General features: G+C 72.7%; 102 protein-coding genes, 3 tRNA genes and 1 pseudogene (2 of these 106 running past the window's edge). 56 read left to right on the forward strand and 50 right to left on the reverse strand.

Features of this window, described 5'->3' with window-relative positions; genetic code table 11:
• The 6 genes from IF04_RS0100515 to IF04_RS0100540 form a co-directional block, all read left to right on the forward strand.
• Positions 1-837, forward strand: the 3' portion of a protein-coding gene (locus tag IF04_RS0100515; RefSeq protein ID WP_030249125.1) for an alpha/beta hydrolase. It extends 378 nt beyond the left edge of the window; 837 of the gene's 1,215 nt are visible here — the last part of the coding sequence; its start codon lies beyond the left edge, outside the window; the stop codon is at positions 835-837.
• 148 nt (positions 838-985) lie between these two features.
• Positions 986-1,882: a DUF4429 domain-containing protein gene (locus IF04_RS0100520; protein WP_030249128.1), complete on the forward strand. Its 897-nt coding sequence runs from the start codon at positions 986-988 to the stop codon at positions 1,880-1,882.
• Between the two features lie 77 nt (positions 1,883-1,959).
• A complete protein-coding gene (locus IF04_RS0100525) occupies positions 1,960-3,252 on the forward strand; it encodes a sensor histidine kinase (RefSeq protein WP_051830528.1) in 1,293 nt (430 codons plus the stop codon).
• On the forward strand, positions 3,249-3,929 hold the full coding sequence (locus tag IF04_RS0100530) for a response regulator (protein WP_030249134.1): 681 nt from the start codon (positions 3,249-3,251) through the stop codon (positions 3,927-3,929). The genes IF04_RS0100525 and IF04_RS0100530 overlap by 4 nt, the downstream gene beginning before the upstream one ends.
• 190 nt (positions 3,930-4,119) lie before the next feature.
• Entirely contained in the window at positions 4,120-5,334 is a 1,215-nt protein-coding gene (locus tag IF04_RS0100535) for an alpha/beta hydrolase (RefSeq protein WP_078599681.1), read from the forward strand.
• 26 nt (positions 5,335-5,360) lie between these two features.
• Positions 5,361-6,638 carry an acyltransferase family protein gene (locus tag IF04_RS0100540; protein WP_051830530.1) on the forward strand — a complete coding sequence of 426 codons (1,278 nt, stop codon included), beginning with the start codon at positions 5,361-5,363 and terminating at the stop codon, positions 6,636-6,638.
• 106 nt (positions 6,639-6,744) lie between these two features.
• Here IF04_RS0100540 and IF04_RS0100545 read toward each other — a convergent pair whose 3' ends face one another.
• The gene (locus IF04_RS0100545) at positions 6,745-7,215 is read right to left on the reverse strand and encodes a MerR family transcriptional regulator (protein WP_030249142.1); all 471 of its coding nucleotides are present in this window, start codon (positions 7,213-7,215) and stop codon (positions 6,745-6,747) included.
• A 113-nt stretch (positions 7,216-7,328) separates the two neighbouring features.
• Between IF04_RS0100545 and IF04_RS0100550 the strand changes: the two genes are divergently transcribed.
• Positions 7,329-8,153 carry a serine hydrolase domain-containing protein gene (locus IF04_RS0100550; protein ID WP_030249144.1) on the forward strand — a complete coding sequence of 275 codons (825 nt, stop codon included), beginning with the start codon at positions 7,329-7,331 and terminating at the stop codon, positions 8,151-8,153.
• A gap of 16 nt (positions 8,154-8,169) precedes the next feature.
• Here IF04_RS0100550 and IF04_RS0100555 read toward each other — a convergent pair whose 3' ends face one another.
• Positions 8,170-8,862, reverse strand: coding sequence for a pirin family protein (locus IF04_RS0100555; protein WP_030249147.1), 693 nt, complete (start codon positions 8,860-8,862; stop codon positions 8,170-8,172).
• Positions 8,863-9,019: 157 nt separating this feature from the next.
• On the opposite strand from IF04_RS0100555, the gene IF04_RS0100560 reads away from it, so the two are divergent.
• From IF04_RS0100560 to IF04_RS0100580, 5 genes are all read left to right on the forward strand, one after another.
• Positions 9,020-10,204, forward strand: a complete 1,185-nt coding sequence (locus tag IF04_RS0100560; RefSeq protein ID WP_030249149.1) for a PucR family transcriptional regulator — start codon at positions 9,020-9,022, stop codon at positions 10,202-10,204.
• An 89-nt stretch (positions 10,205-10,293) separates the two neighbouring features.
• Complete coding sequence (locus tag IF04_RS0100565) at positions 10,294-11,235, forward strand: ACP S-malonyltransferase (protein WP_030249152.1); 942 nt, start codon at positions 10,294-10,296, stop codon at positions 11,233-11,235.
• A 13-nt stretch (positions 11,236-11,248) separates the two neighbouring features.
• A complete protein-coding gene (locus IF04_RS0100570) occupies positions 11,249-12,295 on the forward strand; it encodes a ketoacyl-ACP synthase III (protein WP_030249153.1) in 1,047 nt (348 codons plus the stop codon).
• A gap of 101 nt (positions 12,296-12,396) precedes the next feature.
• A complete protein-coding gene (locus tag IF04_RS0100575) occupies positions 12,397-12,645 on the forward strand; it encodes an acyl carrier protein (protein WP_016642582.1) in 249 nt (82 codons plus the stop codon).
• A gap of 76 nt (positions 12,646-12,721) precedes the next feature.
• Positions 12,722-14,002 (forward strand): beta-ketoacyl-[acyl-carrier-protein] synthase family protein, encoded by a 1,281-nt coding sequence (locus IF04_RS0100580; protein WP_030249160.1) that lies wholly within the window; start codon positions 12,722-12,724, stop codon positions 14,000-14,002.
• A 138-nt stretch (positions 14,003-14,140) separates the two neighbouring features.
• Here the strand turns inward: IF04_RS0100580 and IF04_RS0100585 are convergent, their stop codons facing one another.
• Both IF04_RS0100585 and IF04_RS0100590 read right to left on the reverse strand, forming a co-directional pair.
• Complete coding sequence (locus IF04_RS0100585) at positions 14,141-15,016, reverse strand: NAD(P)-dependent oxidoreductase (RefSeq protein WP_030249163.1); 876 nt, start codon at positions 15,014-15,016, stop codon at positions 14,141-14,143.
• Positions 15,017-15,067: 51 nt separating this feature from the next.
• A complete protein-coding gene (locus IF04_RS0100590; protein ID WP_030249165.1) occupies positions 15,068-15,562 on the reverse strand; it encodes a DUF3145 domain-containing protein in 495 nt (164 codons plus the stop codon).
• Positions 15,563-15,888: 326 nt separating this feature from the next.
• Between IF04_RS0100590 and IF04_RS0100595 the strand changes: the two genes are divergently transcribed.
• From IF04_RS0100595 to IF04_RS0100605, 3 genes are all read left to right on the forward strand, one after another.
• Complete coding sequence (locus IF04_RS0100595) at positions 15,889-16,812, forward strand: SGNH/GDSL hydrolase family protein (RefSeq protein ID WP_030249168.1); 924 nt, start codon at positions 15,889-15,891, stop codon at positions 16,810-16,812.
• A gap of 42 nt (positions 16,813-16,854) precedes the next feature.
• Positions 16,855-17,901 (forward strand): aldose epimerase family protein, encoded by a 1,047-nt coding sequence (locus IF04_RS0100600; RefSeq protein ID WP_030249172.1) that lies wholly within the window; start codon positions 16,855-16,857, stop codon positions 17,899-17,901.
• 130 nt (positions 17,902-18,031) lie between these two features.
• The gene (locus tag IF04_RS0100605; RefSeq protein ID WP_030249173.1) at positions 18,032-19,321 is read left to right on the forward strand and encodes a pyroglutamyl-peptidase I; all 1,290 of its coding nucleotides are present in this window, start codon (positions 18,032-18,034) and stop codon (positions 19,319-19,321) included.
• 25 nt (positions 19,322-19,346) lie between these two features.
• Here the strand turns inward: IF04_RS0100605 and rbsK are convergent, their stop codons facing one another.
• The 6 genes and pseudogenes from rbsK to IF04_RS0100640 form a co-directional block, all read right to left on the reverse strand.
• The gene (gene rbsK, locus IF04_RS0100610; protein WP_245654228.1) at positions 19,347-20,294 is read right to left on the reverse strand and encodes a ribokinase; all 948 of its coding nucleotides are present in this window, start codon (positions 20,292-20,294) and stop codon (positions 19,347-19,349) included.
• A gap of 146 nt (positions 20,295-20,440) precedes the next feature.
• Positions 20,441-22,374 (reverse strand): annotated as a pseudogene (locus IF04_RS39450) (ABC transporter permease/substrate-binding protein).
• The gene (locus tag IF04_RS0100625) at positions 22,364-23,950 is read right to left on the reverse strand and encodes a sugar ABC transporter ATP-binding protein (RefSeq protein WP_030249183.1); all 1,587 of its coding nucleotides are present in this window, start codon (positions 23,948-23,950) and stop codon (positions 22,364-22,366) included. The pseudogene IF04_RS39450 and the gene IF04_RS0100625 overlap by 11 nt, the downstream one beginning before the upstream one ends.
• Positions 23,947-25,002: a LacI family DNA-binding transcriptional regulator gene (locus IF04_RS0100630; protein WP_051830534.1), complete on the reverse strand. Its 1,056-nt coding sequence runs from the start codon at positions 25,000-25,002 to the stop codon at positions 23,947-23,949. Before IF04_RS0100630 ends, IF04_RS0100625 begins: the two co-directional genes overlap by 4 nt.
• A gap of 266 nt (positions 25,003-25,268) precedes the next feature.
• Positions 25,269-25,697, reverse strand: coding sequence for an organic hydroperoxide resistance protein (locus IF04_RS0100635; RefSeq protein ID WP_030249189.1), 429 nt, complete (start codon positions 25,695-25,697; stop codon positions 25,269-25,271).
• 346 nt (positions 25,698-26,043) lie between these two features.
• Positions 26,044-27,063 (reverse strand): NADP-dependent oxidoreductase, encoded by a 1,020-nt coding sequence (locus tag IF04_RS0100640; protein WP_030249192.1) that lies wholly within the window; start codon positions 27,061-27,063, stop codon positions 26,044-26,046.
• A 96-nt stretch (positions 27,064-27,159) separates the two neighbouring features.
• Here IF04_RS0100640 and IF04_RS0100645 point away from each other — a divergent pair, with 96 nt between their 5' ends.
• Together IF04_RS0100645 and IF04_RS0100650 are read left to right on the forward strand one after the other, a co-directional pair.
• The gene (locus IF04_RS0100645) at positions 27,160-27,657 is read left to right on the forward strand and encodes a MarR family winged helix-turn-helix transcriptional regulator (protein ID WP_051830535.1); all 498 of its coding nucleotides are present in this window, start codon (positions 27,160-27,162) and stop codon (positions 27,655-27,657) included.
• 4 nt (positions 27,658-27,661) lie between these two features.
• Complete coding sequence (locus IF04_RS0100650) at positions 27,662-28,285, forward strand: mycothiol-dependent nitroreductase Rv2466c family protein (protein ID WP_030249197.1); 624 nt, start codon at positions 27,662-27,664, stop codon at positions 28,283-28,285.
• Between the two features lie 78 nt (positions 28,286-28,363).
• Here IF04_RS0100650 and IF04_RS38990 read toward each other — a convergent pair whose 3' ends face one another.
• A complete protein-coding gene (locus tag IF04_RS38990) occupies positions 28,364-28,510 on the reverse strand; it encodes a hypothetical protein (protein ID WP_169746102.1) in 147 nt (48 codons plus the stop codon).
• 270 nt (positions 28,511-28,780) lie between these two features.
• Here IF04_RS38990 and pgfA point away from each other — a divergent pair, with 270 nt between their 5' ends.
• The 10 genes from pgfA (at position 28,781) to IF04_RS0100705 (ending at position 41,517) form a co-directional block, all read left to right on the forward strand.
• The gene (gene pgfA / locus IF04_RS0100660) at positions 28,781-29,815 is read left to right on the forward strand and encodes a cell envelope lipid trafficking protein PgfA (RefSeq protein WP_037957911.1); all 1,035 of its coding nucleotides are present in this window, start codon (positions 28,781-28,783) and stop codon (positions 29,813-29,815) included.
• A gap of 106 nt (positions 29,816-29,921) precedes the next feature.
• Positions 29,922-31,106 carry a glycosyltransferase family 4 protein gene (locus tag IF04_RS0100665; RefSeq protein ID WP_030249203.1) on the forward strand — a complete coding sequence of 395 codons (1,185 nt, stop codon included), beginning with the start codon at positions 29,922-29,924 and terminating at the stop codon, positions 31,104-31,106.
• 7 nt (positions 31,107-31,113) lie between these two features.
• A complete protein-coding gene (locus IF04_RS0100670; protein WP_030249205.1) occupies positions 31,114-31,839 on the forward strand; it encodes a class I SAM-dependent methyltransferase in 726 nt (241 codons plus the stop codon).
• Complete coding sequence (locus IF04_RS0100675) at positions 31,836-36,371, forward strand: alpha-(1->3)-arabinofuranosyltransferase domain-containing protein (RefSeq protein WP_078599688.1); 4,536 nt, start codon at positions 31,836-31,838, stop codon at positions 36,369-36,371. Before IF04_RS0100670 ends, IF04_RS0100675 begins: the two co-directional genes overlap by 4 nt.
• Positions 36,368-37,795, forward strand: coding sequence for a condensation protein (locus tag IF04_RS0100680; RefSeq protein WP_245654229.1), 1,428 nt, complete (start codon positions 36,368-36,370; stop codon positions 37,793-37,795). The genes IF04_RS0100675 and IF04_RS0100680 overlap by 4 nt, the downstream gene beginning before the upstream one ends.
• Positions 37,792-38,544, forward strand: a complete 753-nt coding sequence (locus IF04_RS0100685; RefSeq protein ID WP_030249211.1) for a class I SAM-dependent methyltransferase — start codon at positions 37,792-37,794, stop codon at positions 38,542-38,544. Before IF04_RS0100680 ends, IF04_RS0100685 begins: the two co-directional genes overlap by 4 nt.
• An 89-nt stretch (positions 38,545-38,633) precedes the next feature.
• Positions 38,634-38,894 (forward strand): Trm112 family protein, encoded by a 261-nt coding sequence (locus IF04_RS0100690; RefSeq protein WP_030249212.1) that lies wholly within the window; start codon positions 38,634-38,636, stop codon positions 38,892-38,894.
• Complete coding sequence (locus IF04_RS0100695; RefSeq protein WP_037957916.1) at positions 38,891-39,724, forward strand: FkbM family methyltransferase; 834 nt, start codon at positions 38,891-38,893, stop codon at positions 39,722-39,724. The genes IF04_RS0100690 and IF04_RS0100695 overlap by 4 nt, the downstream gene beginning before the upstream one ends.
• Positions 39,708-40,355: a hypothetical protein gene (locus IF04_RS0100700; RefSeq protein ID WP_245654230.1), complete on the forward strand. Its 648-nt coding sequence runs from the start codon at positions 39,708-39,710 to the stop codon at positions 40,353-40,355. Before IF04_RS0100695 ends, IF04_RS0100700 begins: the two co-directional genes overlap by 17 nt.
• A 130-nt stretch (positions 40,356-40,485) precedes the next feature.
• Positions 40,486-41,517 carry a rod shape-determining protein gene (locus IF04_RS0100705; RefSeq protein WP_030249218.1) on the forward strand — a complete coding sequence of 344 codons (1,032 nt, stop codon included), beginning with the start codon at positions 40,486-40,488 and terminating at the stop codon, positions 41,515-41,517.
• A gap of 86 nt (positions 41,518-41,603) precedes the next feature.
• On the opposite strand, the gene IF04_RS0100710 is transcribed toward IF04_RS0100705, so the two are convergent.
• The 5 genes from IF04_RS0100710 to paaI all read right to left on the reverse strand — a co-directional run bounded on the left by IF04_RS0100710 (position 41,604) and on the right by paaI (position 45,262).
• Positions 41,604-42,200: a histidine phosphatase family protein gene (locus IF04_RS0100710; protein WP_030249220.1), complete on the reverse strand. Its 597-nt coding sequence runs from the start codon at positions 42,198-42,200 to the stop codon at positions 41,604-41,606.
• Positions 42,193-42,576, reverse strand: coding sequence for a thioredoxin (trxA, locus tag IF04_RS0100715; RefSeq protein WP_030249222.1), 384 nt, complete (start codon positions 42,574-42,576; stop codon positions 42,193-42,195). Before trxA ends, IF04_RS0100710 begins: the two co-directional genes overlap by 8 nt.
• 267 nt (positions 42,577-42,843) lie before the next feature.
• Entirely contained in the window at positions 42,844-43,461 is a 618-nt protein-coding gene (locus IF04_RS0100720) for a TetR/AcrR family transcriptional regulator (RefSeq protein WP_030249225.1), read from the reverse strand.
• A gap of 68 nt (positions 43,462-43,529) precedes the next feature.
• Complete coding sequence (paaK, locus tag IF04_RS0100725) at positions 43,530-44,879, reverse strand: phenylacetate--CoA ligase PaaK (RefSeq protein WP_030249228.1); 1,350 nt, start codon at positions 44,877-44,879, stop codon at positions 43,530-43,532.
• 5 nt (positions 44,880-44,884) lie between these two features.
• The gene (paaI, locus tag IF04_RS0100730; RefSeq protein WP_037958059.1) at positions 44,885-45,262 is read right to left on the reverse strand and encodes a hydroxyphenylacetyl-CoA thioesterase PaaI; all 378 of its coding nucleotides are present in this window, start codon (positions 45,260-45,262) and stop codon (positions 44,885-44,887) included.
• Between the two features lie 127 nt (positions 45,263-45,389).
• Between paaI and paaN the strand changes: the two genes are divergently transcribed.
• The 9 genes from paaN (at position 45,390) to paaE (ending at position 54,234) form a co-directional block, all read left to right on the forward strand.
• Entirely contained in the window at positions 45,390-47,147 is a 1,758-nt protein-coding gene (gene paaN, locus IF04_RS0100735; RefSeq protein WP_078599690.1) for a phenylacetic acid degradation protein PaaN, read from the forward strand.
• A 1-nt stretch (position 47,148) separates the two neighbouring features.
• The gene (locus IF04_RS0100740; RefSeq protein WP_030249236.1) at positions 47,149-48,387 is read left to right on the forward strand and encodes a thiolase family protein; all 1,239 of its coding nucleotides are present in this window, start codon (positions 47,149-47,151) and stop codon (positions 48,385-48,387) included.
• Positions 48,384-49,277, forward strand: coding sequence for an enoyl-CoA hydratase/isomerase family protein (locus IF04_RS0100745; RefSeq protein ID WP_078599691.1), 894 nt, complete (start codon positions 48,384-48,386; stop codon positions 49,275-49,277). Before IF04_RS0100740 ends, IF04_RS0100745 begins: the two co-directional genes overlap by 4 nt.
• Positions 49,274-50,155 (forward strand): 3-hydroxyacyl-CoA dehydrogenase family protein, encoded by an 882-nt coding sequence (locus tag IF04_RS0100750; protein WP_030249241.1) that lies wholly within the window; start codon positions 49,274-49,276, stop codon positions 50,153-50,155. Before IF04_RS0100745 ends, IF04_RS0100750 begins: the two co-directional genes overlap by 4 nt.
• Positions 50,156-50,292: 137 nt before the next feature.
• Complete coding sequence (gene paaA / locus IF04_RS0100755; protein ID WP_030249244.1) at positions 50,293-51,291, forward strand: 1,2-phenylacetyl-CoA epoxidase subunit PaaA; 999 nt, start codon at positions 50,293-50,295, stop codon at positions 51,289-51,291.
• Positions 51,288-51,605 (forward strand): 1,2-phenylacetyl-CoA epoxidase subunit PaaB, encoded by a 318-nt coding sequence (gene paaB / locus IF04_RS0100760; RefSeq protein ID WP_030249246.1) that lies wholly within the window; start codon positions 51,288-51,290, stop codon positions 51,603-51,605. Before paaA ends, paaB begins: the two co-directional genes overlap by 4 nt.
• A gap of 72 nt (positions 51,606-51,677) precedes the next feature.
• Entirely contained in the window at positions 51,678-52,568 is an 891-nt protein-coding gene (gene paaC, locus IF04_RS0100765) for a 1,2-phenylacetyl-CoA epoxidase subunit PaaC (protein ID WP_245654231.1), read from the forward strand.
• Between the two features lie 2 nt (positions 52,569-52,570).
• The gene (gene paaD, locus IF04_RS0100770) at positions 52,571-53,119 is read left to right on the forward strand and encodes a 1,2-phenylacetyl-CoA epoxidase subunit PaaD (protein ID WP_051830623.1); all 549 of its coding nucleotides are present in this window, start codon (positions 52,571-52,573) and stop codon (positions 53,117-53,119) included.
• Entirely contained in the window at positions 53,119-54,234 is a 1,116-nt protein-coding gene (paaE, locus tag IF04_RS0100775) for a 1,2-phenylacetyl-CoA epoxidase subunit PaaE (protein WP_030249255.1), read from the forward strand. The genes paaD and paaE overlap by 1 nt, the downstream gene beginning before the upstream one ends.
• Before the next feature lie 109 nt (positions 54,235-54,343).
• Here paaE and IF04_RS0100780 read toward each other — a convergent pair whose 3' ends face one another.
• The 11 genes from IF04_RS0100780 to IF04_RS0100830 form a co-directional block, all read right to left on the reverse strand.
• Positions 54,344-55,375 (reverse strand): 3-deoxy-7-phosphoheptulonate synthase, encoded by a 1,032-nt coding sequence (locus IF04_RS0100780; protein ID WP_030249257.1) that lies wholly within the window; start codon positions 55,373-55,375, stop codon positions 54,344-54,346.
• Positions 55,362-56,639: an ATP-grasp domain-containing protein gene (locus tag IF04_RS0100785; protein ID WP_051830538.1), complete on the reverse strand. Its 1,278-nt coding sequence runs from the start codon at positions 56,637-56,639 to the stop codon at positions 55,362-55,364. The genes IF04_RS0100780 and IF04_RS0100785 overlap by 14 nt, the downstream gene beginning before the upstream one ends.
• Positions 56,640-56,691: 52 nt before the next feature.
• Positions 56,692-57,978 carry an MFS transporter gene (locus IF04_RS0100790; protein WP_063829420.1) on the reverse strand — a complete coding sequence of 429 codons (1,287 nt, stop codon included), beginning with the start codon at positions 57,976-57,978 and terminating at the stop codon, positions 56,692-56,694.
• On the reverse strand, positions 57,972-58,967 hold the full coding sequence (locus IF04_RS0100795; protein WP_063829421.1) for a prephenate dehydrogenase/arogenate dehydrogenase family protein: 996 nt from the start codon (positions 58,965-58,967) through the stop codon (positions 57,972-57,974). Before IF04_RS0100795 ends, IF04_RS0100790 begins: the two co-directional genes overlap by 7 nt.
• Positions 58,967-61,108, reverse strand: coding sequence for an aminodeoxychorismate synthase component I (gene pabB / locus IF04_RS0100800; protein ID WP_051830541.1), 2,142 nt, complete (start codon positions 61,106-61,108; stop codon positions 58,967-58,969). The genes IF04_RS0100795 and pabB overlap by 1 nt, the downstream gene beginning before the upstream one ends.
• A 39-nt stretch (positions 61,109-61,147) precedes the next feature.
• Entirely contained in the window at positions 61,148-61,468 is a 321-nt protein-coding gene (locus IF04_RS0100805) for a chorismate mutase family protein (protein ID WP_037957918.1), read from the reverse strand.
• 97 nt (positions 61,469-61,565) lie between these two features.
• The gene (locus IF04_RS0100810) at positions 61,566-62,450 is read right to left on the reverse strand and encodes a N5-glutamine methyltransferase family protein (protein WP_245654232.1); all 885 of its coding nucleotides are present in this window, start codon (positions 62,448-62,450) and stop codon (positions 61,566-61,568) included.
• Positions 62,437-63,894: an NAD(P)/FAD-dependent oxidoreductase gene (locus tag IF04_RS0100815; RefSeq protein WP_030249274.1), complete on the reverse strand. Its 1,458-nt coding sequence runs from the start codon at positions 63,892-63,894 to the stop codon at positions 62,437-62,439. Before IF04_RS0100815 ends, IF04_RS0100810 begins: the two co-directional genes overlap by 14 nt.
• Positions 63,895-64,445: 551 nt before the next feature.
• A tRNA-Ile gene (locus IF04_RS0100820) sits at positions 64,446-64,522 on the reverse strand.
• 278 nt (positions 64,523-64,800) lie between these two features.
• A tRNA-Asn gene (locus IF04_RS0100825) sits at positions 64,801-64,873 on the reverse strand.
• A 5-nt stretch (positions 64,874-64,878) separates the two neighbouring features.
• Positions 64,879-64,951, reverse strand: a tRNA-Asn gene (locus tag IF04_RS0100830).
• Between the two features lie 219 nt (positions 64,952-65,170).
• Here IF04_RS0100830 and IF04_RS0100835 point away from each other — a divergent pair.
• On the forward strand, positions 65,171-65,470 hold the full coding sequence (locus tag IF04_RS0100835; protein WP_030249277.1) for a hypothetical protein: 300 nt from the start codon (positions 65,171-65,173) through the stop codon (positions 65,468-65,470).
• A 103-nt stretch (positions 65,471-65,573) separates the two neighbouring features.
• On the forward strand, positions 65,574-67,079 hold the full coding sequence (locus IF04_RS0100840) for an FGGY family carbohydrate kinase (RefSeq protein WP_078599694.1): 1,506 nt from the start codon (positions 65,574-65,576) through the stop codon (positions 67,077-67,079).
• Between the two features lie 34 nt (positions 67,080-67,113).
• Here IF04_RS0100840 and IF04_RS0100845 read toward each other — a convergent pair whose 3' ends face one another.
• From IF04_RS0100845 to IF04_RS0100870, 6 genes are all read right to left on the reverse strand, one after another.
• The gene (locus tag IF04_RS0100845; RefSeq protein ID WP_030249283.1) at positions 67,114-68,328 is read right to left on the reverse strand and encodes an RNA polymerase sigma factor; all 1,215 of its coding nucleotides are present in this window, start codon (positions 68,326-68,328) and stop codon (positions 67,114-67,116) included.
• Between the two features lie 128 nt (positions 68,329-68,456).
• Positions 68,457-70,361 carry a DNA primase gene (gene dnaG / locus IF04_RS0100850; RefSeq protein ID WP_030249285.1) on the reverse strand — a complete coding sequence of 635 codons (1,905 nt, stop codon included), beginning with the start codon at positions 70,359-70,361 and terminating at the stop codon, positions 68,457-68,459.
• Positions 70,362-70,405: 44 nt separating this feature from the next.
• On the reverse strand, positions 70,406-70,855 hold the full coding sequence (locus IF04_RS0100855) for a GNAT family N-acetyltransferase (RefSeq protein ID WP_030249287.1): 450 nt from the start codon (positions 70,853-70,855) through the stop codon (positions 70,406-70,408).
• A 10-nt stretch (positions 70,856-70,865) separates the two neighbouring features.
• Positions 70,866-72,131, reverse strand: coding sequence for an NAD(P)/FAD-dependent oxidoreductase (locus IF04_RS0100860; RefSeq protein ID WP_030249289.1), 1,266 nt, complete (start codon positions 72,129-72,131; stop codon positions 70,866-70,868).
• Between the two features lie 182 nt (positions 72,132-72,313).
• Complete coding sequence (locus tag IF04_RS0100865) at positions 72,314-73,750, reverse strand: deoxyguanosinetriphosphate triphosphohydrolase (protein ID WP_078599696.1); 1,437 nt, start codon at positions 73,748-73,750, stop codon at positions 72,314-72,316.
• A complete protein-coding gene (locus IF04_RS0100870) occupies positions 73,747-74,574 on the reverse strand; it encodes a sirohydrochlorin chelatase (protein ID WP_342668098.1) in 828 nt (275 codons plus the stop codon). Before IF04_RS0100870 ends, IF04_RS0100865 begins: the two co-directional genes overlap by 4 nt.
• A 219-nt stretch (positions 74,575-74,793) precedes the next feature.
• On the opposite strand from IF04_RS0100870, the gene IF04_RS0100875 reads away from it, so the two are divergent.
• A complete protein-coding gene (locus tag IF04_RS0100875) occupies positions 74,794-76,875 on the forward strand; it encodes a molybdopterin oxidoreductase family protein (RefSeq protein ID WP_030249297.1) in 2,082 nt (693 codons plus the stop codon).
• A gap of 29 nt (positions 76,876-76,904) precedes the next feature.
• Here the strand turns inward: IF04_RS0100875 and IF04_RS0100880 are convergent, their stop codons facing one another.
• The 3 genes from IF04_RS0100880 to cutA all read right to left on the reverse strand — a co-directional run bounded on the left by IF04_RS0100880 (position 76,905) and on the right by cutA (position 78,880).
• A complete protein-coding gene (locus IF04_RS0100880; RefSeq protein WP_030249299.1) occupies positions 76,905-77,903 on the reverse strand; it encodes an adenosine deaminase in 999 nt (332 codons plus the stop codon).
• A gap of 6 nt (positions 77,904-77,909) precedes the next feature.
• On the reverse strand, positions 77,910-78,422 hold the full coding sequence (locus IF04_RS0100885) for a gamma-glutamylcyclotransferase family protein (RefSeq protein WP_051830543.1): 513 nt from the start codon (positions 78,420-78,422) through the stop codon (positions 77,910-77,912).
• Between the two features lie 113 nt (positions 78,423-78,535).
• The gene (gene cutA, locus IF04_RS0100890) at positions 78,536-78,880 is read right to left on the reverse strand and encodes a divalent-cation tolerance protein CutA (protein ID WP_245654233.1); all 345 of its coding nucleotides are present in this window, start codon (positions 78,878-78,880) and stop codon (positions 78,536-78,538) included.
• A gap of 161 nt (positions 78,881-79,041) precedes the next feature.
• Between cutA and IF04_RS0100895 the strand changes: the two genes are divergently transcribed.
• Together IF04_RS0100895 and IF04_RS38585 are read left to right on the forward strand one after the other, a co-directional pair.
• A complete protein-coding gene (locus IF04_RS0100895; RefSeq protein ID WP_030249307.1) occupies positions 79,042-79,371 on the forward strand; it encodes a cupin domain-containing protein in 330 nt (109 codons plus the stop codon).
• Between the two features lie 106 nt (positions 79,372-79,477).
• Complete coding sequence (locus IF04_RS38585; RefSeq protein WP_030249310.1) at positions 79,478-80,119, forward strand: sensor domain-containing protein; 642 nt, start codon at positions 79,478-79,480, stop codon at positions 80,117-80,119.
• 42 nt (positions 80,120-80,161) lie between these two features.
• On the opposite strand, the gene IF04_RS0100905 is transcribed toward IF04_RS38585, so the two are convergent.
• Both IF04_RS0100905 and IF04_RS0100910 read right to left on the reverse strand, forming a co-directional pair.
• Entirely contained in the window at positions 80,162-80,947 is a 786-nt protein-coding gene (locus IF04_RS0100905; RefSeq protein WP_211259762.1) for a TSUP family transporter, read from the reverse strand.
• A 180-nt stretch (positions 80,948-81,127) separates the two neighbouring features.
• Complete coding sequence (locus IF04_RS0100910) at positions 81,128-82,282, reverse strand: RNA-guided endonuclease InsQ/TnpB family protein (protein WP_211259751.1); 1,155 nt, start codon at positions 82,280-82,282, stop codon at positions 81,128-81,130.
• Positions 82,283-82,706: 424 nt separating this feature from the next.
• Between IF04_RS0100910 and IF04_RS0100915 the strand changes: the two genes are divergently transcribed.
• A complete protein-coding gene (locus IF04_RS0100915) occupies positions 82,707-83,579 on the forward strand; it encodes an aldo/keto reductase (RefSeq protein WP_030249318.1) in 873 nt (290 codons plus the stop codon).
• A gap of 85 nt (positions 83,580-83,664) precedes the next feature.
• Here IF04_RS0100915 and IF04_RS0100920 read toward each other — a convergent pair whose 3' ends face one another.
• Positions 83,665-84,684, reverse strand: a complete 1,020-nt coding sequence (locus IF04_RS0100920) for an Lrp/AsnC family transcriptional regulator (protein ID WP_030249321.1) — start codon at positions 84,682-84,684, stop codon at positions 83,665-83,667.
• A gap of 151 nt (positions 84,685-84,835) precedes the next feature.
• Between IF04_RS0100920 and IF04_RS0100925 the strand changes: the two genes are divergently transcribed.
• The 6 genes from IF04_RS0100925 to IF04_RS0100950 all read left to right on the forward strand — a co-directional run bounded on the left by IF04_RS0100925 (position 84,836) and on the right by IF04_RS0100950 (position 92,815).
• The gene (locus tag IF04_RS0100925) at positions 84,836-86,131 is read left to right on the forward strand and encodes an MFS transporter (RefSeq protein ID WP_051830545.1); all 1,296 of its coding nucleotides are present in this window, start codon (positions 84,836-84,838) and stop codon (positions 86,129-86,131) included.
• Between the two features lie 29 nt (positions 86,132-86,160).
• Complete coding sequence (locus IF04_RS0100930; RefSeq protein WP_030249327.1) at positions 86,161-87,354, forward strand: M20 metallopeptidase family protein; 1,194 nt, start codon at positions 86,161-86,163, stop codon at positions 87,352-87,354.
• Positions 87,355-87,475: 121 nt separating this feature from the next.
• Complete coding sequence (locus tag IF04_RS0100935; RefSeq protein ID WP_030249329.1) at positions 87,476-88,720, forward strand: NAD(P)/FAD-dependent oxidoreductase; 1,245 nt, start codon at positions 87,476-87,478, stop codon at positions 88,718-88,720.
• Between the two features lie 2 nt (positions 88,721-88,722).
• Positions 88,723-91,320: a nitrite reductase large subunit NirB gene (gene nirB, locus IF04_RS0100940; RefSeq protein ID WP_030249330.1), complete on the forward strand. Its 2,598-nt coding sequence runs from the start codon at positions 88,723-88,725 to the stop codon at positions 91,318-91,320.
• Positions 91,317-91,694: a nitrite reductase small subunit NirD gene (gene nirD, locus IF04_RS0100945; protein ID WP_030249331.1), complete on the forward strand. Its 378-nt coding sequence runs from the start codon at positions 91,317-91,319 to the stop codon at positions 91,692-91,694. Before nirB ends, nirD begins: the two co-directional genes overlap by 4 nt.
• Before the next feature lie 182 nt (positions 91,695-91,876).
• On the forward strand, positions 91,877-92,815 hold the full coding sequence (locus IF04_RS0100950) for an oxidoreductase (RefSeq protein WP_030249332.1): 939 nt from the start codon (positions 91,877-91,879) through the stop codon (positions 92,813-92,815).
• Here the strand turns inward: IF04_RS0100950 and IF04_RS0100955 are convergent.
• On the reverse strand, positions 92,793-94,193 hold the full coding sequence (locus IF04_RS0100955; RefSeq protein ID WP_030249333.1) for an FAD-binding oxidoreductase: 1,401 nt from the start codon (positions 94,191-94,193) through the stop codon (positions 92,793-92,795). The two genes, IF04_RS0100950 and IF04_RS0100955, sit on opposite strands and share 23 nt — an antisense overlap.
• Before the next feature lie 4 nt (positions 94,194-94,197).
• The gene (locus IF04_RS37030) at positions 94,198-94,689 is read right to left on the reverse strand and encodes an ATP-binding protein (protein ID WP_078599700.1); all 492 of its coding nucleotides are present in this window, start codon (positions 94,687-94,689) and stop codon (positions 94,198-94,200) included.
• A 164-nt stretch (positions 94,690-94,853) separates the two neighbouring features.
• Between IF04_RS37030 and IF04_RS0100960 the strand changes: the two genes are divergently transcribed.
• Together IF04_RS0100960 and IF04_RS0100965 are read left to right on the forward strand one after the other, a co-directional pair.
• Positions 94,854-95,702 (forward strand): helix-turn-helix domain-containing protein, encoded by an 849-nt coding sequence (locus tag IF04_RS0100960; RefSeq protein WP_030249334.1) that lies wholly within the window; start codon positions 94,854-94,856, stop codon positions 95,700-95,702.
• Positions 95,699-95,941 (forward strand): DUF397 domain-containing protein, encoded by a 243-nt coding sequence (locus IF04_RS0100965; RefSeq protein WP_030249335.1) that lies wholly within the window; start codon positions 95,699-95,701, stop codon positions 95,939-95,941. Before IF04_RS0100960 ends, IF04_RS0100965 begins: the two co-directional genes overlap by 4 nt.
• On the opposite strand, the gene IF04_RS0100970 is transcribed toward IF04_RS0100965, so the two are convergent.
• Complete coding sequence (locus tag IF04_RS0100970) at positions 95,934-96,542, reverse strand: TetR/AcrR family transcriptional regulator (protein WP_078599701.1); 609 nt, start codon at positions 96,540-96,542, stop codon at positions 95,934-95,936. The two genes, IF04_RS0100965 and IF04_RS0100970, sit on opposite strands and share 8 nt — an antisense overlap.
• A gap of 146 nt (positions 96,543-96,688) precedes the next feature.
• Between IF04_RS0100970 and IF04_RS0100975 the strand changes: the two genes are divergently transcribed.
• Positions 96,689-98,266 (forward strand): APC family permease, encoded by a 1,578-nt coding sequence (locus tag IF04_RS0100975; RefSeq protein WP_342668099.1) that lies wholly within the window; start codon positions 96,689-96,691, stop codon positions 98,264-98,266.
• Between the two features lie 56 nt (positions 98,267-98,322).
• Here IF04_RS0100975 and IF04_RS0100980 read toward each other — a convergent pair whose 3' ends face one another.
• From IF04_RS0100980 to IF04_RS0101010, 7 genes are all read right to left on the reverse strand, one after another.
• The gene (locus tag IF04_RS0100980) at positions 98,323-100,482 is read right to left on the reverse strand and encodes an acetate--CoA ligase family protein (RefSeq protein ID WP_051830627.1); all 2,160 of its coding nucleotides are present in this window, start codon (positions 100,480-100,482) and stop codon (positions 98,323-98,325) included.
• The gene (locus tag IF04_RS0100985) at positions 100,479-101,669 is read right to left on the reverse strand and encodes a glutamate dehydrogenase (protein WP_030249346.1); all 1,191 of its coding nucleotides are present in this window, start codon (positions 101,667-101,669) and stop codon (positions 100,479-100,481) included. Before IF04_RS0100985 ends, IF04_RS0100980 begins: the two co-directional genes overlap by 4 nt.
• Positions 101,666-103,294: a thiamine pyrophosphate-binding protein gene (locus IF04_RS0100990; RefSeq protein ID WP_245654234.1), complete on the reverse strand. Its 1,629-nt coding sequence runs from the start codon at positions 103,292-103,294 to the stop codon at positions 101,666-101,668. Before IF04_RS0100990 ends, IF04_RS0100985 begins: the two co-directional genes overlap by 4 nt.
• Positions 103,295-103,305: 11 nt before the next feature.
• Entirely contained in the window at positions 103,306-104,463 is a 1,158-nt protein-coding gene (locus tag IF04_RS0100995) for an acyl-CoA dehydrogenase family protein (protein WP_030249352.1), read from the reverse strand.
• 134 nt (positions 104,464-104,597) lie between these two features.
• Positions 104,598-104,927 (reverse strand): hypothetical protein, encoded by a 330-nt coding sequence (locus tag IF04_RS0101000; protein WP_030249356.1) that lies wholly within the window; start codon positions 104,925-104,927, stop codon positions 104,598-104,600.
• Between the two features lie 114 nt (positions 104,928-105,041).
• The gene (locus tag IF04_RS0101005; protein ID WP_211259752.1) at positions 105,042-106,379 is read right to left on the reverse strand and encodes a condensation domain-containing protein; all 1,338 of its coding nucleotides are present in this window, start codon (positions 106,377-106,379) and stop codon (positions 105,042-105,044) included.
• Positions 106,380-106,651: 272 nt separating this feature from the next.
• On the reverse strand, positions 106,652-108,001 hold the full coding sequence (locus IF04_RS0101010) for an MFS transporter (RefSeq protein WP_063829422.1): 1,350 nt from the start codon (positions 107,999-108,001) through the stop codon (positions 106,652-106,654).
• A gap of 158 nt (positions 108,002-108,159) precedes the next feature.
• Between IF04_RS0101010 and IF04_RS0101015 the strand changes: the two genes are divergently transcribed.
• Positions 108,160-108,912 carry an IclR family transcriptional regulator gene (locus IF04_RS0101015; RefSeq protein WP_030249364.1) on the forward strand — a complete coding sequence of 251 codons (753 nt, stop codon included), beginning with the start codon at positions 108,160-108,162 and terminating at the stop codon, positions 108,910-108,912.
• Position 108,913: 1 nt separating this feature from the next.
• On the opposite strand, the gene IF04_RS0101020 is transcribed toward IF04_RS0101015, so the two are convergent.
• Entirely contained in the window at positions 108,914-109,351 is a 438-nt protein-coding gene (locus IF04_RS0101020; protein WP_030249367.1) for a MarR family winged helix-turn-helix transcriptional regulator, read from the reverse strand.
• 118 nt (positions 109,352-109,469) lie between these two features.
• Between IF04_RS0101020 and IF04_RS0101025 the strand changes: the two genes are divergently transcribed.
• The 4 genes in view from IF04_RS0101025 to pcaG are tightly spaced (at most 9 nt apart) and all read left to right on the forward strand, a layout consistent with a single transcriptional unit that may run on beyond the window.
• Positions 109,470-110,312 (forward strand): CoA transferase subunit A, encoded by an 843-nt coding sequence (locus tag IF04_RS0101025; protein WP_030249369.1) that lies wholly within the window; start codon positions 109,470-109,472, stop codon positions 110,310-110,312.
• Positions 110,312-111,109 (forward strand): CoA-transferase subunit beta, encoded by a 798-nt coding sequence (locus IF04_RS0101030; protein ID WP_030249372.1) that lies wholly within the window; start codon positions 110,312-110,314, stop codon positions 111,107-111,109. Before IF04_RS0101025 ends, IF04_RS0101030 begins: the two co-directional genes overlap by 1 nt.
• A gap of 9 nt (positions 111,110-111,118) precedes the next feature.
• Positions 111,119-111,886, forward strand: coding sequence for a protocatechuate 3,4-dioxygenase subunit beta (pcaH, locus tag IF04_RS0101035; RefSeq protein WP_030249373.1), 768 nt, complete (start codon positions 111,119-111,121; stop codon positions 111,884-111,886).
• Positions 111,886-112,111 carry the 5' portion of a protocatechuate 3,4-dioxygenase subunit alpha gene (pcaG, locus tag IF04_RS0101040; protein WP_030249376.1) on the forward strand. It continues 353 nt past the right edge of the window, so only the first 226 of its 579 coding nucleotides appear in the window; the start codon lies at positions 111,886-111,888; its stop codon lies off the right edge, out of view. Before pcaH ends, pcaG begins: the two co-directional genes overlap by 1 nt.

The following is a 112,111-nucleotide window of genomic DNA, read 5'->3' on the forward strand; positions in this document are numbered from 1 at the left end:
GCGCGGCGCTCGCACGACGCGCGGCTGACACCGGAGGGGCGCCAGGACGCCGGCCGGCTGATGCACCGCCTCGACTCGATGATGCGGCCCGGGCGGCAGATCCTCTCCTTCGATCCGGCCGCCGGCGGCCGCGCCGCCGAGGTCTTCGGCGATCTCACGCACGCCCGCCGGGTGTCGGTCGTGGTGCCCGGCGTGGACACCAATCTGGTGAACTTCGAGCGGACCCAGCAGGCCGTCCGGGCCCCGGTGGGCATGGCGTCCTCGCTGTACGACGCGGAGCGCGCGGTGCGTCCCGACGCCCGCACCGCCGTGATCGCCTGGGCCGACTACACCGCGCCCGCCGGTGTCGGCGTGGACGCGGCGGCCGGCCAGATGGCACAGGCGGGCGCACAGCGCCTGGAGTCGATGATCGGCGCGCTGCCGACGGGCGCCGACGTCTCACTGTTCTGCCACAGCTACGGCTCTGTGGTGTGCGGGGTGGCGGCCCGCGAGCTGCCCTCCCGGGTCGGCGACATCGTGGTGGCGGGCAGCCCCGGCATGCGCGCCCGGAACACCGCCGCGCTGCACACCACCGCCCGGGTCTGGGCGATGCGGGACTCCGAGGACTGGATCCAGGACGTGCCGAACCTGGAGCTGGGCGGGCTGGGGCACGGCGCCGACCCGGTGGACCCGGCGTTCGGCTCCCGGGTGCTGTCCGCGGCGGGCGCGGACGGGCACGCGGGGTACTTCGCCCGCGGGACGCAGAGTCTGACCAACTTCGCTCTCGTCGGGGTCGGCGCGGTCGCGGGCGTGAGCTGCGCGACCGACGACGGGGACTGCGCGGCCGACCTGGCGTGAGGGCCGGCCCGGCACTGTACGGGACCGGCGAACGGCCGGCGCCGCGCAAACGGGCCGGACAACGAGGCCGGGGAACGGCGTGACGCGCGTAGCACGGTGCTGTACGGAAGGGGGACGGGCGGGCCGCCCGCCGCTTACGATGAACCGCATGGGTGATGTGCTGGCCGGTTTTCATGCCGTCTGGGAGTTCGACACGGACTCCGTGCTCATCCGCTTCGAACGGGGGATCCGCAAGCCCAAGCTGTTCCAGGCGCTCGGCGAGCGCCGCATCCCCTACGAAGCGCTGAGCTCGGTGCGGCTCTCGCGGGGCAGGCGCGGGACGGTGGTCCTGCATGCCCGGCCCCGGCCGGGCGCCGACCCGCTGATGGATGCCGCCGACGGCCAGCTCAAGGACGACGCCGACCCGTACCGCCTGGTGCTCCCCGCCGACCGCGCCGACCGGGCGGAGTACTACCGCGACCGGCTCACCGGCCTCCTCGGCCCGGACGCGGCCGCCGAGCAGCACCTCGTGGCGGCCCCGGAGCCGCCGCTGACCTTCAAGGCGTACGACGGCAAGGCGTCCTTCGACGGCAGCTCGGTGGCGTTCCGCTGGTTCTGGACCGGCGCCTCGTCCGCGAAGTGGAAGTCCGGTGACCAGAGCTTTCCGGTCGACGGGCTGTCCGGCGTGGTGTGGCGCTCCCCGGAGAACGGCAGCTCGGCGCCCACGCCGCCCGGCGCGTGGCACAACGGCTATCTGCGCCTGCTGGCGCACGGGGCCGAAGAGGAGAGCCGGGACGGCGCCGAACAGGACCCGGCCTCAGTGATCTTCGGCCTCGGCTACGGCCCGGTCCACGAGTCGCTGCCGTTCGCCGCGGCCGTCCTGCAGGCCGTACGGTCCGCGGGCCCGGCTCCCGCGCCCGCGCCGCAGTGCCGTCCCCTGGAGCCGCACCGCGGCCCCGCCGACATCGCCGACCGCATACGCCAGCTCGGCGAGCTGCACGACGCGGGGCTGCTGACGGACGCCGAATTCAGCGCGAAGAAGGCCGAGCTACTGGCGGAGCTGTAGGGCTTCGTACGGTGATGTGATGAGGCTCCGTACGGCGGCCTGATACCCGGGTATGACCTCGTACTGACGACCGCAGTATGACGCCCCGCCGGGGCCCGGCCCCATACGCTGATCCGGCGATGTCCACGTCCTCCCCTTCCCCCGAGCCCCTCTTCGGCGCGGACCGGCCCCGCTGGCTGCGGTGGCTGCCGTACGTCGTCGCCTTCGTGTTCACCGTCTCGCTGCTGCCGAGCACCATCCTCGTGCTGGGCAGCGACTACGGCATGAACAGCGGTCTGGCCGGTGCGCTCGGCGTCGCCCAGACCCTCCCGCTGCTGCTGGCGGTCAGCCGCCCGCTGCAGGCATGGGGGGTGATCTACGCGGCCGACCTGGCCGCCGCGCTGGCCCTGGCGACCGTCCCCGCCGCCCCGGGCACCATCTGGCCCTGGCCGCCGCCCACGATCGTGGGGTACCTCGCCCTGTCGCTCGCCCTCGGGCTGCGCGAGCGGCGCCGTGTGCTGCTGGCCGTGTGGCTCGCCACCGGCGCGGCCGGCATCCTCTTCGGCTTCCTCCGGCCCGCCCGCTCCGACGCCACCTGGCTGCTGCTCTTCGTACTCTCCGGCGTGGTGCTGCTGCTGGCGGGCGCACTGCGGGAACGCGGCGACGCGCGGCGGCAGTTGGCGGCACAGGAAACGATCAGCGAGGCGGAGCGCGCCCGGCGCACGCTGCTGGAGGAGCGCACCCGCATCGCCCGCGAGCTGCACGACGTCGTCGCGCACCACATGTCGGTGATCACGGTGCAGGCGGACAGCGCGCCGTACCGCCTCCAGGGGCTCCCGCCGGAAGCCGCCGAGGAGTTCGGGACGATCGCCGCGACGGCGCGCGAGTCGCTGGGCGAGATGCGCCGGCTGCTGGGCGTGCTGCGCAGCGAGGAGAGCGAACAGCACGGCGGTCCCGAGAAGGCGCCGCAGCCGGGCCTGGATCAGCTGGAGCGGCTGGTGGAGGGGACCGTACGCGCCGGTGTGCCGGTGGAATTGACGCTCTCTCGGGCGCTCGGCGAACTCCCGCCCGCCGTCGGCCTGTCGGGGTACCGGATCGTGCAGGAGGCGCTGTCGAACGTCGTACGGCACGCGCCCGGCGCGCGCACCCGCGTCTCGGTCGCGCCGGACCGCACCGGCCTGACGGTCCTGGTCGTCAACGACCCGCCGCCGCACGCCGCCGAGCCACTGGAGACGACCGGAACGGGCCATGGACTGGTCGGAATGCGCGAGCGGGTACGCCTGTTGGGCGGCACCCTGGACACCGGTCCCCTGCCGGACGGGGGTTACCGTGTCGCCGCCCGGCTCCCGCTCACGGAGCCCCCGACGGGGAAGGACCCGACGCGCGCATGACCACCCGCGTGATCATCGTTGACGACCAGGCCATGGTGCGGGCGGGCTTCGCCGCGCTGCTCGCCGCGCAGAGCGACATCGACGTCGTCGGCGACGCGGCAGACGGGGTGGACGGGGTGGAGCTGAGCCGCCGCACCCACCCCGACGTGGTGCTGATGGACGTCCGGATGCCGGAGATGGACGGCCTGGAGGCGGCCAGGCAGCTGCTGTCCCCGCCCCCGGGCGTCGCGCACCGCCCGAAGGTGCTGATGCTCACCACCTTCGACGTCGACGACTACGTATACGAAGCGCTGCGCGCCGGCGCGTCCGGCTTCCTGCTGAAGGACGCGCCGCCGGCCGATCTGATCTCCGCGGTACGGATCGTGGCGGCGGGCGAGGCGCTGCTCGCCCCCTCGGTGACCCGCCGCCTGATCGCCGACTTCGCGCGGCAGCGGCCTGCACCCCGCAAGGACCGCACCGCGCTGCGCCTGAACGGGCTCACCGCGCGCGAGACCGAGGTGCTGGAGCTGATCGCGCGCGGCCTGTCCAACCAGGAGATCGCGGCCGAACTGGTGCTGGCCGAGCAGACGGTGAAGACCCACATCGGGCGGGTGCTGGCCAAGCTGGACCTGCGCGACCGCGCTCAGGCCGTGATCTTCGCGTACGAGTCGGGGCTGGTGACGCCGGGCGCCCCATAGGGGCGCGGGGAGCGTCGATATGCGGCTCCGCCGCGTGGGCGCGCCCAGCCACCACGGCGCCGCACCCGGCCGTGGCGGCCCACCCCCTACCCCGGTATCACCGCGCAGTTGGCTCCATGGTGTGACGCCGCACCACCGGCCCCCTCCCTACGTTTCCCTCCGCCACGCCGCCTGGAGAGGGAGACCAAGGATGCCGCCGCGCACCGCTGCGCCACGTACCACCGCGCCACAGGCCGGTACGCGGTCCGGCACACGGACCGGTAACCGGCGGCGCCGCGGGATCGCCGCCCTCCTCGTGGCGGCCGCGCTCGTCGCCGCCACCGGCGGCTGGGCCGTCGGCAGCGAGCAGACCGCCGTCACCGGACCCGCGCCGGGCGCCGCCGCCTGGCGCGCCGACCACACGCTCGGCCGGCCGCTGCCCGACCCGGCGACCGCCTCGCCCGCCGCCGTCGCCCGCTTCTTCGCCGGTCTGACCGAGGCGGAGCGGCAACGGCTCGCCGAGCGGCACCCGATGACCGTGGGCACCTTGGACGGCGCGCCCGTACGGCTGCGCTACCGCGCGAACGCCCGCGCCCTGCGGGCCGAACGCGCCCGACTGTACGCCCGCGCAAACGACCCCGCCCGCGCCGCCGAAGAGCGCAGCCGGGCCCGCGCGCTGGCCGCCCGCTGCACCGAACTCCTCGCCCCCGGGCGGCAGATCCTCTTCTTCGACCCGCGCGGCCGGGGCCAGGTCGCCGAGGTGTACGGAGACCTCGGCGCGGCCCGGCGCACGGCGGTGATCGTGCCCGGCTCGGACATCGACCTCGGCTCGTTCGACCGCGAGCGGGACCGGTACGGCACCCCGACCGCCATGGCGGCCTCGCTGCGCGCCCGGATGTCCGCCGAGGACCCGGCGACGCCCACCGCGGTGATCGCCTGGGCCGGTTACACCACGCCGGTCGGGCTCGGCCCGGACGCCGCGACGGGGCGGCTCGCGGAGGCCGGCGCGCCGCGGCTGGCCCGGCTGCTGACGGGGCTCGCCGCGACCGGCGCCCCGGCGCCCGCCCTGCTCTGCCACAGCTACGGCTCGGTCGTGTGCGGCCTGGCGTCGCCCCGCGCCGGACGGAGCGCGGTCGGCGACGTGATCCTCTTCGGCTCGCCGGGGGCGCGTACGGAGCGCGCCGCCGACCTGCACGCCGGCGGGCGGGTGTGGGCGGCCCGGGACGCCTCGGACTGGATCGGCAACATCCCGAACGTCGAGGTGCTGGGCCTGGGCCATGGCACCGACCCGACCGACCCCGCGTTCGGCGCGCGCCGCGTCGCTGCCGACCGCGCCGAGGGCCACACCGGCTACCTCGTCCCCGGCACCGACTCCCTGGACGGCTTCGCCGACATCGTGCTCGGCCGCCCCTCCCGCGTGCGCTGAGCACGCCCTCGGCCAAGGAGACCGCCATGACCACCGCGTTACCGAACCCCGGAGAGCAGCACGGCCCGCTCCGCAGGGCCGTGGCCGCCGTCGAGCGCCGCACCCCCGCACACCGCGACCGCGGGATCGACGGGCTGCGAGCGCTCGCGCTGCTCGCCGTGCCGACCGGGCACTGGCTGGCCGGCGGCTTCACCCGGGACGCCGACGGCGCACTGCACAACGCCAGCGCGCTGTCCGCACTCGGCTTCCTCGCGCCGGTGAGCTGGGTGCTCCAGCTACTGGGGATCTTCTTCCTGGTCGGCGGGTACTCCTCGGTGCTGTCCTACCGGCGCGCGAGCGGGCGCGGGGAGTCCACCGCGCGCTGGCTGAGCGGCCGGCTGGCCCGCCTGGGCCGCCCGGCGCTCGCCGTAACGGCCATATGGGCGCTGCTGATCGGGGTACTGTCCGCCGTCGGGGTGCCGGAGGCGACGCTGCGGACGGGGGCGACGCTGGTCGTGCAGCCGTTGTGGTTCGTGGGCGTGTACGCCGGGGTCACGGCGCTCACGCCGTACTGCGTGCGCGCCGCGCGCCGGCTCGGACCATGGTCGGCCGCGCCGCTGTTCGCGGCCGTCGCGGTGGTCGACTTCCTGCGGTACGGCCCGTACGCCGCCGCCGTACCGTCCTGGCTCGCGCTGCTCAACCTGCTCCCCGGCTGGCTGTTCGCGTACCAACTCGGCGTCTGCTGGGGCGAAGGAGCCACCCCCACGCCGTCCGGACAGCGGCAGCGGGGAAGGCTCGGCAGGCGCGCCGCGTGGACGCTGCTGACCGGCGGCGCGGCCGTGTTCGCCGTCCTCCTCCTGGTCTTCCACTACCCCGCGAGCATGGTCGGCGTCCCGGGCACCGCCCGGACGAACTCGCACCCGCCGTCGCTGCTGGTCCCGGCGCTGGCGGCGATACAGTGCGGGGCCGCCGTCCTGCTGCGGGACCGGATCGCCGCGCTGCTGCGCCGGCCGGCGCTGTGGGCGCCGGTCGTGGTCGTCAACCTCTGCGCGATGACCGTCTTCTGCTGGCACCAGACCGCGATGCTGGCGGTAGCGGTGCCGTCGTCGTACTTCGGCCCGCTCCCCGGCCTGACCACGCCGCCCGACTCAGCGGCCTGGCTGCTCACCCGCCTGGTCTGGCTCCCCCTCTTCGCCCTGACGCTGGCCGCCCTCACCCTCGTCACCCGCCGCTTCGAAGCCCCTTGGAGCGCGAGCCGCGCCCTGCGCGCCACCACCGCGGCCCTCTCCGCCAGCTTCGCCCTCTTCGCCCTGGGTATGGGATGAGTGGGGCCCTCCCCCACGCCCCAAGTAGGCGCCCCGCCCCCGCCCCAAACCACCCGCACGTGCCCCGCCCCCGCCCCGCTCTCTCCGCAGGCAGGGCTCAGCCACGTCAGAGCTCACCCTCCGATCCCAGGCGGGCGTCGGCGTACAGGTCGATCTTGTAGTCCAGGACGGCCAGCGTGTCGCGCAGTTCGTCGATCCGCTGCCGGACGTCCTCACGGTGTGCCGTGAGGAGCCGCTCCCGTGCGGCGAAGGTCGCCGGGCCTTCGCGGACCAGTTCGGCGTAGCGGACCATGTCGGCGACCGGCATGCCGGTCAGCCGTAGCTTGCCCACCAGGGACAGCCAGTCCAGGTCACGGTTGGTGAAGCGGCGCTGCCCGGTGTGGGTGCGGTCGACGTGCGGCATCAGGCCGATGCGTTCGTACCAGCGCAGGGTGTGGGCGCTGAGCCCGGTGAGGCCGACGACCTCGCTGATCGTGTACTGGTCCTGGCCGTCCGGCCGCCGTGGACCGTCCCGCAGGCCGGCGCAGTTGCGCGGCTTCGCCGGGGCCGTGACCGGAGCGCTCTCCATGACCGTCATGCCGTCTCTCCCGTTCGCCGTTTCGCTCACGCCGCTGACAACGCTAAAGAGCTGGAGTGCACTCCAAGCAAGCGAAGACTTGGCGCAATCTTGAGGAAGTTACGCTGGGCGCCATGGAGAGCCTGCGGATGATCGAGAACTGGCCGGTGCCCACTGCTGCGGCGGTCGTCGTACGAGCCGACGGCACGGTGGCCGGTGCGCACGGGCCGCAGGAGCACCGCTTCGCGCTGGCCTCCGTGACCAAGCCGCTGGCCGCGTACGCGGCGCTGCTCGCGGTGGAGGAGGGCGCGGTCGAGCTGGACGAGCCGGCAGGCCCGGACGGCGCCACGGTACGGCATCTGCTCGCGCACACGTCCGGGCTGGCGTTCGACGAGGACCGGGTGATGGCCGCGCCCGGTTCGCGGCGGATCTACTCCAACGCCGGTTTCGAGGCGCTGGGCGAGCACCTCACGAAGGCCACGGACATCCCCTTCCCGCAGTACCTGAAGGAGGCCGTGCTCGATCCGCTGGGCATGACGGCGACCGAGCTGCCGGAGGGCGGTTCGCCGGCCAAGGACGGCGTGTCGACCGCCGCCGACCTGGCGCGCTTCGGCGCCGAGCTGCTGGCGCCGCGGCTGCTGGCGCGCGAGACGCTGGACGCGGCGACGTCGGTGGTCTTCCCGGGGCTGTCGGGCGTGCTGCCGGGGTACGGCAACCAGAAGCCGAACGACTGGGGGCTGGGCTTCGAGATCCGGGACGGAAAGGCGCCGCACTGGACGGGCGCCGGGTCCTCGCCGCGTACATTCGGGCACTTCGGACAGGCCGGAACGTTCCTGTGGGTGGACCCGGACGCGGGCGCCGCCTGCGCCGCGCTCGCGGACCGCGCGTTCGGGCCGTGGGCGATCGAGGCGTGGCCGCCCTTCACGGACGCGGTACTGGCGGACCTGCGGGCGGCCTGAGGCCGGGGCACACACCTCAGCCGTACGTGGGCTCCTCCCGCATCTCCCACATCAGGAGCTCCGCCGCCGACTCCGCGGTCAGCTCCAGCTCCTTGGCGTCGGTGACGCGCGCCGCGTCGCCCGCCTCCAGCAGCGCCGGGCCGCCGTCGGTGAGCGCGTCGCCGAGGCGTACCGCGCCGCGTACGACGTGCACGTAGATCCGCGCGCCGTCCGGTACGGCCGTACGGTCGCCCGCGGCGAGCCGCCGTACGTGCAGCATCGCGTCGGCGCGCGGCACGGCGTACGGGGTGCCGTCGGCGATGCCGCGCACCACTTCGTAGTCGGGCTCGCCGCCGGAGGCGGTGGGGGCCAGCCACATCTGGACGAAGCGCAGCGGTGCGTCGGAGTCGTTGCGTTCGACGTGCCGTACGCCGGCGGCGGAGCTGAGCCGCTGGACGTCGCCGGGCCGTACGAGCGTCTCGTGCCCGGTGGTGTCGCGGTGGGTCAGTTCGCCCTCGACGACCCAGGTGATGATCTCGGTGTTGCTGTGCGGGTGTTCGTCGAAGCCGGCGCCGGGTGCGAGGCGCTCCTCGTTGCAGGCGATCATCGCGCCGAAGCGGATGTTGTCGGGGTCGTAGTGCGGTCCGAAGGAGAAGGCGTGCCGCGTGTCGATGCCGGCGTCGGCGTCCCCGCCCCGGTACCGCTCGTCGCTTCTCCGTACCTCGATCACCCGTGTCCGCCTTTCCTGGCTTTCCTGATCCGAGCCGGCCGGCCCCGGTCGAGGCCCCGGCCGGGGGCCCGCGGGGGCAGCCCCCGGGCAACACAGCATTCAGCCACCGTAGCCCCACCGCGCCACCACCCCGCCCCGATAAGGCAGGCTTGTGCCCGTGTCTGAACCCGCATCGCACGACGCCCACCCGCACTCCGCGACCCTGCGCCGCCTGGAGAAGTCCTCCGGCAAGCTCGCGGCCCATGCCATCGCCCGCATGGACGAGACACTGCCGTGGTACCGGGCGATGCCGCCGGAGAACCGGTCGTGGATCGGTCTGGTGGCGCAGGCGGGCATCGCGGCCTTCACCGAGTGGTTCCGGCATCCGGAGACGCCGCAGGCGATCTCCACGGACGTCTTCGGTACGGCGCCGCGCGAGCTGACGCGGGCGATCACGCTGCGGCAGACCGTGGAGATGGTCCGCACCACGATCGAGGTCATGGAGACGGCGATCGACGATGTCGCCGCTCCGGGTGACGAATCGGTGCTGCGCGAGGCGCTGCTGGTGTACGCGCGGGAGATCGCCTTCGCGACCGCACAGGTCTACGCGCAGGCCGCGGAGGCCCGGGGCGCCTGGGACGCGCGGCTGGAGTCGCTGGTCGTCAACGCCGTGCTGTCCGGTGAGGCGGACGAGGGCGCGGTGTCCCGGGCCGCGGCGCTGGGCTGGAACTCCCCGGAGCATGTCGCGGTGGTGCTCGGTACGGCCCCGGACGGGGACAGCGAGCTGACGGTCGAGGCGATCCGGCGGGCTGCGCGGCACGCGAAGCTGCAGGTGCTGACGGGCGTGCTCGGGACCCGGCTGGTGGTGATCGCGGGCGGTTCGGACGAGCCGCTGAAGGCGGCGAAAGCACTGATCGGGCCGTTCGCGGCGGGTCCCGTGGTGGCGGGCCCGGTGGTCTCGGACCTGCTGGCGGCGACGCGGTCGGCGCAGGCAGCGGCGGCGGGCCTGAAGGCGTGCGCGGCGTGGCCGGACGCGCCGCGGCCGGTACTGGCGGACGATCTGCTGCCGGAGCGCGCGATGGCCGGGGACCCGGCAGCGCGCGATCAGCTGGTGGAGGAGATCTACAGACCACTGGAGGAAGCAGGCAGCGCCCTCCTCGAAACCTTGAGCGTCTATCTGGAGCAGGCGAGCAGCCTGGAGGGGGCGGCGCGGATGCTCTTCGTCCACCCCAACACCGTGCGCTACCGGCTCCGACGTGTGACCGACGTCACCGGATGGTCGCCGTCCGATGTCCGCTCGGCGTTCACCTTGCGTATCGCCCTCATCCTGGGGCGTCTGGCCGACGGTGAGGCGCAACCCTAAGCTTTTGTCGGACACCCACAATTACCCCGATGGTTCTTCGTCCCTGTCCCCACGGGCGGGCGGGACCTCCCACAAGAGAGAGTGTGAGAGTGCTCGTACTCGTCGCTCCCGGCCAAGGCGCTCAGACGCCCGGCTTCCTGACTCCCTGGCTCGACCTTCCCGGCGTCGAGGACCGGCTGCGTGCCTGGTCCGACGCCATCGACCTCGACCTGGTCCACTACGGCACGAAGGCGGACGCGGAGGAAATCCGTGACACCGCCGTCGCCCAGCCGCTGCTGGTCGCCTCCGCTCTGGTCTCCGCGCGGCAGCTCTTCGCCACGCCGGAGGACTTCGCGTCGCTCGTCGGCGCCGCGGCCGGCCACAGCGTCGGTGAGCTCGCTGCCGCCGCGCTGACCGGTGTACTGCCGGACGAGGCCGCCATGGGTCTCGTACGCAAGCGCGGTCTGGCCATGGCCGAGGCCGCGGCCGTCACCGAGACCGGCATGTCGGCCCTGCTGGGCGGCGAGCCGGAGACGGTCCTGCCGCATCTGGAGAAGCTGGGCCTGACCCCGGCGAACGTGAACGGCGCGGGCCAGATCGTGGCCGCCGGCACCGCCGCGCAGCTGGCGGCGCTCGCCGAGGACAAGCCGGAGGGCACCCGGCGGGTCGTCCCGCTGAAGGTGGCCGGCGCGTTCCACACGGTGCACATGGCCCCGGCGGTCGCGACGCTGGAGTCCGCGGTGGCCGAGCTGTCCCCCGCCGCTCCGCACACCCGGTACGTCTCGAACAAGGACGGCCAGGTCGTCACCGGCGGCCAGGAGGTCGTGCAGCGGCTGGTGGGCCAGGTGGCCAACCCGGTCCGCTGGGACCTGTGCATGGAGACCTTCAAGGAACTGGGCGTCACCGCGATGATCGAGGCGGCCCCGGGCGGGACCCTGGTGGGCCTCGCCAAGCGCGCGCTGCCCGGTGTGAAGACCCTCGCGCTGAAGACCCCGGATGATCTCGACGCGGCGCGCGAGCTGATCGCCGAGCACGCTGCGCCGGCCGAATAGGAGCCACGAGAGCATGACGTCGAAGATCAAACCCGCGAAGGGCGCCCCGTACGCGCGGATCATGGGCGTGGGCGGCTACCGCCCCGTCAATGTCGTGCCGAACGAGGAGATCCTCAAGTACATCGACTCGTCCGACGAATGGATCCGGTCGCGCTCAGGCATCGCCACGCGCCACTGGGCCGGTCCCGAGGAGACCGTCGCGGCGATGTCGGTGGAGGCTGCCGGCAAGGCGATCGCCGACGCCGGTATCACGCCGGAGCAGATCGGCGGCGTGATCGTCTCGACGGTCTCGCACTTCAAGCAGACCCCGGCGGTCGCGACGGAGATCGCGCACCGGATAGGGGCGGGCAAGCCGGCCGCGTTCGACATCTCGGCGGGCTGCGCGGGCTTCGGTTACGGCCTGACCCTGGCCAAGGGCATGATCACCGACGGCTCCGCGGAGTACGTGCTGGTCATCGGCGTGGAGCGGCTCTCGGACCTGACCGACCTGGAGGACCGCGCGACGGCCTTCCTCTTCGGTGACGGCGCCGGTGCCGTGGTCGTGGGCCCCGCCCAGGAGCCGGCCATCGGCCCGACGGTCTGGGGCTCGGAGGGCGACAAGTCCGAGACCATCAAGCAGACCCTGAGCTGGGACGTCTACCGCCGCACCCCGGTGCCCGGCGGCAACGGCCCCGCCGATCAGCTCGCCCTGGACGAGATCCGCTACCCGGCGATCACCCAGGAGGGCCAGGCGGTCTTCCGCTGGGCGGTCTTCGAGATGGCCAAGGTCGCCCAGGAGGCCCTGGACGTGGCCGGCGTCAGCCCGGAGGACCTGGACGTCTTCATCCCGCACCAGGCCAACATGCGGATCATCGACTCGATGGTGAAGACGCTCAAGCTGCCCGAGTCGGTCACGGTCGCCCGTGACGTGGAGACCACCGGCAACACCTCGGCCGCCTCGATTCCGCTCGCGATGGAGCGGCTGCTGGCGACCGGTCAGGCCAAGAGCGGCGACACCGCGCTCGTCATCGGGTTCGGGGCGGGTCTCGTGTACGCCGCCACGGTCGTTACTCTCCCCTAGGCAAGATCTACGCAGCACCGACGTCTCCGGACGACCCGGCGGCTGTACTGGAACTTCACCGCAACGCACAGTTTCACTCGAAATACACCGAAGGAGCCATCATGGCCGCCACTCAGGAAGAGATCGTCGCCGGTCTCGCCGAAATCGTGAACGAGATCGCCGGGATCCCCGTTGAGGACGTCCAGCTGGACAAGTCCTTCACCGATGACCTGGACGTCGACTCGCTGTCCATGGTCGAGGTCGTCGTCGCCGCCGAGGAGCGCTTCGACGTCAAGATCCCCGACGACGACGTCAAGAACCTCAAGACGGTCGGCGACGCCACCAAGTACATCCTCGAGCACCAGGGCTGATCCAGCCCCGCATGTCGCCACCCCGCGGTGGCGCCGTCGATTCTCGACCCCTCTACCTGTGGAGACAAGAATTCCCGTGAACGCGACCAATCGCACCGTGGTCGTCACCGGTATCGGCGCAACCACACCGCTGGGTGGCGACTCCGCTTCGACCTGGGAAGGTCTGATGGCGGGCCGCTCCGGCGTGCGACCCCTGGACGACGAACGCTTTGCCGACCTGCCCGTCCGGATGGCCGCCACCGCGGCCGTCGAGCCGGAAGAGGTCCTGCCGCGCCCCGTCGCCCGCAAGCTCGACCGCTCCGCGCAGTTCGCGCTGATCGCGGCGCGTGAGGCATGGGCCGACGCCGGTTACACCGGCCCGGCCGGCGAGGACACCGCCGAGGACGGCTCGGCCCTGATCGACCCGGACCGTCTGGGCACCGTGATCGCCTCCGGCATCGGCGGCGTGACCACCCTGCTCGACCAGTACGACGTGCTGAAGGAGAAGGGCGTACGCCGCGTCTCCCCGCACACCGTGCCCATGCTCATGCCCAACGGCCCGTCCGCCAACGTCGGCCTGGAGGTCGGCGCGCAGGCGGGCGTGCACACCCCCGTGAGCGCCTGCGCCTCCGGCGCCGAGGCCATCGGGTACGCCGTCGAGATGATCCGCACCGGCCGTGCCGATGTGGTCGTCGCGGGCGGCACCGAGGCGGCGATCCACCCGCTGCCCATCGTCGCCTTCGCGAACATGATGGCGATGTCGAAGAACAACGACGAGCCGCAGAAGGCTTCCCGTCCGTACGACACCGCCCGGGACGGCTTCGTCCTCGGTGAGGGTGCGGGCGTGGTGATCCTGGAGTCGGCGGAGCACGCGGCCAAGCGCGGCGCCAAGGTGTACTGCGAGGTGCTGGGCCAGGGTCTGTCCGCGGACAGCCACCACATCGCGCAGCCCGAGCCGACCGGCCGGGGCATCGCGGCGGCCGTGCAGAACCTGCTGGACGCCACCGACCTCAAGCCGGCCGAGCTGGTGCACCTCAACGCGCACGCCACGTCCACCCCGCAGGGTGACGTCGCCGAGATCAAGGCGCTGCGCCGGGTGCTGGGCGACGATGTGGACCACATCGCGATCTCCGGTACCAAGTCGATGACCGGCCACCTGCTGGGCGGCGCGGGCGGCGTCGAGACCGTCGCGACGGTCCTCGCCCTGCACCACCGCCAGGCCCCGCCGACCATCAACGTCGAGAACCTCGACGACGAGGTCGACGCGGACATCGTCCGCGACGAGCCCCGCCAGCTGCCCGAGGGCACCATCGCGGCGATCAACAACTCGTTCGGCTTCGGCGGCCACAACGTGGTACTCGCCTTCCGCACTGCCTAATGCGCCTAAACCGGCGCCGCTCTCGCGGACCCCATGCTCGCCGCTCGGGTTCCTCAATTGATGGTTGCGGTCTTCGCCGGTGAAAAGGCCCGCCCGGACATCGTCCGGGCGGGCCTTCGCGTTAGCCAGGCCGGCCGCTCAGTCCGTGAAGCTCGCGAAATAGGCGGCGGCGCCGTCCTTGTCGCCGTGGCCCGCCTCCTCCGCCCTGCGGAAGCGTTCGGCGGCCGCTGCGGCCAGATCCATCCGTACGCCGGCGCCCTCCGCGGCCGCCGCGATCAGGGACGCGTCCTTGCGGCCCGCGGAGACCGTGAAGCTCGCCGGGTAGTCGCCGGAGAGGATGAGCTGGGACTTCATCTGAAGGTACGGCAGGTCGAGGGGGCCGCCGGCCACCGCGTCCAGGAAGTGACGCGGGTCCACGTCCAGGCCCTCGGCGAGCGCCAGCGCCTCGCCCGCGCCGTTGATGATCGTCAGCACCCAGCTGTTGGCGACGAGCTTGAGGCGGCTGGCGGCGCCGCTCGCGCCGTCCTCACCGGCCCACAGCGTGCGCTGCCCGACGATCCCGAAGACCTCCTCGGCGGCCTCCCGTACGTCCTGCGGTCCCGCCGCGAGGACGGTCAGGGCCCCGTTCTCGGCGGGCTGCTTGGTGCCGAGGACCGGGGCGTCGACGAAGGCCAGGCCGTGTGCGGTCGCGAACTGGGCCAGCGGGGCGAGCGCCTCGGTACCGACCGTGCTCATCTGCAGCCAGAGCTGCCCGGGGCGCAGCGCGGGCTCGGCCTGACGGACCGCGTCCAGCGCGGCGGGCCCGTCGTGCACCATCGTGAGCAGGATGTCCGCGCCGTCCACCGCGGCGGCGGGGGTGTCGGCCACCCGCGCACCGTCCGCGGCCAGCGGTTCCGCCTTGGCGCGGGTGCGGTTCCATACGCGGACGTCGAGGCCGGCGCGCGCGAGGTTACGGGCCATCGCGGCGCCCATGATTCCGGTGCCGAGTACGGCCACTGAGGTCTTGTCAGCCATGAACGGCACGCTACGGCTTCGAGTGAACTCGAAGACAAGCGCGCCGCGCCCTCACACGACCTGGTGCAGCCAGCGGACCGGGGCGCCCTCGCCCGCGTACCGGAAGGGCTCCAACTCGTCGTCCCAGGGCTTGCCGAGGAGCTTGGCGACCTCGGCGGCCAGGTCGGTCTCGCCGCGCGCGGAGCGCGCCACCGCGGCCCGCAGCCGGTCCTCGGGGATCAGGATGTCGCCGTGGATGCCCGTGACGGCGTGGAAGATACCCAGGTCGGGCGTGGAGCTGTAGCGCTCGCCCTCGGCGGCCGCGCACGGCTCGGCGGTCACCTCGAAGCGCAGGAGGTGCCAGCCGCGCAGCGCGGAGGCGAGTTTGGAGGCGGTGCCGGACTCGCCCTGCCAGGAGAACTCCGCGCGCCAGGTGCCGGGCGAGGCGGGCTGCCGGATCCAGTCGAGATTGACGCGCACGCCGAGGACGCCCGCGACGGCCCATTCGACGTGCGGGCACAGCGCGCGCGGAGCGGAGTGGACGTACAGAACTCCACGTGTCGTCACCGGGACCTCCAGTACGGTTCGAGGTTCGCCTTCCCCAGCGGCCTCGTGCCCGTTCCGGTCGCGGCCGGGACAGCTGCTGACATTCTGCCCCAATGATCACTTCGGCACCAGCACGCGAGGTTACCTACAGTAAACACCATGGGGCTCAATTCGCCACAAAAGGGACAGGAAATGACGTGTTGTAATTTGTTCGTACGGGAGTGCGCTACTCCTCCAGGTCGCCGCCCGACGGCCACGGGGCAAAGCTATCGCGCTGCGACCACCGAGGAGTGACGTACCGTCGCTCACGGAAGAGATATCACTCGCACGTCGGAGGGGGACAGGGGATGGCAAAGATCAACTGGGCCGCCGGACGCCCCCGCCGGCGGCCGGTCACGGTGCCCGCGGTGCTCGCCGCCGTCCTGCTCCTCACCGTGCCGGCCTGCGGTTCCGGCGACGGCGGGGACAACTCCCCGGCCTCGCGCGGCCGCACGGAATCCGCCCGTCCGCACCCGGCTCCCCCACCGGTTTGGGACACCCGTCCGGATTCGGTGGCCGCGCTGGGTGACTCGATAACGGCCGGCTTCGACGCCTGCGGACTGCTGGCCGACTGCTCCGCCGCCTCCTGGGCCACGGGCACGGATCCGGCCGTCCGCAGCCTGGCCGAACGCCTCTTGTCGGACCCGTCCGGGCATGCCTGGAACTACGCCCGCACCGGAGCGCTCATGGCCGATCTGCCCCGCCAGATCGACCGAGCGATTCCGCACAAACCCCAACTTGTCACGATCCTGATCGGCGCCAACGACGCCTGCCGGAACAACGCCTCCGCCATGACACCCACGGCTGAATTCCGCGCCGGTTTCCGGACGTCCTTGAAGAAGCTGCGCCGGGCGCTGCCCCGTACGCAGGTCTACGTCGCCGCGGTGCCCGACCTGATGCGGCTGTGGTCGCAGGGCCGCCGGAACCCGGTGGGCAAGCAGGTGTGGAAGCTCGGCATCTGCCAGTCGATGCTGCACGGCGCGGACGACGTCTCGCGCGCCGCCAGTGATCGCAGGGAGAGTGTGCGGGACCGGGTGGTGGCCTACAACACGGCGCTGCGCGAGGTGTGCGAACAGGACCGTCGCTGCCGGTTCGACCAGGCGGTTTTCGACTACCGCTTCACCGGCAGGGAGTTGAGCGAGTGGGACTGGTTCCACCCGAGCAAGCGCGGCCAGCGGGAACTGGCCGGAATGGCCTACCGCACCGTCACCCGCCCCGAAGGCCGCGGCTGACCGCGCGCTGCCTTCGGGGCGCGCGGGCATAGGCTCGCCGGCATGAGCGCGACCCACGTCGCCGAAGAGCCCTTCGGCACCTTGAAAAACGGCAGTATCGTCCACCGCTGGACACTCGAAGCAGGCGCAGTCCGAGTACGGATCCTGACGTACGGCGGCATCGTGCAGAGCATCGAGACACCTGACCGGCACGGCGCGCGCGGCGAGATCGCGCTCGGCTTCCCGGACGCGGCCGGGTACGAGGCGCACGGCGAGTCGTACTTCGGGGCGCTGGTCGGCCGGTACGCGGGCCGTATCGGGGGCGCCGCGTTCACCCTCGAAGGGCGGCGGTACGCGCTGCCCGCCAATGACGGCCCGAACTGCCTGCACGGAGGCGTCGCGAACTTCTCCACTGCTCTGTGGGACGCCGCACCGTGCCCAGGAGGGGTGGAGCTGCGCCGCACCAGTAGGGACGGCGAGGAGGGCTTCCCCGGGGCGCTGGACGTCCGCGTCCGGTACACCCTCTCCGCGGCCGGCGAGCTGGCCTGCGACTACCTCGCCACCACGGACGCACCGACCGTCCTGAACCTCACCAACCACTCGTACTTCGACCTCAGCGGCGACGGCAGCGGCGGCGCGGAGACGCACCGGCTGCGGATGGCCGCCGACCACTACCTCCCCGTCGACACGACCGGCATCCCGGCCGGCGCCCCGGCCCCCGTCGCCGGCACCCGCTTCGACTTCCGGGCACGCCGCACGGTCGGCCGCGGTTACGACCACACGTTCGTGCTCGGCAACGGCTCCGGGACGATCGGCGCCCCCGAGGACCGCGCCCCGGAACCGCGTCCGGTGGCCGAGCTGAGCGACCCCGCCTCCGGCCGCGTCCTGCGCCTGTCGACCACCCAACCGGGCATCCAGCTCTACACGGCCGAGCACTTGGACGGCTCACTGACGGGCACCACGGGCCGCCCCCTCCTGCCGGGCGGCGGAATCGCCCTGGAAACCCAGCACTTCCCCGACTCCCCCAACCGCCCGGACTTCCCCAGCACGGTGCTGCGGCCGGGCGAGGTGTTCCGGTCGCGGACGGTGTACGGGTTCGGGGTGGAGTAGGGCCACCGGGCGGGCGGGTGCCGGCCAATGGGCTGCTGCCGGGCGGCCGGCCCACGGGCTGTTGTCGGGCGGCCGGTCCTGGCCGGCTGCCCTCTACCGTCCCAGCCACCCCTCCCGCTTTACTCGCCCCATGAGACCCATACGTACCAAACTCCTCGCTCTCGGAGCGGCGCTGACCGCCGCGCTCCCCCTGGCCCTGACCGCCCCCGCGGCCGCCCGCGACCGTGCGGCGGACGCGGACCGGTCCCCGGTCGCCGTGGAGGAGCAGCGGCTGTCACTGGCCGCGCCGCGGGAGATCCTGCGCCGCAGCGGTTTCGACGAGATCGGCCCGGAGTTCGCCCGGGGACTGGCCGCGACGCACTCCGAGAAGGCGGCGAAACGGTACGTCGAACGGTCCGCGCGTGCCCTGTGGGAGCGGGCCGTGGCCCGGGCCCAGGGACGCGGCCCGGCGGGCGGCGACCTCAGCCGGGACGACGACCGACCGCTGTACTGGGCGCGCCTGGAGATGACCCGGGCACTGCACGAGTGGCAGCCGTCCTTCAGTCTCTCCGCCGAGCGACGCGCGGCGCTGTACGGAGCGCTGGAACGCGCATCCCGAGGCGAGAACTCGATCGACCTGCCCGCAGGCCGGCACGTCACACGCGTCCTCGTAACCGGCTTCGACCCCTTCCAACTGGACGCCGACCCGCGCCGCAGCAACCCCTCGGGCGCGTCGGCACTCGCCCTGGACGGGACGACGCTGCGTACGTCGTCGGGGCGGACCGTGCGCGTCGAGACGGCAGTCTTCCCGGTCCGCTGGTCGGATTTCGCCGCGGGAACCGTGGAACGCACCCTGCTGCCGCACTTCCGCCCGGGCCCGCGCCAGGTCGACCTCTTCACCACCGTCAGCCAGGGCCGCCCCGGCCGCTTCGACGTGGAACGCACCAACGGGGCCTGGCGCGGCGGCTACCCGGACAACGCCCGCGAGTCCCGCACGGAGACGGTGCCCATCCCGGCCGGCGTACCGACGGTCCGCCCGCAGCCCCAGTGGACACACACGACGCTGCCCTACGAGACGCTCACGGACGACGGAACCGGCCCGTATCCGGTACACGACAACACCGAGGTCACCGAGATCCCGGCGGACGGCACCGCCCCGGTGAAGCGCCCGAACGGCCCGACCCCGGGCTCCACAGCCCGCGCAGGCGGTGGCGGCGACTACCTCTCCAACGAGATCGCCTACCGAGCCACCCTGCTGCGTGACGCGGTGGCCCCCTCCCTACCGGGCGGCCACCTCCACACCCCAGTACTGGAATTCGCCCCCACCAACACCGACCCCAAAACCGGCACGATCACCGATCCGACCTTCGTCCGCAACCGCCTGGCCATCGTCGGACAGCTGCGCGAGCTGGTGCGGACGGCGGTCGCGGTCGGCGGATGACCGACCGCGGCCACGCCGCCCGGAGTCAGCCTTCCGGCAGCTCATCCGCCGTCGGATAAGACGGCTGCGCACCCGGCTTGGTGACTGCGGCGGCGCCCACGCGTACGGCGTAGCGCGCGGCCGCTGCCAAGGACTCGCCGCGAGCGAGGCGCACGGCGAGCGCGCCGGTGAAGGCGTCGCCCGCCCCCGTCGTGTCCACGGCCGTCACCTTGACCCCCGGTACGGCCGCCGCGTCCTCCGCGTCCAGGACGTACGCGCCGTCGCCGCCGAGCGTGACGACGACCGAACGGGCGCCGAGTTCGCGCAGGGCGCGGGCCCAGTCCGCCGGGTCGCCGTTCGCCGCGCCGGAGAGCCGGCGGGCCTCGTGCTCGTTGACCACCAGCGGGTCGGCGGCGGCGAGCAGTTCGGGGGCGAGGCTCTCGGGTGCCGGGGAGGGGTTGAGGACGACACGGGTGCCGGCCTCGCGCGCCGCGGCGGCCGCGGCCTCCACGGACTCCATCGGGATCTCCAGCTGGAGGGAGACCACGGCGGCGCCCGCGATCACCGCGTGCGCCGCGGCGACGTCCTTCGGGGTGAGGGCCGCGTTGGCACCGGGCGAAACGACGATGCTGTTGTCGCCGTCCGTGCCGACGATGATCATCGCGGTGCCGGTGCGGGCCTCCGGGTCGGTGATGACGTGCCGTACATCGGTACCGGCCGCGCGCTGGGCGTTCAGCAGCAGCTCGCCGTACGCGTCCCCGCCGATCCGCGCCAGCAGCGCGACCCGGCCGCCGAGCCGGGCAGCGGCGGCGGCCTGGTTGGCGCCCTTGCCGCCCGCCGACTCGACCAGGTCCGTACCGAGCACGGTCTCGCCCGCGTCCGGCCGCCGGTCCACCCGGACCGTCAGGTCGGCGTTGGCCGAGCCCACCACCAGCACGTCGTGGTCGTAACCGTCGCCGTAGCCGTCACTGTGGTCGTCGTTGTGTGCGTCCACGTCCGCCGTTTCCATTCTTCGTTCACTGCCGGGCGGCGGTGTGCCACCGCCCGGTGTCCTGCTGCCGTCGCCGCGGTCATCCGTCGTACCGCACTACGGTCATCCGTCGTTACCGCGCTGCGGTCAACCCTCGTACCGCGCCGCGGTCATCCCTCGTACCGTGCCGCGTTCTTCTGCGTCACCAGTACCACCGGCACCTTCACCTGCTTCGGCAGCGGCTGGTGCCGGGCGGCCTTGAGCGCCCAGTCCACGGCCTGCTTGCCGAGCAGCTTCGGCTGCTGCGCGACGGTCGCCGTCAGCGTCCCATTCCGTACCGCCTTGACGCCGTCCGGCGTGCCGTCGAAGGCCACGACCTTGACTGCCTTGCCCGACTTCGCGCCGAGCGCCTTCGACGCGCCGAGCGCCATCTCGTCGTTGGCGGCGAAGACGCCGGCGATGTCGCGGTGCGCCTGGAGCATATTGGACATCACGTCCATGCCCTTGGTGCGGTCGAAGTCGGCGGGCTGCCGCGCGACGACCTGGATACCGGGGTACTTCTTGATGCCCTCCTCGAAGCCCTGGCCGCGCTCGCGCGCCGCCGAGGTGCCCGGCTGGCCTTCGAGGAACGCCACCTTGCCCTTGCCGCCGAGCGATTCGGCGAGCGTCTTCGCGGCGAGCCGGCCGCCCGCGACGTTGTCGGAGGCGATGGTCGAGCCGACCTTTCCGCCGTTGACGCCGCGGTCCAGGGAGATGACGGGGACGTCCGCGCGGTTGGCGACGCCGACGGCCGGTACGGCGGCGTCGGAGTCGACCGGGTTGATGATCGCGGCCTTGACGTTCTGGCTGGTGAACGTCTCCATCTGGTTGATCTGCTGGGTGGGGTCGTTCTGCGCGTCGGTGATGTTGATCTTCAGTCCGCGCGCCTCGGCCTCGGCCTGCGCGCCTTCCTTGATACCCACGAAGAACGGGTTGTTCATGGTCGACAGGGCGAGGCCGAGGTCGGTGTTCCCGCCGCGGTCGCAGCCACTGAGGGCGAGGGCCGCCAGTACCGAAGCCGTCGCGGCAAGGGCGCCCGTGCGCATCCGCCGCCCCCTCACCGCGCGCTCCGCCGCCGCAGCGTGTCCAGCAGGACCGCGAGGGCGATGACCAGGCCGGTGGCGACCTGCTGCCAGAACGCGGAGACGCTCAGCAGGTTCAGGCCGTTGCGCAGCACCGCGAGGATCAGCGCGCCGATGAGCGTGCCGGACGCCTTGCCGGAGCCGCCGGAGAGGCTGGCGCCGCCGATGACGACGGCCGCGATGGCGTCCAGTTCGTAACCGGTGGCGGCCTGCGGCTGGGCGGAGGTGAGCCGCGCCGCGAGGACGATGCCCGCGACGGCGGCGAACAGCCCGGACAGCGCGTAGATGACGAGCTTGCGCTGCTTGACGTTGATACCGGAGAGCCGGGCGGCCTCCTCGTTGCCGCCGATGGCGAACATCGCGCGGCCGGTGTACGTGCGGGCCAGTATCAGCGCCGCGATCAGCCCCATCACGATCATGACGAGCACGGGCACCGGCAGCCAGCCGCCGAGCGTGTCGCCGAGCTTGCTGATCGAGGCGGGGAACGCGATCGGCGAGCCGCCGGATATCACCAGCGCGAGGCCGCGGCCGACGGACAGCATCGCGAGCGTGGCGATGAAGGCGGGCAGCTTGCCGTACGCGACGAGCGCGCCGGAGAGCAGGCCCGCCGCCGCGCCGACCACCAGCCCGAGCAGTACGGCGACGATCACCGGCAGGCCCTCGGTGGTGGCCGCCCAGGCGACGACCGTCGCCGAGAGGGCCGCGACCGAGCCGACGGACAGGTCGATGCCGGCCGAGACGATCACGAAGGTGACGCCGAAGGCCAGGATCGCGGTGACCGACGCCTGCACGCCGACGTTGAGGAGGTTCTGCCCGTTCAGGAAGTCCCTGGAGAGCACCGCCATCACCACGACCAGCGCGATCAGGCCGCCCAGCGGCCCGTTCCGCAGCACCGCGCGGGAGAACCACGGCCCGAAACCGTCCCGGTCCGGTGCCTCACCCACCGCCTCGGCGGCGGCTCCCGTCTTCACCTCAGCGGACATCGGAGCCCTCCATCGCGCTCTCGTCGTTGTTCGTCGTGCTCTCGGGGGCGGCCTGGAGCGCCAGCTCCATCACCGCGTCCTGGGTGGCCTCGGCGGCCGACAGCTCACCGGCCAGCCGGCCCTGGGACATCACCAGCACCCGGTCGCTCATGCCGAGCACCTCGGGCAGATCGCTGGAGATCATCAGGACGGCCCGGCCGGACGCCGTCAGTTCGTTGATCAGCTGGTAGATCTCGACCTTCGCGCCGACGTCGATGCCGCGCGTCGGCTCGTCGAGGATCAGCAGCCGGGTGTCGGTCAGCAGCCACTTGCCGATGACGATCTTCTGCTGATTGCCGCCGGAGAGGGTGCGGGCGCTCTGCCCGAGCCCACTCATCCGTACCTTCAACTGGCCCGCCACCCGGGCCGCCTCGCGCCGCTGCGCACCGCGGTCCACCAGGCCACCGCGGGTGTCCCGGTCCAGCCGGGCGAGGGTGAGGTTGTCCTGCAGCGAGGCGTCCAGTACGAGCCCTTGGCCCTTGCGGTCCTCGGGCACCAGCCCGAGCCCGGCACGCATGGCGGCACGCACGTCGCCGCGGGCCAGCTCCGTACCGTCGATCTCGACCGTGCCGGCGTCGTAGGCATCCACGCCGAAGATCGCCCGGGCGACCTCGGTACGGCCCGCGCCCACCAGCCCGGCGAGGCCGACGACCTCCCCGGCCCGCACCTCGAAGCCGACGTCCTGGAACACCGGCAGGCCCTTGGGGCCGTTACGGGTCAGCCCGCGCACCCGCAGCAGGGGCGCGCCCGGCTCCTCGGGGCGCTGCCGCGGGTACTGCTCGGCGATGTCCCGGCCGACCATGAGGCGGATCAGCTCGTCCTCGTCGGTGGACGCGGGCACCTCGTCGACGGACCGGCCGTCGCGCAGCACGGTGACCCGGTCGCCGAGCGCGCCGATCTCCTCCAGATGGTGGGTGATGAAGATGATGCCGACGCCGGACTCGCGCAGCTCGCGGACGAGCCCGAAGAGCGTGTCCACCTCCTCGGAGGTGAGAACGGCTGTGGGCTCATCCATGATCAGTATTCGCGCTTCAAGACTCAGTGCCTTGGCGATTTCGACCATCTGGAGCCGGGCGATGCCCAGTTCGGCGACGGGCGTGTTCGGGGAGACGTCCAGCCGTACCCGCTTCAGCAGTTCGGCGGCGCGGGCCCGCATGGTCTTCCTGTCGACCAGGCCGAGCGCGGTGCGCGGCTGCCGGCCGAGGAAGATGTTCTCGGCGACGGTGAGACCGGGGACGAGGTTGAACTCCTGGTAGATGGTGGCGATGCCGAGCCGTTCGGCGTCCTGGGCCGAGCGGATGGCGACTTCGTCGCCGCCGACCACGATGCGCCCCGTATCCGGGCGGTGCGCGCCGGAGAGCATCTTGATCAGGGTGCTCTTGCCCGCGCCGTTCTCGCCGAGGAGTACGTGTACCTCGCCGGCGCGCAGGCTCATGTCCACGCCGTCCAGGGCGCGCACACCGGGGAACGACTTCGTCACCCCCTCCACGCGCAGCAGTTCGCGGCCGCCCGGAACGTCGTCGTTGACGCCGGTCATGCGCTGCCCCTCTCGTTGTCGTGATGACCTCGGTCGTGGTGGCTTCGGTGGCTGTGGGGGCCGGCCTCGCCGCAGGAGCGGCGCGGTACGAGGCGGGCCGGGAGCAGTACGGACTCGGCCGGCCTGCCCTCGATCCGCTCCAGCAGGGTGTGCACGGCAGCCCGGCCCAGCTCGCGGGTGGGCTGCGCGATGGCGGTCAGCGGCGGGTCGGTGTGCCGGAACCACGGCACGTCGTCGTAGACCACCAGCGCCACGTCGTCCGGTACGCGCAGACCGCGCGCCCGGATCTCGTCCATCGCCCCGAGCGCCATCAGGTTGTCCGTGGCGAGCACCGCGTCCGGCGGCTCGGGGAGGTCCAGGAAGCCGCGCATGACCCGGCGGCCGCCGGTGGGCTGGAGGTCGGGCGTGGAGCCGACCCGCTCGTCGGGCAGCTCGATGCCGTACGGGCGCAGCGCCTCCCGGAAGAACCGCAGCCGGTCCGCGCCGGTGCGGGTGCCGGCCGGCGCGACGATGATCGCGGGGCGGCGGCGGCCGAGCGCGGCGAAGTGCGCGGCGAGGTCGGCCAGCGCCGCCCGGCCGTCGGCCCGTACGCAGGGCACGTCGAGCCCGTCGACGGCGCGATCGAGCAGGACCAGCGGGGTACCGGCCGCGGCGATCTCGCGCAGTACGGGCGAACCGGTGCCGGCCGAGCTGACCAGCAGGCCGTCGATCCGCCGGTCGATGAGCGTACGGATGTGGTCGTCCTGCTGCTGCGGGCTCTCGCCGGCGTTGCCGATGACCAGGCTGTAGCCGAGGCTGCGGGCCTCGTCCTCCACGGCGTCGGCAAGTTCGGTGAAGAACGGGTTGGTGAGGTCGCCGATGAGCAGACCGAGCGCGCCGGTACGGGCGGTGCGCAGGGCGCGGGCGACGTTGTTGGGCCGGTAGCCGAGCTCGGCGACGGCGGCGAGCACGCGGTCGCGGGTGGCCGCGACGGGCGAGAGGCCGTTGAGCACGCGGGAGACGGTGGCCACGGAGACGCCGGCCCGCTCGGCAACGTCCTTGATGTTCGCCATGGCGCCCTCGCCCTCCCGCTCTCGTCCAGTTGTCGCGTGTAATCGATTACTCGCGTTGCAGTGGGGCTACGTAATCGATTACACGGGCGTGGCGTCAAGGTTTCGTAAGTGTCGGCTGCGTCACATGAGGCTGAGGGTGGGGGCTGCCGTGCTGGGCGAAAACGGCGAGCGGTGCGGGCGGGAACGGGGCCGCTGTGCAGACGGCGAAGGGCCGCACCCCGGCGGGGGTGCGGCCCTTCTTGCGGCGTGCGCCGCATCGTCACGGGTCAGGCGACGGTCAGCGCGACCTCGATGTTGCCGCGGGTGGCGTTCGAGTACGGGCAGACCTGGTGCGCCTTCTCCACCAGCGCCTTCGCGGTGTCCGCGTCGACGTTCGGTATCGAGGCCGAGATCTCGACCTTGAGGCCGAAGCCGCCGGCCGGGGTCTTGCCTATGCCGACCTTGGCGGTCACCTGCGAGCCGGAGACGTCCGCCTTCTCCTGGCGGGCCACGACGCTCAGCGCGCCCTGGAAGCAGGCGCTGTACCCGGCGGCGAAAAGCTGCTCGGGGTTGGTGCCGGCGCCGCTGCCGCCCTGCTCCTTGGGCGGGTTGACGACGACGTCGAGCTTGCCGTCGTCGGAGGCGACACGGCCGTCACGGCCGTTCTCCGCCGTGGCGACAGCGGTGTAGACGACGTCGACGGGCTGGATGGACATACGGATTCCTCCTGTACGTACGCCGCGACTCGCGCCCACGATCGCGGCGGCTTGCCCCCGAGCCTAACGGGCGGCCACAAGGGGGCCGCGAGCAAGGGGGCTTGACGATTTCCTCAGCCACCGGTAGGGCGATGGCGATCTCCGGCAGCCGCCGGCTACGGAGGCGACCCCCGCAGCCGGCAGGGCAACGGCATCTCCCGCCGCTGCCGGTGGAGCGAGCCGCAGTGATCTCCCGCGGCTGCCGACAGCGCGAAGGGATCCTCCGTAGCTGCCGGCAGCGCGACGGCATCTCCGGCGGCTGCCGGTAGAGCGAGCCGCAGTGATCTCCCGCGGCTGCCGTGGCGTGTCAGGCGGGCAGGCTGACGACCATCTTGCCGGTGTTCTCGCCGCGGAGGAGGCCGAGGAACGCCTCGACGCCGTTCTCGATGCCCTCCACGAACGTCTCGCGGTACTTGAGCTCGCCGGACCGCACCCAGGCGGAGACCTCCTCGACGAACTGCGGCTGGAGGTCATAGTGATCGCCGACGAGCAGGCCCTCCATGCGGAAGCGCTTGGCGATGATCTGCGCCAGATTGCGCGGGGCCGGGGTCGGCTCGGTCGCGTTGTACTGGGAGATCATGCCGCAGACGGCGATGCGGCCGTGCAGGTTCAGCGCCGCGATGGCCGCCTCCAGGTGGTCCCCGCCGACGTTGTCGAAGTAGACGTCGATGCCGTCGGGCGCGGCCTCCTTGAGCTGGTCCTTCACCGGGCCGTTCTTGTAGTTGAACGCCGCGTCGAAGCCGTACTCCTCCAGGAGGACCTTGACCTTCTCGTCCGAACCGGCCGAGCCGATCACCCGGGACGCGCCCTTGAGCTTGGCGATCTGGCCGACCTGACCGCCGACCGCACCCGCAGCGCCGGAGACGAAGACCGCGTCGCCCTCCTTGAAGTCCGCGACCCGGAGCAGACCCGCGTAGGCGGTCAGCCCGGGCATGCCCAGGACGCCGAGGTAGGTGCTCAGCGGGGCGGCCTCGGGGTCGACCTTCACTGCGGACTTCGCGTTGACCGTGGCGTACTGGCGCCAGCCGAGGAAGTGCAGGACGTGGTCGCCGACCTCGAAGCCGTCGGCGTTGGAGGCGATGACCTCGCCGACCGCGCCGCCCTGCATGGGCTTGTCCAGCTCGAACGGCTCGACGTACGACTTCGCCGTGCTCATGCGGCCGCGCATGTACGGGTCGACGGAGAAGTGGATGTTACGGACCAGGACCTGGCCCTCGCCGGGCTCGGCGACCGGCGCCTCACGCAGGGCGAAGTCGGCCGGGGTCGGCCAGCCCTGCGGGCGGGCGACGAGGTGCCATTCGCGGCCGGTCGTGGGGAGTGCAGACATGCCCGGAGCCTCCTGATGCAGCAGATGCTTCATGTACTGAAACAACCATGCTCCTCAATATTTCACGTTGTCAAGCAACCCGGTATCCTCATCCGTATGACGCCTCGCACCGACCCGTTGACCCTCGAGGTCGTGGAACTGATCGGCACCGTCGTCGCCCGTTACCACGAGGAGTACGAGCACGCGGCGGCCGAGCATGCGCTCACGGGTGCCCAGGCCCGGGTGCTGGGACTCCTCGCGCGCGAGCCGCTGCCCATGCGCCGCATCGCGCAGCGCCTGAAGTGCGAGCCGTCGAACGTCACGGGGATCGTGGACCGCCTGGAGTCCCGCGGCCTGGTCGAGCGCCGCCCCGACCCGGCCGACCGCCGCGTGAAGCTCGCCGCGCCGACCGAGGCGGGCCGGAGCACGGCGGAGGAGCTGCGCGCCGCGCTCGGCTTCGCGCGCGAGCCGCTGGGCGGCCTGACGTTCGCCGAGCGGACGGTGCTCAAGGAGCTGCTGCGACGGATGCTGGGGATGGACGCCGACGACGTCACGGACGACACGGCGGGTGCTGCCGGTACCGACCCCGGAGAGGGCGCCGCGCCTCTACGGTGAGGCCATGAGTACCGAAAACAGCCGCACCGCCGTCGATTTCTACTTCGACCCGCTCTGCCCCTTCGCCTGGATCTCCTCCCGCTGGATCCTGGAAGTGGAGCGCCACCGCGACCTGGACCTGCGCTTCCGGGTCATGAGCCTGGCCGTCCTGAACGAAGGCCGCGAGGACCTCCCGGAGCAGTACAAAGAGCTGCTCGAACGGGGCTGGGGCCCGGTCCGCGTCTGCATCGCCGCGGCCCAGCAGCGCGGCGAGGAGGTGCTGCGCGACCTGTACACCGCGCTCGGCACGCGCATCCACAACGAGGGCCGCGGCGAGGAGCTGGACGCCGTGATCGCGGAGGCGCTGGCCGAGGTGGGGCTCCCCGCCGAGCTGGCCGAGGCGGCCCGCAGCACCGCGTACGACAAGGCGCTGCGCGCGAGCCACCACGAAGGCATGGACCCGGTCGGCTACGAGGTCGGCACGCCCACGATCCACATCGACGGCGTGGCCTTCTTCGGCCCCGTACTGTCCGCGATCCCGCGCGGCGAGGAGGCGGTACGGGTCTTCGACGGCGCCCGCCTGCTCGCCGGTTACGACAAGTTCTTCGAGCTGAAGCGGACACGCACCGGGGACCTGGACTTCAGCTGACCCGAAGGGCGTGCGCGGCAGGCGCCCCGTAAGTGCAGCGCCGCTCGCCGCCCCGGGGCGGGCGGCGTCCTCACTCCCTTACCCGCCGGTCCGCTCAAAGGTGACCAGCGGGACGTTCGGCTGCTCCGGGGTGGCGTGCAGCACGGCGACGGCGCCGAGGCCCGCGCCGACGGCCAGCGCGGCGGCGGCCAGACAGGTCAGGGCGGCGGCGAGCAGTCGTGGCATGGCGCGGCGGCCCCTTCGTCGTCGTACCTCACCGCCGTGTGCGGCGCCCAGAGTCTCGGCGGGCGCTGACGGGGTGTCAAGGCGCGCCTACTGCGCCCGGCCCAGGGCCGGGTACGACCGCCGGTACGGTTTCGGCCCGCTTCCGTGCCCGTTCGGCCCACCTCCGGGCACCGGCGCCCGGCCCGGCAGGCGCGCCGCTACGGTGTGCCGCTCGGAGCCCGGCACGGGCTCTCAGGGAGTGCCCCGCGCCTGCCTCACAGGAGTGCCCGTATGCGGAAGACTGCCTCACCCCTGTCGCTGGCCCTGCTCGGCAGCGGCGTGTTCCTGCTGGTCCTGGCGGCGATGCTGACCTGGTACGTCGAGCCGCGGACGAAGCGGACCCCCGTGGACGTCGACGTCACCACGGTGCTCACCGGGACCGGGCGCTACTTCGAGACCGAGGACCTGGAGACCAGAAAGGGCCGTCTCACGATCACCCGGCACGTGCTCGGTGACGTGGCGGACAGCGAGCGCACCGGACGGGCCGTCTGGGACGTGTCCACGACCATCGATACGCCGCGGACGCTGCGCCTGAAGGACCCGCGCAAGGCGCTCCTGTGGACCACCGGACGCTGGGTCACCGACCGGCGAACGAACGAACCGGTGCACTGCTGTGCCGAGTCCCCCACGCGCTACGAGGGCGAGGCGTACCTGAAGTTCCCCTTCGATGTGCAGCGGCGCACCTACCGGTGGTGGGACGACACGCTCCAGGAGGCGGTGCCGCTGCGGTACTCCGGGACGCGGCGGGTGGCGGGGTACCGGGGCTACGTCTTCACCGGTTCGGTGCCGGCGGCCAGGACCGGCACGCGTCAGGTGCCGGGCAAGTTCGTGGGCCGGCCGCGGCAGCCGCAGATCCAGGCCGAGGAGTGGTACGCCAACGCCGGGATCCGGCTGGTCGTCGACCCGCTGACCGGCCGGATCATCGACGCGGTGACCTCGCCGCGCAGGACGCTGCGGCCGCCCGGCGGGCAGCGGGACGTGGTCACGCTGCTGGACGCCCACCGGCTGCGCTTCACGCCCGCCACCCGCCGGGCCCAGGCGGCCCTGGCGGACGCGGACGCCACGAAGCGGGAGCTGGCCGCTGAGACGGTTCCGCAGTGGGCGGCCCGGGCGGGCGGCGTCCTGGCCCTGGCGGGCGCGGTGCTGGTCGCCATCGGGCGGCGGCCGCGGCCGGAAGCTGCCCGTCGTGCGGACGAACCGGAGGGCGCGGGGCCGGAGTTCGTCGCTCCGGTGTCCGGCCAGGAGGAAGGACGCGGCGCGCACTGACCACCCTCGGGCCACCGGCGCTTTCCGGTCGGCTCATTCCGCACGGCTCAGTACGCAGCACGTCCCCCACCCTGGGTACCGCACCCTGAGACGAGTGGGAGCGCAGATGCCCCAGCACGTGCCACCGCTGCCCCACGCCCCTGCCCTGGAGCCTGTAAGCCCCTGGCGCGAGCCACTGCGCCCGCACGCCCGCAGACCGCCCCGTACGGCGCCACAGCCCGTTCCGCGCCGCATCGTCTTCCTCGCCCGCCGGGACCTCGGCAACCCCGCTGCGGGCGGCTCCGAACTGCTCGTCGACCGCCTCGCCGGCGGGCTCACCGCCCTGGGCCACGAGGTCACCCTGCTGTGCGGCGGACCGGTCGCACACCGCGGCTACCGGGTGGTCTCGGCGGGCGGCGACGTGAGCCACTTCCTGCGTGCCCGCGGCCGGTTCGCCCGCCGGGTCGGCGGCTGCGACCTGCTGGTGGAGGTCTGCAACGGTATGCCGTACCTGGCGCCCCTCTGGCACAGCGGCCCGACCCTGTGCCTGGTCAACCACGTCCACACCGACCTGTGGGGGCTGCGCTGCCCGGCCCCCGCCGCCTTCCTGGGCCGCCGTCTGGAGCGGTGGGCGCTGGCCGGCACCCACCGCGGCAACCTGATGGTCGCGGTCTCCGGGTCGACCGCCGAGGCGCTGCACGGCCTCGGTGTGCCGCGGGACCGTGTCCGGCTGGTCCACAACGGCGTCGAGCAGCCGGGTCCGCTGCTCCCGAAGTCCCCCGAACCGCTGTTCCTGGCCATGGGCAGACTCGTCGAGTACAAGCGAATCGGCCTGCTCCTGCGGCTGTGGGAGCGGGTACGGCCGGTCACCGGGGGCCGCCTGGTCATCGTCGGGGACGGGCCCGAGCGGCGCCGCCTGGAGGCCCTGGCGGGCCCCGGCGTCCGCTTCACGGGCCGCGTCACCGAGCGGGAGAAACACGAGCTGCTCTGCCGTTCCTGGCTGTTGCTGCACCCCTCGCTGGTCGAGGGGTGGGGCCTGGTGGTCATGGAGGCCGCGGCCCGGCGCACCCCGGCCGTCGGCTTCGACATACCGGGCCTGCGCGACTCCGTACTGGACGGGGTGTCGGGGCTGCTCGCACGGGGGGAGAGCGCGTTCGCCGCCCACTGGTGCGCGCTCGCCTTCAGCCCGGAGCGCCGCCACGCGCTGGGCCGTGCGGCCGAGTTGCGCGCCGCACGCTTCCGGTGGAGCGCCACGGTCCGCAGCTTCCGCGCGGTGGCCGCGGAGGCCGCGTACACGGCACGGGGACGGTGAAGCGGCGGTGCGCGATCCTTCCCTGCGCAGGTCCCTCGCCCTCCTCCGCGCCTTCCGGCACGAGCAGACCGACCCCGAGGGCTGTTACGGGCTGCTCGCCCGGGACGCGGCCGACCAGCTCGAACGGTACGCGCCGCTGGCCGGGGCCGTGGTGGCCGATGTCGGTGGCGGTGCGGGGCACTTCACCCAGGAGTTCCGCCGTCGCGGCGCGCTCGCGGTGCTCCTCGAACCGGACCCGGCCGAACTGTATGCGCGCGGCGCGCCGCCAGAAGGCGCGGTGCGCGCCGACGGCTACCTGCTGCCGCTCGCGGACGGCGCCGCGGACATCTGCTTCTCCTCCAACGTCCTCGAACACGTCGCCGACCCGCGTACCTTCCTCAGCGAGATGGTGCGGGTCACCCGCCCCGATGGGCTGATCTACGTCGCCTTCACCAACTGGCTGTCCCCCTGGGGCGGCCACGAGACGGCGCCCTGGCACTACCTGGGCGCGCGCCGGGCCCGCGACCGCTACCGGCGGCGCACCGGGCGCAGCCCCAAGCACGTCCTCGGTGAGAACCTCTTCGCTCTCCATGTCGGGCCCACGCTGCGCCAGGTACGGGCCCGCCGGGACATCGAGGTGCTCGCCGCACGGTCCCGCTATGCGCCGTTCCTGGCCGGCGCCGTCGCCCGCCTGCCCGGCGTGCGCGAGGTCGCCACCTGGAACCTCCTTCTCATACTCCGGCGGTTGCCATGACCCAGACGCTCGCCACCTCGCGCTCTCCGGGCTCTCCCGACCCGGGAAGCACCCCGACGCCCGCGCCCGAGGGGCCGCCACCGGAGCGGCCACGGCGGCGGAGCTGGCTGCCGACCTTCTGGGCGGCCGCCTTCGTCGCCTTCCTGGCGCCGTCGCCGGGCCGGATGACCTTCGAGACCAAGCTCGGCGTGGCGCTGGCCCCGTGGCGGTTCCTCGTCGACCTCGGGGACCTGTGGCACGACCGGGCCGGGTTCGGCGGCCTCGCCGACCAGTACATCGGCTACGCCTTCCCGATGCTCCCGTACTACGCGCTGGCCGACCTGGCACACCTGCCGGTCTGGATCGCCGAACGGCTGTGGCTGTCCCTGGTGGTGACCACCGCCTTCTGGGGTGCACTGCGGCTGGCCGAGCGTCTGAAGGTGGGCAGCCCGCCGTCCCGGTTGCTGGGCGCCGCCACGTATGCGCTGTGGCCCGCCTTCACCATCGTCATCGGCTCCACGTCCGCGGCCGCGCTGCCGGGCGCGGTCCTCCCGTGGGTCCTGCTGCCGCTGGCGGACCCGAGCCGCACCGCGCGCCTGGCGGCGGCCCGTTCGGCGCTGCTGATCCCCTTCATGGGCGGCGTCAACGCGGCCTGCACGCTCGCCGCGCTGCTGCCCGCGCTGCTGTACGTGCTCACCCGTACCGGCTCCCGGAGGTGGCGGCTCCTGGCGTGGTGGCTGCCGGGCGTGGTGCTTGCCACTGCATGGTGGTCGATACCGCTGCTCCTTCTGGGCCTGCACGGCGAGAACTTCATGCCGTACATCGAGCAGGCCGACACCACCACCGCCACCATGTCGGCCACCGAACTGCTGCGCGGCGCCGGCAACTGGGTCGCGTACCTGAACTTCGGCGAGCCCTGGCTGCCGGCCGGCTGGACGCTGGCCGCCGGGGCCTTCACGGTGCTCGGCACCGCGCTCGTCGCCGCGCTGGGCCTGGCCGGGCTCGCCCGCCGGGACCTGCCCGAGCGGCGCTGGCTGCTGCTGACCGTGCTGGCCGTCGTGGCGGTCACGCTGGCCGGGTACGGGGGCGCGCTGGGCGGCCCGCTGCACGAGCAGGTGCGCGCCTGGCTGGACGGGCCGCTGCAGCCGTTCCGCAACGTCTACAAGTTCGCGCCCGGCCTCGCCCTCGCGCTGGCGTACGGGCTGGCGCACCTCACGGGCGCGGCATACGGGCCGCGCGAGCGCCGTCCGGTACGCGGCGGCCGCTGGTACGTGCCCCTGATCGTCGCGTTCCTGCTGCTCCCGGCCCTCGCCCTGCCCTACCTGAACGGCACGGTCCTGCAGTCCGGCGCCTTCACGCGACTGCCCGCCCACTGGCAGCGCACCGCCGACTGGCTGAAGGAGCACAGCCCCGACGACCGCGCGCTGGTCGTCCCGGCCACCGCGCACGGCCTGTACACCTGGGGCTCCCCCATCGACCAGCCGCTGGACGTGCTCGCCGAATCCCGGTGGGCGCAGCGCGACTTCGTCCCCTTCGGGACGAAGGGATCGCGGCGCACGATGGACGCCGTCGAGCAGGCCCTGATGACCGGCACCGAAGTGCCGGGCCTGCGCAACTTCCTCAGCAGGGCGGGGCTGTACCACGTGGTGGTGCGCAACGACCTGGACCCCGACCAGATCGGGTACGTCCCCCCGCAGACCGTCCGGCGCACCCTCGTGGCCTCCGGCTACCGCAAGGTGGCCTCCTTCGGGCCGCTGACCACCAGTGGCCGGATCGCGGCCGGCACCCCGGTCCAGGTGCAGGGGCTGTACCCGAGGCAGCGCGCGGTGGAGATCTACGAGCCGGTGGGCACCCCGCGCCCCGGGCCCGTCACCGTAAAGGCCGCGGCCGACACCGCACAGCTCAGCGGCGGCCCCGAAGCGCTGCTGCAGTTCGCCGCCGATCCCCGGCTGCGCGACCGGCCGGCCGTACTGACCGGCGACGCGCACCCCGGTGTCGACACCCCGGCACTCCAGCTCACCGGTGACGGCCTGCGCCGCACCGATACCCGCTTCGGCCTGGTCAACACCAACACGTCCTACACGTACACCGCCGGCGAGCGGAACGGCCCGGACAGCGTGCAGGACCCCGGCCGCCCGCCGCGCCAGATCCTGCCCACCCGCGGCATCGAGCACCAGACCACCGCCGTGCTGCGCGGCGCCCGAACGGTCACCGCGTCCTCCAGCGGCAGCTGGCTCTTCCACCTCCCCCAATACGACCCGGTGCACGCCTTCGACGGCGACCCGGACACCGCCTGGGCGGAGGGCAGCGCGGGCAACCCGGTGGGTCAGTGGCTGCGGATCGCCTTCAGCCGCCCCGTGGACGTCCCCGCGACGCTCTCCCTCACCCCGCTGCCCGGGGACGGACTGCGCGCCGCTCCCACGGCCGTACGCGTCACCACGGACCGCGGCAGCGCTGTCAGCCAGCTGCGCACCGACGGACGGCGACAGTCGGTCAAGGCACCGCCGGGGCGGGCGAAGTGGCTGAAGGTCACCCTCGTGGGGGCGGAACAGCCGCGCCCCGGGGTCTCCGGCGCGGGCATCTCGGAGCTGGACATCCCCGGCGTCCGGGTCACCCGGTTCCTCCGGCTCCCCGCGGACTCCACGTACCCCGACGCGCCCGCCACCACGTACGCGCTGCACCGGGGCAGCGACCCCGGCGGGCTCGCCCCGGGCGCGGCGGAGACCGGGCTGCACCGCCAGTTCCGTACCGGTGCCGACGGCTCGTACCGGGTCTCCGCCGAGGCGCTGGCGGTCCCCGGCCGCGCCCTGGACGCGCTGCTCACGAAGACCGCGCCCGAACAGCGCCGCCGGATCACCGTCACCGCCGACTCCACCAGCACCACAGGGCAGTCGCTCAGCCCGCGCAACCTCGTGGACGGTGATCTGACCACCGCCTGGATCGCCGGGGACAAACCCACGGTCCATCTGCGCTGGCCGGGCAAGAAGAAGATCGACACCATCGTGCTGGGCGCCGCCGGCGGCATCTCTGCGCGCCCCGAACAGGTCCGGATCAACTCGCCCCACGGGGCGGCCACCGCCGGGGTCGACGAGAACGGCACGGCCCGCTTCGACCCGATCACCACCGACCGCCTCGACATCACTGTCTCCCGGGTCGCGCCGCTGACCCTGCACAACCCCGTCGCCGGACAGCCGCTCCAACTGCCCGTGGGGCTCAGCGAGATCTACGTCCCGGCCCTCAAGAAGTACCGCACCCCGCCGCCCAAAGAGGGCGCGCGCTTCTCGCTGCCCTGTGGCCGGGGCCCGGACCTCACCATCGACGGCATCGCGTACGCCACCAAGTCCTCCGGTCTGATCCGCGACCTCGTGGAGCGCCGCCCCGTCAAGGTCGAGCTGTGCCGTGCGGAGGGCGGCCGGGTCGCCCTGCCCGCCGGGCGGCACCGTGTCGAGGCCGGCGACGACGGGCCGCTCGTGCTGACCGACGTGACGCTCCGCCGCGGCACCGCGGCACCGACGGCCGTCGCGCCGCGCCGGGTCATCGCGGGCGCGGACTGGTCGGGCGACAGCCGGGACGCCTACGTGGGCCCCGGTCGCGCGGTCTACCTCCAGACGTACGAGAACGCCAACGAGGGCTGGCGCGCCACCCTGGACGGCCGCCCGCTCACCCCGCTGCGGGTGGACGGCTGGCAGCAGGCGTTCCTGATTCCGCCCGGCGGGGGCGGCACGGTCCACCTGTACTACGCGCCCGCCGCGCAGTACCGGATGGGGCTGATCCTCGGGGCCGTCGGCGTGCTCCTGGTGGCGGCGTGTGCGCTGGTACGGCAGCGCAAGAGGGCGGGCGAGACGCCGGTACCGGTGGCGCCGCCCGCGCCCTCCTGGGTGCTTGGCGTCGTCGTGCTCACCGCCGTACTGGCACTGGCCACCGGACCGTACGCAGCGGCCGTACCGGTGCTCGCGGTGCTCGCCCGCGTCCGTCCGGGCGTCCTCGCGCCGCTCGCTTTCCTCTCGATGGCGGCGGCCGGCGTCGTGGCGTCCTTCGGGGCGGGCCTCCCGGCCGCGCTCGGCCGCGGCCCGTTCAGCGCCCCGGCCCAGGCCCTCGCTCTGCTCGCCCTGACGGCGGCGCTGGTGACGGTGCCACCGGGACGGCTGTGGCCGGCGTCGTGGCGACTGCGACGCAAGCGGCCGGCACCGGAGGAGGGACCGGCCGAGGAAGGCGCGGCCGAGGGGGGAGCCGCTGAGGAGGGCGCACCCGCCCAGGAACCGGCCCCCACGCGGCCGCTCCCGGCCGACGGCGGCGCCCCGCAGGGCTCCGAGGACGACACGGCGGTCCTGCCACCCGTACCGGCGAAGGAACCGCCTCCGGAGACGAAGACACCGCCTCCCGAAGAGCGGACGGCCCATCCCGAGGAGGAGACGCCCCCTCCCGAGGAGCGGACACCGCCCCGCCAGGAGGGGACGCCGCGGCCTCCGCTGCCGCGCCGGAAGAAGCGCGACAGCGAGCCGGACGGCAGCACGCCACGCGAGGAGAAGGACGGGGAGGAACCCAGCCCATGACCCCCATGACCCCAATGCCCGCCATGGCCCCCAAGACGCCCCTGCACCCGCCCAGGGCGCCGCACACCGCCGTTCCACCTCCCCATCCCCCGGTCCCCTTCTCCCTCGTGGACGAGATCTCCCGGCACTGCGCCCAGGAGGCCGAGCCGGAGACCGTGCACGTGGAGGTGCACCTGCCGGGAATCGTGGACCACCCGCGGCTGCGCGCCGCCTTCGGGCGGGCACTGGCGCGGCACCCGAGGGCGCTGCTGCGGCAGGCCCCCGTGCGCTGGTGGCACCGGCGCTACGTATGGGAGCCGACCGGCGCGCCGGGCCCGGCTCCGGTGTCCTTCTCCGGGGCGGACCCGGGGGCGCTGCGCCGCGCCCGGGAACGGGCACTTGCCGAGTGCCCGCCCCTGGACGCGGGCCCGCCCGTACGCCTGGCGGTGATCGAACAGGCCACCGCTACGGGCACCGGCACCGTACTGCTCCTCACCGCCCACCACACCGCGCTGGACGCCCCGTCCTGCCTGCGCCTGCTGGCGACCACCGCCGAGCTGTACGGCGGCGCGGCCAACTCGCCCGCGCCGCCTCCCGTACGCGCCCCGGAGCCTGCCGCCCGACGCACCCGGAGGAGCGGCGCAGCACCCGTAAGCACCGCGCTGCGCCCTCCGGCCCGCATCACCCCCGCCCGTGCCGGCACGGCCCCCGGCAACGGCAACGGCATGGTGCTGACCGAACTTCCCATACCGGACCGCCCGCCCCGCACCCCCGGGACGGCCCGGCCCGCGTACACGGTCAACGACCAACTCCTCGTGGCCGCCTTCCTGATGGTGACCCGCTGGAACCGCCTGCACGGCACCCGCGCCGCTCCCGTGGTGCTCACCATGCCGGTCGACGACCGGCCGCGCGGTACCGGGATGCCGCTCGGCAACGGGACCCGGCTGGTCTCCGTGCGCTTCGGACCGGCGGACCTCCGGGACGCGGCACCGGCCGCCGCCTCGGGGCCGCCGGACCCGGCGGCGGTCGCCCGGCTGCTGCGCCGCACCGCGGCCCGCACCCGCGCCCTCAAGGACACGCCGGGCCGCCAACTGGGGCTCGCGGGCGCCGCCCTGACCGCCCCCGTGCTGCCGGTCGGCATACGGGCCGCCGTCACCCGCCGCGCGCGAGCCGCCGCCGCGCCCTGGACCTCCACCGCCTTGCTCTCCAACATCGGCCGGGTGCCGTACCCGTTCGACTTCGGTGACGCGGGCCGGGCCACCGGGGTGTGGTTCTCGGCGCCGGCCCGCATGCCACGCGGGCTGTCGCTCGCCACCGTCTCCGTCGGCGGCCGGATCCAGCTCACCCTGCGCTGGTCCCGGACGCTGCTGGACGACGCGGCGGGCGCCGCCCTGTGTGCGCTCTTCGGGGAGTCGTTGGCGGCGACCTCCTGGAGGAGCGCATGACTACGACAGGCGCACGGCACGGCCCCGGGGGCCTGCGGTACTTCTACGAGAGCCCGTTGGTGCCCGTCGCGTCCGGGGCCGAACGGGCACGGCGGCAGGCGCTGATGCTCGCGCGGGCGCTCGGCCCGGCCGACGACAGGCGGCCCCCGGCCACGGTCCTCGATGTCGGCTGCGGCGACGGATCGGCGGCGGCCACCGCCGCGCCGTACCTGTCCGGTCACCGCCTCGTGGGCGTCGACTGGTCACAGGACGCGCTGCGCCGCGCGGCGACGCGCATCCCGTATGCCGTGCGCGGCGAACTCACCGGTGCCGGGCTGCCCTTCGGGGACGGCGTGGCCGACGCAGTGCTCTTCAGCGAGGTCATCGAGCACCTCCTGGACCCCGACGCCGCCCTCGACGAGTTGCACCGCGTCCTGCGTCCGGGCGGCCATCTGCTGCTCTCCACGCCCAACCTCGCCGCCTGGTACAACCGCGGCCTGCTGCTGGCCGGCGTGCAGCCGGTGTTCTCGGAGGTGAGCCTGCGCGGCATTCACGGCCGCCCGGGCAGCCAGGTCGTCGGCCATCTGCGGCTCTACACCGCCCGTGCGCTGCGCGGTTTCCTGACGGCTGCCGGGTTCGAGGTCGTCCGGATGGCGGGGGCGCCGTACCACGATGTGCCGCGCCCGCTGCGGCCGCTGGACCGGGCGGCCTGCCGCGTACCGTCGCTGGCGTCCATCCTGCTGGTGCACGCCCGTCGGGCGGGGCGCTAGCCGTGCCGCGCGCGCCGTGGACCGGCACCCGCCGGCGAACGGCGGCCGGCGCCGTCCCGCCACCGCAACTCGTACGAGGGAGCTGGTACATGAAGCCGGACGATCCGCTGCTGCGCATACTCGCCTGTCCGCTCGACAAGGGACCGCTGGCCCTGATCGCCGAGGAGGGCGTGCTCTACAACCCCCGGCTGCGCCGCCGCTATCCGATCCTGGACGGCGTGCCGCAGTTACTGCCCACTTCGGGGGAGCAGGTCTCCCCCGAAGAGCACGAGCGGCTGCTGTCCCGTATGCAAGCGGCGGGCGGGGCACACGGTGCGGCGGGCGCCTCCGAAGGCGGGGCCCGGCCGTGACGCTCGCCGCGCGGTTCGCCCCGCACCTCCCCCCGCGGCTGGTCTCCGCCGCCGCGACGCTGCTCTACCCGCGCTTCGAGCCCGAGCTGCGCCGGCTCTCCGACTTCTGCCGGCCCGGCGGCACCGCCGTGGACGTGGGCGGCTGGTACGGGCCCTGGGCGCGGCATCTGGCGCGCCGCGCCGACCGGGTCGTCACCCTGGAGCCGGTGCCGCACCTGGCGCGGCTCCTGACGGCCGTGACGCCCGACAACGTCGAGGTGGTGCGGGCCGCGGCCGGCGACCGCTCGGGGACCGCCACGCTGTGGCTGGCCTCCGGAGGGCGCGGCGACCGCGGCGTCTCCTCACTGGTGCGCCGCCGGCTGCACCGCAGCGCCCTGGAGGTGCGCTGCGTGGCCCTGGACGATCTGGAGCTGTCCGACGTGACGATCATCAAGATCGATGTGGACGGCGCCGAACCGGAGGTGCTGCGCGGCGCCGAACGCACCGTCGAGCGGTACCGGCCCGCCCTCTTCGTGGAACTGGAGACCCGTATCCAGCCGCTCGGCCCGGTCCTGGAGTGGATCGCCGCGCGCGACTACAGAGGCTGGGTGCTGCCCGGGGACCGCTGGCTCCCCTTGGCCGCCTTCGACCTCCCGGGGCATCAGGCCCGCACGTCCTATGTGGCCGAGCACGGGCTGCTGCGCCGCACCCTGGTGCCGCACCGCCGCTACGTCAACTCCGTGCTCTTCCTGCCGCGCGGCCGCGGCCCCGGTGACCCCACGTACCGTACGAATCCGGCCGCCACCCGCCCCGTACTGCGCGACGATGTGCGGCATGAGCCCTACGGATGAGCCCGGAACCCCACGCGAGCCGCGGAGCCGGCTGCAGGAGCCCGCAGGAGGGCCGCAGGGGCCGCTCGGCGTGCCGGGCCGGCTCGGCTTCCAGCTGGTCCTGCTGCGCCGGATGGCGGACCACCAGCCGGGCCTGGTGGAGGACGCGCTGCGCACTCTGGGCGTGACCCGCCCGGAGATGCGCGAGGCCAACCGCCGCTGGCAGGCGATGAGCCGCTCGCCCCGGTCGCGCGGCGCCCTGCAGCGGTACCGCTCGGTCCTGGGCCCTCCGGAGACCGACACCGCCCGCCGGGTGGGCGACCTGACGTGCCGGGCGCTGACCTGGCCGGTACCTCTCTGGCCCGGTCTGTGCTTCGAGGTGCTGGCCGCACCCGGGGGCGCGGTGTGGAACGAGTGGCTGGTCCGCGCACCGGGTGCGTCGGGTCCGGTACTCCGTACGGCCGACGACCTGGTGCCGTGGTCCTGCACCGTCGACGAGGTCGCACGCGCGTTCCCCCCGGCCCGCCCGATGGAGGGCTCGGCGCCCACCCGCTGGCGGCTGGCTTTCACCGCTCCGGACACCCCCTCCGGCCGCCCCGAGCCACGGGTCGCGGAGTTCACCTGGGGCCTGCTGCAACGGCTGCTGGACTGACCCGGAGCACGGCGCGGCGCCACTCGCACGGCCCCGTTCAGCGGGCAGCCGGACGCGTACGGCAGAAGGATGACGGTCGAGAGGTGTGCTGCCGCTCCTGCCCCTATCGGCCCACCCGCGGAGGAATCCCATGACCACCAGCGTTGGGCAGCTGCGTCGTTGCTCGGTCGCCGTCGACCTCGGCGCGGCGCGCACCCGGGTGTACGTGAAGAACCACGGCCTGATCGTGGACGAACCGACCGTCACAGCCGTCAACAGCCGTACCGGCGCGCTCATAGCCGTCGGCGGCCGCGCCGAGTACATGGCGGGCCGGACCCCCGACCACATCCGGGTGGTCCGCCCGGTCTGCCACGGCACCATCGTGGACATCGAGATGGCCCAACGGCTGCTGCGACAGCTCGTGGGCGACAAACTGCGCCGCGCGTGGCGGCGCAAACCCACCATGCGGGCGGCGGTCTGCCTGCCCGCCGGGAGCGAGCCGCTGACCCAGCGGGCCGCCGTGGAGACGCTCACCGGGCTCGGCGCCCGGCGGGTGGAACTGGTCGACACGATGGTGGCCGCCGCCGTCGGCTGCGGACTGCCGGTCGAACAGCCGGAAGCGACGATGATCGTGGTCTGCGGAGCAGGCACGACACAGGTCGCCGTGTTGTCCCTCGGGTCCATCGTGGCCTCCGAGACCGTCCCCGTAGGCGGCGAGGCCGTCGACCACGCCGTCGTACAGCATCTGCGGCTGCACCACGAGCTGATGGTGGCCAGCCAGAACATCCGTCCGCTGCACCTGGCGCTCGCCGGTGACGACGGCCCCGAAACGGCCCCGGTGGAGGTGCACGGCCGCGACGTGGCCAGCGGCGAGGCCCGCTGCGTCCTGGTGGAGCCCGAACGCGTACGGCGCGCCATCGCCGCCCGGCTCACGGGCGTCCTCGACGGCATCAGTGAGGTGCTGCGGCGCTGCCCGCCCGACCTGGTCGCCGACCTCGCCGAGCGCGGCATCATGCTGGCCGGCGGCAGCGCGCTGATCCCGGGCCTGGAGCCGATGATCCGGCAGGGCACGATGATGCCCGTCCAGGTGGCCGAGCGCCCGGACACCTGCGCCGTACAGGGGCTGGCCGCGATGATCGAGGGCCATGTCTCCCCTCTGGAGCTGGCGCCGCTGACCCCCTGAAGCGCGCACGGCCTCATACAGACGGCGGAGCCCGCGTGCCAGAAGGCGCGCGGGCTCCGTACGTATGCAGCGAGGGCCGGACCCCTTCAGGGGGTCCGGGTGTTCCAGGCCACCACCGCGGGGCGGTCGTGTTCCGTGCCGAGCACGCCGATCGCCCCCGTCTCGAAGGTGAACAGCGCGCCTGCGGACGCCGGCAGCCCCAGCTGCCGGGCCGCCAGCACGCGCAGGAAGTGCGCGTGCCCGACCAGCGCGACGTCCCCGTCGGCCGCGGCCCGGCGCGGCGCCAGCCGGGCCAGTACGCGGTCGGCGCGCGCCCCCACCTGCTCGGGCGTCTCGCCCGGGTGCCCCTCGGGGCCGGGGGCGACGCCGTCGGTGAACAGGAACCACTCGGGGCGGGTCCGGTGGATGTCCGCCGTGCGCACGCCTTCGTAGCCGCCGTAGTCCCACTCCACCAGGTCGCTGTCGACCTCGGCGTCGGTGAGACCGGCCAGCTCGGCGGTCCTGCGGGCCCGGATCATCGGGCTGACCAGCGTCAGCGCGACTTTCCGGGCGGCGAGCAGCGGGCCCAGTTCACGGGCCTGCTCGACGCCGCGCTCGGTGAGGGGAAGATCGGTCCAGCTGGTGTGCTGACCCGAACGGCTCCACTCCGTCTCACCGTGCCGGATCAGCAGGAGTTCACTCACCGCCGCCCTGCTGCTCCTTCTGGGCCTCCTCGACGGACGCGCGGACCTCGTCCATGTCCAGGTTGCGGGCCTGGCCGATGACGTCCTCCAGGGCCTCCTCGGGGAGCGCGCCCGGCTGCGAGAAGACCGCGATGTTGTCCCGGACGATCATCACCGTGGGGATCGACTGGATCTGGAAGGCCGCGGCCAGCTCCGGCTGCGCCTCGGTGTCGACCTTGGCGAAGATCAGGTCCTCGTGCTTCTCGGAGGACTTCTCGAAGACCGGCGAGAACTGCTTGCACGGACCGCACCACTCGGCCCAGAAGTCGATGAGGACGAAGTCGTTCCCGGAGACGATCTCGTCGAAGTTGTCCTTGGTGAGCTCTACCGTGCTCATGTGCTTTCCCTGCTTCCGGTCCGGTCGTCGGTGTTCAGCCGCGTCAACGGGAGACGCGGAGGGGCGTATTCCACCAGGGTGTCCCACATACCGTGCTCCGCATCCCGCGCCACGCGGCCGTCCGGCACCCCTGCCCACGTTGCGCCGTCCTAGACATACGCATTCGGCCCGATCGGGAAAGGGCCGACGCCCGGGCGTGTCGCGCCCCCGACACAGGGGGCGGCCCGTGCCGCAGCACCAGGTGGTGAGCGCCGCGCCCTGGGGTGGTCAGCCCCGCTGCACCCGTAGGCCGTCGAAGACCATCGTGGCCAGCGCGTCGGCCAGTGTCGGTACGGACAGCCCGCCGTCCGGGCGGTACCACTCGATCAAGGAATTGACCGTGCCGAACAGCAGCCGGCTGATCAGCCCCGGGTCGATGTCACCGCGTACCCCGCCCTCGGCCGCCGCCTGCCGCACCAGCTCCGCGACCCGGTGATCGAAGTCACGCCGCCGCTCCAGGGCCCGCTTCTCCGCCTCGCTGTTCCCGTGCACGCGCAGCAGCAGCGTCACGTAGGGCAGCTCGGCGGCCAGGGTCTCGACGCTGCGCCGTACGGTGTGCTCCAGGCGGGCCGTGGCGTCCGCGTGGTCGCCGCACGGCTCGTCGAGTACGGCGAAGAGCGCGTCCAGGGCCCGGCCGACGGCCAGGTCGAGCAGTTCTTCCTTGCCGGACACGTGGTGGTAGATGGAGGACTTGCTGATGCCCAGCCTGCGGGCCAGCTCCTCCATGCCGGTGCCGTCGTAACCGCGCTCATTGAACACCGCGACCGCGACCTCCACGAGGGAGTCGCGGTCGTAGGTGGTCCGGCCCTGCCGTGCCCCCGGGTTCCGGTCGGGTCGTCTGATCATGCCCTCACTGTGACACGGGGTGCGTCCCGGTACGGCCGGCGGGCGCCCCGTACCGGGGCGGGCGGGCATCAGCCCCGTTCGCGCACGTCCACGATGCGCTTGAGCTTGCCGACCGAGCGCTCCAGCGTCTCCGGGTCGACGATGTCGACGCTCACGGTCACCCCGACGCCGTCCTTGACGCCCTTGGCGATCGACGCCGCGGCCGCCGCACGGGCCTCCGTACCGGCATCGGCGCGCGCCTCGACCCGTACGGTCAGATGGTCCATCCGGCCGCGCCGGGAGAGCTGGAGCTGGAAGTGCGGGGCGACCCCGGGGGTGCGCAGCACGATCTCCTCGATCTGGGACGGGAAGAGGTTCACCCCGCGCAGGATGATCATGTCGTCGCAGCGCCCGGTGACCTTCTGGATGCGGCGGAAGTTCGGGCGGGCCGTGCCGGGCAGCAGCCGGGTGAGGTCGCGGGTGCGGTACCGGATGACCGGCAGCGCCTCCTTGGTCAGCGAGGTGAACGTCAGCTCGCCCTCCTCGCCGTCGGGCAGCGCCTCTCCGGTGACCGGGTCGACGACCTCGGGGAAGAAGTGGTCCTCCCAGACGTGCAGCCCGTCCTTGGTGTCCACGCACTCCTGTGCCACGCCCGGGCCGATGACCTCGGACAGGCCGTAGATGTCGACCGCGTGGATGTCCATCCGCTCCTCGATCTCACGGCGCATCTCCTCGGTCCACGGCTCGGCACCGAAGATGCCGATCTCCAGGGAGGTCGTACGGGGGTCGACGCCCTGCCGCTCGAACTCGTCGAGGAGGGTGAGCATGTACGAGGGCGTGACGAGGATGATCTCGGGCCGGAAGTCCTGGATGAGCTGGACCTGACGGGCGGTCATGCCGCCGGAGGCGGGGATCACCGTGCAGCCGGCCCGCTCGGCACCGTAGTGCGCGCCGAGTCCGCCGGTGAACAGGCCGTACCCGTAGGAGTTGTGGACCTTGTGGCCCGGGCGGCCGCCGGCCGCGCGGATCGAGCGGGCGAACACGTCCGCCCACATGTCCAGGTCGGCCTCGGTGTACCCGACGACGGTGGGGCGGCCCGTCGTTCCGCTGGAGGCGTGCAGGCGGCGGACGTCCGCCATGGGCACGGCGAACATCCCGAAGGGGTACGTGTCGCGCAGATCGGCCTTGGTGGTGAAGGGGAAGCGCGCCAGATCCGCCAGGCTGCGGCAGTCCTCGGGGCGGACGCCGGCCGCGTCGAACTTCTTGCGGTACAGCTCCACGTTGTCGTACGCGTGCCGCAGCGTGGCCTGAAGGTTCTTGAGCTGCTGTGCCCGCAGTTCGTCGCGGCTCAGCCGCTCGCCCGCGTCCAGGAGCTCGTCGGGGAGCGGGGTACCGGTCTTCCGGCGCTCGGCCGCCGCGGCCGTCGGATTGCTGACCATGCTGCTCATTCCTCCACACCTCGGATCACGCGGCTTCGCCCCCGGAACTCCGCGATGACTTCCCCGCCCCGCTGGACGCTCACGTCGTATATGCCGCTCCGCCCGTATCGCGTGCGCTCCTCGGCCCGCGCCAGGAGGACGTCGCCCTGCTTGGCCGGGGCCACGAAGGTCACGTCGGCGCCGGCGGCCACGGTCACCGGGCCGTGGCTGTTGCAGGCGCAGGCGAAGGCCGTGTCGGCGAGCAGGAAGAGGTAGCCGCCGTGGGCGATGCCGTGCCCGTTGACCATGGTTTCGCACACGGTCATGCGCAGCAGGGCCGACCCCTCGGCGGCCTCCAGCAGCTCGATGCCGAGCCGCTGCGACGCCTGGTCCGCGGCGAACATCCGCTGCGCGGAACCGGAGTTGTCCACAGGCCATCAACCACCCTTGCTGCCCGACCGAACATTCGGTTAGCGTTACGACGCGGTTAAACAATCAGCATCTGAAGTGCCTGTCAAGAGGTGGACTGCCTTGTCCGAGAGCGTCACTGACCGAGCCACCGACCGATCCTCCGGTCGCGCCACTGATCGAACCGACTTCTTCCCCCGCCACAAGGACCTGCTGGAGCGCGCCGTCGCCGCGGCCGGTGACCGGGACCACTGGTCGCCGCACCCCGAGTCGCCGAGCCCGAAGGTGTACGGCCCGGAGGCGGCGCCCGCCGGCGAGGCCGCCTTCCGCGCCCACCTGGGCTCCGCCTTCAAGCTCCCCGGCCACCCGCAGAGCGGCACGGTCGCCGTCGGTGAGCGCTCTCCGTACGGCCTGCCGCTGGACGTCGACTACCCGCGCATCACGCCCGAGGAGGCGGTGGCCGCGGCGAAGGCGGCGGCTCCTGCCTGGCGCGCGGCCACGCCGGACGTCCGCGCGGGCGTCGCCGCCGAGATCCTGTCCCGGCTGAACGCCGCGAGTTTCGAGATCGCGCACGCGGTGCACCACACGACGGGCCAGCCCTTCGTGATGGCGTTCCAGGCGGGCGGGCCGCACGCGCAGGACCGCGGCCTGGAGGCGGTGGCGTACGCCTGGGCAGAGCAGAAGAAGCTCCCGGCGGTCACGCGCTGGACGAAGCCGCAGCGCAAGGGCGAGCCGCTCGTCATGGAGAAGACCTTCACCCCCGTGGGACGAGGGGTGAACCTGCTCATCGCGTGCAACACCTTCCCCACGTGGAACGGCTATCCGGGCCTCTTCGCCGGCCTGGTCACGGGCAATCCCGTGATCGTCAAGCCGCACGCGGGCGCCGTGCTCCCGCTGGCCATCACGGTCCGGATCGCCCGCGAGGTGCTGGCCGAGGCCGGCTTCGACCCGGACGTGGTCCTCCTCGCCGCCGAGACCGCCGACCAGCGCACCGCCGCCGAGCTGGCGCTCCACCCGGACGTCCGGGTCGTGGACTTCACCGGCTCCAAGGAATTCGGCAACTGGCTGGAGGACCACGCCCGCCAGGCCGTCGTCTACACGGAGAAGGCCGGCCTGAACACCGTCGTGCTGGACTCCACCGACGACTACAAGGGCCTGCTGCGCAACCTCGCCTTCGCCCTCTCCCTGTACAGCGGCCAGATGTGCACCACCCCGCAGAACCTTCTGGTGCCGCGCGACGGCATCCGTACGGACCAGGGCACCCGTACCGCCGCGGAGTTCGGCGAGGACCTGGCGGCCGCGCTGGACAAGCTGCTGGGCGACCCGGAGCGGGCGGCGGGCACGCTCGGCGCGCTCGTCAACGACGGGGTGCGCGCACGCCTGTCCGAGGCGGCGGGCCTGGGCCAGGCTGTGCACCCCTCGGCGACCGTCGACCACCCCGAGTACGACGGCGCCACGCTGAGCACGCCGCACGTCGCGCTGCTGGACGCGGCCGCCGACGCGGGGACTTACACCCGCGAGTGGTTCGGCCCCGTCTCGTTCGTGATCGCCACCGACTCCACGGAGCACAGCCTGCGGCTCTTCACCGAGACGGTCCGGGCGCACGGCGCGCTCACCGCCACCGTGCATGCCACCGGCGAGGACGTCCTGGAGGCCGCCCGGGCCGCCGCTCTGGAGGCCGGCGTCCACCTCTCCGAGAACCTCACCGGCGCGGTCTTCCCCAACCAGACCGCCGCGTTCAGCGACTTCCACGGCAGCGCGGCGAATCCGGCGGCCTCCGCCACGCTCACCGACTCGGCCTTCATCACCGGCCGGTTCGACGTGCTCCAGTCCCGCCGCCACGTGGCCCCCGAAGCGGCCACCGCCACCGAGGAGAGCTGACGTGTCCGACGAGGTCTATCTGGTCGACGGCGCCCGTACGCCGCAGGGCCGGTACGGCGGCGCGCTGGCCTCCGTACGCCCCGACGATCTGGCCGCCCTGGTGGTCGGCGAGGCGGTGCGCCGCGCCGGCGCCCCGGCCGAGGCGGTCGACGAGGTCATACTCGGCGCGGCCAACCAGGCCGGCGAGGACAACCGCGACGTGGCGCGGATGGCCGTACTGCTGGCCGGCCTGCCGCACAGCGTCCCCGGGTACACCGTCAACCGGCTGTGCGCGTCCGGTCTGACCGCCGTCGCCTCGGCCGCGCAGGCCATCAGGGCGGGCGAGGCGGACCTGGTCGTGGCGGGCGGCGTGGAGTCGATGACCCGCGCGCCCTGGGTGATGGCCAAGCCCGGCACCCCCTGGGCGAAGCCGGGCGAGGTGCACGACACGTCGCTGGGCTGGCGGTTCACCAACCCGAAGTTCACCTCCGCCGACCGCGGGACAGCCGGGTCCGGCCCCGAGACGGCCAAGACGACGCTCTCCATGGGCGAGACCGCCGAGGAGGTCGCGGCGCTCGACGGCATCACGCGGGCCGAGTCCGACGCCTTCGCGCTCCGCAGCCATCAGCGGGCGGTCGCCGCGCAGGAGGCCGGGCACTTCGACCGGGAGATCGTTCCGGTACCGGTCAAGGGTGGCCGGCAGGGCGCGGACGGCGAGGTGACCCGTGACGAGGGCCCGCGCCCCGGCACGACCCTCGACAAGCTCGGCACACTGCGGACGATCTTCCGTGCGGACGGCGTCGTCACCGCCGGTTCCTCCTCGCCGCTCTCCGACGGCGCGGCCGCGCTGCTGGTGGCGAGCGCCGAGGCAGTGCGGCGGTACGGCCTGACGCCCCGCGCCCGCATCGTCACCTCCGCCTCGGCGGGCCTCCAGCCGAACCTCATGGGCCTGGGCCCGGTGCCGGCCACGGAGAAGGCGCTGGCCCGCGCGGACTGGAAGATCTCCGACCTGGGCGCGATCGAGCTGAACGAAGCCTTCGCCGCCCAGTCCCTGGCCGTCACCCGGCGGCTCGGCCTGGACGAGGACAAGGTCAACGCCGACGGCGGCGCCATCGCGCTCGGCCACCCCCTCGGCTGTTCCGGCGCCCGCATCCTGCTGACGCTCCTGGGCCGCCTGGAGCGCGAGGACGCCCATCGGGGCCTGGCCACGCTGTGCGTCGGTGTGGGACAGGGGGTCGCGATGCTGGTGGAGCGGATATGAGCGAGCCGACAGGGGCCGGGAGGACCGGCACGGCGGCGACCGCGGACCGTACGGCGGCCGATACGGGCGGCGCAGGCGCCACGACCGCTGCGGTGGTGGACGCGGCGTACGAGACGCTGCGCGTCGAGGAGCGGGACGACCGGGTCGTGGTGACCCTGTACCGGCCCGAGGCGCGCAACGCGATCAGCGGACGGATGATCTCCGAGCTGCACGCCGTCTGCGACCTGCTGGAGCGCGACCCGAGGCTGCTGCTGCTCACCGGGCACGGCGGCGTGTTCGCGGGCGGCGCGGACATCGCCGAGCTGCTGCGCCGCAGCCGGGACGACGCACTGCGCGGCATCAACAGCCGACTGTTCGAGCGGGTACGACGGCTGCCGATGCCGACGCTGGCCGCGGTGGACGGCTGGGCGCTGGGCGGCGGCGCGGAGCTGAGTTACGCCTGCGACCTCCGGATCGCCGGGCCGGACGCGGTGTTCGGGAACCCGGAGCCGGGGCTGGGCATCCTCGCCGCGGCCGGCGCGTCCTGGCGGCTGCCCGAGCTGGTCGGCGAGTCGATCGCCAAGCAAGTGCTGCTCGCCGGGCGGAACTTGGACGCGTCCGCGGCACTCGCCGCGGGCCTGGTCATGGAGGTCGTACCGGCCGACGAGCTGCTGGAGCGGGCACATGCCGTACTGGACCGCATGGCGCGCTCCTCGGCGACAGCACTGCGGCTGACCAAGCTCGTGGTGGACGCGCCCGGCGCGCATCCGGTCGCCGACGACCTCGCCCAGGCGGTGCTCTTCGAGGGGCAGGACAAGAAGGACCGGATGACGCGCTTCTTGGAAAAGAGGGGCTCGGAAAAGAGAGGCCCGGTGCAGAAGGGCCCGGAGAAGAAGGGGGAGCGGTCATGAGCGCGGCAGCGAAGGAGGCCGGGGCGAGCGCCGCTCCGGTGGCGGTGGGTGTGATCGGGGGCGGGCGGATGGGCGCCGGCATAGCCCAGTCGTTCGCGGCGGCCGGCTCGCGGGTCACGGTCGTCGAGAGCGGCGCCGACGCCGCGGCAGCCGCGCTGGACCGGGTGGCGACCGGGCTCGCGCGCGCCGCCGAGCGCGGCAAGCTCGCCGAGCCGGCGGAGACCGTACTGGCCCGGGTCGCCACGGCCGCCTCTCCCGGAGAGCTGCCCGCCGGCATCGAGCTGGTCGTCGAGGCCGTGCCGGAGGACGCCGCGCTCAAGGCGAAGCTGCTGGCCGCGGCCGAGCAGGCGGTCTCCGACGACACCGTGCTGGCGACGAACACCAGCTCCCTGTCGGTCACCGAGCTCGGCGCCGCGCTCCGGCGCCCCGCCCGTTTCCTCGGCATGCACTTCTTCAACCCCGTCCCCGCCTCGGCGCTGATCGAGCTGGTCGTCGCCCCGGAGACCGCGGACGCCACGCTGGAGTCGGCGCTGGCCTGGACGCACGCGCTCGGCAAGACCGACGTCGTGGTCAAGGACTCCCCCGGCTTCGCCAGCAGCCGGCTGGGGCTGGCGCTCGGCCTGGAGGCGGTGCGGATGGTCGAGGAGGGCGTGGCGGAGCCCGCCGCGATCGACGCCGCGATGAGCCTGGGGTACAAGCATCCGATGGGCCCGCTGAGGCTGACCGACCTGGTCGGCCTGGACGTCCGTCTCGCTATAGCGGAGTACTTGCAGGCCACGCTGGGCGAGCGGTTCGCGCCGCCCGCGCTGCTCCGCGAAAAGGTCGCCCGCGGCGAGCTGGGCCGCAAGACGGGGCAGGGGTTCTACACATGGGAGTGAGCTCCTTCGGAGAGCGCCGGCACCGCGGCCGCCCCGTCTTCGAACGCCGCTGAACGATTCACCGCCCCCTCTTGCCATACACGCCGGAATACACGAGACTGAGTAACCGAACGAACGGTCGGTTGGGAAGGATGGACATGCCAAGCTCTGCATCCTCGTCACCGGGCGACACCGCGGCGGCGCCGCCCCGGGAGCCCGATCTCCAGGCGCACTTCGACCGCACGATCGCCCGTGACCAGCGCGTCGAGCCGCGGGACTGGATGCCGGAGGGGTACCGCAGGACGCTGATCCGGCAGATCGCCCAGCACGCCCACTCCGAGATCATCGGCATGCAGCCGGAGGGCGCGTGGATCACACGTGCCCCGTCGCTGCGCCGCAAGGCGATCCTCTTCGCGAAGGTCCAGGACGAGGCCGGCCACGGCCTGTACCTGTACTCCGCGGCCGAGACCCTGGGCGCGGACCGCGACGACCTGACCGACCGGCTGATCGAGGGCCGGCAGAAGTACTCCTCGATCTTCAACTACCCCACCCCGACCTTCGCCGACGTCGGCGTGATCGGCTGGTTCGTGGACGGCGCCGCGATCTGCAACCAGGTCCCGCTGTGCCGCAGTTCGTACGGCCCGTACGCGCGGGCCATGGTGCGGGTCTGCAAGGAGGAGTCGTTCCACCAGCGGCAGGGCTATGAGCTGCTGCGGACGATGATGACGGGCACGCAGGCGCAGCGCGACATGGTGCAGGACGCGGTGGACCGCTGGTGGTGGCCGTCCCTGATGATGTTCGGCCCGCCGGACGACGACTCGCCGAACTCCGCGCAGTCGATGGCCTGGCGCATCAAGCGCCACTCCAACGACGAGCTGCGGCAGAAGTTCGTCGACATGACCGTGCCGCAGGCCGAGAAGCTCGGCGTCACCCTCCCCGACCCCGAGCTGAAGTGGAACGAGGAGCGCGGTCACCACGACTTCGGCACCCCCGACTTCAGCGAGCTGATGCGGGTCATCAAGGGCGACGGGCCGTGCAACGCCGAGCGGATGGCCCGGCGCCGTACGGCCCACGAGGAAGGCGCCTGGGTGCGCGAAGCAGCGGCGGCCCATGCGGCCAAGCAGGCCCGCCGGGAAGAGAAGGAGCGCGCGGCATGAGCGAGACCCGAGGCCAGGCCCACGACCACCCCAAGGGCCAGTGGCCGCTGTACGAGATCTTCGTACGCAGCAAGCGCGGCCTGAACCATGTGCACGTCGGGTCGCTCCGCGCCGCCGACGACCGGATGGCGCTCACGCACGCCCGCGACCTCTACACCCGGCGCAACGAAGGCGTCTCCCTCTGGGCCGTGCGCAGCGAGCACATCGTCGCGTCCACGCCCGACGAGAAGGACCCGTTCTTCGAGCCCAGCGGCGACAAGGTCTACCGCCACCCGACCTTCTACGACATCCCGGCGGACGTCCCGCACATCTAGCCCGCCGGCCCGCGATCAGGATCCGACCAGGAGCAGCAGGACCAGCAGGAACAGGACCAGGAGCAGCTAGGAATGGCAGCCGACATGAGTGACGCCCGCGAAGCGGCCGACGATCACGTGTACCTCTCGCTGGCCGACGGCGACGAGGGCGACGCCCGCTGGGCCTTCGGCACGGGCTTCGCCGACCCGCTGCACGGCGTGCCGACGGCGCTGCCCGAGGGCGTGGACGCGGCCGCGCTGGCCGCGGTCTGCGTGGCCCTCGGGGACGACGCGCTGATCGGCGCGCAGCGGCTCGCCGAGTGGTGCACCCGCGCCCCCGAGCTGGAGGAGGAGATGGCGCTCGCCAACATCGGCCTCGACCTGCTCGGCCAGGCCCGGCTGCTGTACTCCCGCGCCGGGCAGGCCGACGGCACGGGCCGCGGCGAGGACGCGTACGCCTACTTCCGCGACGCGGCGGACTTCCGCAACGTACGCCTGGCGGAGCTGCCCCGCGGCGACTTCGCGTGCTGCGTCGGACGGCTGCTGACGCTGTCCGCGTGGCGGCTGGCCCTGTTCGAGCGGCTGGCCGGCTGTGCCGACCCGGTGCTGGCGGCGGTGGCCGCGAAGGGCGTCAAGGAGCTGACGTACCACCGGCAGTACGCGGCGGAGTGGGTCGTCCGGCTCGGCGACGGCACGGAGGAGTCGCACCGCCGGATGCAGGCCGCCTGGACGGAGCTCGCCCCCTGGCTGGACGAGCTGTACGCGGACCGGACCGCCGAGGGCTTCGGCGCGCCCGCCGAGGAGGTCGCCGAGGCCACCCGCGCGGTGCTCGCACAGGTGGCCGAGGCCGCCGGGCTGAGTACTCCCGCGCAGGTCACGGCCGTACCGGGCGCGGGCCGGGACGGTGACCGCACGGAGCACCTGGCGCCGCTCCTCGACGAGCTGCAGGGCCTCGCCCGCGCCCACCCGGAAGCCGCGTGGTGACGATGGCCGCGACTCTGCACGCCCTCCACGACGACGGCGCCGCGCCGGAGACCGCCGCGACCCGCGCCCGGCGGATCGCCTCCGAGGTCGTCGACCCCGAGCTGCCCATGGTCACCCTCGCCGAGCTGGGCGTCCTGCGCGGCGTCGAGGTGGCGCCGGACGGCTCGGTCACCGCGACCATGACCCCGACCTACTCGGGCTGCCCGGCCATGGCCGAGATGCGGGCCACGCTCGCGGCCCGGCTGCGCGCCGCCGGGTACGCGGATGTCCGTATCGAAACGGTGCTGGACCCGCCGTGGACGACGGACTGGATCTCCGAGGAGGGCCGCCGCAAGCTCGCCGAGCACGGCATCGCGCCGCCCGGCCCCGCCCCGCGCCGCACCGGAGGCCCGGTCCTGCTGGACCTGTCACCGACCCGCCGGGCCGTGCCCTGCCCGCGCTGCGGCTCCGCCGACACCGAGGAGCTCTCCCGCTTCGGCGCCACCTCCTGCCGGGCGCTGCGCCGCTGCCGCAGCTGCCGGGAACCGTACGAGCACGTCAAGGAGATCTGATGACCGCCCCCACCGCGCCCGCCTCGCCCGCCCCGGCGGCGGCCCCGGCCCGCCGGCGTCCGGCGTTCCACTCCCTCCGCGTCGCCGCGGTCGAGCCGCTGACCGACGACTCCGCCGCCGTCGGCTTCGACGTGCCGGAGGAGCTGGCCGAGGAGTTCGCGTTCGCGCCCGGCCAGGCGCTCACCCTCCGCCGGGAGATCGAGGGCCGCGACGAGCGCCGCTCGTACAGCATCTGCGCCCCCGCCGGCGACGCCCCGCGCATCGGCGTCCGCGTCGTGCCCGGCGGCCTGTTCTCGTCCTGGCTGGTCAACGACGTAAGGCCCGGGGACACCGTCGAGGTGATGGCGCCCACCGGCTTCTTCACCCCCGACCTCACCGTCCCCGGCCACCATGTCCTGATCGCGGCCGGCTCCGGGATCACGCCGATGCTCTCCATCGCCGGGTCCGTGCTGGCCGCCGACGACAGCTCGCGCGTCACGCTCTTCTACGGCAACCGCCGCACGGCCACGGTGATGTTCGCGGACGAGCTGGCCGACCTGAAGGATCGTTACCCCACCCGCTTCCAGCTCGGCCACGTCCTCTCCCGGGAACCGCGCGAGGCCGAACTGCTCTCCGGGCGCCTGGACGCCGACCGGCTGTCCGCGCTCATCGGCTCGCTGGTCGACGTGGCGGACGCCGACCACTGGTGGCTGTGCGGTCCGCACGGCATGGTCCGCGACGCGCAGCAGGTACTGGCCGGTCTCGGCGTGCCCGAGGACCGCGTGCACCAGGAGCTGTTCTACGCCGACGACGAGCCGGTGCACGAGGCCCGGCACGAAGAGCCCGCGGCCGACGGCCCGGTCAGCGAGGTCACGATCACCCTCGACGGCCGGACGACGACCCAGCCGCTCCCCCGCGACCGCGCCATACTGGACGGCGCCCAGCAGGCCCGCCCGGACGTCCCGTTCGCCTGCAAGGGCGGCGTCTGCGGCACCTGCCGCGCGCTGATCCGCGACGGCGAGGCCGACATGCGCCGCAACTTCGCCCTGGAGACCTCCGAGGTCGAGGCCGGCTACGTCCTCACCTGCCAGAGCTTCCCGGCCTCCGAGACCCTGACGGTCGACTTCGACAGCTGACGGCCCGGCCGTCGTCGGCGGCACAGGCGTCACAGGCCCTCACGAGCGCTCACTGGCCCTCGCCAGGCGCTCGCGGGCGCTCACGGGCTCTCACAGGCCTCACGAGCGCTCACGGCGACCGGTAGTACTCGGCGAGCTGGAGGGCCAGCTCCAGACACGCGGCCGGTCCGCCGGTCCCGCCGGGCGGTCCGGCCGCACCGCCCGCCGCCGGTCCGCCGCCGGGTTCGAGGTGGAGGCCCCCGGCGTACGTACCCGACGCACGGTGCGCCTCGGCGAACGCCCTGGCCTCCGCCAGCACCGCGTCGAGGTCCCAGCGCGGCCCGCCGTCCGGCGCGTGCACGGCGTTGCCGTGCCAGGGGTCGCAGGCCCAGACGACCAGGGCACCGGACGCGGCGACCTTGCCCAGCAGGACGGGCAGTACGTCGTGCACGGCGTCGGCGCCGAGCCGGGTGAGGAAGGTGAGCCGGCCCGCGGACCGCTGCGGGTCCAGGCGGTCCACCAGCGCCAGCAGGACGTCGCTGGTGGTGTCCGGCCCCAGCGTCACCCCCACCGGTCCCCCGGCCCGCGCCACCCGCGCCACGACGCTGTCGTCACGGGCCGTCGTCCGGGCGTCCAGCCAGGTCAGATGCCCGGCGGCGTCCGTACGGCCGGCGAAGAGATCCGTCATCGGGGCCGGGTCCGTGCGGACACCGTGGGCGCGGATGAAGCGCAGCGCCGCGTCGATCTCGCGGATCAGCGGCGCGTAGTGGTCGCGCCGCGGTGAGCTCGCCACGAACCGCTGGTTCGCCGCATGCGCCTCCCGCACGCCCGGCCGCCCGTCACGCGTCAGCGCTCGCGCCAGGTTCAGCGTGGCAGCCGGCTCCTCGTCAGCGGCGTCGCTGTGCAGCAGCCGTACGACGGGGACCCCGGCGGCGTACGACAGCACGAGGGCGGCCTGCGACAGCACCGACAGCAGGCTCCCGAGGCGCGCGGCCACGGGCGGGCCACCGGGCCACGCCCGGTCGGCGGCCTGGATCAGCAGCGCCTCCCCGCGTGCGACGGCGGACAGGTGCTCCTGGAGCCGGGCGCGCTCGCCGGGGAGGACGAGCGCCGGGCCGGCCACCGGCGCGGGCCGCGCCGCCGCCCCGTCACGCGGTGACAATGCTGATCTTTTCCGCGACGCGGTCGCACAGGTCCACGGCTGCCGCGGTGTCCGCGGCGGTGACCAGGATCTGTCCGACCCGGTCCCAGCTGGCCTGCAGCGGCGGGACGGTGTCGCCGACCCGGACGCCGACCGAGATGTCCAGTACGCCGTCCAGCGCCCGCGCCGCCTCGACTCCGTGGATCTCCACGACCGTGCCGGGGGCGCTGGTCAGGAACCGGGTGGCGGCCGCGGCACGGGGGCGCGGGCGACCGGGCAGGGCCTCGCCCTGCCCGCTCAGCCAGGCGAGGGCACGGCCCTCCAGGTCGATGCCGTAGGCCGCCTCGACCAGTTCGGAGATCCGGTCGCCACCGGTCCGGTCGTGCGACTCGATCACCTTCGGGCCGCGGGACGAGAGACGTACCTCGGTGTGGGCCGGTCCGTGGCGCAGGCCGACGGCGTCCAGGAACGCGGTGACGCAGCCGGTGATCTCCGCCTCCGCACCGGCGGCCAGCCGGGCCGGCAGGGCGTGTCCCAGCTCCACGAACTCCGTGTGCGTGCGCTTCTCCGTGATGGCCACCACGGTGTGCCGGCCGCCAAAACTGAGCGACTCGACGCTGTACTCGGGGCCGTCGAGGTATTCCTCCATCAAGAAGCGCTCGAGGCGGAAGAAATTGGCGAACTGATGCTCCGAGCTGCTGCGCAGCCCCTCCAGCCGGTCCAGTACCGCATCGATGGCCGCGGGGCCGTCCACCCGCAGCACGCCCAGGCTCGCGGCGGCGTCGACGGGCTTGAGGATGAAGGGGAAGCCGTGTGCCCGGCCGAACTCCACCAGGCTCTCCCGGCCGCCGGCCTCCGCTGCCGCCACCGCCAGCGGCCCGGCCCCGGCGAGGTGGCGGCGCATGGCCCACTTGTCCCGCAGGAGGACGCTCACCCGGCTGGGGTTGCCGTCGAAGCCGAGCAGTTCGTTGACCAGGCCGACCGGCTCCAGCGCGGGTTCGAGGGTGGAGAACGCGCAGGTGAATCCGTACGCCTCGTGAGCCGCGGCCACCAGCGGCCGCAGCTCGCGCCAGTCCGTGTAGTCCACGAGCAGCGCCTTGTCGCACCACGCGGCCTCTTCGGCACGGAAGTACTGCGGCTGCTGTACGTACACGACGTGCAGGCCGAGCGCCTTGGCCTTGCGCAGGACGTCGGTGCGCCCGCCGATCACCAGGACACCTCCCGGCGAGGCGCCGGACGGCGGTGCGGTCGGCGGGGAGGAGAGCACGGCAGGGGTCTGGGACATGAGTGAGGACGCTCCTTGGACTGGTCGCAACCGCGCCGGCGGCAGCGGAGGTTCAGCCGGACGCCGGCACGTCGGACGCGGCCGGGCCGGCCGGCCGGTCCGCCGCCACGGGCGGCTCATCCGACGGCTCGGGCTCCGGCTTGCGGGTGCGCTCCGCCCAGCGGACGGCCGGCGCCATCGCCACGCTCGCGATCAGCAGCGCGGCGCCGAGCACCAGCCATCCGAGCGGCCCGCCGTAGATGATGAGGAAGGTGAGCACGATCGGGCCGAGGATCTCCGCGCCGGTCATCCCGATGCCGAAGAACCCTTGGTACTGGCCGTACTTGCCGGGCGGTGCGAGCCCGAAGCTGATCTCCCACGTACCCGCCGACTGCATCATCTCGCCCCACGTCAGCAGGGCGTAGGCCACGAGCATCACGGCGCCGGCCAGCCACGCGGAGTCCCCCGCGGCCGACAGCGCGAACACCGCGCAGGCCGCCAGCATGAAGAAACCGGAGCGCAGCACGAAGCGGGTCGCACCCGCCAGGTCCGTGACGCCGCGGGCCACCCGGACCTGCAGCAGCACCACGGACACCGTGTTGAGCACGAACATCGCCGAGACCAGCCACTTGGGGGCCGTGGTGTACTGCACGATCCACAGCGGCAGCGCCACGTCGATCAGCGGGCCGTGCAGCACCAGGATCAGGTTGAGCAGGGTGATGACGGCGTACGGGCGGTCCCGCAACACGGCGAGCCGGGGTTCGCCCTCCTCCGCCGCGGCCGGCGGCACGGCGGGCAGCCGGCCGAGGACGAAGGAGGAGGCGAAGAAGAGCAACGCGTTCGCGGCGAAGGCCGTCATGTAGGCGGCACGGTTGTCGAAGACCAGGGCCAGACCGCCGAACGCCGCTCCGATGGAGAGCCCCGTGTTGTACGTGGCCTTCATGTAGGCGCGGGTCTCGGTGATCCGCTCCTTGTCCACCAGCCCCGCCATCAGGGCTTGTTGTGCCGCCGACCCGCCGTGCTGGCAGATCGCGTACACACACGCCGTCAGGATGAACAGCGGCAGCGAGTGGATGAAGAGGTACGAGCCGGTGGCGAGCCCCGCCACGGCGAACAGCAGCACGGCCGTGCCCCGGGGGCCCTTGCGGTCGGCGACGTGCCCCAGGGGCACGCCCACGACCATGCCGAGCGTCCAGGCGACGGAGAGGCCCACGCCGAACTCGGCCGGGGACAGGCCGACGACGCGGGTGAAGTACAGCGCCGCGCAGACGTAGTACAGGCCGTCACCGACGCGGGCGACGAGCTGCGCGAGGGCGAGGGTGCGCGGCGGGCCGGGCGGCGGCAGCATGGTCGTCAGCACGTGGCACCTCCCGACGGCCGGTCCTGCCGCGGCGCCGGCTGCGGAAGCTCCGGCTGCGGCAGCTGCGCGAACAGGCCGGCGCACAGCTCGCCGTACGGCCCCAGCCGCTTGCCGAACATCTCGCGGATGCGGCCCACCTCCCGGGCGAACTCCGCCTCCGCCGCGCGGGCGGCAGCGGGTTCGGCGAGCCGGGCGGGGTCGGCGAGCCGGTCGAGCCGTTCCAGCCCCGAGGCGAGCGCCTGCCGCGCTTCCCGGGCCATTGGGTTGCCGGCCTGGACGTCCCAGTAGACCTCGGGCGTGCCGGCCGCGATACGGGCGAGCAGGGCCAGCAGTGTGGTGTGCGGGGGCGGGGCGAGCGCGCTCAGCGTCTCGATGTCCACGTCCAGTTCGGCCAGCGCGGCGCCGAAGGAGAGGACCGCGGCGTGGGTCAGCGCCTGGGACGCGGCGGCGAGCCGGTCGTGCTCGGCCGCCTCGACCGTCACCACGCGGCCGCCGCCCTGCCGCACGATGTCCAGCAGCCGGGCCGCCAACGGGCCGTCCCGGTGGACCACCGCGGCGACCGGCCGCCCGGGAAGACCGAGGGACGGAGCGAACATCGGGTTCAGGCCCACTGCTTGGTGTCCGGGGGCGGCCCGCCGCACGGCCTGGCTGAAGGACGACTTCACCGACAGCGTCTCGGCGAGCAGGGCGTCCGGCCGTACGGCGTCCGCCAGCACCGCCACCGCGTCCAGCGCCACCCGCTCGGGCAGCGCCAGCAGGACCAGGTCGGCACCGGCCAGTTCCGCACGTACCGCCGCGTCGGGGGCGGTGATGTCGCCGCGCAGCTGCCGGGGCGGTGGCCCGGTGGTGCCGGCCTGCTCGCCCGGCGGGGCGGTGTCGACCGTGCACACCTCGGCGCCGGCCGCGGCCAGGAGCTCGGCGAACATCCGGCCCACCGCCCCGGCGCCGCCCGCGACCACACACCGCAGCCGTCCTTCAGCGTCCGTCATCAGTGCTGTTCCCTGCTTTCCAGTACGCGCCCGGCCGTCCCGGCGGCCGCGCTTTCCGGTGCGGGCTCGCGGGGCGCCGCGAGAGCGGCGACCACCGCCCGGGACTTGACCATGGTTTCCTCGAATTCCTCGTCCGGGTCGGACAGGGCGACGATCGCACCGCCCACACCGAAGGTGGCCCGGTCACCGTCGACGACCAGGGTGCGGATGACGATGCTCAGATCGGCGGCTCCGGAGAGCGAGAACCAGCCGAGTGCCCCCGAGTACACCCCTCGTGGCCCCTCCTCGAGCCGGTCGATGATCTCCATGGTGCGGATCTTGGGCGCGCCGGTCATCGAGCCGCCGGGGAAGGACGCCCGGACGCAGTCCACCGCGGACCGGTCCGCGCGCAGTGTGCCCCGGATCGTGGAGACCAGCTGGTGCACCTGCGCGTAGCTCTCCACGGCGAAGAGCTTGGGCACGTGCACGGAGCCGATGTCGCAGACCGTGTTGAGGTCGTTGCGGACCAGGTCCACGATCATCAGGTTCTCGGCGCGGTCCTTCTCCTGGCCCAGCAGGTCCGCACGGAGCGCCGCGTCCTCGGCGGCCGTCGCGCCGCGCGGCCGGGTGCCCTTGATGGGCTTGGACTCCGCGCACCCGTCGGCACCGATGCTCAGGAACCGCTCGGGGGACGCGCTGAGTACCGCGGTACCGGGGAAGTCGAGCAGCGCTCCGTACGGTACGGGGCTGATCCGGCGCAGCCGGGTGTAGGTCTCCAGCGCGTCGGCCGGGGCGGGCACGGTGGCGGTGTTGGTCAGGCACACCTCATAGCTCTCGCCGTCCCTGATCTCGTCCAGGCAGGCACCGATGCGCTTGAGGTAGGCGTCCTTGCCGTGGCGCAGCGCGGTGGACTCGACCGATGCCGTGTGGCGTACGGGCACCACCGGGGTGCCGGCGGGTTCCTCGGCCAGCCGGTGCACGGCGTCGGCCGTGGCGTCCAGCCAGGCCGTACTCCCCCGCTCGCCGGTGTCCGGCTCCAGCGCGAGGAGGTAGCAGGCGCCCTCCAGGTGGTCGAGGACGAGCGCGCGGTCGGCGAAGAGCAGGGCCGCGTCGGGCGTGGCCGCGTCGTACGCGGCGGCACCGCCGGTCTCCGCCTTGAGCTCGTAGCCGAGGTAGCCGACGTAGCCGAGGTTGAAGTCGAAGGGCAGCCCCTCGGGCACCGGGAGGGTCCGCAGCCGCAGCTGTTCGTCGAGGTGGTCGAAGAACCGCCGGCGGACGCGGCGCGGCGGGTGGCCGGGGCGCTGCACGGTGACCGTGCCGTCGGCGACGCTGTAGGTGAGGTACTCCGCCAGCGGGCCGGTGCCGTCGCCCATGAAGGAGAAGCGGGAGACTCCTTCGATGACGGCGCTGCTGTCCAGCCAGAAGCTGTGCGGCGCAGCGGCGAACAGGGTGCGGTAGGCGGCCTGCGCGTCGGGCAGCACCGGGAGCTTCCGCACCCGCAGGCGGTACGGAGAGGCGGCGGGCGCGGGCACGGGCTGCCGGCCCGGCCGCTGCGGTCTTCGCGCCGGCCGCGTCGCCGCGGTACGGGAGCGTTCCCGGGTGAGGTCGCGGAAGTTGGCCAGCAGCTCCCTGCCGTACGTACTGGATATCGACTCCGGGTGGAACTGCACGCCCCACAGCGGTGCGGTGCGGTGCCGTACCCCCATCAGGACGCCGTCCTCGGTCCAGGCGATGGCCTCCAGCTCCGCGGGGAGTCCGGTGACCGCGAGCGAGTGGTAGCGCACGACGGGGAAGGTGGAGGGCAGGCCGGCGAAGATGTCCTGACCGCTGTGGCGGACGTCGGAGAGCCGGCCGTGCATGGGCTCGGGCGCGTGCCCGACCTCGGCACCGGCCAGGTGGCAGATGGCCTGGTGGCCGAGGCAGACACCGAGCACGGGCAGCCCGCTCTCGCGGATGGCCCGGGCGCTGATGCCCAGGTCGGCCGCGCGTTCGGGCGTTCCCGGGCCGGGCGAGACGACGATGTTGTCCACGTCCGCGAACGGGATGCCGGCCCAGTCGACGTCGTTGCGCACGACCACGGGCGGCTCTCCGTTCACCTCCCCGAGGAGTTGGTGGAGGTTGTAGGTGAAGGAGTCGTAGTTGTCGATGATGAGTGTGCGCATCGTGTGCGAGTTCTCCCAGTCGTGTGGCAGGGTCGCTGCCTACTTCGGTTCCTCACCCGCGATCACCAGGTCCTCGACGCGGCAGGTCTCGGCGATGATCAGATCGTAGAAACGCCGGATGAACGTCCGGTCGATCCCGTGCTCTTCGGCGAACCGCGCGGCTCGGTCCTGGACGGCGCCGATGCGGTGCGGCTGCATCATGGGGATGTCGTGCGCCCGCTTGTGCTCCGCGATCCGCACGCAGATCTCGATCCGTTCCCGCAGGGCGTCGCGCAGGCGGGTGTCGGTGGCATCGAGCTCGGCGCGCAGCGCCTCCAGGGTGTCCGAGGCGGGCTGGGACGTTGCCGGATCGTGCGTCACGGAGTCTCCTTGCTGAGGTGTCGAACGCTTGGCTATGGGGTGGGACGTTCCGGGCGGCGGCCCGGCGGCCCGGCCGGCCGGAACGTCCCGCCGGCGGTCAGCCGGTGCGGCGAGCCGTCGCGTGCAGCGGCCGGCCGTCCTGGTCCAGGTGGTCGGCGACGTCGGTGAACTCCCCCGACCCGCGGAGCAGCGCGGGGACCGTCTCCTCGTGGAAGTGGCCGTGCTCGATGACCAGCGCGCCGTGCGGGCGCAGCAGCCGGCCCGCCAGCCGCACCACGCCGCGGATCACGTCGAGGCCGTCACCGCCGCTGAAGATCGCCTGCCGCGGGTGGTGCTCGCCGTACTCGGGCAGCAGTTCGGTGCCCTCGGGCACGAAGGGCGGATTGGCCGTGACCAGGTCCACCCTGCCGGTCAGCGCTGCCAGCAGGTCCGGGTCGGTGACGTCCCCCTGGTGCAGGCGGACGGGGGTGTCGCCGGCCTCGGCCCGCCGGGCGGCGTTGCGCCGCGCCCAGTCGAGCGCATACGGGTCCAGCTCGACCGCGTGCACCTGTGCATCGGGCCGGGCGTGCGCCAGCGCCAGGGCGATCGCCCCGGAGCCCGTGCAGAGATCGACGATCACCGGCCGGGCGACCGGCGACAGGGCGTCCAAGGCGTGCGAGAGCACCCTCTCGCTGTGCACCCGCGGCACGAAGACACCCGGCGAGACTGCCACCTCGATGCCGCCGAGGACCGCGCGGCCGGTGAGGTGGCCCAGCGGGATGCGTTCCGCCCGCCGGGCCACCAGCGCGGCCAGCTCCTCGGCCTGCTTCTCGTCCGCTTCCGCGGCCGACCGCGGCCGGCCCGCGCCAGTACCGAGCACATGGGCGACCAGCGCCGCCGCGTCCCCTCGCGGATCCGGCACCCCCGCGGCGGCCAGTGTGCGCGCCGCCGCGTCGGCGAGGGCGCCCGCGGAACGCGGCGCCGCCCCGTCACTCACCGGCACGGCTCGCCGCGTAGTAGTCGCGCAGGGACTGGATGAGGTCCGGCCGCAGCCGGGAGGCGGCGAGCAGCTCCGGCGGCGGGGTGAACTCGGGGTCGAGCTCCTCGGCGAACTGGCTGTAGCCCTTCCGGAGGTAGTCCTCCATGATGTACGGCCACTCGATCGGGATGTTCCAGTCGTACTCGTAGCCGGTGGCGAGCATGTGCGTCACCGCCGTCTCGATGCTCTCCTCGCGGGTCAGCGCCTGGATCGGCGCCCGCCGGGGACGGAACATCTCCAGGTCGAGCTGCGGGGTCTCGCCCAGGATCCGCCGGGCCATCTCCTCGGCGAGCAGCGGGGACTGGTGCAGGCCGTCGCGGTAGGTGCCGGTCATCAGCCACAGTCCGCCGGGGCCGGCCTCGCCCAGCAGCGGGAAGCCGTCCAGGGGCACCGGCCGGTTGCCGACCTGGAGGCGCTCCAGGCCGCTCTCGGACAGGTCACGGCGCACCTGGTGGGTGGCACAGCCGAGCAGGAACAGCACATCGCTGAGGAGCGGTGTGGTGCGCGGCGTGGTGGAGATGATGTTGGTCGCCCCGATGTAGACCCGGCCCTGCGAGCGGGGCACGACGTGCAGTCCGCACGCGAAAGCGCGATTGGGAGTGCGAATGACGCTGTCCGGCGTCGTACCGTCCTCGGTCCCGACGAGCGCGGACACTCCGTATCCGCTGACCATGGGCGGAATACCGGCGGATATTTCGGGGACGGTGTCCAGGATGTGCTGAGTGGCCGCACCGGCGGCCAGTACGACATTGCCCGCCTGCAGCTCGCCACCGGATTTCAGCGTGACGCCGGTGGCTCTTTCCGCATTCTTCAGCAGCCCGCTGACGCTTTCGGGTACGACCGTGCCGCCGGCTTTGGTGAAGGCGGCCTGCAGTCGGTCCAGCAGCGCGTGGGAATTCACCGCGTGTTCATTGGTAATGAACATCGCCAGCTGCGGACGCGATCCCGGGTCCGGGTCCAGCCAAGCGATGTCCGACGGCGAAATGTCTTCGTACTTCTCACCGTACTCGTCCATCGCGGTGCGCATGGCCGCGTAATTGTCGTCGTCGATCTGCGGGATTCCGACGGTGTTCAGCATGACGATCGTGCCGTCGGCGCTGCGGATCTCGTCGCCGCCGACCTCGTCGTACAGCCGCGCCAGCCAGCCGTCCCAGAGCTTGGTCGCCCTGACGTCCATGTCCAGCTTGGTGCGCCCGTGCTCGCTCTTGAGCAGGGTCGTGGTCACCTCGCCGAAGCAGCCGAGCATCGCCCCCGCGGCGACCGAGGCGGCGGCCGGCCGGTGCGGCTCCCCCACGAGTGCGACGCGGAGTCCGCGCCGGGCAAGGACGAGAGCGAGCGACGAACCGAGCGCGCCGTTGCCGACGACCACGGCATCGAACGTGCTGCTTTCAACCTCAAGTGAAGACATAGCGGTACCCACTCCCCAGACCAAGTGCATCCACGAAAAGAAGAATTCCAGGAACGACTGGGCGTTCCAGAGGCCGCGCAGCGGTCAGCAAGCAGGCGTGAGTCATTGGAATTCACGTCCGCGCACATAGCGCAGCGGTAAGGAATACGGAAGCAGCGGACGGCCATTCAAAGAGCCGTCTTCCCCGGGTCACACCCCGGGGCTCGGTCAGACGCTTGCCCGTAGCGAAAAATTCATGAGGCGTAGGCCGGTCACGCCCCGTGCATCCCCCTCGTTCCCCCCGGCGAGTCCGGCTTCCCGACTCGCCTCAGCCGGAGAAATAGTGCAAGTGCCGCCACGCAACTGTCAACCTTCACTCCGCTATTTCTCCCGAAAACCCCGCCGCCTCGGCAAATCGATGCGGAATGGATAGTTCGGAATTAGGAATTCCAGTCGGGCGGACGGCCTCCGGACCGACGCCCCGGCAACGACGAAGGGCCGCCACGCGACATGCGTGGCGGCCCTTCGATGTGCTGCGCTCGCTGGTCAGATCGTTTCTGCTCAGCGCGCGGTGGTGGGGCGGGTGGGACTCGAACCCACGGCCGACGGATTATGAGTCCGCTGCTCTAACCGGCTGAGCTACCGCCCCCGTAACGGCGCGCCGCGCACATTTGTGCGCGCCGTCTGCCGCAGCATAGCCGCTCATACGATCTGCTGCCCGTGAGGGTGGGTGTCGAGCGCGGAGCGGCCGGCTGCGTGCGATCGTGAAGACTACGATCACCCACCGTTCGGTTCCACCCAGAGGATCACTCTTTGGAGTGGTCCGGGTGTTCGATTCGCGGCGGGCGCCCGGCGGCCGCGCCGGACACGAACCGGACGCGGAACCGGACATGAAAAAGGACCCCTCGCGGGGTCCTCTTCCTCCTGCTCCCCCGACTGGACTCGAACCAGTAACCCTCCGGTTAACAGCCGAATGCTCTGCCAATTGAGCTACAGGGGACTGCGCTCCCCCGACTGGACTCGAACCAGTAACCTGCCGGTTAACAGCCGGCTGCTCTGCCAATTGAGCTACAGGGGATTGCTCTGTGTGCCTCGAATGCACCCCGGTCCGGGCTCCCGGACGGCGTGCGCTCGCTGCGACACATACATTAGCGCAAGCAGGGGGGTGCTTTGCCAATCGGTATGCCCATGGGTGATCACCCGGGCCCCGGGTACCGGTGAGAGCAGTACAGCCAGCGGCTCGCCGCTTCGGCGGGAGGCACCCCGGAGCGGGACCGACAGACAGAGAGGTGGAGCGATGCGCTACCGGCTCACGTTCATCGCGGGACTGGCCATCGGATACGTGCTCGGCACCCGGGCCGGGCGGGAGCGGTACGAACAGCTGCGCAAGAGTGCGCAGCGGGTCGCGCAGAACCCCGCCGTCCGGAACACCGCCGAGTCCGCCGCGCAGACCGGCCGGCAGGCCGCGAACAAGGCGTACGACGCGGTTTCGGCCAAGGTTGGCGACAAGATCCCGAACTCCGTTTCGGACCGCGTCCGTTCGCTGCGCGAGCAGCGTTCCGGCACAGAGGACGACTGGGGCACCAGCAACACCTAGCGTGCCGCGCCCGCCGGACCGCCGGTCTCTGTGGGTCGCCACTGTGCGGCCCACGGAGACCGGCTTTCCGTAGCGGCCCCCGGATGCGGCATCATCAGGCCCTATGGGGATAGTCGCCGGGTTGGACAGCTCGTCCGCAAGTACACGCATCGTCGTCTGCGACACCGAAACGGGTGCCGTCGTCAGGCAGGGGTACGCCCCGCATCCTGACGGGAAGGGGCCCGATGTCGATCCGCAGATGTGGCTGATGTCACTCGGTGAGGCGGCCGCCGACGGGCTCCTGGAGGGCGTGCAGGCGATCGGCGTCTCGGCGCAGCAGCACGGCCTGCTCCCGCTGGACGCCGACGGTGCGCTGATCCGGCCGGCGCTCATGGGCAACGACAAGCGGGCGCAGAGCGCAGCGGCCGATCTGATCGACGCGCTCGGAGGGCGCTCGGCGTGGGCGGAGGGCGTGGGTTCCGTACCGCACGCCGCGCAGCCGGTGGCGAAGCTGCGCTGGCTGGCGCGCGCGGAGCCCGAGCACGCCGCCCGCGTCGCCGAGATCATGCAGCCGCACGACTGGCTGGTCTGGCAGCTCCTGGGGCGGCCCGCGCGGCGCACGACGGACCGCGGCGGCGCCTCGGGCACCGGCTTCTGGTCGGCGGCGAGCGGCGCGTACCGCCCGGACCTGGTCGAGCTGGCGCTCGGCCACCAGGTGCGGCTCCCCGAGGTGCTGGGCCCGGCCGACGCGGCCGGGGTGACGCCCGAGGGGCTGCTGATCTCCGCCGGTACGGGCGAGACGATGGCCGCCGCCTTCGGGCTGGGCGTGGGGACCGGGGACGCCGTGGTGTCGCTGGGCGCCTCCGGGTCGGTCTTCGGCATCCACCACGAGGCGCTGGCGGACTCCACCGGCACGATCACCTCCTTCGCCGACGCCACCGGCATGCATCTGCCGGTCGTCCACACCAGCAACGCCGTACGGGTGCTGCGCGGCATGGCCGAGGCGCTGGGGACGGATCTGGAGGGCCTGTCGGACCTGGCGCTGAAGTCGACGCCGGGCTCGTACGGGATGGTGATGCTGCCGTACCTGGAGGGCGAGCGGACGCCTCATCTGCCGCACACGGCGGGCTCCCTGCACGGACTGCGGCGGGAGAGCATGAAGCCCGAGCACATGGCGCGCGCCGCCGTCGAGGGCATGCTGTGCGGCCTCGCGGACGCGCTGGACGTACTGCGCGGGCGGGGCGTCCCGGTGCGCAGAGTGTTCCTGCTGGGTGCCGCGGCCGAGCTGGGTGCCGTACAGGCCGCCGCGCCCGCGCTGCTGGGCGCGCAGGTCGTGGTGCCGCAGCCGGCGGACTACGCGGCGGTGGGTGCCGCCCGGCAGGCGGCGTGGGCGCTGGGCGTCGCGCACGGTACGCACACGGCCCAGGAGCCGCCGCGCTGGCCGGCCGCGGCCTGCCAGGTCTTCGAGCCGGGCGAGGAGCTGGCCGTGGGGCAGGCGGTGCGGCAGCAGTACACGTCGGTACGGGAGGAGACCCACCCGGGCGCGTTCGCGGCGGCGACGGGCGGCCACGAGGCGGCCCCGAGCCCTGTGGGGAGCCCTGCAGCGAGCCAGGAGGCGGCCGAGGGCTGAGGGCCGCGGCGGGCGCCCCGCCCACGGTCCGGCCTCAGTCGAGGTAGCCGCGCAGCTGGTCGGCGAAGGCGTGGTCGCGGAGCTTGTTCAGGGTCTTGGACTCGATCTGGCGGATGCGCTCGCGGGTGACGCCGAAGATGCGCCCTATCTCCTCCAGCGTGCGCGGCCGCCCGTCGGCCAGGCCGTAGCGGAGCTGGACGACCTTGCGCTCGCGCTCGCCGAGCGTGGAGAGCACCGCTTCGAGGTGCTCGCGCAGCAGCAGGAAGGCGGCGGACTCCACGGGGGACGCGGCGTCGCCGTCCTCGATGAGGTCGCCGAGCGCGACGTCGTCCTCCTCGCCGACCGGGGCGTGCAGCGAGACCGGCTCCTGGGCGAGCCGCAGCACCTCGCTGACCCGCTCCTCGGGCAGGTCGAGCTGGGCGGCGACCTCCTGGGGCGTCGGTTCGTAGCCGCGCTCCTGGAGCATCCGGCGCTGGACCCGTACGACGCGGTTGATCAGCTCGACGACGTGCACCGGGACCCGGATCGTGCGGGCCTGGTCGGCGAGCGCGCGGGACATGGCCTGGCGGATCCACCACGTCGCGTACGTGGAGAACTTGTAGCCGCGGGCGTAGTCGAACTTCTCGACCGCGCGGATCAGTCCGAGGTTTCCCTCCTGGACGAGGTCGAGCATGGTCAGGCCGCGGCCGACGTACCGCTTGGCGACCGAGACGACCAGGCGCAGGTTGGCCTCGATCAGGCGGCGCTTGGCCATCCGGCCCAGTACCACCAGCTTGTCGAGGTCGACGGCGAGCTGGGAGTCCAGGTCGGGGGTGCCTGCGAGCTTCGCCTCGGCGAACAGGCCGGCTTCCACGCGGCGGGCCAGCTCGACCTCCTCGGCCGCGCTGAGCAGCGGGATGCGGCCGATCTCCCGGAGGTACTGCCGGAAGAGGTCGGAGGACGGGCCGCCCGCCTCGGGCCTGGCCTGCCGCTCCGGCGGCGGCTCCGGTGCCGGGTCCGGCTCTTCGGACAGCATCTCGGGGGCGGGCGGCTCGGCCTGCTGGGGCACGGTGGCGGCCGCGGCGTGCGGCGCGTCGGCGAGGCTCCGTGTCTGCACGGGGGCGACCTCCAGGGTGATCGCTGCTGAGGCGGCACAAAGGTCGGGTACGGCTGCGGCCGAGCCGCCGTCCGTCCCGTACAGCAGAAGCGGGTTGGCGTCGGACTCCGGGTCTGTACGTCCGGATCCGTCGCGCTCCGAGGACTCAGGCACCGTTCCTCAGTGTGGAGTACGACACACTCCCGCCACGAGGGGCGTGCGGCGACTTTTTGCCTTCAGTGGGTGACCAAGTGGTTACGCAGACAGTCCGGCCACCCCCGCCGAGCAGCGCCGCGCGTGCCTCAGAGGGCCGCGGCGCCGCGCTCGCGGAGGGCCTGGGCGTACTGCTCCAGCACCCAGAGCTCGTTCTGCAGGGCGGTGTACTGCTCGCCACCCGTACGCGGGTCGTGGCGCTGCAGCGCGCCGTGGATCTCGGCACAGCGCTGCCGGACGGCGGCCAGCCGGACGGCGACGAGCTGCACGCCCGCGTACATCTCGTCCGGGTCGCGGCGGGTGTGCAGCGGCTCGACGGCCAGCTCCGTGACCATCGAGCGGACCGTGTCGTCGGGCGCGGCCTCGCGGACGCGGGTGAGGAAGCCGGCGTCCGCCGCGGCCGTGCCGCCGGCGTCCTCGATGCAGCGCCGGACCACGGCGTACGGCGGCGCGGTGAACTCGTCGATGCCGTACGCGTCGAACGTCGGGGCGACCAGGTCGGGGCGCTGCAGGGCGAGCTTGAGCAGCTCGCGCTCGACGCGGTGCGCCGGGCTGCGGAGGTTCAGCGCGGGGCCCCGGGGGGCCTCGGGGGCCGCGGGCCGGGCGGGCTCGGCGCCGCGCCGCTGCGGCCTGCCCTGGGCCTCTCTCGGGTCCCTGCCGCGCTCGCGGGCCCAGCGGGCGAGCTGGGAGACGCGGCGGACGACGAACTGGGTGTCCAGGATGCCGAGCAGGCCGGCGAGCTGGACGGCCGTCTCGTGCTGGATGGAGCTGTTCTTGATGTTGGCGACGATGGGCGCCGCCTCGTCCAGCGCGGCGGCGCGGCCGACCGGGGTGGCCAGATTGTGCCGCGCGACGAGCTGGCGCAGCGCGAACTCGAAGAGCGGCGTACGGGACTCCACCAGGTCGGCGACGGCCTCGTCCCCCTTGGCCAGGCGCAGCTCACAGGGGTCCATGCCGCCGGGCGTGATCGCGATGGAGGTCTCGGCGGCGAACTTCTGGTCGTCCTCGAACGCCCGCAGCGCCGCCTTCTGGCCCGCCGCGTCGCCGTCGAAGGTGAAGACGACCTCGGAGCCGCTGTTGTCCATCAGCAGCCGGCGGAGGATCTTGATGTGGCCCTCGCCGAAGGACGTGCCGCAGGTCGCGATGGCGCTGCGGACACCGGCGAGGTGGCAGGCCATGACGTCGGTGTACCCCTCGACCACCACCGCGCGGTTCCCCTTGGCGATCTCCTTCTTGGCGAGGTCGATGCCGTACAGCACATGGGACTTGCGGTAGATCGGCGTCTCGGGAGTGTTGAGGTACTTCGGGCCGTTGTCGTCGTCCCGGAGCTTGCGGGCGCCAAAGCCGACGACCTCCCCCGCGATGTCGCGGATGGGCCACATCAGGCGGCCGCGGAAGCGGTCGATGGGGCCGCGGCGGCCGTCCTGGGAGAGGCCGGAGAGGATCAGCTCCTTGTCCGTGAAGCCGCGGCCGCGCAGGAAGCGGGTGAGGTGGTCCCAGCCGGCCGGGCTGTACCCCACACCGAAGTGCTGGGCCGCGGCCTGGTCGAAGCCGCGCTCGGCGAGGAACTTCCGGCCGATCTCGGCCTCGGGGCTGTCGAGCTGGTCGATGTAGAACTGCGCGGCCACCTTGTGCGCCTCGACGAGGCGGGTGCGCTCGCCCTGCTGGCGTCCGGGGGCGTACCCGCCCTCTTCGTACCGCAGCGTGATGCCCGCCTGGGAGGCGAGCCGCTCGATGGTCTCGGCGAAGGAGAGGTGGTCGACCTTCATGATGAAGTCGACGGTGTCGCCGCCCTCCTGGCAGCCGAAGCAGTGGTACAGCCCCTTGCTGGGGCTGACGTGGAAGGAGGGGGACTTCTCGTCGTGGAAGGGGCACAGGCCCTTCAGATTGCCGCCGCCGGCGTTCCTGAGCTGGAGGTACTCGGACACGACGGCGTCGATCGGGACCGCGTCCCGCACCGCCCGCACGTCGTCATCGTTGATCCTGCCTGCCACGCGAGAATTCTACGGGGAACCAGTGACAGTCCCGGGTTCGCGTCTCACCCCGCGGCGATCTTGAAGACGAAGCGGTGATGCGCGCCACTCGGCACGATCTCGAAGGTCGCGCCGTCCGTGGTGAAGCCCATCCGCTCGTAGAAGCCGCGCGCGGAGATCCGCCCGTTGCACCACACCAGCTCCGCGCCGCGGCGGGCCGCCTCCTCGATGCCCGCGCGCAGTACGGCGGCCCCGAAGCCCCGGCCGCGCGCCTCGGGCGAGCTGGCCATGCCGCGGAAGCGGTACGCGGGGACGGCCTCCTCGCCCGGCACCGGGTCCGGGAAGAAGGTCGCGCAGGCCGCCAGGGTGTCCCCGTCGTACGCCGCCATGTGGAAGACACCGGGGTCCGCGTCCTCCGGGTACAGCGCGGCCTCGGCGGGCAGCCCGGGGCGGAGCACCGACCTGCGCAGGTCGAAGATCTCCGCCCGCGGGACCGTCGTCGTACGGATCGCCATGGGGCGCACGCTACGCGAGGAACGACTCCAGCGGCACCGCCGGATCGGCCAGCGCCTCCGCGTCCAGGGCGCGCCCGGAGCGGATCATGGCCTGCAGCGGCTCGGTGACGTCCCACACATTGACGTTCATCGCGGCCAGCAGCCGGCCGCCGGCGTCCAGCCAGCAGGCGATGAACTCGCGCTTGCCGACGTCGCCCCGGAGCACGACCTGCTCGTAGGAGCCCGGTGGCGCGTATCCCGAGTACTCCAGGCCGATGTCGTACTGGTCGGAGAAGAAGTACGGGATGCGGTCGTAGCTGACCTCCTGGCCGAGCATGGCGCGGGCCGCCGCGGGGCCGCCGTTGAGCGCGTTGGCCCAGTGCTCCACGCGCAGCCGGGTGTCCAGGACCGGGTGCGCGGCCGCGGCCACGTCGCCGGCCGCGAAGATGTGCGGGTCCGACGTGCGCAGCGAGGCGTCCACGGCGATGCCGCCGCCCTGCGCGCGGTCCGCGAGGGCCAGCCCGGCCTGCTCGGCGAGGGCGGTGCGCGGCGCGGCGCCGATCGCGGCGAGCACGTCGTGCGCCGGGTGCTCCTCGCCGTCGTCGGTCTGCGCGGCCAGGACGACGCCGCCCTGCCCGGCGATCTCGGTGAGCGTGGCGCCGAAGTGGAAGCGGACGCCGTGCTCGCGGTGCAGCTCGGTGAAGAGCCCGCCGACCTCGGGGCCGAGGACGCCGTGCAGCGGGGTCGGCGAGGGCTCCACGATGGTGACCTCGGCGCCGTAGGAGCGGGCGGCCGCGGCGACCTCCAGGCCGATCCAGCCGGCGCCGGCGATCACGAGGTGGCCGTTGTCCCGGCCGAGGGAGGCCAGCACGCCGCGCAGCCGTTCGGCGTGCGCGAGGCGGCGCAGGTGGTGGACGCCGGCCAGGTCGGTGCCGGGGATGTCCAGGCGGCGCGGCTCGGCGCCGGTGGCCAGCAGCAGCTTGTCGTACGCGATGAGGGTGCCGTCACCGAGCCGTACCGTACGGGCGACCGGGTCCAGGGCCACGGCGGGCTGGCCGAGGTGCAGCTCGATGTCGTGGTTCGCGTACCACGTCGGCTCGTGCACGAAGACGCTGTCCCGTTCGGCCTTGCCGATCAGGAAGTCCTTGGAGAGCGGCGGCCGTTCGTACGGGTGGTCGCGCTCGTCACAGATGAGGATCACCCGGCCGCCGAACCCCTCCGACCGGAGGGTCTCGGCTGCCTTTGCCCCGGCCAGGCCACCGCCGACGATGACGAACGTCTGGTGTGCGTCGACCACTTGCTTCCTCCTCGCTGCGGCGCAGTGCGTCTGCGCCTTGAACGCCCCCCGTTCGGCCCCCGTTTGCGCCCCCGTTCGAAAAGCCATACCCCCGTTCGAGCCCATCAGCACGGCACGGCAGAGTTCGAGCGTCCCGCACAGAGCGTGATGGGGGAAGAGGGTAGGCCCTTGCTACGTCACCCTTAGTTGTCACGCGCGGGCGGACGACGCCGTTCTGTGTGACCTGGGGGGCGGGTGAGGCGGGCGTGCAGGGTGCGCGCCGAGGCGTCCGTGAGGGCCGCGATCTGGTCGATGACGGCGCGCATTCGTGCGGTGTCGTCCCCGGCGCCGTCGAAGAGCGAACGGAACTGCGGGTCGAGGCCGTCCGGGGCGCGCGCGAGCAGCGCCTCGGCCAGCTCCGCGATGATCACCCGCTGTTCGGCCCGCAGCGCCTCCTGGTCGGGGCGCTGCATCACGTACCGGTCGGCGACCGCCTTCAGTACGGCGCATTCGAGGCGGGCCTCCTCGGGGACGACCAGCTCGGCCCGGTACCGGGTGAGCCGCCCCGTACCGTACGCGTCGCGGGTGGCGGCTTCGGCGGCGAGACAGAACCGGCCGATCAGCTGGCTCGTGGCGTCCTTCAGGCGCGCCTGGGCGACCGCGGAGCCGTCGTAGCCGTGCGGCCACCACTCCTGCTCCAGCAGCCGGTCCAGGGCCGCGCCCAGCTCCGCGTCGCCGGCGCCGGGCGCGTACCGGTCGGCGGCCACCGCGAAGATCTCGGCGCGCTCGGGGGCCGCGTACAGCACGGCCGGGTCCAGGTGCCCGGCGTGCAGCCCGTCCTCCACGTCGTGCACCGAGTACGCCACGTCGTCGGACCAGTCCATGACCTGTGCCTCGAAGCTGCGCGCGCCTTCGGGGGCGCCCTGCCGCAGCCACCGGAAGACGGGCAGGTCGTCCGCGTAAACCCCGAACTTGCGCGAACGCGGGTCCTCGGGGTGCCCGCCGCGCCCCCAGGGGTACTTGGTCGCCGCGTCCAGGGCGGCGCGCGTGAGGTTGAGGCCGACGCTGACGACGCGGCCGTCGTCGGCGGTGATGAACCGTTTCGGCTCGAGCCGGGCCAGCAGCCGCAGGGACTGCGCGTTGCCCTCGAAGCCGCCGCAGGGCGCGGCGACTTCGTTCAGCGCCTGCTCGCCGTTGTGCCCGAAGGGCGGGTGGCCCAGGTCGTGCGCCAGGCAGGCGGTCTCGACCAGGTCCGGGTCGCAGCCGAGTGCCGCGCCCAGCTCCCGCCCCACCTGCGCGCACTCCAGGGAGTGCGTGAGCCGGGTGCGCGGGGTCGCGTCCCAGGCGTGCGCGCCGGTACCGGACGCGGCGACGCCGGGCGTGACGACCTGGGTCTTGCCGGCCAGTCTGCGCAGCGCGGCGGAGTGCAGCACCCGCGCGCGGTCCCGCTGGAACGCCGTACGGCCGGGACGCTTGTCCGGCTCGGCACCCCAGCGCTCGATGTCGGCGTCGTCGTACGCGGCGCCGTACCGGTCACCGTTGTACAGATCGTTGTCGTACGAGGTGCCCACGGGCCGCCCGGCACGGTGCGCCGCGCGGCCTGCCCGTGGTTCTGGTGAGTTGGGGGTCGTACCCGTCATACCGCGACGGTAGCCGCACCGGCCCCCTCTCGGTCGGAAGCGGTACGCGAGCGGAGCGACTGGTCGTAGCGGTGCAGGACGAGCCGGGCGAGGGCCGGGTGGTCGCCGAGGGGTGCGGCGGCGGGCCCGAGGACGGCGGCGGAGGCGGTGGCGAAGCGGCCGGGCGCGGTGAAGTACGAGGCGAGGACGGGGCGCAGGCCGCGCGTCCGCAGGGCCGCGGCGGCCTCCTCCACGGTGGCCCCTGCGCCCGCCGCGTAGCCCGGTACGACGGGCACGCCGCCCAGCCGTACGGAGAGCAGCCGGGCGGTGCGTTCGGTGTCGGTGGCCGATTCCGGGTCCCGCGAGCCGGCCGCGGCCAGGACTATCCCCGTGCCGGGCGCCTCCGGCCGCGTCCCGCCCTCCGCCAGCCGGTCGTGCAGTGCCTCGGCGAGGAGGGAGTGCGGCCCGAGCGGCGCCGCGATACGGGCTCTGGTCCGTGGCGCGGCGCCGGCCATCGCCGGTATGTCCGACTTGGTGTGGTAGCCGCGGCTCAGCAGCAGCGGCACGAGGACCGCGTCGCCGTCCAGCCCGGCCAGCGTGTCGGGCAGCAGCGGCTCGTTCAGTTCGATGTGCCCGAGGCGTACCGGGAGGCCGGGGCGCAGGGTGCGTACCCGGTCCAGCAGCGCGGTGACGGTCTCCAGGGCGCGGGGATCACGGCTTCCGTGGGCGACCGCGACGAGCGTCGGCGGCGTCGGTGTACTGGCGGGGCCGCACGGCAGGGTGCGGCGGCTGTGGAGTCTGACCCGGCTGAGCTGGGTGCTGAGCTGTGTGGTGATCTCTGTCATGAGCTGCGCCGTACTGTCGAAGGGAACCGCTGCGGGAAGGTGCGCGTTCGACGCCGTCATGGAGGGAGCCTGGCAGCGGAGAGTTGCCGCAGCGTTGCGCAGGGGTGACGAGTCGTTTCTCCGCCCTCACGGGTTCGGCCGCGCTTCGGGGAGGGACCCGTGCCGGGCATGTAACACCAGGGGGCGGCGGCGGAAACGCGCGCGTTGCACCGTGACCGTATGAACGCCGACGTCACGACCGGCACGGTCGACACGCACTGTCCGTACTGCTCCCTGCAGTGCGGAATGTCGCTGCGCCCGGAGCAGGGCACGGTACAGGTGGTCGAGCGCCCGGACTTCCCCGTGAACCGGGGGGCGCTGTGCGGCAAGGGCCGTACCGCCGCCGAGGTGCTCGACCAGCGGGTACGGCTGACGGAACCGCTGGTCAGGGACGGTGGGACGCTGCGCCCCGCCACCTGGGACGAGGCCCTGGACCGGGTCGCCGCGGGACTGGACAGCGCGCGGACCGTATACGGGAACGACGCGGTGGGCGTCTTCGGGGGCGGCGGCCTGACCAATGAGAAGGCGTACGCGCTGGGCAAGTTCGCGCGGGTCGCGCTCGGCACCTCGCAGATCGACTACAACGGCCGGTTCTGCATGTCCTCGGCGGCCGCGGCGCACGGGCGCGCGTTCGGCCTCGACCGCGGCATGCCCTTCCCGCTGGCGGACGTGGCCCGTACGGGGTGCGTGATCCTGGTGGGCTCCAACCTCGCCGAGACCATGCCGCCCGCGCTGCGCTACCTGACCGAACTGCGCGAGAACGGCGGCAAGCTGATCGTCGTCGACCCGCGCCGCACGAAGACGGCCGAGGCGGCCGACCTGCACCTCGCCCCGCGCCCCGGGACCGACCTCGCGCTGGCCCTCGGGTTGCTGCACCTCGTCGTCGCCCAGGGCCGTACGGACGAGGCGTTCATCGCGGAGCGCACCACCGGCTGGCCCGAGGCGCGGGCCGCCGCGATGGCCCACTGGCCGGAGCTGGTGGAGCGGATCACGGGCGTGCCGGTGCCGGAACTGCGCGAGGCCGTCGCGCTGTTCTGCGACGCCGCCTCCTCCATGGTGCTCACCGCGCGCGGCCCCGAACAGCAGGCCAAGGGCACCGACACGGTGGGCGCGTGGATCAATCTGTGCCTGGCCACGGGCCGGGCCGGCCGGGAGCTGTCCGGGTACGGCTGCCTGACCGGCCAGGGCAACGGCCAGGGCGGCCGCGAGCACGGTCAGAAGGCCGACCAGCTCCCCGGCTACCGCAAGCTCGACGACCCGGCCGCCAGGGAGCACGTGGCGGCCGTCTGGGGCGTCTCCCCGGACAGCCTGCCGGGCCCCGGCCGCAGCGCGTACGAACTGCTGGACGCGCTCGGCACCGATGTACGCGCGCTGCTCCTGATGGGCTCCAACCCGGTCGTCTCCGCGCCGCGCGCAGCCCACGTGGAGGAGCGCATCCGTTCGCTGGACTTCCTGGCCGTCGCGGACGTGGTCCTCTCGGAGACAGCGGCGCTGGCCGACGTCGTGCTGCCGGTGACGCAGTGGGCGGAGGAGACCGGCACGACGACGAACCTGGAGGGCCGCGTACTGCTGCGCCGCCGCGCCCTGGACCCGCCGCCCGGTGTCCGCTCGGACCTGGCGGTGCTGAACGGGCTGGCGGCGCGGCTGGGCCACGAGAAGGGCTTCCCCGCCGATCCGGAGGAGGTCTTCGAGGAGCTGCGCCGTGCCTCGGAGGGCGGCGCGGCGGACTACTCCGGGATCAGCTACCGCCGCATCGCCTCGGAGGACGGCGTCTTCTGGCCGTGCCCCGAAGAGACGCACCCGGGAACCCCTCGCCTCTTCCTGGACCGGTTCGCCACTCCGGACGGCCGGGCCCGCTTCGTACCGGTCTCGCACCGCGCGTCCGCGGAGGAGGCCGACGCCGAGTACCCGGTACTGCTGACCACCGGGCGGGTGCTGGCGCAGTACCAGTCGGGCGCGCAGACCCGGCGCGTGGCGGAGCTGAACGCCGCGGCGCCCGGCCCCTTCGTGCAGATCCACCCGCTTCTCGCGGAGCGGTACGGGATCGGGGAGGGCGACCGGGTCGCGGTGGAGTCCCGGCGCGGCCGGGCCGTGGCCCCCGCCCGGCTGACCGGCACCATCCGCTCCGACACGGTCTTCATGCCGTTCCACTGGCCGGGCGAGGGCCGCGCCAACACCCTCACCAATCCGGCCCTGGACCCCACCTCCCGGATGCCGGAGTTCAAGGTCTGCGCGGTCCGGCTGTCCCGGGTCGCCGATTAACGGCACAGCACCCAACGGCACAGCACCGCTCACCGGCCGTGCGCGTCGACCTCCTTCAGGTACGCGGCGCGCGTCGCCTCGTCCAGGAACGACGCCGTGAACGAATTACGGGCCAGCGTGCGCAGCGTCTCCTGGTCCAGCCGCAGCGCGTCCCGTACGGCCGTGAAGTTGTCGTGCGCGTACCCGCCGAAGTAGGCCGGGTCGTCGGAGTTGACGGTCACCAGCAGGCCCGCGTCCAGCATGGCGGGCAGCGGGTGGTCGGCCAGGTCGTCGATCACCCGCAGCCGGACGTTGGACAGCGGGCAGACGGTGAGCGGCACCTGCTCGACGGCCAGCCGCGCCACCAGGTCCGCGTCCTCCATGCACCGCACCCCGTGGTCGACCCGGTCCACCCCGAGCACGTCCAGCGCCTCCCACACGTACGCGGGCGGCCCCTCCTCACCGGCGTGCGCCACGCACTTCAGCCCGGCCTCCCGCGCGAGCGCGTACACCTCGCGGAACTTCGACGGCGGGTTGCCGACCTCGGCGGAGTCCAGCCCGACCGCGGTGATCCGGTCCAGGTACGGGCGCGCCGCCTCGAAGGTCTCCAGCGCCGACTCCGCGCTCTCGTCCCGCAGGAAGCACATGATGAGCCGGGTCGTGATGCCGTAGGTCTCCTGGGCGGCGTCCAGGGCCCGTCCCAGGCCCTCGATGACGGTCCCGATGGGCACGCCGCGCGCGGTGTGCGCCTGCGGATCGAAAAAGATCTCCGCGTGCCGCACGCCCTGCTCCTTGGCGCGCGCGAGATAGGCGTTCGCAAGATCGGCGAAGTCCTCCTCGGTCCGCAGCACGGCCATCAGCGCGTAGTACAGATCCAGGAACGACTGCAGATCGCTGAACGAGTACGCGCGCCGCAGCTCCTCCTCGGAGGCGTACGGCAGCTCGACACCGTTGCGCTCGGCAAGCGCGAACGCCAGCTCGGGCTCCAGCGTGCCCTCGATGTGCAGATGCAGCTCGGCCTTGGGGATCGGGGGGTGAGCGGTGGTCATGTCGGCTCAGGCACCTTCCTGTGCGGTGGCGGCGAAGGCGCGGCCTTCGTTGGCGGCGACGCCGGGGCCTACAGGGCCCGCGGCACGTCGGCCGGTGGCGAGCCAGTCGCCACCGGGGACCGGGGTGCCGGCGGCGCGGAGGCGGTCGGCCAGGGGTTCGGCGGCGAGGTACACCCAGGCGCGGATCGTGCTGCCGTCCGGCAGGACCGCCTCGCACACGACCCGGTCGTAGTCGTTGTCCGGCGCGCCCGGGGTGTAGCCCTCCAGCCGGTCCAGGACCGCCAGCACCTCGTCGTACGCGCCTTCGGCGGGCGTGATGACGTGGCCGTGGACCACCGCGTCCGAGGAGCCCGTGATTGCGTACGGATAGCCGGGCCCGTCGTACAGCAGCGCCCCGTGGATCAGCGCCGGCTGCTCCGCCGCGGTGCGGCCACGCAGCGCCCAGGCGTGATTGGCCTCTCCGGGGCGCAGCGTCCCGTAGACGAAGAAGGGCAGCCGCTCGGCGGGCCGGTCACTCATGGGTCGTTCTCCTCGTGTTCGTTCTTCCCACTTGCAACCATGCCAGGCCGCTGCGCTCCGCTGACGGGGAGGTCGGGAAGACGACGAGGAAACCGCTACCGACGAGGAAACCGCTACCGCGTCTCCTCCTGGATCCACGCCAGGTAGTCGGCGGCGCCGTGGACGATCGGGGTCGCGATGATCTCCGGGGTGTCGTAGTCGTGGGCACCGCGGAGGTACTCCTCCAGCTCCTGGTAGCGGCTGCCGGTCGTCTTGAGGAGTACCTGCCACTCCTCGCTGGTCTCGATGCCGCCGTCCCAGCGGTACACCGAGGTGACCGGCGCGCTGACCTGGGCGCACGCCGCCAGGCGCGCCTCGATCGCGCCGCGGGCCAGCGCCTCGGCCTTCTGCGCCGCGTCGGTCGTCGTCAGCACGGTCAGGAATGCGGGCGGTGCGGTCTGCTCGGGCAGGTCGGTCACGGGAACGGTCCTTTTGGGTCGCGGACGGGCGGGTACCTGATCCTTCCGCATCCACGGGTACCACGGCGCGCCGATGACTTGCGGCGCCCGGCGCACCCGCGAGGATGGGGACAGGAGCACGCCACCGGACCGCCGCACGTCCGCGACCGAAGGGCCCCCTCATGGACGACCTCACCGCCCTCGCCCGCCAGCAGCTCGACGACGCCAAGGCCGACCCGCACGGCCGCAGCGCGCGGCTCTTCCTGCACGACGGGCCGCTGCGGCAGACCGTGATCGCGCTGGTCGGCGGCGCCTCGCTGGACGAGCACGTCTCGCCGCCGGCCGGCAGCATGCAGATCCTGCACGGGCACGTGCAGATCACGACGGACCACGGCAAGCAGGACATGATCGCCGGGCAGGTCGCACAGATCCCGCGCGAGAAGCACGGGGTGACGGCCGTGGAGAACTCCGCCGTACTGCTGACCTCGGTGACGCACGTCGACGGGATGTGAGCACGGCGCGCATCGACGGCATGTGAGCACGGCGGGCGGCACAACCTTCGCCCCGTTCCGGCGGTCTTACTGACGAGAGTTCCGTTACGGGGGAAAGGTCTCGTCCATGCGCATCCGTTCCGTACGCCGCCGATCCGTCCGCCGCCGTGCCGCGCTCACCGCCGCCGCGGCCGTGCTGGCCGCCACCGCCGTCGGCGCGACCGCGGCCGTCGCCGCCCCGGCCGCCACCGCACCGCCGCGCTTCCTCGCGCCGGGCGAGCTCCCGCCGCACGCGTCCTCGCCCTGGTACGCCTCGAAGGTCACGCCAGGGCTGCCGGACCCGGAGCCGTTCTGCCTCGACGGGGGCGTGGTGCCCGGCGGCGCCGGCACGTACCACCGGAGCTTCCACACCGAGTACGACACGGGCGCTGTGCAGGTCAGCGTGGTGACGTCCAGCGACGACAGCGCGCAACGGCTGGCCGCGAAGCTGCGCCAGAAGGTCGCGCGCTGCGCCGGCGACTGGCTGCACGACAAGCCCGGCGGCACCGCGTCCTGGAAGGACTACGGCACGGTCACCGCGGCGGACGGCGGCCGGGTGTACGGCATCCACACCTCGATCCCCGAGTCCGAGCCGGGCATCCACCTCTTCGGCGTGGGCCGCTCGGGCCGTACGGTCACGGTCGTGCAGTGGGGCGAGATGGGCACCTTCGAGCACGCGCCGGTACCGGCCTTCAAGGCCACCCTCCGTCAGGCCCTCAACAAGCTCTGAGCCCACAAGCTCTGAGCGCCTGCCGGATCCGGAAACCGCGGCTCAGGCCAGCCACTGGTCGTACGCCATCGAGCACAGCAGCCCCGCGACGACCACGACCAGCACGCCGCGCACGAATCCGGCGCCCTTCTTCAGCGCCATCCGGGCGCCGGCCGTGCTGCCCGCGAGGTTGAACGCCGCGAGCAGCGCGCCCAGCCCCCACAGCACGGTGCCCTGGTACGCGAACATCGCCAGGGCACCGAGGTTGGTGCAGACGTTGACGACCTTCGCCGTGGCCGACGCGGTCACCAGGTCCATGTGCAGGATCGCCGCCAGCGCGATGACCAGGAACGCGCCGGTGCCGGGCCCGACCAGCCCGTCGTAGAAGCCGATGCCGAGCCCGGCGATCAGCACGGCGGCGATCACCCGCTGCCGGGTCACCGGGCCCGAGGGCGCGGGCGCGGTCCCGAAGGACGGCCGGAGCAGCACGAACGCGAGCACACCGACCAGCACGATCATGATCAGCGGGCGCAGCACCGCGCTGTCCAGCCCGGCCGCGAGAAAGGCACCACCCAGCGAACCGCCCGCCGCCGCCAGCCCGATGCGCACCGCGGACGGGACGTCCAGCGGCGTCTTGCGGACGTACGTGATGGCCGCGCCCGTAGTGCCGACCACCGCCGCCGACTTGTTGGTACCGAGCACAAAGGCGACCGGTACGTGCGGGAGACCGACGAGCAGCGCGGGCAGCAGGATCAGCCCGCCACCGCCCACCACGGCGTCGATCCAGCCGGCGGCCAGCGCGGTCAGGCAGAGCAGGAGCAGGGTGGTCATGGATATGTCAGGCACCAGGTGATCTTATGGACCACCGGCCGTTCCGGGGTGGCGAGTTGTGGACCTGGGGGATCTAAGGTGTCACCTTCTCGGTCGTGAACGGTCGAGCTTGTGCACTCGGTCGTTCACACCTCGTCGCGCTCCCGACTGCCCCCTACGACAGGACGGTCACGGGTCGCATCCACCCAGTCCCTTGGCTCAAGGGACGGATGCGGGTGCGGTGACGAACACCCACGCCGAGCGTGCGCGGTCGCGCACATTGACCCCGGCGACGACATCGGCCGGGCCAACGAGCCCGCACCGACGACAGCGGAAATGGTCCCGATCGGGCCGGTTGGCCCGCCCGGTATGCCCGCAGCGCGGACAGCGCTGCGAGGTGTAGGCCGCATCCACCTCCAGGAAGGGCACCCCGGCCATACGGGCCTTGTACGCGAGATGCTGCCCGAGCTGGCGGAAGGGCCAGGACGAGAGCGTGCCCCGCTGGTCGCGGCGTAGCCGTACCCGGTCGCGGATGCCGCCGAGTTCCTCGACGGCGATCCCGCGCCCGGTGCGTTGCGCGACGGACACGATCTCCTTGCTGATGACGTGGTTCACCTGCGTGGCATGGCGCTTCTCCTTGCATGCGCGGCGGGCCAGCCGCCGGGTGGCCGAACGAGTGCGCTTGGCCTGCAGTTCGGCACGTTTGCGGGCCTGCCAGCGCCGGTAGCGGCCCAGACGGCGACCCTGGTAATTCGTACCCCCGCTGGTGGTGGCCAAGTTCACGATGCCGCGGTCCACCCCGATCCAGTCCACCGGCTCGTACACCGGCGGGTCGGGCAACTCACAGGTGGCAATCAGGAACCACTTGCCGTCACGCCGGATCAGGTCGCTCTCGCCCTTGCGATGAGCGACCAGCACCTTGAGCTGGCCGGGCGAGCAGGCGAACCGGACCGCCTTCAGCCGCCCGTCCACCGTCCAGATGGACACCGTGCGCGCGTCGTACTGCCACGACAGGCAGCGGTCATCGAACGGCTGCGCCGCCTCCGGACGGAAGGCGATGGGGGCACCGACCGCCCGGCGGTGCCGCTTGGATGTGGGCGGGCCGAGGTTGCCCGCCTTCAGGTTGGCCTTCAGGGCCGAGTAGGCGTCCACGACCTTCTTCACCGCCCGTACCGCCGGCTGCGCCGACAGCCCGAACGTCGCCTTCAGGTCCCCGTACACCTGTTTCTGCAGACCGTTGCGGTCCTTCAGTCCCTTGGCGAAGGCGACGGCGGAGGCATGGGTGGCGGCCCGGTTGCAGGCGCGCAGAGTCGCCTCCAGCGCCGCCGCCTGCTCGGGCGTCGGCAGCAGCTTCACCTGCACCACCAGCTTCATGACATCGGACCGTAGTACGGCAACCGCACACGCGACCGCCACGTCCTCCACGATCATCAGACCCAGCGACTTCCTGGACGGTTGTTCGCAGTTCCCAGCTCCGACGGGCAGACGCGGCGAACGCTTTGCGTTTGCGGGAGAGCGGATGCCGCGACGCTCGCATCGCTGGGACGAGAGGCGTTTCCTCAGCAAGACGCACCGGCTTCCGGCAACAGCCAGGTGACCTGGTGAAGCTGCTTGCCTCCATGCAGAAAAGGACCTGGACGGGCCTGCCAGGTTCGTCGCTCCGCTAGCCTCTGATCGACAACAGCGAAGCCCCGTCAATGACATCTCATCAACGGGGCGACCTGCAAAAACCAACCCGGCTCGCGTCGAACCGCTGATACGTGAATGCCAGGGCATCCTCGCCAGAGACAGGTAAGTCATGGACTCCGAGATATTTTCCCCGGCCCAGACCTTCTCCCTGGGTGGCGGGCTGCCGGTGCGGCGGCTCGGGTACGGCACGGCGCAGCTCGCGGGACCGGGGTACTGGGGTCCACGGCACGCCGACCCGCGGGACGCGGTGGCGGTGCTGCGGCGCGCGGTCGAGCGCGGCGTGAACTTGATCGACACCGCCGACAACTACGGCCCCGCCGTGGCCGAGGAGTTGGTCGCCGAGGCGCTGCACCCGTATCCCGAGGACCTGGTGATCGCCACCAAGGGCGGCGTGGTCCGTACGAGCACGGACGCCTGGCACATCGACGGGCGGCCCGAGTCGCTGCGCGCCATGTGCGACGCGAGCCTGCGGCGGCTGCGCCGGGAGACCATCGACCTGTATCAGCTGCACCGGCTGGACCCGAAGGTGCCGCTCGCCGACCAGATCGGCACGCTGCTGGAGCTGCGGGACGCGGGCAAGATCCGGTACCTGGGCCTGGACACGGTCCGCCCGGCGGAGCTGACCGCCGCGCTGGCGCTGGCCCCGATCGCCTCCGTGCAGAACCGCTACAACCTCCTCGACCGCGGCTCGGAGGAGCTGCTGGGGCTGTGCGAGCGGCACGGGATCGCGTTCCTGCCGTGGTTCCCGCTCGGCAACGGCGGGCTGACCGGCGGCGCCGCGCGCGCCCTGGACCTGGTCGCGGAGCGGCACGGCGCGAGTCACGGCCGGATCGCGCTGGCCTGGCTGCTGCACCGCTCCCCCGTCCTGCTGCCCACGCCCGGTACGGGGTCGCTCGCGCACCTGGAGGAGAACCTCGCGGCCGCGGACCTGGTCCTCAGCCCGGCCGACATGAAGCTGCTGGAGGACGCGGCGGACCGCTAGCCACCGACCAGGGCGGCGGACCGCTGGCCACCGGCCGGAGTGGCCGACCGCCAGCCACCGACCAGGACCGCGGACCGCGGAGATCTCACTCCGCCCAAGGATCCACCGGCACCACATCCACCCCCCGCCCCCGGTCATCCAGCGCCCGCCCCATCAGCTTGGACTGCTTCAGGACGATCGCCCGGTCGTGGAGCTGGAGGTGCGGCAGCCGCTCGCCGAGCTGGATCTCCAGCCGCTGCACGTCCTGGGTGGACTGCAGCCAGAGCGTGAACAGCAGGTTCTGCCGGCCGGTGACGGCCGCGCAGAGCCGCACCTCGGGCAGGCCCAGCAGGACCCGCGCGGTCTCCGTCAGATGGGTGGCCGGCACGCTCGCCCACAGGGTCGCCGAGACCGGCCACTCGGTCAGCTCGCGGGCCACCTCGCAGCGCACCGCGATGTCCCGGTCCGCGAGCAGCCGACCGAGCCGGCGCCGCACCGTGGGCGCGCTCAGCCCGACCGCGCGCCCGAGCTCCACGGCGCTCCCCCGGCCGTCCCGCGACAGCTCGGTGATCAGCGCCCTGTCCTGCGCGTCCAGCGGCGCGGCGGCGCCCTGCGGCGCCTCGGCGGTGCGCAGCGCCTCGCGCTGCCGGGCGTCCAGGGCCCGCAGCCGCCAGCGGCTGCCCTCGCCGTAGACGCGGGTGGCGATGGCGGCGCGGGTGGCGGTGACGCCCGGCAGCTCGGCGATGCGCCGCAGCAGCAGTCCGGAGAGGGCGGCGAGGCCCGGTACGAAGACGGTGATGACCAGGTCCCGGCCGCCGGCCATCTGCTCGACGGTGACCACCTGCGGCAGCCGTACGAGCGTCTCGGTGACCGCCTCGACGCTGCCTGCCACACAGTCGATCTCGACGAACGCCACGCACATCCGGTCCAGCCGCCGCGCCCCCGGATAGGCGGTGACCCAGGCCAGCCCGGCCTGCTCCAGGCGGCTCCAGCGGCGGGCCGCGGTGACCGGATCGATGCCCAGTACCGGGGCGAGCGTCTGCCACGAGGCGCGCGGCGCGATCTGCAGGGCGTGGACGAGCTGGGCGTCGAGCCCGCTCAGGCTGGTAGGCGCGTTTTCCTGCATTGGTCACCGCTTCCTCGAAGCTTTCCTGCGTTCTGAGGGTAATCCGTTTCTCTCCGTTCGGTCGCTGGCCAGCATGGCGACTCATTCGAGCCATTCGGCACCGCCTAAAACCGGACGTTCGGTCGTCCGGGCCTACGAGACGAGGTCGGCGATGACATCAGCGGTCGCGGCGAGAGCCGCGGACACTCCACGCACGGCGCACGGCAATGGACGCAAGGCGCTGCTCGCCGCCACTGTCGGCGGTGTCGTGGAGTCCTTCGACTGGGCCATCTACGCCGTACTGGCGCCGTATTTCGCCGCGGCGATGTTCCCCGGTGACGACCCGGTGACCAAGCTGCTCGCTGCCTACGTGGGCTTCGCGGTCGGCTTCGTCGTACGGCCCTTCGGCAGTTACGTCGTGGGCCGGTTCGCCGACTCGCGCGGCCGCCGGTTCGCCCTCACCCTCAGCATGACGATCATCTCCGGCGCCAGCGTGCTGATCGCGGTGCTGCCCACGGCCGCGCTGATCGGCGCCGCCGCTCCCGTACTGCTGATCGTGCTGCGGCTGGTCCAGGGCCTGTCGATGGGCGGCGAGAACCCCAGCGCCGCCGCGTACGTCACCGAGACAGCCCCGCGCCACCTGCGCTTCCTGTACAGCTCGATCTCGTACTCGGGCGTGGTGATCGGCAACATCCTCTCCTTCGGCGTGCTGACGCTGCTGCTGGTCACGTTCGGCGAGGACGGCGTGCGCGGTGGCGGCTGGCGGATCGGCTTCCTGGTCGCGGCGGCGCTCGGCCTGCTGGCGCTGTGGATCCGGCGCGGCGTCGAGGAGAGCGCCGAGTTCGAGGCCGACGCGGCGGGCCCGACGGCCGCCGAGCGCCGTGCGCTGTACCGGTCGAACCTGCGCAACATGGCGGCCGTCTTCCTGATCTCGATCGGCGCGACCGTCGGGTACTACTACGGCACCACCTACCTCCCCCAGTACGCGCAGCAGCTCGGCGTCGTCTCCGGCACCGAGTCGGCCGCCTCGATGCTGGGCCCGCTGGTGCTGCTGGTCGCGTCCATGGTCGTGGTCGGCCGGCTCGCCGACCGGCTGGGCGCGCTGCGCACCCTGCGGTGCGGACTGGCCCTGCTGGCCCTGGCCACCGTGCCGCTGATGCTGGCGCTGGCGCACGGTGCCGTGCCGATGTGGCTGGTCACGGTGGTCTACCTGGCGCTGATCGCGGCGCCCATCGGCCTCACCAACGTGCTGTTCGCGCAGCTCTTCCCGGTCGCGGTGCGGGTGGTCGCGATGGGCGTGCCGTACACGATCGCGATCGGGCTGTTCGGCGGCACGTTCCCGCTGCTCGCCCAGGCCATGGCGAAGGCCGGGCACCTGACGCTGGTGCCCTGGTGGGCCGCCGGGGCCGCCGCCGTCTCCCTCGCCGGCACCTTCCTGATCCGCCCGCTCAAGACCTCCGGCCGCTGATCTCTCCATCCCCACGTGAAGGAGCACAAATGAATCTGCGGGACGACGCCCGCGCCCTCTCCGGCGATCTCGTACAGCTGCGCCGCACGCTGCACCGCATCCCCGAGGTCGGCCTCGACCTGCCGCGCACCCAGGAGACGGTGCTGACGGCGCTGGACGGCCTCCCGCTGGAGATCAGCACGGGCAGCGGCCTCAGCTCGGTGACGGCGGTACTGCGCGGCGCGCAGCCGGGCCCGACCGTGCTGCTGCGCGGTGACATGGACGCGCTGCCGGTCGCCGAGAAGACCGGCCTGGACTTCGCCGCCGACACCGGCCGGATGCACGCCTGCGGTCACGACCTGCACACCACCATGCTCACCGGCGCCGCCAAGCTGCTCTCGGCGCACCGCGACCGCCTCGCGGGCGACGTGGTCTTCATGTTCCAGCCCGGCGAGGAGGGCTTCGACGGCGCCGGGCAGATGCTGGCCGAAGGCGTACTGGACGCCTCCGGCACCCGCCCGGACGCCGCGTACGCGATCCACGTGATGTCCGCGGGCCTGCAGAGCGGCGTCTTCGGGACCCGCGGCGGCCCGGCGCTCGCCGCGTCCAACGTCCTGAAGGTGACCGTCCACGGCGAGGGCGGCCACGGCTCGATGCCGCACCGCGCCAAGGACCCGGTGCAGGCCGCCTGCGCCATGGTCACCGCGCTCCAGGCGTGGATCACCCGCACCTTCGACATCTTCGACCCGGTCGTGCTGACGGTGGGCACCTTCCACGCCGGTACCCAGCAGAACGTCATCCCGGACACCGCCACCTTCCACGCGACCGTCCGCAGCTTCTCGCCCGCCGCGCAGCGCAAGGTCAGGGAGGGCTCGCCGGAGGTCTGCCGGGGCATCGCGCAGGCGTACGGCGTCGAGGTGGACGCGGAATTCGTCGAGCAGTACCCGGTGACCGTCAACGATCACGCCGAGGCGGACTTCGTGGCGCACACCGTGCGGGAGGCGCTCGGCGAGGAGTTCTACGCGCCGCTGCCGCAGCCGCTGCACGGCTCGGAGGACTTCTCCCGGGTGATCGCCGAGGTGCCCGGCGCGATGCTGACGCTGGGCTCGCCGCCGCCCGGCGCCGACCCGGAGACCTCCCCGAACAACCACTCCCCGCTCGCCGTCTTCGACGACGCGGTGCTGGCGGACGGCGCCGCGGTCTACGCCGAGCTGGCCGCCCGCCGCCTCGCCAAGGCCGCCTAGGACAGTCCGAGCACGCCACCGCTCTCCTCACACGGCACCCCGCCGTGTGAGGAGAGCAGCGTTCCCTGGGGGAAACGACCGGGATGCGGCCGGGTAACAGCCGCGTCGCACGCTGCTGTGCATGACCTCGAAACAGCGCGTGGTGGTGATCGGCGGCGGGATGGCCGCCGCCCGGCTCGCGCGGCAGCTCGGCCCCGGCGACAGCCAGGGCGACGCGCGGTACACAGTGACCGTGATCGGCGAGGAGCCGCACGCGCCGTACAACCGCGTGCTGCTCGCCGAGGTCCTGGCGGGCCGCTACACCCCCGAGGTGATCGCACTGCCCGCGGTCCCCGGGGCCCGCTGGCTCAGCGGCGTACGAGCGGTCCGCGTCGACCGGGACGTCCGGCAGGTGCACTGCGACGACGGCCGCGCCGTCCCGTACGACCTCCTCGTCCTGGCCACCGGCTCCAACCCCGTACTGCCCCCGCTGCGCGGCCTCTTCGCGCCCGGCGCCAATGAACTCCCCCGCGGCGTCCACCCGTTCCGCACCCTGGACGACTGCGCGGCGCTCGCCGCCGCCGAGGGCCGCCGCGCGGTCGTCATCGGCGGCGGACTGCTCGGCGTCTCGGCCGCCCGGGCACTCGCCGAGCGCGGCGCCCAGGTCGTACTGGCCCACCAGGGCGAGCACCTGATGGAGCGTCAGCTCGACGACGCGGCGGGCGAGCTGCTCCGCAGCCACCTCCACGACCTCGGCGTCGAGGTGCACACCGAGTGCCGCGTCCGGGGCCTGCGCACCGGCGACGGCGCGGTCCGTGCGGTCGAGCTGGCCGACGGTTACGCGCTCGACGCCGACCTGGTCGTCCTGGCCTGCGGGGTACGTCCCCGTACGGGCCTCGCCGCGGCCGCCGGGCTCACCGTCCGCCGCGGCATCGTCGTCGACGACGCGCTGCGCACCGACGACCCCCACGTCTTCGCGATCGGCGACTGCGCCGAGCACGACGGCGTGACCTACGGGCTGGCCGGACCGGCGCTGGAACAGGCCGATCTGCTGGCGGCGCGGCTGCTCGACGACGCCGCGGGCTCCTACCGCGGTACGCGGGCCCTGACCCGGCTCACCCTGGGCAGCCCCTCCCCCGCGTCCCCCGTCCTCGACCTCGCCGCCTTCGGCGAAACCACCCCCGCCCCCGGCGACGACGTCATCCGCCTCAGCGACGCCACCCGCAGCGCGTACCGCCGGGTCGTCGTCCGCGGTGACCGGCTGGTCGGCGGCATTCTTCTCGGCGATCTCGGCACCGTCGGCGCGCTCGCCCGTACCTGGGAGGGCGACGAACCACTGCCCGCCGCTCCCGTGCTCCACCTGCTCACCAACGATGGAGGCCACTGACCATGACTGCCACTCCCACGATCGTGCTCATCGGCCATGGGATGGTCGGCCAGCGCTTCCTGGAGGCCCTCGCCGACCGGGGTCTGACCGGTGCCGCCGCACGCGTCGTCGTCCTGTGCGAGGAGCCCCGCCCGGCGTACGACCGGGTCCAGCTCACCTCGTACTTCTCCGGCCGCAGCCCCGAGGACCTCTCCCTGGTCGAGGCGGACTTCATCGAGAAGCACGGCATCGAACTGCGGCTGGGCGACCCGGCCGAGACGATCGACCGCGCCACCCGCACGGTGACCGCCCGCTCCGGCTTCACCGTCCAGTACGACCAGCTCGTCCTGGCCACCGGCTCCTACCCCTTCGTCCCGCCGGTCCCCGGCAAGGACAGCGCGGGCTGCTTCGTCTACCGGACGATCGAGGACCTGCTGGAGATCGAGGAGTACGCCAAGAATGTGACCTCCGGCTCGGTCGTCGGCGGCGGCCTGCTCGGCCTGGAGGCGGCCGGCGCGCTCAAGGGCCTGGGTCTGGACACGCACGTCGTGGAGTTCGCGCCCCGGCTGATGCCCGTCCAGGTCGACGACGGCGGCGGCGAGGCGCTGCGCCGCACCATCGAGGACATGGGCGTCACCGTGCACACCGGCGTCGGCGGCAAGGAGATCACCGCGGGCGAGGACGGCGCGGTGACCGGCATGGAGCTGTCCGACGGCTCCCGCATCGACACCGACATGGTGATCTTCTCGGCCGGTGTCCGGCCGCGCGACCAGCTCGCCCGCGACTGCGGCCTGGAGGTCGGCGAGCGCGGCGGCATCAAGGTCGACGAGCAGTGCCGTACGACGACCGACCCGGCGGTCTTCGCGATCGGCGAGTGCGCGCTGGCCGTCGACGGCCGGGTGTACGGCCTGGTCGCGCCCGGTTACGAGATGGCCGAGACCGCCGCGTCCGCCATCGCGGCGCAGGAGACGGCCGGCTTCACCGGCGCCGACACCTCCACCAAGCTCAAGCTGCTCGGCGTGGACGTGGCGTCCTTCGGTGACGCGCACGGCACCGCCGAGGGCTGCCTGGACGTGGTGTACGCCGACTCCCGCTCCGGCGTCTACAAGAAGCTGGTCATCGGCCAGGACGGCACGCTGCTCGGCGGCGTCCTGGTCGGCGACGCCGAGGCGTACGGCACGCTCCGCCCGCTCACCGGCAGCGTCCCGCCCGTCTCCCCCGAACAGCTCGTCCTCCCCGCCGGCACCGGCGGTCCGGTCTCGATCGGCCCCTCCGCGCTCCCCGACGAAGCGGTCATCTGCAACTGCCACAACGTCACCAAGGGCACCATCCGCGCCGCCGTCACCGAGCACTCCTGCGGCACGGTCCCCGAGGTCAAGAAGTGCACCAAGGCCGGCACCGGCTGCGGCTCCTGCGTGAAGGCGCTGACCACCCTGGTCAACGACGAGCTGGAGCTCAACGGCGTCACCGTCGACAAGGGCCTGTGCGGCTGCTTCCCGCACACCCGCGCCGAGCTGTACGAGATCGTCCGCACCCTGCGCCTCACCTCGTACGAGGACCTGCTCGCCTCGCACGGCCGGGAAGCGGCGAAGGACGGCGACGGCTGCGAGGTCTGCAAGCCGGCCGTCGGCTCGATCATCGCCTCGCTCGCGCCCACCCTCGGGGCCAGCGGTTACGTCCTGGACGGCGAGCAGGCGGCGCTGCAGGACACCAACGACCACTTCCTCGCCAACCTCCAGCGCAACGGCTCGTACTCGATCGTGCCGCGCATCCCCGGCGGCGAGATCACCCCCGAGAAGCTGATCGTCATCGGTGAGGTGGCACGGGACTTCGGGCTGTACACGAAGATCACCGGCGGCCAGCGGATCGACATGTTCGGCGCGCGGGTGGACCAACTGCCGCGGATCTGGGCCCGGTTGGTCGACGCCGGATTCGAGTCCGGCCACGCGTACGGCAAGGCGCTGCGCACCGTGAAGTCCTGCGTGGGCCAGACCTGGTGCCGCTACGGCGTCCAGGACTCCGTCCGCATGGCCATCGACCTGGAACTGCGCTACCGGGGCCTGCGCTCCCCGCACAAGCTCAAGTCCGCGGTCTCCGGCTGCGCCCGCGAGTGCGCCGAGGCCCGCGGCAAGGACTTCGGCGTCATCGCCACCTCCAACGGCTGGAACCTCTACGTCGGCGGCAACGGCGGCGCCGACCCGCGCCACGCCGACCTCCTGGCCCAGGACCTCTCCGACGCCGAGCTGATCCGCCTGATCGACCGCTTCCTGATGTTCTACATCCGCACCGCCGACCGCCTGGAGCGCACCTCCGCCTGGCTGGAGCGCATCGAAGGCGGCCTGGACCACGTCCGCGACGTCGTCGTCCACGACTCCCTCGGCCTCTGCGACGAGCTGGAGGCCCTGATGGCCGACCACGTCGCCCACTACCGCGACGAATGGGCCGAGACCCTCGACGACCCCGAGCGCCTCGCCCGCTTCGTCTCCTTCGTCAACGCGCCGGACGCGCCCGACCCGTCCGTCCGCTTCGTCCCCGAGCGGGACCAGATGAAGCCGGACCTGGACCTGCTGGCCGGCCCCACGCTCCCCGTACGCACCCTGGAAGGGACTGTCGCCCGATGACCGAGACCCTCGAACGCCCGCTGACCACCGGCACGATCGAACTGCGCACCGACCGCGGCTGGCTCGCCGTCTGCGCCCCCTCCGGGCTCGTCCCCGGTCGCGGCGTGGCCGTGCTGCTGCCCGACGGCGGCCAGGCCGCGGTCTTCCTGGACCGCGCGGGCCGTCCGTACGCGATCGGCAACCGCGACCCGTTCACCGGCGCCTATGTCCTCTCCCGCGGCCTCACCGGCTCCGCCGACGGCCGCCCGTACGTGGCCTCCCCGCTCCTGAAGCAGCGCTTCGACCTGGAGACGGGCGCCTGCCTGGACGACGCGTCGGTCTCGGTCCCGGTGTACGAGACGCGCGTGGCCCCGGAGGCAGCCGCGGCCGCCTGATCCGCCCGGCCCTCGACCCGGCGCCGCCACCCCATACCCGGCCGCCCCGCCCGCGCCTTCCCTGCCCTGCCCGGCGCGCGGCGGGGCGGTCGCATGCGGCCCGCCGTCCCCATCGGCGTACGCTGGCCACAACGCTCTACCGACGAGTGCAGACATGTCCTGCGTACCGAAAGGTTCAGGCAATGGCCCGCCGCTGGAACACGTCCCACATTCCCGATCTGACCGACAAGCTGGCCGTCGTCACCGGGGCCAACAGCGGCCTCGGCTATGTCACGGCCCGGGAACTCGCCCGCCGCGGGGCCAGGGTGATCCTCGCCTGCCGCGACAAGGACCGCGGCGCCGCGGCCGCCGCCCACCTGCACGCCGAGGTCCCCGCGTCGGACATCGAGCTCCGCACGCTAGACCTCGCCGACCTGGCCTCCGTACGCACCTTCGCGGCGGAGCTGGCCCCCACGCGCCTCGACCTGCTCATCAACAACGCCGGCGTGATGGCCCTCCCGCACCGCCGCACGGCCGACGGCTTCGAGATGCAGTTCGGCACCAACCACCTCGGCCACTTCGCACTGACCGGCCTGCTCCTCCCCGCGCTGCTCGCCACCCCCGGCGCCCGCGTCGTCACGGTCTCCAGCGGCCTCCACACCCTCGCCAACGTCGACCTCACCGACCTCAACTACGAGCACCGCCGCTACCGCCGCTGGATCGCCTACGGCCGCTCCAAGTCGGCCAACCTGCTCTTCACGCACGAGCTGGCGGGCCGCCTCGCCCGCGCGGGCGCCGACGTACTGTCCGTCGCCGCCCACCCCGGCTACGCCGCCACCAATCTCCAGACCGCGGGCGTCCGCATGGAGGGCCGCACCCGCGCCGAGCGCGTCGTCGCCCTCGGCAACCGCGTCCTCGCCCAGCCCGCCGAGAGCGGCGCGCTCCCGGTCCTGTGCGCGGCCACGGCCCCGCACATGAAGCCGGACGCGTTCCTCGGTCCGCAGGGCGGCCTCCGCGGTGCCCCCGGGCTGTCCTTCCGCGCCCCGTGGACGCAGGACGACACCACGTCGGACGCCCTGTGGACGGCTTCAGAACAACTGACGGGCGTGACCTACGACTTCACTGCTGCGGCGCGGGCCTGACGTCTTCCGGCTTCACGTTCTGGTTCACGTGGAAGAGGTTGTCCGGGTCGTACTCGCGCTTGATCCGCGCCAGCCGGTCGTAGTGGTCGCCGTAGGTGGCCCGGACCCGGTCCTCCCCTTCCCCCTCGCCGAGGAAGTTCACATAGCCGCCGCCCATCGAGTGCGGCTGCAGCGCCTCCCAGTAACCGACGCTCCACTCCTTGATCGTCTGCGCCTTGGCCGGGTCGGGATCGATCCCCGCGAAGACGCCGGACCAGACGGCGTCCCGGTAGTTCCACGCGGTCTCGTCCTTCCCGACCCGGTGCGCGGCCCCGTCGACCGGATACAGATGCATGGTCGACAGCCCGTCCGGCAGCCGTTCCGCGTGCGTGACGTGCGCGTCGAGCGCGGCGTCCGAAATCCGGTCGAAGAAGTTCCCGCGCCAGTACCACTGCAGTCCGGGCGGCAGCAGCGGGTCGAACATGGACTGCAGCTCCGGATACGGCATCGGCGCCGCGAAATGGAATGCGGGCTTTCCGGGCTCCTGTACGGCGGCGAGCGCATCGCCCAGCCGCTCCATTTCACCCGTCCAGCACCACACCACGCCGCACATCTTCCGCCCGTGGATTTCCTCGGGGAAGGGCGGCCCCGGCGGCACATTCAGCACCGCGAAGAAGCCGTACAGATCCTCTGCCTGCCGCGGCAGGAATTCCCGGTACCAGGCCAGCACTTCACGCGTACGCTCGACCGGCCACACAGTGATCCCGACCCCCACCGTGCTCACCGGATGCAGCCGGTAGGTGAAGGACGTCACCACGCCGAAATTCCCACCGCCGCCGCGCAGCGCCCAGAACAGATCAGGGTGGTTTTCCCCGTCCACGGTCACGAAACTGCCATCAGCGAGCACGACATCCGCGGCCAGCAGATTGTCCACGGTCAGGCCGTACTTCCGCGTGAGATACCCGTGCCCGCCGCCGAGCGTCAGCCCGCCGAGGCCTGTGGAGGACACGGTGCCGGAGGGCACGGCGAGGCCGAAGGCGTGGGTGGCGTGGTCGAGGTCGGCCTGCAGCCCCCCGCCCCCGACCTGCGCGGTCCGTGCCCGCGGATCGACCCGCACCCAGCGCATCGGCGCCAGGTCGAGGGTGACACCCCCGTCCACGATCCCGAGTCCGGGCCCGCTGTGTCCCCCGCCCCGCACGGCGAGTTCGAGCCCCTTCTCGCGGACGGCCCGCACCGCGCTCATGACGTCGGCGGCGTCCGAGCACCGCACGACCGCACCGGGACGCTTGTCCAGCATCCCGTTGTACACCTTGCGGGCGTCGTCGTATCCGGAATCCTCCGGCCCGATAACAGGCCCCCGCACCGCATTCCTCAGCGCTTCCAGAGTTTCCGCGTTCATGGCCTCAGATTACCGGCATGCCCGGCAATTCGAGCTCGGCAAGCAGTGTTTTACCAAGGGGACTTCGGGGGCGAATGGTCCAGCGGTCGGCGAGAGTCGATACGAGGTGAAGACCGCGACCGGATTCGGAGTACGGGGAAGGGACTGGAAGCATCTCGGGATTCGGTGGGCGGCATTCGGTACGGGTGTCGCCCACTTCGATGCGGAGGGTCGCGGGATTCGCGGGATTCGCATTGGACTGGAGGAGCGTGAGGGAGAGTTCGAAGTCCCGGCCGGGGATGCGGCCGTGAGTGACCGCATTGGTGGCGAGTTCGGCGACGATCAGGGTCGCGGAGAAAGCCGCGTCACTCCCGTACGGGATGCCCCATTCGACGAGCCGCCGTTCCGCCAGGAGACGGGCCAGCCGGGCGCCACGGGGTGTGGAGCTGAAGCGCTGCGTGAACATACGTACGGTAACGGGCGAGCGGGGCAGCCGATGAGCCGGCGAAATGGCCATGGGCCAACGATTGCGCCTGGTCAGCCGCTTCGGTAGGCGCGGAACTCGTACGCCGGGTCAGCGTACGAGTCCGGAGTATGGACAGTACGCATCACAGCGCGTAACCATGTGCGCGTCGGGCGGGGAGTCGGGCGGGGCAGCACCGGAGGTGACCGGGCATGGTGATGGCGTACGGGATGAACGGCGAGGGCGGCGGGTGCGGTGGGGAACCGGAGTCGTCGGACAGCCTGAAGGGATTCGGCGCGGTGGCCAAGGCGTTCCGAGAACGCGCCGGCCTGACGCAGGAAGAGCTGGCCCCACTGGTGCGGTACGCGCCGCATACGGTGGCGTCGATCGAGCAGGGGCGGCGGTTTCCTCCGGACGACTTTGTGGACCGGGCAGAGGAAGTCCTCGACGCCTTCGGCGCGTTGAGAGCCGCCTCGCGGCACCTCTCCCGGCAGCCGGGCCTCGCCGCGTGGTTCCGCCAGTGGGCGAAGCTGGAGGAACAGGCGGTGAGTCTGTGCACGTATGAGTGCCGGGTGGTGCCGGGGCTGCTCCAGACGCCGGCGTACGCGAAAGCGGTGACCTTGAGCGTGCCACCGCTGAAAGACGACGAGCAGGTGGAGCGACAAGTGGCCGCCCGCCTCGCGCGACAGGAGCTGTTGCGGCGCAAGCAGCCCATCGCGCTCAGCTTCATCATCGAGCAGGCCGTCATCGAACGCGGCACCGGCGGGGTGGAAGTGACCCGCGAGCTGATCGACCGCCTGCTGTGCATCGGCGAGTTGAACCACGTCGAGCTGCAGATCATGCCGCTCCATCAGCCGGAGCACGCCGGTTTCGACGGCCCCATGCAGCTTCTCGAAACCCCGGAAAACAAGTGGCTGGGCTATGCCGAGGGCCAGCGAGGCGGGATGCTGGTCTCCGAGCCCAAAGAGGTCAGCATCCTGTATCAGCGGTATGCCAAGATGCGCTCACAGGCTCTCACCCCCGAGGACTCGGCGAGCCTGTTGAAGCGAATGCGAGGAGCGCTATGAGCATCACCGAACTGGCGTGGTTCAAGAGCAGCTACAGCGGCTCCCAAGGCGACAGCTGCATCGAAGTCGCGCTCTCCTGGCGGAAGTCCACCTACAGCGGCTCCGACGGTGACAGCTGCGTCGAGGTCGCGGCCTGCCCCGACACCGTCCACATCCGGGACTCCAAGGACGCAGAGGGGCCGCAGTTGACCGTGACGGCGCGCGCATGGGCGGAATTCGTCGCTTACGCGACTACTTAAGCGCACCGCGCGTCAGGCCCAGCTCGCGGGCCAGCGCTTCCTCCGCCCACTCCAACATCGACGCGCGGGAGAGCGGCCCCTCGTAGGACGTCATCTGCACGGCCAAACCGTCCAGCAGCGCCGTCAGGCGCCACGCCGACGCCGCGGGGTCGGGGCAGTCGAATTCACCCGCCGCCGCGCCCTCGGCCATGACCTCCGCGAGGGCCGCCTTCCATTGCTGGTCCAGGCCCCCGGCCGTCTCCCGTAGAACGGGATCGCGCAGGGCCGCAGCCCACCCCTCGATCCACAGCCGCCACCCCTTCGCCTGCCCGGTAGGCGCATACCACCGCACCGCCGCGCGCAGCCGCCGCACCGCCGTCGTGCGGCGGCCGAGGAGGCGCCGCAGGTGGGTGAGGTCGGCCTCCGCGGCGTGCGCAAACGCCGCCGCGACAAGCTTCTCCTTGGTCGAGAAGTGGTACAGGACGAGCGCGTTGGAGACGCCCAGCGCCGAGGCCACGTCGGAGACGCGGACCGCCGCGACACCACGGGCCTCGATCTGCTCAATCGCGGCGCGCAGCAGCTCTTCGCGCCGCTCCGCCACGTTCAACCGGACTCTTGCCACGCCGTCAGCCTACAGGCGGCGGGCGTGCGAGAACCCTTGACACCGCCCGGCTACGGGGCCACAGTCCCTTCCCATTACTGACTGCGCGTTCAGTTAGTTGGAGTGCCGCTTCGCCATCCCGCCCGCGTCGTCCCAGGGAGTCCGCCGTGAGAGACACAGAGACGCCAAGAGAGACGCCACCGTCGTCCGCTCCACCGGGCCGCAAAGGCCCATCCGCGCCCGACCTCTCAGACGGCTGGGGCGAGCAGCGCGGCCGGCTGCGGAAGGATCTGCGGCGGCTGGACGTGCTGTTCTTCCTGATCTGCACGCTGGTCGGGCTGGACACGATCGGCTCGGTCGCGGCGCAGGGCCCCCAGGGCCTGACCTGGATGGCGATCCTCGCCCTCGCCTTCTTCCTGCCGTACGGCCTGCTGGTCGCCGAGCTGGGCTCCGCATTCCCCGTACAGGGCGGCCCGTACGTCTGGACCCGACTCGCTTTCGGACGCCTGACGGCCGGCCTCAACCAAATCCTCTACTGGATTTCCAACCCGGTATGGGTAGGCGGCAGCCTGTGCATCATCGCTCTCACCACGTGGGAGGAATTCTTCACCGCACTTCCCGGGGTGTGGAAGTACGCGGCCGGGCTGGTCTTCATCTGGGGTGGGGCACTCGCCGTCGTCCAGGCCGTACGGTTCGGCAAATGGGTGCCGATCGCGGGTGCCATCGCCCGAATCGTGCTGCTGGGCTTCTTCCTGATCTCCGTGGTCATCTTCGCGCTCAAGCACGGCGTACACGCACTGCCCGCAAGCGAATTCACCCCCACCTATGCGGGATTCATCGCACTCGTCCCCGTGCTCATCTTCAACTACGTGGGATTCGAGCTGCCGAGCTCGGCGGCCGAGGAAATGACCAACCCCCGCCGGGACATCCCCCTCTCGATCCTGCGCTCGGGCCTGGCATCAATCATCTTGTACGGCGGCCCCATTCTCGGAATCCTCTTCGTCCTCCCGAGCAAGGAGATCGGCAGCCTCGGCGGCTTCATCGACGCGTGCAAGGCCGTCTTCACGGTGTACGGGGGCAATATCGCCGCCGACGGCACCGTCACGCTGAGCGGCGCGGGCTCGGTCTTCGGCGGCATCGCGGCGGCCGGACTCATCATCGGCCTGCTGACCAGCGGCGTCACCTGGGCGATGGGCGCGCACCGGGCACAGGCGGTGGCCTGCGCGGACGGCGTGGGCCCGGCCTGGCTCGGCAAAATCGACGAAAAGCGCGGCACCCCGGTCCGGGTGAATCTCCTGTCGGCGGTCCTCGCTTCCATCCTCTTCGTCCTCGCCCTGAACCTCACCGAAGGCGACGGCGAGAAATACTTCGCAGCGGGCCTGGGCCTGACAATCTCCACCACATTCATCTCCTACGTCATCACCTTCCCGAGCCTCCTGGTACTCCGCCGGAAATACCCGGACACCCCACGCCCGTACGCCGTACCGGGCGGCCGCGTCGGCGCATGGGTGGTAACCACACTCGCAACGGGCCTGGTCGCCTTCACAGTCGTGGTCCTGATCTGGCCCGGCTTCGGAGTCGGCTGGTTCGGCACGGCGGGGGACTCGGCCGATTCCCTCCCCCCGTCATTCGCGGACCAACGCCTCGCCTACACCCTCAGCCAGGTACTGCCGCTGGCCCTGTTCCTGGTCATCGGGTTGGTCTTCTACGCCCTGGGGAGGAAGACGCGACGAGCGAAGGGGTGAACTCGGCGCCGGAGGGGCCGTCCGCGGTGTGCGGGCGGCCCCTCCGTGGTTGCGCGTCAGCCCAGTACAGCGGCGGCGTCCAGGGCCACCGCGCCGCCCGGGTGGACGAGTAGCGGATTGATTTCGATGTCGGTGAGTTCGGGGTGTTCGGCGGCGGCGTGGGCGAGGGCGCAGAGGGCGGCCGACGCGGCGTCGAGGTCGACGGCGGGGGCGCCGCGCCAGCCGGTGAGCAGAGGGGCGTGGCGTAGGAAGAGCAGGAGGTCGCGGGCGTGGTCGGGGGTGAGGGGGGCCAGGGCGAGGGCGGTGTCGGCGAGGAGTTCGGCGCGTACGCCGCCGATGCCGGCCATGAGGACCGGGCCGAAGGCGGGGTCGCGCCGTACGCCGGCGATCAGTTCGACCGCGTACGGGGGTGTGGCCATGGCCTCGACGGCATACCGGGTCGCGCCGGTGGCCGCGCGCATACGGGCGAAGGCGCTCCGCAGCGCCGGCTCGTCGGCGAGGCCGAGTGCCACCCCGCCCGCCTCCGTCTTGTGGGCCAGGCCCATCGCCTTCAGGACGAGCGGGTAGCCGACGCGGTCCGCGGCCGCCGCGGCCTCGTCGGCGGTGCGGACGAACTCGGCGGCGGGGAACGTCAGTCCGTAGGAGCACAGGAGGTCGCGGGTGGTCTCGTAGTCGCCGTCGGGGACGCGGTGCGGGGACGGGGGCGGGAGCGGCGGGGGTGGCCTGAGGCGTGCGGCGCGGAGGCGCGCGGTGCCGGAAAGGGCGGTCGCGGCCTGCTCGATGCGTTCGTAGACCGGAACGCCGCGCTCCCGCAGGACGCCGAGGGCCGGGGTGTCGCGGGCCATGGTGTGGACGAGGAGCGGGCGACCGGACGACTCGGCGGCGTCGGCGAGTTCGGCCGCCACCTCCGTCTCGCGCGCCGCCTGGGCCGGATTCCCGGTCGCATAGTCGCCGAAGTAGCCGGTGAGGACCACGGCGTCGGCTTCGCCGCAGGTCAGCAGCGTATGGGCGAGGCGCGCGTAGGTGCGGAGGTCGGCCTCGCCGGCGCCTGCGAGGTCTACGGGGTTGCCGGAGGCGGCACCGGGCGGGAGGTGGGCGGCGACGGCTGCCGCGGTGGCGGCGGAGAAAGCCGGTACGTCCAGGCTGCGGACGGCGCAGGCGTCGGCAGCGAGGGCGCCTTGGCCTCCGCTGTCGGCGAGAACAGCGACGGCGGGGGCTTTTAGGGGCGCGGGGAACTGCGCGACCGGCCACGACGGTGGGAAAGCCGCCCGCGGCGGGTCAGGGGCTGCCCCTGCGGCGCGCCCGCGCACAGCCAACAGGCACACCGCCGTATCCACCACCTCCCCCGCCGTATCCAGCAGCAGCGCCCCCGCATCGCGGCACACCGCGGCAACCGTGGCGCGGGCGCTGACCAGCGCACCCGTGTGGGAGGCCGCAGCGCGGCCCGACGCGGTGCTACCGCCCACGGTCAGCAGCAGGACCGGTTTCCCGGCCGCATGCGCCGCGGCCAGCGCGCGGCCCAGGCGGCGGCCGTCGCGAAAGTCCTCCACATACGCGGCGACGACGCGCGTCTGCTCATGGCGCACCAGCGCCAACAGCGCGTCCGTGGCGTCGATGTCCCGCTGGTTGCCGAGCGAGACGAAGCGGGAGAAGCCCTGCCCGGCGCGGGCCAGCAGGCGGCCGATCTCCAGCGCGAGATTGCCGCTCTGGGAGACCAGGCCGACCTGCCCGGCCGGGAAGTCGCCCCAGCTCAGGCGGAGGTCGCTGGTGGTGTCGACGACGCCCATGCAGTTCGGGCCGAGCAGCCGGGCGCCGTGCGCGGTGACCTCGGACGCCAGCGCCCGTTCCGCGGCGGCGCCCGTGCCGCCGGAGGTGATCACGGTGAAGCAGCGGGCGCCGGCCGCCAGGCCCTCGGCGACCACCGCCCGCACCTGGGGCGGCGGCACGGCCACCACCACCTGCTCCGGCACGCTCGGCAGGGCGCCGAGGTCCGGCAGGAAGGGCACGCCGTCCAGCGCGCCACCGCGCCGGTTGACCAGGTGCACCACACGGCGCCCGCGCCCCGCGAGCGCCCCGGAAGCGAGCCAGTACCCCCACTTCTCGGGATTGGCCGAGGCCCCGACCACGGCCACGGACCGCGGGTCGAAGAGCGAGCCCAGCGGGTCGGGCTCCAGGGCCGTCGGAGCCGAGTCCAGCGGCTCGGACCCGGGCGTCATCGGTACCACCCGAACCGCTCCGCGATCACCGGCAGCCGGTCCGCCACGATGCCGTGCGCGGCGGCGCGCGGCGTGCAGCCGACCGCCTCGGCGCGCGCCAGCATCTGGTCGATCAGGGCCCGCATCGACCGCCGTGTGTACGCGAACGCCTCGTCCGCGTCGGCACCGATGTCCCCGAAGAGCGTCCACCACCACCAGGCGTTCGTACCGGAGTTGACGACGACGTCCGGCAGCACCGTCACCCCGCGGGCGGTGAGTAGCGCCTCGGCCTCCTCCCGTACCGGCATGTTCGCCGCCTCGACCACCCAACGCGCGGCGATGGCCGCCTGGTTCCCGGCGTCGATCGCGTACGAGACGGCCGCCGGTACCAGGATCTCCGCCTCGGCCGACAGCCAGGCGTCACCCGGCAGTTCGCGGTCCTCGGACCGCAACGCCGCGCGGTCCACCGTGCCGTGCGCGTCGCGCGCGGCGAGCAGCGCCTCGACGTCCAGCCCCTCCGGGTTGGCCATGGTCCCCTTGACGTCGGCGACCGCGACGACCCGCAGCCCGGCGCGGGCCAGGAAGCGCGCGGTCGCGCCGCCCATGGTGCCCAGCCCCTGCACGGCGACCCGGGTACCGGCGTACGGGACGCCCGCCCGGTCCAGCGCCGCGAGCGCGGCCTCCGCGACACCGCAGCCGCCCACCAGTTCGTCCAGCCCGATGCCGTCCACGTCGATGGCGAAGGCGTCGGCGAGCCGCTGCCGGGCGGCCGTCTCGTCGTCCAGCAGCGGGTACACCGCCTGGATGGAGGAGACCAGCCCGGCCTCGTCCGCCGCCTTGTCGACCAGGTCCTGCGTCAACCCGAGGTCCTCACCGGTCGTCCAGAAGTGCTCGATGTACGGGCGCATGGCGCGCAAGTAGCGCACGAGTACGCCGTACGCCTCCGGCGCGCGCGGGTCGCAGTCGATGCCGCCCTTCGCGCCGCCGAGCGGGACGTACCGGCCCTCGGGGTTGTAGTGCAGCGCCTCCTTCATGGTCATGCCGCGGGCGAGCCCGGTCACCTCGTCGAGGGTGCAGCCGGCCCGCATCCGCAGGCCGCCGCTGGAAACGCCGCGCACGAGCCGGTCGATGACCAGGTAACCCCGGTGACCGGTCTCGTGATCGGTCCAGGTCAGGGACGTCAGGGGGGCAGCAGCAGGCTGGCTCATCGGGTGGGCTCCTCGGGGACGGTGATGACGGTGGGGCCGGGGGTGGTGAGTGCCTTGCCGAGGGCGTCGGCGAGTTCGGCGGCGGTCGCGGCGCGTACGCCATGGCCGCCGTACGCACGGGCCAGCGCGGGCAGATCGACCGGCGGTACACCGCTCGGCGGCAGATCGACGGCGACCGGACGGTCGCCCCGCGCCACCATCTCGTCGCGGATCTCGCCGTACCCCCCGTTGTCGAACACGACTACAGGGAGCGGCAGTCGGGTCTGTACGGCGGTGGCCAGCTCCTGTACGGAGAACTGCAGCCCACCGTCGCCGCTCAGCGCGACCACCTGCCGCCCCGGGTCCGCGGCCTTGGCCCCGATGGCGGCGGGCAGCGCGTACCCGAGGGTGCCGAAGCCGGTCGGGTGCAGGTAGCGGCCCTCGGGGCCGAGCGGGAGGTGCGGGATCGCGCCGTAGTAGCAGCACTGGGCGCTGTCGGAGGTGAGCACGGCGTCCGGGTCCAGTACCTCGCGGAGCACCCGGAGGTACGGCAGCCACCGCGCGTCCCGCTCGGCCGTCTCCGCGTCCCGCTCGGCACGAAGCGCCGCGGCCGTACGCGTGGCCGCGCTCGTGTCCCGCTCGCTCCCCGCCTCCTCGATCAGCGCCCGTATCTCCTCGATCAGGGCCCGCACCGTCTCCCGCGCCTCCCCCACCAGCGCGACGTCGGCCGGGAGCACCCCGTACATCTGCGCCGGATCGATGTCCGCGCGGATCAGCGGGCCACCGAGGGCGAGCGGCTCGGCAGTCCATACATCCGATTCGGCGAGCTCCGTGCCGACCGCGAGCACCGCGTCACAGTCCTCCGCCAGCCGGCGCTGCACAGCAGGGCTGTGCAGCGAGACGCCCAGGGAGAGGGGGTGGGTCTCGGGGACGATGCCCTTGCCGTTGGCGGTGGTCACCACGAGGGCGCCCAACTGCTCTGCCAGCGCTCGGCATTCGGGTGCAGCGGCCCGCGCGCCGCCCCCGAGGACGAGCGCGGGGCGTTGGGCCGTACGCAGCGTCTCCGCGGCTTCTGCCACCGGGCCGACATCGGCGCCCACCGTCACGCAGGGCGGCGCGAGCCGTACCGGACCGGGTGCCTCCGCCGCCGTCAGCAGGTCCAGCGGCACCTCGATGTGCACCGGTCGTGGCCGTCCCGTACGGAAGAGCGTGAACGCGCGGGCGACCGCCGCGCCGATCTCCGCCACCGTCGACACCCGGTGGCTGACCGCCGCGACCGCCCGCAGCGCGTCCGTCTGGCTGCGCATCTCGTGCAGCAGCCCGGTGGACTGCCGCGGGTGGCGCAGCGGCATTCCGGGCGAGACGACGAGCAGCGGGACGCTGTCGGAGTACGCCTGGCCGACCGCCGCCGCGATGTTGAGGAGCGCGGGGCCGGTGGTGGTGAGCGCGACGCCGGGGCAGCCGGTGACGCGGGCGTACGCGTCGGCGGCGTAGCCCGCGCCCTGCTCGTGCCGGGGGTTGAGGTGCGCGATGCCGTACGCGTCGAGGTGGCGGTAGATCTCCAGGTTGTGCGTGCCGGGGATGCCGAACGCCTGCGTGACGCCGTGCGCGGCGAGTGCGCGTACGACGGCCCGGCCTCCCGTCATGGCCGCCGTCATCACATCCCCCGCGCGATGACGAGCCGCATGATGTCCGAGGTGCCTTCCTCGATCTCCTCCAGCTTGGCGTCGCGCATCCACTGCTCGACCGGGTACTCGCGCGAGTAACCCCAGCCGCCCAGCGTCTGGACCGCGGCCCACGTGCAGTACGCGGCGGTCTCCGAGGCGGTGAGCTTGGCCATCGCGGCCTCGCTGGTCGCGTCCAGCCCGGCGTCCAGCCGCTTGGCCGCGCGCCAGGTCATCAGCCGGGCCTGCTCGACCCGCGTGCGCATGTCCGCGAGGCGGAAGGCAACGGCCTGGTGCTCGATGATCGGCTTGCCGAACTGCTGCCGGGTGGTGGCGTAGTCGCGGGCGTACTCGTACGCGGCGCGGGCGATACCGGTCGCGGCCGCGCCCAGGATCGCGCGCGAGATGTCGAACGTACGCATGAGGCCGTGGAAGCCCTGGCCCTCATCGCCGAGCCGGTTCTCCTCCGGTACGAACGCGTCGCGGAAGAAGATCTCGCGGCAGACGATCGCGCGCTGCCCCATCTTCCGCATGGGCGCGCCGAATTCGACGCCCTCGGTGTCCTTGCGCAGCAGGAAGGCGGTGACGCCGCGGGCGCGCAGCGCGGGGTCGGTCTTGGCGAAGACGACGTACTGGTCGGCCTCGCCGGCGTTGGAGATCCACGCCTTCTGGCCGTTGATCCGGTACCCGCCGGGGGTGCGGGTCGCGGTGGTGGTGATCGAGGCGGCGTCGGAGCCGGCGCCGGGCTCGGTGGTGGCCAGGGCGGTCATGGGGGTGTCGGGGCCGGTGAGCGGGGTGAGCCAGGTCCGCTGCTGCTCCTTGGTGCCGAGCTCCATTACCGGGTCGGCGAAGAAGCCGTTGGAGCAGAGGAGGTTGCCGATGCCGAGGTCGCCCGCGCACAGCTCCTCCTGCACGAGTGCCTGCGTGAAGACGTCGGTGAAGCCGCCGCCCCCGTACTCGGCGGGGAGCATGAAGCCGGTGATGCCGACCTCGGCGGCCTTGCGCCACAGGTCCCAGGGGGTGCTGGTGTCGGCCTCGTCCACGTCGCGGGCGCGCGGCCGGATCTCGTCGCGGGCGAACGCGCGGGTGAGGTCGATGATGTCCCGCTGCTCGGGGCTCAGCGGGACCAGCTCGGTGGGCAGCTCTGACATGGGCTCTCCCTGTGCGGCAACGGCGCGCTTACTGAATCGTGATTCAGTATTTGGAGCCGGAGCCGGGCATGTCAATGAGCCCGCCGACTGAATCGTCGGTCAGCGAGCTCGGCTCAGGAGAGCGGTGTGTGGTGTCAGCCGTGACTGCCGAGGCGCCGGTCCAGTGCGCGGTCGGCACGGTCCAGCGCTTCCGCGGTGTCCCGGCGGGCGGCGGCCGCGTCGGGCAGGCCGAGCGCGACGGCGATCTCGTCCCAGTCGTGCCCGGAGGACAGCAGCGCGCGCACGGCGGCACCGAGCGCGGAATCGGCGGCGGCGCGCACCCGCCCGATCTCGGCAAGGGTGGCCAGCAGATCGGGAGCCGTGCGCGCGGCGGCGCTGTGCTGCTGAACGAGCCCCAGCGACTGGTCGGTGGTGACCCACCAGTCGCCGGCGGTGGCGGCGGGGAGTTCCGGTGTCAGGGTCATGGGGTCAGGGTAGCGAGGGCGGACCGCAGAATGGGTCGGCTGGTCCACTGAGCGGACCTGGGCCAGTAACGTTCCTGCCCGTAGCTCCCCTTGCCATCACAACGCTTCAGGAACTCAGAACGTCCCAGCTTCTGCCAGGTTGCTCAGGGTTTGTTCCAGCGTCGCGCCGAGGGCGGACTTCGTATTCCGAGCCTGTGGAGTGTCCACGTAGATGGAGTTCATGTGGAGGCCGGCGTCGTTGCGGTGGAACCAGAAACAGATGCCGTTGCTGCGCGAGGCCCACAGGTGCTTTTTCGCGTTGCGGGCGGCGTGCTGCTCCGCGCCCGGTGCCTTGCGGAAATCCAGGTACGAGAAGAAGTTCACGGCATACGGCCAGTAGCGGAGCGCGGTGTACTCGCGCGGCGCGAGCAGCCGCCATGCCTGGACGAACGGCACGTCGGCATGGCGCTGCATTTCCGCGAAGGCGCTCCGTACACCGGTCATCACGTCCGCGAAATCCGCGCCCTCCGGCACCGGAAATTCCATCGGCATGGTGTTGATGAACCAGCCCATGGTGTGCGCATAGGCGCCCCGGCCGCGTTCATTGACCGGCATGAGGCCCCGGTAGACCGACGGCCCGCCCTCTTTTCGGAGGGACACTCCGACCGCGGCCAGCAGCCCCATGAACAGGCGTCCGTCGACGGCCCGGCACTGGTCGTCCAGCGCCGCGGCCCCGTCCGCCGGCAGAAGCGTTTCCGTTTCGTTGACCGTCGGATACAGGCAGCCCGGCTCGACGCCGAGGTCGAGCGGGAACGGCGGGAAGAAGTTCCCGCCCCGCGCCATGAACCCCTTCCAGTGGTCCAGCCGCTCGTCCTCCGCGACCATGGTCCCGTTGCGGCTGCGCTGCTCGCGGCTGAAGTCGACATAGCTGCCCACCTCGGAGAAGTCCGGCTCCTCGCCGCCGGCGTAGGCCGCGTACGCGCTGGCGATGTCGTGCACCGCGATCGGCGTCGACAGCCCGTCGGTCACCAGGTGGTCGCAGGCGAAGTACACCGTGGTGGAGTCGTCCCTGACCACCGCGCCCATGATGATCAGCGGCCAGGACAGCGTGTCGACCCGCTGGAAGAACTCGTGCAGATACGTGCGGATTCCGGCGGCGGAGCCGACCGGCCCCACGTCGACCGTTTTGAGTTCGATGTCCTCCGGCGCCAGCGCGTCGCAGGACAGGTCGCCGGCGAGCTGCTGGAATGTGCAGCGCAACACCTCGTGCCGGCGCACGAAATGCAGCAGCGCGGATTCCAGCGCGCCCCGGTCCAGCGGCCCGGAGATCTCGAACGACCCGGCCACGTAAGCCGATACGGAATCGTTCGTGCTGCGCGAGTCCTGGGCGACCGCGAAATGTTTCGCCTGGTTGTACGTGGTGGTCTCGTGCGCCGGGCCGGATTCGGCCGAGCCGTGCATTCTCGTTTCCACCACCGACCACTCAAAGACGTGTCCCGGGGCGATCTCCACATCTTCGATGGGTACCTGAAGCACTATGGCTCTTTTCGTTGCCTGTCAGTTGCCATGCCGCTCGCGCGGCCGGGGCGGGCGGCATCGGCGGCCACGACCCGGCCCCGCTCCTTCACCCAACGAGTCGGAATGCCGACAGAAACGGGGGTCATGACAAGCGCCCGGACGAGGGCCGCCCGAACAAGGGCTCTAACACGGGCTCCAACAAGAGCTCCCAAAAGGGCCGGACGGGCTCAGCCCTCGACGCGCTCCACCTTGTCGATGAGCAGGGCGTACGCCAGCAGGCCGACCAGGACGACGATCGCGATGTAGCCGAGCGCCCAGGCGAAGGAGCCGGTGCGGTCCACGATCACGCCGATGACCAGCGGAGTCAGTACGCCGCCCGCGTTCGCGGCGAAGCTGAAGACGCCGCCGCCGGTGCCGGTGAGCCGGCGCGGCACGGCGTCGGAGAACAGGGCCCAGCTGTTCTGCATCAGGCCCTGCGCGAAGAACGCGATGGACATGAACGTGATCACCAGCGGTACGGAGTTGGTGAAGTTCGCACAGACGATGATCGAGGCGAGTACGAATCCGATCATCACGGGGGCCTTGCGGGCGAACGTCCGGGAGAACCGTCCGGAGTTCAGCATCCGGTCGGACCAGGCGCCGCCCGCCATCGTGCCGACCAGTGCCGCGAGGTACGGCGCCGAGGCCCAGAAGCCGGCCTTGATGATGCCCAGGTGCTTCTCCTCGACCAGGTAGCTGGGGAACCAGGTGAGGAAGAAGAAGAGCACCGAGGCGCTGGCGAACTGGCCGATGTACATGCCCCACAGCCGCCGGTTGCTCAGCAGGACCCGCAGGTCGGACCAGACGCTGGTGTCCAGCACCGCCGCCTGCTCCTTGGCCGCGGCGATCTCCTCGGCGGACTCCAGTTCGTCGGGCTGCCGGATGTGCGCCAGCTCCGCCGCGCTCACCTTCGGGCTGTGCTCGGGGCGGTCGTAGACCTTGGCGAACCAGACCACGGAGAAGAGCAGGCCGACGGCGCCGGTGATCACGAAGACCGAGCGCCAGCCGAAGTGCACGGTGAGCACGGAGAGGACGGGCGCGGCGACGGCCAGGCCGATGTACTCGCCGGAGGTGTACGTGGCGGTGGCGCGGCCGCGCTCGCGGCCCGGGAACCAGTTCACGACCAGGCGGTTGTTGGACGGGAAGGCGGGCGCCTCGAAGGCGCCGAGCGCGACGCGGATGCCGACCAGCGGGACGAAGCTGCGCGCCGCCGCGACCACGATGGTCGCCAGCGACCAGCCCACCAGCGCGTACCCGAAGGCGAGCTTGGCGCCGATCCGGTCGATGAGCCGGCCGGCCGGGACCTGGAGCAGCAGATACGCCCAGCCGAAGGAGGAGAGCAGCAGGCCCTGCTGGGTGCCGGAGAGGTGCAGCTCGTCCTTGATGTGCGGGAGCGCGACCGAGAGGTTCGTGCGGTCCAGGTAGTTGATCGCCGTGATGACGAAGAGGCAGGCGAGCAGCCCGTACCGGGCGCGGCTGAGCGCGGGGCGGGCGGAATCGTCCACGACGGGCGGCGCTGGGCGCACGGTCGCGCTCATACGGAGACTCCTTCGTCTGGTCCGCTGTACGGACCACTCGGTCCGAACTGCGGCGACGATAGAACGTGTGCTGACTATCTACAAGAGTTTCCGGTGAGTAACCGCAGGATTGCGTGACCCCTGGTCCGCACAGCGGACCCCGTCCCATACTGGGCGCCATGAGCGAGAGCGAGCGCGGCGGCATGCGGACGGTTCAGCGGGCCATCGACATCCTGGGGCTCTTCGGTGAGGAGCGCCCCGCACTGACCCTCCGGGAGATCGTCACGGGCAGCGGGCTGCCCAAGACCACCGCGCTCCGCCTGCTGCAGACGCTCCGCATGAACGGCCTGCTGTGGCTGGACGAGCACGGCAGATACACGGCGGGCCCGACCTTCCTGCGCTGGGTCCGGCTGGCGGACCAGGGCTGGCGGCTGCCGGCCACCGCCCGGCGTGCGCTGCGCGAGCTGGCCGCCGAGCACCGGGAGACGGTGCACCTGTACGTACGGCGCGACGTGCACCGGATCTGCATCGCGCAGGAGGAGGGGCCGCAGGCGCTGCGGCACGTCGTACGGGTCGGGGACGAACTGCCGCTGTGGGCCGGCGGGCCGTCGAAGATCCTGCTGATCGACGCGGACGCGGCGCTGGTCGAGCGGGTCGCGCGGCGCTCCCCGCACGGCACGAAGCATGCCCGGACGCTGACGGAATGGGCGGCCGAGGCGGAGCGCACCGGGTTCGCGGTCAGCCACGGCGAGCACGAGGAGGGGCTGTCGTCGGTGGCCGTGCCGGTGCGCTCGCGAGGCGGCGAGGTGGTCGCCACGCTGTCCTTCGGGGGCCCGTCGGCGCGCTTCACCGCCGAGCGGGTGCCGCTCTTCGTCGCGTCCCTGACGGCCGCGGCCCGCACGGTGGCCGGCGGCCTGCCCGTCACGGGCTGAGCTACCCCCGCAGCTCCTCCGCCGCGTCCGCGACCCTGCCGATCAGGCGCAGCAGCGTCTCCTGCTCGTCCTCGTCCAGCGGGGCGAGGAAGACCCGGTTCATACGGGTCGTGCGGGTGACGAGCTTGCGGTGCAGGCGGGCGCCCTCGGCGGAGAGCTTGAGTACGTTGCGGCGGCCGTCGTGCGGGTCGCGCACCCGCTCGACCAGCTCGCGGCGGACCAGCCGGGCGACCACGTCGGCAATGGTCGAGCGGTCCAGGTGAACGTGCTCGCTCAGCGTGCGCTGGTCGATGTCCGGCTTCTCGACCAGCGCGTTGAGCACGGCGAACTGCGGCGAGGTGATCTCCTCGGACACCATCGCGCCCCACAGCAGCGAATGCGCCTGCTGCAGGCGGCGGGCCAGATGCCCGGGATGGGTGTTCAGGTCGACCGCAGCCATCGGACCTCCAGCAAGCGAACCATCAGCGAACCATTGACGAATCAGAACCTTGATGGAAGTCTACGGCCCACTGAAGAATTAGTCAGTGCACTGAGCATTTTCCACTAGCGGAGTGATGATGGCCGAGATTCGCAGCCTCCACGACGCCGTGGCGGACCTCATCCACGACGGGGACACCGTCGCCATGGAGGGCTTCACCCACCTGATCCCGTTCGCCGCCGCGCACGAGATCATCCGCCAGGGCATCACCGACCTGACCCTCGCCCGGATGACGCCGGACGTCATCTACGACCAGCTCATCGGCGCGGGGCTGGTGAAGAAGCTGGTCTTCTCCTGGGGCGGCAACCCGGGCGTCGGCTCGCTGCACCGCTTCCGCGACGCCGTCGAGAACGGCTGGCCGCGCCCCCTGGAGCTGGACGAGCACAGCCACGCCGGCATGGCCAACCGTTACGTCGCGGGCGCCTCCAAGCTCCCGTTCGCCGTCCTGCGCGGCTACCGCGGCAGCGACATCCCCAGCCGTACGGACACCGTCTCGACCGTGACCTGCCCGTTCACCGGCGAGAAGCTGGCGGCCGTCGCCGCGCTCAACCCCGACGTCACCGTCATCCACGCCCAGCAGGCCGACCGCGCGGGCAACGTGCAGATGTGGGGCCTGACCGGCGTGCAGAAGGAGGCCGCGCTCGCCGCGAGCCGGGTGCTGGTCACCGTCGAGGAGGTCGTGGACACCCTGGAGCCGCGCCCCGGCGGCGTCGTCCTGCCGACCTGGGTGCTGGACGCGGTCGTGCCCGTCCCCGGCGGCGCCCACCCCTCGTACGCCACCGGCTACACCGTCCGCGACAACGCCTTCTACCAGGCGTGGGACCCCATCGCGCGGGACCGCGACGCCTTCACCCAGTGGATCGAGACGCACGTGCGCGGCGCGCAGGCGCCCGTGGCCGACGCCGAAGGAGCGAACGCCTGATGTCCGAAGCGCCCGTCACCGAGGCTGAGTTCACCCAGTTCACCCAGTTCACCCGCGACGAGCTGATGGAGGTCAACGCGGCCCGCGCGCTGGCCGGTGCGAAGACCTGCTTCGTCGGCATCGGCCTGCCCAGCACCGCCGCCAACCTGGCCCGCGCCACCGTCAATCCGGACCTGGTCCTCATCTACGAGTCCGGCACGATCGGCTCCAAGCCGACCGCGCTCCCCCTGTCCATCGGCGACGGCGAACTGGCCGAGACCGCCGACGCGGTGGTCCCGGTACCGGAGATGTTCAACTACTGGCTGCAGGGCGGCCGGATCGACGTCGGCTTCCTCGGCGCCGCCCAGGTCGACCGGTACGCCAACATCAACACCACCGTGGTCAACCGCGGCCCGGACAAGCCCGAGGGCCGCCTTCCCGGCGCGGGCGGCGCCCCGGAGATCGCCTCCAACTGCGGCAAGGTCCTGATGGTGCTGCGCCACTCCACCCGTAACTTCGTACGGGCACTGGACTTCGTCACCACCCTCGGGCACGGCTCCGGGCCCAAGGACCGCGCCGCGCTCGGCATGCCGGGCGCCGGACCCACCGCCGTCATCACCGACCTCGGCGTGCTGCGCCCGGACCCGGAGACCGCCGAGCTGGTCCTCACCGAGCTGCACCCCGGCGTCACCGTCGAGCAGGTACGGGAAGCCACCGGCTGGGAGCTGCGGGTCGCGGACGAGGTGGGCACCACCGCCCCGCCCACCACCGAGGAGCTGGCCGCGCTGCGCGCACTCAAGGCAGCAGGGAAGAGGTAGGAGACCACCATGGCACTCACCCAGCACGACATCGACCGTGAAGTGGCCGAGCTCCAGGACGCGTACGACAAGGCGCGGGCCGGCGGCGCGCCCGCCGCGCACCACCCGCCGCGCGACTACGCCCCGTACCGCTCCAGCGCGCTGCGCCACCCCAAGCAGCCGCTCGTCGCGGTGCACGGCGACCCGGAGACCGTCGAGCTGTCCGGACCCGCCTTCGGGAACACCGACGTCACCGCCCTGGACAACGACCTCACCAGGCAGCACACGGGCGAGCCGCTCGGCGAGCGGATCACCGTCTCCGGACGGCTGCTGGACGGCCGCGGCCGTCCCGTGCGCGGCCAGCTCGTCGAGGTGTGGCAGGCCAACGCCTCGGGCCGGTACGCCCACCAGCGCGATGACCATCCCGCGCCGCTGGACCCCAACTTCACCGGTGTGGGACGGGTGCTGACCGGCGACGACGGCAGCTACTCCTTCACCACCATCAAGCCCGGGGCCTACCCCTGGCGCAACCACACCAACGCCTGGCGTCCGGCGCACATCCACTTCTCGCTCTTCGGCGACGCGTTCACCCAGCGCCTGGTCACGCAGATGTACTTCCCGAACGACCCGCTGTTCCCGTACGACCCGATCCTGCGCTCGGTGACCGACGAGTCGGCCCGGCAGCGGCTGATCGCCAGCTACGACCACGATCTGTCCCAGCCGGAGTTCTCGCTGGGCTACCGCTGGGACATCGTCCTGGACGGTCCGTCCGCCACCTGGATCGAGGAGGGCCGCTGATGTCCGAGCAGCACACCCCCACTCTTCCCCCCACCCCCTCGCACACGGTGGGCCCCTTCTACGGGTACGCGCTCCCCTTCCCCGACGGCGGCGAGATCGCCCCCGCCGGGCACCCGGACACGATCACCGTGCACGGATACGTGTACGACGGCGCGGGCGAGCCGATCCCGGACGCGCTGCTGGAGTTCTGGCAGGCAGCGCCCGACGGCTCGCTCACCGGAGCGC

The organism is Streptomyces violens, assembly GCF_000717745.1.
In the GTDB taxonomy this organism is placed as follows: Bacteria; Actinomycetota; Actinomycetes; order Streptomycetales; family Streptomycetaceae; genus Streptomyces; species Streptomyces violens.

Excerpts from the sequence above, each read along its gene's own strand:
- IF04_RS0100520 (WP_030249128.1), top strand. The coding sequence starts at position 986 with ATGGGTGATGTGCTGGCCGGTTTTCATGCCGTCTGGGAGTTCGACACG.
- IF04_RS0100525 (WP_051830528.1), top strand. The coding sequence starts at position 1,960 with ATGACGCCCCGCCGGGGCCCGGCCCCATACGCTGATCCGGCGATGTCC.
- IF04_RS0100530 (WP_030249134.1), top strand. The coding sequence starts at position 3,249 with ATGACCACCCGCGTGATCATCGTTGACGACCAGGCCATGGTGCGGGCG.
- IF04_RS0100535 (WP_078599681.1), top strand. The coding sequence starts at position 4,120 with ATGCCGCCGCGCACCGCTGCGCCACGTACCACCGCGCCACAGGCCGGT.
- IF04_RS0100540 (WP_051830530.1), top strand. The coding sequence starts at position 5,361 with ATGACCACCGCGTTACCGAACCCCGGAGAGCAGCACGGCCCGCTCCGC.
- IF04_RS0100545 (WP_030249142.1), bottom strand. The coding sequence starts at position 7,215 with ATGACGGTCATGGAGAGCGCTCCGGTCACGGCCCCGGCGAAGCCGCGC.
- IF04_RS0100550 (WP_030249144.1), top strand. The coding sequence starts at position 7,329 with ATGGAGAGCCTGCGGATGATCGAGAACTGGCCGGTGCCCACTGCTGCG.
- IF04_RS0100570 (WP_030249153.1), top strand. The coding sequence starts at position 11,249 with ATGACGTCGAAGATCAAACCCGCGAAGGGCGCCCCGTACGCGCGGATC.
- IF04_RS0100575 (WP_016642582.1), top strand. The coding sequence starts at position 12,397 with ATGGCCGCCACTCAGGAAGAGATCGTCGCCGGTCTCGCCGAAATCGTG.
- IF04_RS0100585 (WP_030249163.1), bottom strand. The coding sequence starts at position 15,016 with ATGGCTGACAAGACCTCAGTGGCCGTACTCGGCACCGGAATCATGGGC.
- IF04_RS0100595 (WP_030249168.1), top strand. The coding sequence starts at position 15,889 with ATGGCAAAGATCAACTGGGCCGCCGGACGCCCCCGCCGGCGGCCGGTC.
- IF04_RS0100600 (WP_030249172.1), top strand. The coding sequence starts at position 16,855 with ATGAGCGCGACCCACGTCGCCGAAGAGCCCTTCGGCACCTTGAAAAAC.
- IF04_RS0100605 (WP_030249173.1), top strand. The coding sequence starts at position 18,032 with ATGAGACCCATACGTACCAAACTCCTCGCTCTCGGAGCGGCGCTGACC.
- IF04_RS0100625 (WP_030249183.1), bottom strand. The coding sequence starts at position 23,950 with ATGACCGGCGTCAACGACGACGTTCCGGGCGGCCGCGAACTGCTGCGC.
- IF04_RS0100630 (WP_051830534.1), bottom strand. The coding sequence starts at position 25,002 with ATGGCGAACATCAAGGACGTTGCCGAGCGGGCCGGCGTCTCCGTGGCC.
- IF04_RS0100635 (WP_030249189.1), bottom strand. The coding sequence starts at position 25,697 with ATGTCCATCCAGCCCGTCGACGTCGTCTACACCGCTGTCGCCACGGCG.
- IF04_RS0100640 (WP_030249192.1), bottom strand. The coding sequence starts at position 27,063 with ATGTCTGCACTCCCCACGACCGGCCGCGAATGGCACCTCGTCGCCCGC.
- IF04_RS0100645 (WP_051830535.1), top strand. The coding sequence starts at position 27,160 with ATGACGCCTCGCACCGACCCGTTGACCCTCGAGGTCGTGGAACTGATC.
- IF04_RS0100650 (WP_030249197.1), top strand. The coding sequence starts at position 27,662 with ATGAGTACCGAAAACAGCCGCACCGCCGTCGATTTCTACTTCGACCCG.
- IF04_RS38990 (WP_169746102.1), bottom strand. The coding sequence starts at position 28,510 with ATGCCACGACTGCTCGCCGCCGCCCTGACCTGTCTGGCCGCCGCCGCG.
- pgfA (WP_037957911.1), top strand. The coding sequence starts at position 28,781 with ATGCGGAAGACTGCCTCACCCCTGTCGCTGGCCCTGCTCGGCAGCGGC.
- IF04_RS0100665 (WP_030249203.1), top strand. The coding sequence starts at position 29,922 with ATGCCCCAGCACGTGCCACCGCTGCCCCACGCCCCTGCCCTGGAGCCT.
- IF04_RS0100675 (WP_078599688.1), top strand. The coding sequence starts at position 31,836 with ATGACCCAGACGCTCGCCACCTCGCGCTCTCCGGGCTCTCCCGACCCG.
- IF04_RS0100680 (WP_245654229.1), top strand. The coding sequence starts at position 36,368 with ATGACCCCCATGACCCCAATGCCCGCCATGGCCCCCAAGACGCCCCTG.
- IF04_RS0100685 (WP_030249211.1), top strand. The coding sequence starts at position 37,792 with ATGACTACGACAGGCGCACGGCACGGCCCCGGGGGCCTGCGGTACTTC.
- IF04_RS0100690 (WP_030249212.1), top strand. The coding sequence starts at position 38,634 with ATGAAGCCGGACGATCCGCTGCTGCGCATACTCGCCTGTCCGCTCGAC.
- IF04_RS0100700 (WP_245654230.1), top strand. The coding sequence starts at position 39,708 with ATGAGCCCTACGGATGAGCCCGGAACCCCACGCGAGCCGCGGAGCCGG.
- IF04_RS0100705 (WP_030249218.1), top strand. The coding sequence starts at position 40,486 with ATGACCACCAGCGTTGGGCAGCTGCGTCGTTGCTCGGTCGCCGTCGAC.
- trxA (WP_030249222.1), bottom strand. The coding sequence starts at position 42,576 with ATGAGCACGGTAGAGCTCACCAAGGACAACTTCGACGAGATCGTCTCC.
- IF04_RS0100720 (WP_030249225.1), bottom strand. The coding sequence starts at position 43,461 with ATGATCAGACGACCCGACCGGAACCCGGGGGCACGGCAGGGCCGGACC.
- paaK (WP_030249228.1), bottom strand. The coding sequence starts at position 44,879 with ATGGTCAGCAATCCGACGGCCGCGGCGGCCGAGCGCCGGAAGACCGGT.
- paaI (WP_037958059.1), bottom strand. The coding sequence starts at position 45,262 with ATGTTCGCCGCGGACCAGGCGTCGCAGCGGCTCGGCATCGAGCTGCTG.
- IF04_RS0100745 (WP_078599691.1), top strand. The coding sequence starts at position 48,384 with ATGAGCGAGCCGACAGGGGCCGGGAGGACCGGCACGGCGGCGACCGCG.
- IF04_RS0100750 (WP_030249241.1), top strand. The coding sequence starts at position 49,274 with ATGAGCGCGGCAGCGAAGGAGGCCGGGGCGAGCGCCGCTCCGGTGGCG.
- paaA (WP_030249244.1), top strand. The coding sequence starts at position 50,293 with ATGCCAAGCTCTGCATCCTCGTCACCGGGCGACACCGCGGCGGCGCCG.
- paaB (WP_030249246.1), top strand. The coding sequence starts at position 51,288 with ATGAGCGAGACCCGAGGCCAGGCCCACGACCACCCCAAGGGCCAGTGG.
- paaC (WP_245654231.1), top strand. The coding sequence starts at position 51,678 with ATGGCAGCCGACATGAGTGACGCCCGCGAAGCGGCCGACGATCACGTG.
- paaD (WP_051830623.1), top strand. The coding sequence starts at position 52,571 with ATGGCCGCGACTCTGCACGCCCTCCACGACGACGGCGCCGCGCCGGAG.
- paaE (WP_030249255.1), top strand. The coding sequence starts at position 53,119 with ATGACCGCCCCCACCGCGCCCGCCTCGCCCGCCCCGGCGGCGGCCCCG.
- IF04_RS0100785 (WP_051830538.1), bottom strand. The coding sequence starts at position 56,639 with ATGTCCCAGACCCCTGCCGTGCTCTCCTCCCCGCCGACCGCACCGCCG.
- IF04_RS0100795 (WP_063829421.1), bottom strand. The coding sequence starts at position 58,967 with ATGACGGACGCTGAAGGACGGCTGCGGTGTGTGGTCGCGGGCGGCGCC.
- pabB (WP_051830541.1), bottom strand. The coding sequence starts at position 61,108 with ATGCGCACACTCATCATCGACAACTACGACTCCTTCACCTACAACCTC.
- IF04_RS0100815 (WP_030249274.1), bottom strand. The coding sequence starts at position 63,894 with ATGTCTTCACTTGAGGTTGAAAGCAGCACGTTCGATGCCGTGGTCGTC.
- IF04_RS0100835 (WP_030249277.1), top strand. The coding sequence starts at position 65,171 with ATGCGCTACCGGCTCACGTTCATCGCGGGACTGGCCATCGGATACGTG.
- IF04_RS0100840 (WP_078599694.1), top strand. The coding sequence starts at position 65,574 with ATGGGGATAGTCGCCGGGTTGGACAGCTCGTCCGCAAGTACACGCATC.
- IF04_RS0100855 (WP_030249287.1), bottom strand. The coding sequence starts at position 70,855 with ATGGCGATCCGTACGACGACGGTCCCGCGGGCGGAGATCTTCGACCTG.
- IF04_RS0100865 (WP_078599696.1), bottom strand. The coding sequence starts at position 73,750 with ATGACGGGTACGACCCCCAACTCACCAGAACCACGGGCAGGCCGCGCG.
- IF04_RS0100870 (WP_342668098.1), bottom strand. The coding sequence starts at position 74,574 with ATGACAGAGATCACCACACAGCTCAGCACCCAGCTCAGCCGGGTCAGA.
- IF04_RS0100875 (WP_030249297.1), top strand. The coding sequence starts at position 74,794 with ATGAACGCCGACGTCACGACCGGCACGGTCGACACGCACTGTCCGTAC.
- IF04_RS0100880 (WP_030249299.1), bottom strand. The coding sequence starts at position 77,903 with ATGACCACCGCTCACCCCCCGATCCCCAAGGCCGAGCTGCATCTGCAC.
- IF04_RS0100885 (WP_051830543.1), bottom strand. The coding sequence starts at position 78,422 with ATGAGTGACCGGCCCGCCGAGCGGCTGCCCTTCTTCGTCTACGGGACG.
- IF04_RS0100895 (WP_030249307.1), top strand. The coding sequence starts at position 79,042 with ATGGACGACCTCACCGCCCTCGCCCGCCAGCAGCTCGACGACGCCAAG.
- IF04_RS38585 (WP_030249310.1), top strand. The coding sequence starts at position 79,478 with ATGCGCATCCGTTCCGTACGCCGCCGATCCGTCCGCCGCCGTGCCGCG.
- IF04_RS0100910 (WP_211259751.1), bottom strand. The coding sequence starts at position 82,282 with ATGAAGCTGGTGGTGCAGGTGAAGCTGCTGCCGACGCCCGAGCAGGCG.
- IF04_RS0100915 (WP_030249318.1), top strand. The coding sequence starts at position 82,707 with ATGGACTCCGAGATATTTTCCCCGGCCCAGACCTTCTCCCTGGGTGGC.
- IF04_RS0100920 (WP_030249321.1), bottom strand. The coding sequence starts at position 84,684 with ATGCAGGAAAACGCGCCTACCAGCCTGAGCGGGCTCGACGCCCAGCTC.
- IF04_RS0100925 (WP_051830545.1), top strand. The coding sequence starts at position 84,836 with ATGACATCAGCGGTCGCGGCGAGAGCCGCGGACACTCCACGCACGGCG.
- IF04_RS0100930 (WP_030249327.1), top strand. The coding sequence starts at position 86,161 with ATGAATCTGCGGGACGACGCCCGCGCCCTCTCCGGCGATCTCGTACAG.
- IF04_RS0100935 (WP_030249329.1), top strand. The coding sequence starts at position 87,476 with ATGACCTCGAAACAGCGCGTGGTGGTGATCGGCGGCGGGATGGCCGCC.
- nirB (WP_030249330.1), top strand. The coding sequence starts at position 88,723 with ATGACTGCCACTCCCACGATCGTGCTCATCGGCCATGGGATGGTCGGC.
- nirD (WP_030249331.1), top strand. The coding sequence starts at position 91,317 with ATGACCGAGACCCTCGAACGCCCGCTGACCACCGGCACGATCGAACTG.
- IF04_RS0100950 (WP_030249332.1), top strand. The coding sequence starts at position 91,877 with ATGGCCCGCCGCTGGAACACGTCCCACATTCCCGATCTGACCGACAAG.
- IF04_RS0100955 (WP_030249333.1), bottom strand. The coding sequence starts at position 94,193 with ATGAACGCGGAAACTCTGGAAGCGCTGAGGAATGCGGTGCGGGGGCCT.
- IF04_RS37030 (WP_078599700.1), bottom strand. The coding sequence starts at position 94,689 with ATGGCCATTTCGCCGGCTCATCGGCTGCCCCGCTCGCCCGTTACCGTA.
- IF04_RS0100960 (WP_030249334.1), top strand. The coding sequence starts at position 94,854 with ATGGCGTACGGGATGAACGGCGAGGGCGGCGGGTGCGGTGGGGAACCG.
- IF04_RS0100965 (WP_030249335.1), top strand. The coding sequence starts at position 95,699 with ATGAGCATCACCGAACTGGCGTGGTTCAAGAGCAGCTACAGCGGCTCC.
- IF04_RS0100980 (WP_051830627.1), bottom strand. The coding sequence starts at position 100,482 with ATGACGCCCGGGTCCGAGCCGCTGGACTCGGCTCCGACGGCCCTGGAG.
- IF04_RS0100985 (WP_030249346.1), bottom strand. The coding sequence starts at position 101,669 with ATGAGCCAGCCTGCTGCTGCCCCCCTGACGTCCCTGACCTGGACCGAT.
- IF04_RS0100990 (WP_245654234.1), bottom strand. The coding sequence starts at position 103,294 with ATGACGGGAGGCCGGGCCGTCGTACGCGCACTCGCCGCGCACGGCGTC.
- IF04_RS0100995 (WP_030249352.1), bottom strand. The coding sequence starts at position 104,463 with ATGTCAGAGCTGCCCACCGAGCTGGTCCCGCTGAGCCCCGAGCAGCGG.
- IF04_RS0101000 (WP_030249356.1), bottom strand. The coding sequence starts at position 104,927 with ATGACCCTGACACCGGAACTCCCCGCCGCCACCGCCGGCGACTGGTGG.
- IF04_RS0101010 (WP_063829422.1), bottom strand. The coding sequence starts at position 108,001 with ATGAGCGCGACCGTGCGCCCAGCGCCGCCCGTCGTGGACGATTCCGCC.
- IF04_RS0101015 (WP_030249364.1), top strand. The coding sequence starts at position 108,160 with ATGAGCGAGAGCGAGCGCGGCGGCATGCGGACGGTTCAGCGGGCCATC.
- IF04_RS0101020 (WP_030249367.1), bottom strand. The coding sequence starts at position 109,351 with ATGGCTGCGGTCGACCTGAACACCCATCCCGGGCATCTGGCCCGCCGC.
- IF04_RS0101025 (WP_030249369.1), top strand. The coding sequence starts at position 109,470 with ATGGCCGAGATTCGCAGCCTCCACGACGCCGTGGCGGACCTCATCCAC.
- IF04_RS0101030 (WP_030249372.1), top strand. The coding sequence starts at position 110,312 with ATGTCCGAAGCGCCCGTCACCGAGGCTGAGTTCACCCAGTTCACCCAG.
- pcaH (WP_030249373.1), top strand. The coding sequence starts at position 111,119 with ATGGCACTCACCCAGCACGACATCGACCGTGAAGTGGCCGAGCTCCAG.